The organism is Lewinellaceae bacterium (assembly GCA_020636135.1).
In the GTDB taxonomy this organism is placed as follows: Bacteria; Bacteroidota; Bacteroidia; order Chitinophagales; family Saprospiraceae; genus JAGQXC01.
Window position 1 is genome coordinate 1 of sequence record JACJYK010000003.1, and the last position, 115343, is coordinate 115343.

Below are 115343 nucleotides of genomic sequence, written 5' to 3' on the forward strand. Positions count from 1 at the left end.
TTTATATTCGCTTACACAATCATTCTGATTGTCAACAAGGTTTTTGCCCTTGTTTTCCTTTGATTATCACGGTTTTGTTGCCTATTTGTTGCCCAAACACTATAAACCCTTGACTATCAATTAAAGTTATTTTTTGTATCGGAAAATGAATGAGCCAGCAAATCTCTAATTCGCGTAGTCGTATTCGGAGAAAAGTGGATCTATCCACCCCTGATTTACCTGAAAACTAAGGCATGGAAAGTAAAACTATCTTAATTTTATTTTACTTTTGGACATAAAAGTAAAATATCAGCATTCTTGTTTTACTTATGACACATAAGATAGAGCAGTTTGATGCCGGTCATTGGGAAATGGGATCCGGATACAAGTATTTCGTCCCTACTAGGATCAACGAACAATGGGAGTGGCAAAGCGCTGAATTGAATGTCCTATTGGAAAAAGCGTCCTTCAAACTTGGGGAGTTGAATGCCTATGCACATCGTGTACCCAATATCAGCCTCTTCATTCGACTTCATGTAACCAAGGAGGCTGTTGTATCTAGTCGAATAGAGGGGACAAAAACGGATTTTGACGAGGCTTTACTTCCGGAGGAGGAGATCGACCCAGAGCGCCGGGATGATTGGAAAGAGGTGAATAATTACATTCGAGCCCTTAATTGGGCCATAGAAGAATTGGACCATTTACCCTTATCTACCCGGTTATTAAGGAATACGCACCAAATATTACTGGAAGGTGCCAGAGGTGAGCACAAGTCGCCGGGGGAATTTCGAAGTAGCCAAAATTGGATTGGTGGAAGAAGCCTGGCCGATGCTGTATTTATACCTCCTGCTCATCATCACCTCTCCGCTTTGATGGGAGATCTGGAGAATTTTCTACACAATGAAAACATTCAGGTTCCGGCCTTGATCCGAATTGGTATTGCTCATTATCAATTTGAAACGATTCATCCCTTTCTCGACGGTAATGGACGTATTGGGCGTTTGCTTATTATCCTTTTTCTGGTGAGTCAACAACTATTAGCTGAACCATTACTCTACTTATCCGCATTTTTCGAAGAGGATCGTGACCTTTATTACGATAACCTAATGAAGGTGAGAAAACAAAACGATCTTTTGCAATGGCTCAAATATTTTTTGGTGGGTATTGCCCAAACATCAGATAAGGCTACCACTACTCTTTCCAACCTATTAGATTTGAAAAATGATCTGGAGAAAAGGATAAAAATCAATTGGGGTAGAAGAATTTCATCGGGCCTTCAATTGATCAATCATCTGTTTGAGCACCCCATGATCCGGGTGAAAACGGTAGAAAAAGTATGTAAACTCAGTCCCAAAGCAGCAAATGATCTCATCGCTAGCTTTGTAGATGCCGGTATACTGAAAGAGATCACCGGCCAAAGCCGGAATCGTGTCTTTATTTTTGAGTCTTACATAAAACTATTTGAATAAGCCTCCAGGAGCACTGAGTGCGATTGACTAAGGCGAATTCATCCCGGCTTGAGGTACGAACCTGGGGACCTAAGGCTTCATGAGTACATTAAACCGAAACAGACCAAATGAAACAACCACTCAAGGCATCCTTAGACCACCTGATTTTTGCATCCTATGCGCTGGAGGATGGCGTCAACTTCATAGCAGAAAAACTTGGGGTAAGTCCGCAGAAAGGTGGTCAGCACCTGACCATGGGAACCCATAATGCCGTTTTGAAGCTCGGGGATTTCGCCTACCTGGAAGTGATCGCCATTGACCCTGAACTGCCCGATCCCAAAAGACCCCGGTGGTTCGGTCTGGATAACCTGAAACCAGGCGACCCTCCGGGATTGCTGACCTGGGTTATTCGAACGAACGACATCGGAGAGACCATTAAAAATTCAAATTTGCATCTCGGCAACATACTTGACTTACACCGGGGTAGCTACCGGTGGAGAATTGCTATCCATGAGGATGGCCGGATGCCGCTGCAGGGAATTGCGCCCACCGTTATCCAATGGCAAAACGAAAACCACCCTTCAGCACGATTACCGTTTTCAGGGGTAACCCTGACAAGTTTGTTGGCCATACATCCTGCTGCTAACGGACTGAAAACCACCTTAAAGGCATCCGGCTTTAGAGATGAATCCGGCCGATTTCAAATTGAGAAGGGCGATACCCCAAAATTGAGGGTGACATTAAACGGATTAAAAGGGGATGTCTCATTCGATGCATCCTATTTATACTAAGAGACCGCCCAGCGCCTCAAGCTGGTCAGCGCATTCATAGTTCTTTGCCTGGACTTTAATCACCGGTTGATAAGTCCCACTTCCTGTCAACTTCTTGATCCGTATGGCGTTTATCCATAAATCGCTTTCTTTCCATTACCGAACCAACAAAAGTCCGACCAGCTGATGACTCATTTTACCAGGTACCTTCTCGTCTTTGTATGTGCACTCTTCACCCTCACCGCTGCCATTGGCCAGGACACCGATTCGGGCGCCTGGTACATGTATTTTGGCAACAACAAGATCGGCAAGAACCTCTACTGGCACAATGAGATCCAGTACCGCAATCACAACTGGGGCGGCGATCTGGAGCAGCTTTTACTGAGAACGGGGGTCGGTTTTAATTTGACTGAAAACAACAACAATTTGCTGTTAGGTTACGGTTATATCATCAGCCAGCCTTACCACCAGAATGAAAAATCAGAAATCCTCGAGCACCGCATTTTCCAGCAGTTCATCAATAAGGAAACCATTGGTCGCGTAGCTATCCAAAATCGCTACCGGCTGGAGGAGCGCTTTGTGTCTGAAGATTACAAAATGCGTTTCAGGTACTTTATGGGCTTCAATATCCCCCTTTCCCAATCCAGGATGGCACCCAAAACCTTGTATCTATCCCTTTACAACGAGATCTTCCTGAACCTGAATGCCCCCGTATTTGATCGCAATCGAGTGTATGGGGCCCTGGGTTATACCATCAATAACACCCTGAAAGTAGAAGCCGGGTATATGACCCAGCTTTACGAAAACAACTACCGCGGGCAATTTCAACTGGCCGTATTCAATACGATGCCGTTCTCATCCAGGAAAGAGTGAGGACCCTTCCGGGTAATCGCAACTGCCATGTCGGGTAACATCCACATCAAACGCATTTATGAGCCATGCCAGCCCGATGACGGCTACCGCGTGTTGGTAGACCGCCTCTGGCCCCGGGGTGTTTCCAGGCAAAATGCACAATTGGACGAATGGATGAAAGACATTGCCCCTTCAAACGAATTGCGCCAATGGTTTGGCCACCGCCCCGAACGCTTTACTGAATTCAGCACCCGTTACGAAGCAGAACTGCAATCCTACCAACCGGATTTATTGCGTCTGAAAGCATTGGCTGAACAGGAAGGATTATGCCTGTTGTATAGCGCCCGTAATGAACTTTACAATCAGGCCGTCGTCCTGCAGCGGGTGATCCGGGAACTTTAGAATTGCATGGATTTAACCGATTCCTGGTAGGCAGATGGAGACATCCCGGCATGGGTCTTAAAAAATCTCGAAAAATAAAACGGGTCATTAAATCCCAATTTAAAGGCAATTTCCTTCAACATTAAATTTTCGTATTGAATGATCCGCTTCGCTTCCGAAATGATTAAACCGTATAACACGTTTTGCGCTGTCTTTCCGGTGTGCAATTTGGCCAATTCATTCAGCCGGGCAGTGGTCGTATGAAGCTGCCGGGCAATTTCAGACAATGAATAATTCTGCTCAAAATGATGACGTATAAATTCAAGAAATTTCAGAAATAATGCATCCGGTTTCCATACTTCACCTCCCGCCGCAAGCTTAGCCCGGTTTATCTCCACCAACACCAGTCCGATGCGCGCGTGGACCGAGGTCAGGTATTGAAATGGCTCCGTTTTTATTTCTTCGGAAATTACGGCCAGGTGGTCCTCAATGGGGTGTGCCTCCGGAATTGCGATAACCTCGTTGTAATCAAAATGACAAAATAAACTGTTCTGAAAAATCAACTCGATGTCGCTATCGGATTTACACATAAAATCATAGGTAAATTCCAATACATAACCAGATGCACCGACAACCTCCATAAAGGCATGGTATTGGCCGGAGGTTATGGTTAATACTTCGTTTTTATGAATGGATAGCTCCTTATGATCAACCACCATTTCTATCTTTCCCTTACTGCACCAAATCAACAGGTATTTTTTCACCCGACAAGGGCTAGCGAGTCGCACGTCTCTGATGTCGTATAGGTCAACCAAATGATTTATGATTTATGATTTATGATCTAGATGTATCTATCCAGTGATTTAATCAATAACTCTTTGGCATTGGTTACATTTTGATATTTCCAAAAACCATAAATTTCATCGAAATCCATACCGGCCATTTTATTTTTTATCCGCTGAACTTCGGAAATGGGCAGAGGAATTTTATTCGGGTAACTGTACATCACCGAAAAGTGTTTTAAACTCAGGGACAGATTAAAGGTGTCACCGCAAAGTATAGCTCCTTTTTCGGATAACGAAGGCACATATAAGATGCTGCTGCCCGGAAAATGTCCACCAATTTTGTGTAATTCAATCCCATCCCAAAAATCAACCTTATCGCTATCCCAATATTTTATCCATTTGCCCGGATAAACGACAAAGTTTTTTTCGGATTCGGGCAGATAAACCGGACATGAAAAAGCTTCTGCCCAATCGTGCATATTGCTGTAATAATGCGGATGAGAAATGGCTATCGCCTGGATACCCCCTTTGTTCCGGATAAAATGCCTGGTGGCCTGATCCAGTAGCGGGATGCAATCCCAGAGCACATTGCCTCCGGGTGAACAGACCAATAGCGCCCGTTGACCGATGGCAAAAGTAGGCGCCAGGACGAACTCGTATAAATTGGGTTTGATGGCCCGGATAGCCGTCGTATGCCGCGCCGAAAGTTGTCCTGCTGTGGTCCACTGCTGTCCTTCCAAGGGGACATATTGACGGTCATCGGCACAGATCAGACAGACACTTTCTCCGGATTCTGCCGGATACTGGGTACCACATGTCGCGCATATTTTATTTTCCATCCTCATGACTCAAGCAAAATAACCTCTTCCGGAATAGAAAGCAACAAGACACACCCATCCGCAGAACAGACACCGTGTTTGCCGGTAGGGGGTGTATACAAATGATCACCTGCCTCCAGCCGGGCACCGGCCACTTCGCAACTTCCTTCCAGAACGAAGATCTCCTCTCCGGCGGGATGCACATGGTAAGGATAACGTGCGCCTTCGGAGAACTTTAACAAGATGGTTTTTGACCGGTTGGTTTCCGGATCAAACCGCAGGGATTTAACAAAAAGTCCCGGATAATGAACTCCTTTTTCCACTAATGGATTCCAGGCTGTCTGTTCACTTTTAGTGATGTAATTCTGAATATTCATGTTCGATTAATTTATGGATTAATAATTCTTCTTCAACCCGCTGCCTCTGGAATTTACCGGCCATTTTTTCCAATAAATCGAGGGAAGCCAGATAACTCACCAGATTGCCGTTGGACGAAATAAATTTACCGTCCTGGACGACAGAATACAGGGTATCATCCTGGACCAATACCTTTGGGTAGGCCTTTTGCAGGGACTCACTGCCTCCGCAATAGGTAACCAACCGGCTGCCATCCGCCACCCCGGATTCTCCCAGGAGAAAAGCGCCGGCACAATGGCTGGCCGTATATTCCGTCTGTTCATTTTGTTCCCGGATAAACCGGATCAGTTCCTGGTCTTTAACCTGAGCTTCCAGTTGAACAGAACTGGGTACAATCAAAACATTGGAAATGGAATAATCCGGCAATACCTGATCCCTTCCTCGCTGGAAACCGAGTCGATTTGCTTTGCTATGAGGGATACCTCAAATAATTGACTTCCACTTGAATCTTTTTTGGTGAATACGTCAAATGGAGCAGTCATCTCATTGGCAAGGAATCCATCAAAGATCAGTACGCCAATGTGTCTTAATTTTTTTTCTTTCATGCGTTGATCATTTTTTATTTCAAATTGATTGAATCCGAATAACAAGAGTGGCAGGATAATCCAGTAGGGAGGGATGGTCATTTGTTCGATTATAAAGCAAAGTTATGGCTGATCGATCGGGTGTGAAATGGACGATTTGGGGATTCACATGGAACATTCAGAATCAAGATCGATTATGGATGCTTAACCGTTCCCATTGGATTGGGAGTCCCAAAACATTCTTCAGCCCATCTGTACCGCGCACAGCTCATGCGAAGTAGTAACTATGATTGCCCAGAACGTTGAGAGAATCCCGGGATTGGTAGATTTCATTTTACATCTCCCTTAAACAGGGAACATCTTTGTAGCAAACAGATGATCCAGAATTTTGAAAAAGAACACCACATATTATTGCATCCTGGCGATCCTGGTGACCACCATCAATTACCTGCCGGCCCAGGACCAATCCTGGTCACTGAAACAGTGTATTGATTATGCTACCGAAAATAACCTGAATGTTCAGGCGGCCAAACTGGACAAAAAAACGACCCTGTTGAATTATCAACAATCCAAATTCAACAAGTGGCCGAGTGCTTCGGCAAATGTTTCCAACAATTTTGCCAACGGTTCGAGCATAGACCCCATCACCAGTGACTTCATCAATTCAAGCATCTACTCTAACAGCATCAACATCAATTCATCCGTAACACTTTACAGCGGAAACCGGGCAAACCTGCAAATCGAGAAGTACGAGATCCTGCTCAAACAAAATAATCTGAACATTGAAGAATCCAAAAACAACATTAAACTGAGTATCCTTGAAGCCTACATTCAGGCTCTGTATTACAAGGAGAGTATTGAAATTGCCCAAAACACGCTGGAGTCTTCCCAGAAACAACTGCAACAGGCGCAGACCCAATTCGATAATGGCGCACTTGCCCGCAAAGACCTCGCTGATCTGGAAGCCCAGGAAGCATCCAACAAGCACAATATCGTTATCGCATCCAGTACGTATCAGCAACAATTGCTGAGGCTTAAACAGCTCCTGGAGCTGGATCCGTCCGCCACTTTTGACATAGAGACACCTGCACTGGATGCGCACCTGACTTACCTGATCCCGGATAAATATGCTATTTACACCCAAGCCGTCAATCACCTGCCGGATGTGCGCAAATTTGATATCTATAAAGCCGGTACGGTAAAGGATCTGGAAATAGCCAAGGCGGCTTATTATCCTACGGTATCCCTTTCTTACGGTTTGGGTACGGGTTATACGTCGACACGTGAATACAGCTTCGCAAAACAATTAAACCTGAATTTGAACAGCTTTGTGGGTTTATCCGTCAGTGTTCCCATTTTCAGCAAATTCTCCAATAAGACCAATGAAAGTCTGATCAAAGTGGAACTGGAACAAACCGATCTGGAAAAACAACAGGCCAGTAAAACATTGTACCAATCCATCGAAACCGCGTGGCTGAATGCCGTGACCAATCAGAGCGAACAAAATTCGTCCGAGGCATTGCGGAATGCAGCCAAACTGTCCTATGATCTGGCCACCAAGAAATTTGAATTCGGTGGGTCCACGACGACGGATTTGCTGGTGACGGAAACCAACTACATCAATGCGGAGCAAGAATACCTCCAGGTGAAATACACCGGATTGCTTTATGAACAACTGTTAAACTATTATCAGGGAAAAGAACTCGGATTCGAATAAAAGCCATGAAAAAAATCATCACAACCATCATCATCATTGCGCTCCTGGCCGCGGCGGGATACTGGGGTTACGGTTATTTTACCAGGACTTCTCAATCACAAATCACGATTGAAACCGTTCAGGTGAAGAAAGGAAATATTACCAATGAAGTATCCGCAACGGGCACCATCGAACCGGTAGAGCAGGTAGAAATCGGCACGCAGGTATCCGGTGAAGTAAGCAATATATACGTCGATTTCAATAGTGTGGTCAAAAAAGGCCAATTGATAGCCGAACTGGACAAAACCAATTTACAGGCAGCTCTCACCGATGCAGAAGCCAGTTACAATGCCGCTCTCAATGAGCTGAATTATTATCAGCAAAATTATGAGCGCCAGAAAAAGATGTATGACGCTGAAGTGGTGAGCAAGGCAGATTTTGAACAGGCTGCCTTCCAGTTAAGCAATGCGGAACAGACGGTCACCCAGCGCAAGTCCAACCTGACGAAAGCACAAACCAATTTATCCTATGGGAATATTTATTCTCCCATCGATGGCGTGGTATTGACCAAGGAGGTAGAGGTAGGACAAACTGTAGCAGCAAGTTACAGTACCCCCACCTTGTTCACCATCGCACGGGACTTAACCAAAATGCAGGTGGAAGCTGACGTGGATGAGGCGGACATCGGCGGGGTAAAAGAAGGACAGCGAGTCACCTTTACCGTTGATGCCTACCCCGACGAATCATTCGATGGGGTGGTATCACAGGTAAGACTGGGTGCAACCGTAACATCCAATGTGGTCACCTATACCGTGATCATTGCGGCAAATAATCCGGAATTAAAATTAAAACCCGGGTTGACAGCAACCATCATCATCTACACCAAAGAGCTGACAGACCAAACGGTCATTGAAGCGAAAGCGCTGAATTTTAAGCCGGACGAAGCCTTATTACAGCAATACAACCAGCAAATTGGATTGACCGAACAACCGCCGATGCCACCGCCAACGGATAACCAGTCAAATGCCATGCCGGCCGCAGCCGGTACATCGCCAATAGGAGAGGATAATAAGCGTAAAATGGTCTGGATTAAGGAATCTTCCGGCGCCCTCAGACAAACACCGGTATCCTTAGGTGAAAACGACGGCATCAATTATCAGGTCCTGAGCGGACTTCAACTGGGCGATGAGGTTGTCTACAGCATGAAGGAAGAAAAGGTAGAGTCATTATCTCCCACCACGGAAGGAGATAGCCCGTTTATGCCTAAACCACCGGGGAGAAGATCAAAATGAAAAAGCCAGTAATACATACGGAAGACCTGAAGCGTGAATTCAGGATGGGTGACCAGATCGTCAAAGCCCTGCGCGGCGTGGACATAACCATTAACGAAGGGGAATTTGTGACCATCATGGGATCAAGCGGTTCTGGCAAATCGACCCTCCTGAACATATTGGGATGTCTGGACCGGGCATCCGAGGGGATCTACCAGCTGGATGGAGCTGCGGTAAAAAACCTCTCACGCAATCAGCTGGCAAAAATCCGCAACACAAAAATCGGCTTCATTTTCCAATCCTATAATTTATTACCCAGAACGACGGCATTGGAGAATGCAGAATTACCACTGATGTATAACTCCAAAATATCAACCAAGGAAAGAAAAAAGCGCGCGATAGAAGCGCTTGCCCGGGTAGGGCTTGAAGACCGTCTTGATCACACCCCCAATCAACTTTCCGGAGGACAGCAGCAACGTGTTGCCATAGCCCGGTCACTGGTAAATCATCCGGTGATCTTACTGGCAGACGAAGCCACCGGCAACCTGGACACCCGGACCTCCTATGAGGTCATGCAGTTGTTCCAGGATCTGAATGACAAAGGGATGACCATCGCATTTGTCACCCACGAGCCGGATATTGTCCGCTTCAGTAAGCGAACGATTGTACTGAAAGACGGAAAAGTCATCCGGGATGAGCCTGTAAGCAACCGCTTAAACGCCGCCGAAGAATTAGCTAAACTGCCAAATGCCGACTGATGAACATCCTCAATCTCTTTCGAATCGCATTTAATGCCATCCGGCTCAACCGGATGCGGGCATTTCTCACGATGTTGGGTATCATCATCGGTGTAGCCTCCGTGATCGCTATGCTGGCTATCGGAGAAGGATCGAAAGAAAGTATTAAGAATAACATCTCCAAAATGGGGTCCAACATGCTGACCATCCGTCCTGGAGCAGGCATGATGGGAGGGGTAAGACAGGGCGCTGCCGAAATGCAGTCACTGACCCTGGACGATTATTATGCCATCAAAAACAATGCGAAGCTGGTAAGTTATGTGACCCCAATGGTCAATGGCAACGGGCAATCCATCAATGGTTCCAATAACTGGCCTACCTCCATTTATGGGATAACCCCGGATTATCTCAATATCCGGGTATGGGGTCTCAAAGACGGCAGTATGTTTACCGAAAGGGATGTTAAATCCAATGCCAAAGTGGCGGTACTGGGACAGACTGTGGTCGAAAATTTATTTCCTGATGGAAGTTCACCGATCGGTAAGACCATCCGGTACAACTCCATTCCTTTTAAAGTCATTGGCGTCCTGGAAGAAAAAGGTGAAAGCACATTTGGACAGGATCAGGATGATATCATTATGGCGCCCTACACAGCGGTTCAAAAACGCATCCTCGCCGTCGATTATCTACAATCGATCGTCGCCTCCGCCGTCAGTGAGGAAGAAGCGTCCGCGGCTGTTGATGAAATCACAGAAATATTGCGCAAGAGTCATCATCTGGCAGAAGGTGATGATGACAATTTTAATGTATTCTCCCAGCAGGAAATGCTTACTACCTTTAGCTCTACCAGTGAGATGCTAACCATCCTGCTGGTAGCCATTGCGAGCATCTCTCTCGTAGTCGGTGGTATCGGCATCATGAACATCATGTACGTGTCGGTCAAAGAAAGAACCCGCGAAATAGGGTTAAGGATGGCCGTAGGGGCCAAAGGAAAAGATATCTTGATGCAATTCTTAATTGAAGCAATCCTGATCAGCATCACCGGTGGACTGATCGGTGTATTGCTGGGGTTGGGAGCAACGAACTTTGTAAAACAATTTGCCGGGTGGCCGACCAGCGTGACACTTTATTCCATTATAGTCTCCTTTATCGTATGTACGCTTACCGGTGTATTCTTTGGCTGGTATCCAGCACGAAAAGCCTCTTCTCTGGATCCCATTACCGCATTGCGCTATGAATAACTCCGTCAACAGAAGATATACCATCCTCCTGCATTTGTTAGTCTGGGTCATCCTCCTGGGATTCCCATATGTTTTGTCACGTCAAACCCAGGAGCTGGGCATGTTGATCCAGCACTCCTGGATACCGACTGCCATGTATGCTCTGGTCTTTTATGTGAATTATGCTTATCTGGTACAAAAATTTTTCTTTACCCGTAAGCTGCTCTATTTCATCGTCATCAACCTCGTTCTGGTAGCTGTGCTCGTCACCGTAAAACAGGAATTGATCTTCAATTTATTTGCTGAACAATCGATACCACAAAACGATGCACGACCTAGGCCGCCAAAAGGCTTGTTTGTGTATATCGATATCATTTCCCTCATTGTCCCCATTGCTTTTGCAGTGGCTCTGAGCCTGGCCAATCGATGGAAAAAATCCGAAGCAATCCGCAATCAGGCCGAGACTGAAAAATTACAATCCGAATTAAAACACCTGAAATATCAATTACAGCCGCATTTCTTTTTTAACGCCCTGAATAATATTTATGCAATGGTGGAGGTGTCACCTCAAAATGCTCAAAAAGCCATCCATAATTTAAGCAAATTAATGCGCTATTTCCTGTATGAGACCAATGAAGAAAAGGTACTCCTGTCCAAGGAAATAGATTTTCTCAACAAATTCATCGAATTAATGAAGCTTCGCTTCACCCAAAACATAACCGTACATACTGATTTTCCGGTGGAAATACCACAGGTGATGGTTGCTCCGCTTTTATTTATCGCTATCGTTGAAAACGCTTTTAAGCACGGTGTTTCAGCTACCACCCCCTCCGATATTACATTTAAAATAAATTGCAGTAACAACTGGGTAAATTTTACTTCCATCAACAAGAACTTTCCAAAAAATATTGATGACATCAGCGGGTCCGGCATTGGACTGGAAAATCTGAAAAAAAGACTTGATCTGATATACCCCAATGCCTACCAGCTTGTCACTGAGATCGACGACGAAAATTATTACAAAATAACATTGGCAATAAAATATTAAACATTATGAAGAACACCTTATTTGTCACCATCCTAATGATGGCCTGGTATGGCATTGCAAATGGGCAAAATCAAATCCCGCAACGAGAAAACAGACCGGGTATGTCCACTCCAATGCAAGAATTTGAAAAAATCAAACCCGAATTAAATCTTTCGGCCAAACAGGAAAAAAAGCTTCAAAAGCTTTATACGAACAGGCAAAAGCAATTTGAACAGATGCATCCCATGGCCAACGGAGACCACTCCGGGCAACCAGACATGAATCGGGGAGAAGGAAGAAGACCGCCACAAGGAGAAAATGGTGAACGCCCGTCAGGCCCTCCACCATCCATGAACGGCGGTGATCACCAGGGTCCTCCACCCAACGGACCGGGTAACAACAAGCAAAACCCCAATAGTGCCTACGAACCCGACCAATCAGAGAAGATCCAGGCCCGGGAAGAAAAATTTGAAACCAGGGTCAGAAAAATCCTTAATGAAAAGCAGTTTGAACAATGGCAAAACATTCGGGCTGATCACAAGCCTGGGAACAAATAATGCCCTTCGCCCAAAAACGATTAACACCGTTTTATACGTCCAGCATTGAAATGAAAGAATACCAGATGCTTAAGTTATTTGGTATTCTTTCTTTATATTGTTTATCCCGATATCTTTTCAAATGGATCATGTAATTACATGTCTGGTGGTGGATGATGAACCGATGGCTTTAAACCTGATTGAAAGCTATGTGCTGAAAACCCCGTTTTTATCCTTACTTAAAAAATGCTCCAATGCATTGGAGGTGGTTGATTATTTATCCAATCATACCGTAGATCTGATCTATTTGGATATCCAAATGCCGGATCTGTCCGGATTGCAATTGTCAAAAGTACTGCCTCCTGCAACCAGGGTTATATTCACGACTGCTTTTGATAAATATGCGGTTGAGAGTTACCGGGTGGATGCACTGGACTATTTATTAAAGCCATTCGATTATGAGGAATTCCTTCAGGCATCCGTGAAAGCTCAAAAATGGTTTGCTCTTCGGAAGGATGCAGACGAACGGGCGGTACACCCTCAGAACGATTACTTTTTCATAAAATCCGAGTATAAACAGATAAAAATAAAATTTGAGGATGTCCTTTTTATTGAAGGATTGAAGGAGTATGTGAAAATATGGGTTGTCAACATGAAAAATCCGTATTTAACCCTGATGCCCTTAAAAAAAATTGAAGAAGAATTGCCCAAATCCCAATTTATGCGTGTCCACCGGTCCTACATCATTGCTTTGAATAAAATAGATTCGGTAGAGCGGAACCAGGTCATCATAAACAACCACAGGATTACCATCTCAGAACCCTACCGTGAAGTCTTTCAGGAGTTTCTGAAAAATAAGTCGCTTTGATCTCATGGTCCGATTGATTTGGGTGTTGTAACTTCAACCATTTAGCATTAACCATTAGAAGTCATGAAATACGGGTTGCTTGCCTATTTTTTACTCTGCGGTCTGATTACCCTATCGGCTCAACCCACCATCCGAACCGGGATTACGCTGACCACAGATCATTTTGCACAACCAGGAGTGCCCAGCGGAACACTGAATGGTCCCTTTGAATTTCACAGTAAGATCATCACCGGCACCGTCCGCCAATACTGGATTTATGTTCCGGCACAATACGATGCATCGCATGCAGCAGCCGTACTGGTCTTTCAGGACGGATACCGAACCACGAATCCACGCGGGTCGATCCGTGCCCCACAAGTTCTGGACAACCTCATCGACCAGGGAGCCATGCCGGTCACCATCGGTATTTTCATTTCTCCCGGCAACCGGTCTGAAACCTATCCGGATAACCTGGGTTCCAGCAATCCGGACAACCGGGCCCAGGAGTACGATGCCATGGACGATCGCTATACCCGCTTCATTGTCGAGGAGATGTTACCCCTGGTAGGTCAATCATATAATCTCACCAACGATCCCGAGCAGCGCGTCATAGGAGGGACCAGTAGTGGAGCCATCGCTGCTTTCACCGTAGCCTGGCACCGGCCCGATGTATTCCGTAAAGTGTTCAGCGGCATCGGCAGCTATGTCTCCATCGGATTCCGCCCTGAAGAAAATCCCATCAAGCTGGGAGGGCAGGATTATCCGGCCCTGATCCGGAGAGAGCCCATTCGCCCCATCCGTATCTTTCTACAGGACGGCACACACGATCTGAGCAATGAATGGGGCAACTGGTATCTGGCCAACCAACAAATGGAATCCGCGATGAACTATGCCAACCAAAATGCGGATGCCAAAGGTGTTGCCGGAGCCCGATACCAACTGAAAGTGGTGTGGACCGACGGGGTGCACAGCGATAAAGACCCGGGCGGCCTGCTCCCGGAAGGGCTACGCTGGTTGTGGGAAAGTATTCAATAAGTATTTTGAATTGAATGGCACGCATTTTCATCACCGGGTCCGCGGATGGTTTGGGCCACCTGGCAGCCCAACATCTGGTCCACCAAGGTCATCGTGTCGTATTGCATGCGAGAAATACCCAGCGGGGAAAGGACGCATTACACAAAGTACCAGATGCGGAAACGGTGCTAACGGCAGATTTGTCAAACCTGGAAGAAATCCGGCGACTGGCCAGCGAAGTCAATGATCTGGGCCAATTTGATGCCGTGATCCACAATGCAGGCATTTACCAGGCATCCAGTCATCAGTTATTTACCGTTAATACCCTGGCACCCTACGTGCTGACCTGCCTCATCAACCAGCCCGGGAGGCTGATCTACCTCAGTTCTGGCATGCACCTCCATGGAGATCCGAGCCTGACAAAGATCCAAGCTCAACGAACCAGTTATTCGGATACCAAGTTACACCTGGTAATCCTGGCTAAAGCAGTGGCCCGTCAATGGACCGGGACCTATTCCAATGCTGTGGATCCCGGCTGGGTACCCACCAAGATGGGTGGTCGTGGAGCACCGGACAGCCTGGAACAAGGGTATCTGACCCAAGCCTGGCTGGCAGTGAGCGACGAAAACCAGGCTCACGTGAGTGGCTGTTATTTCTACCACCAAAAACAAGAGCGATACGCCAGGGTAGCCGATGATATCCCTGTACAGGATGGCTTGGTAAACTTTTGTGCCCAAGTCACCGGTGTGTCCTTTCCATCCGGGTAAACGGTGCTTGCTCCATACTGCCTTTTTATTTGAAGGCCACAATTCCTCTCAGCATCTTACCTTTGCATCTTTCCTCGCACTATGAATGAACGTAAGACCACCAAACGCTTTTATCTGATCCTCACGCTGGGATTACTCACCGCCATCGGTCCCTTTTCGATCGATATGTACCTGCCTTCATTCCCCGATATCGCCAAAAGTCTGAATACCTCCATCGCACAGGTGATGTTGTCGCTCTCCAGCTTTTTCATCGGTATCTCGGTGGGCCAGTTGATTTATGGGCCTTTGCTGGAGCGGTATGGCCGGAAACGACCACTGTATGTGGGGCTTTCGATCTATCTGGTAGCGTCGGTTGGCTGTGCATTGGCCGGATCGGTAAACTACCTGATCGTCATGCGGCTGCTGCAAGCGTTAGGCGGATGTGTCGGTATGGTGGCCGCCCGGGCAATGGTCAGAGACCTTTTTGCAGTGGAAGAAAATGCCAAAATATTTTCCAGCCTGATGCTGGTCATCGCCGTGTCACCGATCATAGCTCCTACGCTCGGCGGATACATCACCGCAGCCTGGGGCTGGCGCTGGGTCTTCGGCGCCCTGATCATCATCAATCTGATCATCCTGGCAGCCGTGCATTTTATGCTTCCGGAGAGTAAAGCACCAAATCCACAGTATTCGTTAAAAGCCCGGTCGATTTTTCAAAATTTTGCGGAGATCTTCAAACACTCGCAGTTTTTCACTTATGCCTTCACCGGGGCTATTGCCGCTTCCGGCCTCTATGCCTACATCAGCGGATCGCCAAATGTCTTCATGGAAATATTCCAGGTGAGTGAAAAACAGTATGGCTGGATATTTGCCACCATCGCGGTCGGTATCATCAGTGCGAGCCAGTTTAACAATCTTGCCCTGCGTAAATATTCGAGTGAGCAGATCCTTAAGGTCACCCTTCCCCTGCAGAGCATAATCGGTCTCACCCTGGCCGTTTTGGCTGCCTTGGATATGAATGGATTATTCCTGACCATCTTCCTGATTTTCCTGTTTCTGGCCTGTCAGGGATTTATTTTCCCTAATGCCTCCGCTTTGTCGATGGCTCCTTTTGGCCACAGTGCAGGCAGCGCTTCCGCATTGATGGGCGCCATCCAGATGTTCATCGGATCAGCCGCTTCGGCGCTGGTCAGCGTGCTGCATTTTCAGTCCACCCTGCCCATGGCCGGAGTGATGGCCTTATGTGCAACCCTGGCATTGCTGGTCTTCACCTTCGGAAACCGGAGGATCCTGCGGAAAGCCAACAGGACCATCATCGAGGAAGAAGATGTGGAGATGATCAGCACCTTGTAAAGGGAAGAAGCATTCGGAAAGTAAAGTTCCCTTACAGGATTTGGTAATAATTTCCCGATTGGTGTAAATTCCGATATCGTGTCCGACCAAGAACTAAACGAATTTCTTCATCATCTGAACTCGATTCATCCGCTGTCTTCAGACAGTCGCCGCGCGCTGATGGAGCTGGTGGCTTTTATTCCTGCCGAAAAACAGGAAATCCTCCAACCGATCGGTAAGACCTGCCGGACGATTTATTTTGTTCATCACGGAGCTGCAAGGATCTTCTATTATAAGGAAGAAAAAGATGTCACGGAATATTTTGCATTTGACCGGGACATCATTATCCGGGCTGAGAGCCTCTTTACCGGTAAGCCAAGCAATAAGGGCATACAAGCGATCGAGCCCACCACGTTTGTTGCCCTGGCAGCCGATCCGCTTTTTGGACTTTTTGACCTGCACCGGGATATCGAGCGCCTGTTTTACAAACTGGTTGAGAAATCCTATTGCGACACCCTGCAGCGTTTGGAGCATTTGCAATTCCGTACTGCCGAAGAGCGTTACCGGGTATTGATGAGTCAGGCGCCCAGGATCATCCAAAAAATACCTTTAAAATACATTGCTTCCTACCTGGGCATCACACAGGTCAGTCTGAGCCGGATTCGTGCTCAATTGGGTTAATTTATCCGATTTAGAATTCAGTCCGGGCTTCCGGATTTTATTTATCAAATGTTAAAGGAAAACCTGTAGATCCTTCCGTGCTTTGTCCCGGTATGGCAGTCAAACTTGGTCTTCGGGAAAACTGGAAACAATTCACCATTCTGGTCGTCATCAATGCTTTGGTGGGTGGTATGGTGGGACTGGAGCGGTCTATTCTCCCCGGGATTGCAGAGCAAGACTTTGACCTGACAGCCAAATCCGCTATCCTGTCTTTCATCGTTGTATTTGGTATCAGCAAGGCCATCACCAATTACTATGCGGGCATTCTGGCATCCCGGTTCGGCCGGAAAAAACTGTTGGTTGCCGGATGGATGGCGGGCATTCCTGTCCCATTAATCCTGATGTTCGCCACCGGTTGGAATGGTATCATTGCTGCCAATGTGTTGCTGGGCATTAACCAGGGACTCACCTGGTCCAGTACGGTCGTCATGAAAATCGATCTGGTGGGGCCAAAGGAAAGGGGGCTTGCGATGGGCATCAACGAATCGGCAGGCTATCTGGCGGTGGGAGCAACCGCTTTTTTGACGGGATGGATCGCTTCCGAATACGGGTTGCGTCCCTATCCATTTTACCTGGGATTATTCTTTGTCATTGCCGGCATGCTTGGCAGCTTGCTTCTGGTAAGGGATACCACGCCTCATGTAGAACTGGAAAATGAAAGTACGACCATTCCTGCGCTGAGAAATGTTTTTTTAGACACCAGCTGGCGGCAGCCTACGCTCGGTGCCATTACCCAGGCCGGCCTGGTGAACAATCTGAACGACGGTATGATCTGGGGATTATTGCCTTTACTATTGAAGCACAAGGGGTTCTCGCTGACCCAAATTGGTAGCATTGTGGCAATCTATCCAGTCGTGTGGGGACTATTACAGCTGGGCACCGGAAAGCTGGCAGACGTCTGGAATAAGAAAGATATGCTGATCGGCGGCATGCTCTTACAAGGTATGGCTATAATCTCCATGGTTTGGGCCTTTTCATTCAATGCATTCATTGTCCTGAGCATTTTACTGGGCCTGGGGACTGCATTGGTTTACCCCACTTTTCTGGCTGCCATTACACAGAACACAACTCCGCAGCAGCGGGCCGGCAGCATCGGTGTTTTCCGGTTGTGGAGAGATCTGGGGTATGCCCTGGGTGCATTGCTGACTGGCGCGATAGCAGACCGGTTCGGGATGGTTGAAGCTATTGGATGGACCGGAACAATCACCCTGTTATCAGCTGTCATCATCCTGGTCAGAATGAAATCCTAGTCGGGTATGGGAGGATAGGCTTATCTTAATTGCAAATCGTTCTGCATTAAGATGACAAAGCGTGGGACTTATACTTCAGTAATAGCAAATGTTCCGGTCTGCCTCATTATTTTTCTACTGTTAATCAGCATTCCACTGGCAGCCCAGTTTCCATTGCGCCTGAGTCCCAATCATCGTTACCTGGTCGATTCCGGTCAGCAACCTTTTTTAATCAAGGAATTTTCCGCCTGGGGATTAATACAAGCGCTTTCCGAAGCGGATGAATCTGCCTTTCTGGACAGCATAAAACTGCGTGGTTTTAATACCGTACTGGTTAGTGTGATCAGCAATGCAACCAGTCAAATGGGCGGTAACCCTCCCTACTGGCAGGGTATATCCCCGTTTCAGATTGAATGCGATTTCTCAACACCCAATGAAACTTATTTTCAGCACGTGGATCGCTTTCTGGCCATGACCCGGGAGAAAGGATTTTTAGTGTTGCTCGTGCCCTGTTACCTCGGCTATTTCACCGACGGAAGCCAGGGATGGTGGGATGAGGTTCGCAGCGCCAACAACTCACCGGATAAAATGCGCACCTATGGTGAATTCCTGGGCCGCCGTTACCGGGAGTCATCGAACATCGTCTGGGTAGCCGGCGGGGATAACGATGCAAAAGATCAGGATGAGCCCTATATGCAAGCCCTCATTTCAGGCATCCGGTCTGCAGATGATCAACATCTATGGACCGGTCATTTTGACAATACCTCAGGAACATTCTGGTCTACCGACAACCCCAGATACCGGTCTATTATGGAGCTCGATGGACTCTATGTCTGGAAAGAAATCTCACTGGGAGATCGGGGTCCGCACTACCGGGCTGAACTTGAACAATACGGAAAAGGAAAAATGATCTTTCAGCTGGATATGAGCTATGAGCATGATGTACCTCACTATGCCGATAATGAGGATCCGCGATGGATGCGTCGTAAAATGTACGATGGGTTGCTGAGTGGATGCGCCGGCACATCCTTTTCCTCCGGCACATTAGACAATCAATGCTATTGGTTTAAAAACTGGAAACCGCTGATGAACACCCCCGGCATGGAGTTGGCCAACAATTGTTTTAAACTGTTTGATGCTCTTCCCTGGCAAAATCTTATTCCTGACACCAGCGATCAGGTCCTTCTTAATGGTAGAGGGACATTTGGCCAGCTGGATTTCGCCTGTTCTGCTAAGACCATAGATGGCTCATATTACGTTGTCTACATCCCTTCCGGGCGTACCATGTATTTCAATCTGAGCGCTATATCCGGAAAAACCTTTCGTATGCATTGGTACAATCCCCGTACCGGCGTTTTTATGTTTATCGGTCGTGTGGGGAAGGACCCTCATTTCGGAGTGGTAACACCGGATACGGACGATTGGCTGCTTGTGTTTGATGCAAATCCAGACTGGCAAATACCCGATTAGCCTGGATACCCCCGGAATTACTTATTTTCCGAACCCAATTAAAATCTTGTATACATGATTATACGACCAGCTCAAATGGATGACCTGGACACATTGCTTACTTTCGAACAAGGAGTAATTACCGCCGAAAGGCCTTATGACCCGACGTTGAAGGAGGACCCGATTACCTATTATGACATTCATGATCTGATCCATTCACCATTGGCTGAGATACTGGTGGCTGAAATCGATAACCAATTGGTGGGTTGCGGGTATGCCAAAATCAAGGAAGCAAAACCAAACCGTAAACACCGGCAGTTTGCATACCTCGGGTTTATGTACGTGATACCGCACTACCGGGGAAAGGGTATCAACCAGGCGATCCTCACCGGACTGATCCAATGGACCAGGCTACAAGGCTTGCATGAATTGAGGCTGGAAGTTTATGTCGGAAATGGATCAGCACTGAAAGCTTATACAAAGGCCGGATTTATGCCTTTGGTCCAGGAAATGCGCCTGGATTTATCCACCGTAGATGATTCTATGTGAGACGGCCATCTCCTTTATGTGTATTTTTATTCCTAAATCCGGATCATATATGTGGTTAAAGTTCTCAAGTCTGATCGCCTGTTTGGCCATTTTGTTTGCATGCAATACACCAGAAAAGCAACTACCGGTGAATGCAGTACCCGTCGATTCGTTATATCACGAGCCATATCGCCCACAATTTCACTTTTCACCTCCCCATAACTGGATGAACGACCCCAATGGTCTGGTTTATTTCGACGGTGAATACCACTTGTTTTATCAACACTTTCCGGATAGTAATGTATGGGGTCCCATGCACTGGGGTCATGCGGTGAGCACCGACCTGGTCCACTGGGAGAATCTCCCCATTGCTATTTATCCCGACTCGGCAGGATACATCTTTTCCGGCAGTGCCGTGGTGGATTTAAAAAATACCAGCGGCTTTGGTGAAGGCACGCAACCTCCCATGGTTGCCATGTATACCATTCACGATCCCATGAAGGACCGTGCTGGCCTTAATGATCGTGAATCGCAAGGCATCGCTTACAGTAACGACAAGGGCCGCACCTGGACCAAATATCCCGGAAATCCGGTCATCCCAAACCCTGGCGAGGAGCGCGACTTCCGCGACCCAAAAGTCTTCTGGGATGGAGGTTCGGGTCAATGGATCGTGGTGCTGGCCGTAAAAGATCATGTGGCCTTCTGGGGATCTCCGGACCTGAAGTCCTGGAGGCACCTCAGCGACTGGGGCACTCAATACGGAGGTCACGGCGGCGTATGGGAATGCCCGGACCTATTCCCTCTGACCGACACAGCGACCGGTGAGACCAAATGGATACTGATCGTGAACATCAATCCTGGGGCGCCAAATGGCGGTTCCGGCACCCAATATTTCACTGGTACTTTCAATGGAAAGGAGTTTACAATGGATGATAATCTGAAGGATCAGGTATCTGGCGGTCAGGGCATCTGGCTGGATTATGGCATGGATGACTATGCCGGCGTCACGTGGTCCAATGCGCCGCTGGCCCCAGATCGGCGATTGTGGATCGGATGGATGAGCAACTGGGAATACGCAACGGTCGTACCTACCACCGACTGGCGCAGCGCCTGTACTCTCCCCCGTGAATTGTCTCTGATCCAAACAAGTCATGGATACCGTCTGGCGAGCCATCCGGTTCAGGCTCTGGAACAATTACGTCAGGAGTCAAGGACTATCAGTCCTGCCAGGATCGACAGCACTCTTGATCTGGGGGAGATACCATCTATTTTTGAATTGGAGCTCGACTTTCAGCTTCCGGAGTCCGACGATTTTTCCATAGGTCTTGTGCTGGAAAACGAAGCAAAGGAGTCGTATCGCATCGGTTATGACAGCCGGTCGAATCAATTTTACAGCGACCGGACGGCGGCAGGGGATCACAGCTTCTCGGATCGCTTCGCAGCAGGTAACCACACGGCACCCCGGATAAGTGATAACCGGCATCTGCACCTGCACTTGTATTTTGATGTTGCTTCTGCCGAACTTTTTGTCGATGATGGTTCGACGGTCATGACGGAGATCTATTTCCCCAGCACTCCCTTCAGCCGGTTAAAACTTCAGGCTAGCGGCAATCCAGTTGAAATGACCGGGGCAACCATTTATCCATTGCATTCGATCTGGTAATCCGGACAGGTAATTATTCCATATCCAGGATCTCCGCTGCTTTCAAGGTCACTTTGATACGCACATCCGATGAATTGGATCGCCGGTAGGCGGCTTTGGTTTTATAGGCCAATACCGTCTCGATCGCCGGATAAACAGTGATATTCTGACCCATCGCTCCTTTGGCAGAGTAGGCACCTTCGTAACGGGGATCACTTACTGCCTGCCACAACCACCACATGTAACCATAGCCATAATTTACTCCGCTGTCCCGGAAAACCGGCACATTGCGATTTAACTCGGTATAGGTGGTACGCTCTTTCAGCATTTCATCCACCCAGGCTGCGCTGACCACCTGCTGGTCCTTCCACTTCCCCTTATTCAGCATGAGCAGGCCGAGACGCGCCATATCCCGGGTAGAGAACCACATGGGATAGGCCAGATAGCGGGAGATGGTCGTATCCCCTTCCTTGTGCTGCAGCGCACGATCCCAATCCTGCATTCCCAGTGGATCGGCTAATTTCACCTCCACCTCATCGTATATGTTCTTGCCGGTCTCCTGTTCGAAGATGTAGCCGGCTACATTGAAGTCCCAGTTGCTGTAAAGCCAATAGGATCCCGGCTTGACCGACCCCCGTTCGGGAGCATATTCCTGCATACCACCGGGATAGCCTTCCTTGTGGTAGACACCGGACCGGGCCGAGATGATGTCCCGCACGGTCGCTGTTTTTTCGATGGGAAGGAGTCCTCCCACATCGTCCAGGCCTAAATCAGCAATCGTTTTATCCAACTTTATGGTGCCATTTTCGACGTACTCTCCGTACAGCATGGAGAGTACACTCTTGCGGCAGGATGCGATGTAGCTGACTTCCGAGACATCTCCGAATTCGAAGACGACTTTGCCTTTATGAACGATCATCAACCCGGTTATTTTGGTACTGTCCACCAGATAGCGGTAGAATGCCTGTGTCTTAGCGTTATGCCAGGGTTTTGCCTCCTCATCGGACGCGTCATGCCATACCCGGTCTGGAAAATCCTGGGCCGGAAGAATGGTGGTCCAGAGGAAAGCCAGCAAAAAGAAAAGGTTTTTAGAAGTCCTCATTCAAGTTTGATTTTTAGTAGTTCATCTTACATCCCGGCCTGTGCCAGGGTTATTAACAGCGCCAGCTGTATGGCTTTTGCTCCGTCTTCGTTCAGGTACCACTCATGGAGTGCATGTGCGCCTCCTCCTATTCCACCTCTGCCGATACATACCGAAGGGATTCCAAGCGACACCGGTATATTGATGTTGGTGGACCCCCTTCCCAGGACCGGTACTTCTCCAAAGGAGGCGGTGGCTGCCATGGTACGCTGGATCAGGGGCAATGTAGCTGGTAGCTCTCCGGAAGGCCGGTTCCCGATCGGTTCCAGTTCGTATTCAACTTTGTCTTTGACTCCACTGGCATTGTATTCGTCTATGGCTTGCTGAACAGACGTTTTGAGGATCTGCTCTATTTCTGCCAGGTTTTCAGGGTCTAACGCACGCATATCCACTTCCATCCAGGATTCAAAAGGAATCGAATTCACCGATGTACCTCCTCCGATGCGGCCCACATTAAAACTTGTTTTGGAAATGTCGCCCGATGTGAAAGCCCACGCTGCCGTGGAAAACTGATCGATGACTTTACCCAGGGCGTGGTGCGGGTTGGCCAAGCCAAATGCACCCCAGGAATGCCCCCCAGGTCCACGGATGATCACTTTATAGCGTTTGGATCCCAAGCCGGCATTGCTGATGCGTCCTATTTCACCACCATCAATGGCAATCCAGGCATCAATCTTCAATCCGGACTCGTTAAAAATGTATTTCATTCCACGTAAGTCCCCAAGTCCTTCTTCTCCCACTGAGCCGACAAAAAGCAAATCTTTCTGGGTTCGTATGCCTGTCTCCTGCATGACGTTCAATATCCGGATGACCATCGCCAGCCCACGGGTGTCATCGCCGATACCGGGCGCTTTAAGGGTATCCCCGGAATAGCGAACCTTTACATCCGTACCTTCCGGAAACACCACATCCAGATGGGCATCCAGGCCCACGTACCCCGGCTCGCCGGAGGTACCTCGCCGCAAGCCGAAGACATTGCCTTCCGGGTCGGTCCAGACACTGTCAGCCCCTGCCTGTCGTAGCATTTCTGCAAATGCCCGGCCTTTAGGTCCTTCCCCGAAGGGCGGTGCCAGGATTTCAGTCAGGAGGATCATATCCTTTATGGTTTCGGCATCTTCTTTTTCGATGAACTCAAAGGCCTGCTTTACCTGCCCGTTAGATTTCAACGCACCAATTTCTTGGATGTATTCCGGTACAATGACCGGTTCCTGAGACAAACCTCTGCATGGCAAATAAGCGGAGAGAGACATCAGGATGATGAGCGTTCGCAACATATGCATTTTGCTATTTGATTCAATAATGAACTTAATCGGTGTTAAAAAGCTGGCAAGGTAGGTCTTTACCAGGAACTTACCTTTTCCGGAGTACTAATCCCGGGCGGGTGTCCATATACTGGCCATCATCTACCGCCAGCACTCCATTGATGATCACATAGGAGATACCCTCCGGGTACTGATGAGGCTCCTCAAAGGTGGCTTTATCGATGATGGTTTCAGGATCAAAGATGACAACATCGGCACGCATGCCTTCCCGTAGCCTACCCCGGTCGGCCAACCCGATGGTTTCCGCGGATTGTTGAGTCATTTTATGGATGGCCTGGGTCAGTGTCAGGGTTTTTTCTTCGCGCACATAATGTCCCAGGACCCTCGGAAATGTACCGTACCAGCGCGGATGCGGATGCCCCATGCCAGGCTTGACCAGACGCCCGTCCGAACCGATCATCGTCTGCGGATGCTGCATGATGCGTTTGACATCCTCTTCCACCATGACATGGTAGACGCAGGAAGCGCCTCCGTTGAGCTGAGCCTGGATGACCAGCTCAGCGCCGTTCTCGATAGTCGTATCCATTCCTTTCTGGATACACCAGTATTTGAGTGTTTTGCCTTCCAGGTCGGGCTGCCAGTCCACTTTGGCAAACTGGATCCGGTCCAGGTCTCCACCACCGCGGTCATTCAGGATATTAAAAACGATCTCTTTTTTTATACTATCCCTGGTAACGGGATCCGCTACCCGCTCCTTAAATGCCGATTGACCTCCGGCCATAGCCCAGCTCGGGATCAATACCGAAATGCCGGTATAACTAGCCGTATATGGATATTGGTCCATCTTAATATCAAGTCCCAATGCCCGTGCGGAGTCCACCAGCGCCAGTGTCTCCACACTTTTGCCCCACATAGGCTTGCCGATCACTTTATGGTGGGTCAGGATCACCGGAATATCGGCTTCGGCGGAAATTTGAATGGCTTCCCGCACGGCCGGGAGCAGGCCCAGGCCTTCTTCACGCAAATGGGAGGTATAGATGCCGCCGTATTTCGAAGCAACTTTTGACAACTCAATGACTTCATCCACTTTTGAAAATGTACCGGGTAAATATTTCAGGCCGGTAGAAATGCCATAGGCGCCATCGAGCATACCCTGTTCGATCTCGGCTTTCATAGAATCCAGTTCGGATGCCGTGGGAGCGCGGTTATCCAGTCCCATCACATTCCGGCGCACGGTGTTGTGGCCGATCAGATAGGCTACATTCATGCCCACACCTTTGGATTGCAGGCTGTCCATAAATGCTTTCAGGGGCCAGGGTGAACTGCCATCCGGACCTCCCAGTGCCGTGGTGACACCCTGACGGACCATACTTTCACAGTCATTCAGCTCCATGATGGGTTCCAGGTGGGCATGCATATCAATGAATCCGGGTGTTACGGCCAGACCTTGTGCATCAATGATCCGGTCGGCAGTAGCCTTCTGCAGATCTCCTATAGCTACGATCATGGAGTCCCGGATGCCAATATCCTGCATGACCGGTTCTCCTCCGGATCCATCGTATACCGTGCCATGGAGGATCAGCACATCAAAATGTGCAGGTTTCCCACAAGCCAGTACCCACAAGGCCAATACCCCAAATAATAAGTTGCGTTGATTCATATCGACAATTTGGCTTAAATTACAATTTGCGACCCAATGGATGAAAATAAATGACCCGGGTTATCGTCTATTTCCCGGGATATTTGCTTGAACACTGGTAAATCCAGCCCATCAGAATGTCGCAACACCCCCTTCTCAGAATCCGAAATTAAGTGCAAATTTGAAATATGGAAAAAACAGAATACCGATCCATTGATGAGTATATTGGCACCTTTTCCCCTGCTGTTCAGGAATTGTTACAAGCTATCCGTACGACGATACGAAAGCATGCCCCGGAAGCAAAGGAGACCATCAGCTATGGCATGCCAACCTTTAAGTCTACTGAAAATCTGGTCCATTTTGCAGCTTATGACCATCACATCGGTTTTTATCCGACTGCTTCGGGCATCCAGGCATTTCAGACGGAAATCAGCAAATATAAATGGGCCAAAGGCTCGGTCCAGTTTCCCCTATCCGAACCCATACCTTTCGATCTCATCGAACGCATGGTAGCCTACCGGGTTAAGGATGCCAAGGCAAAGTTTGAGGCGAAAAAGAAAGTTAAAAAATAGTCGTTCACGTTCTGATATATACATAATTTATGGATCGAAATAAAATAATTCCCAGCCTGTGGTTTTGCGTTGAAAATGGTCAGATAAAAAACATCCTGGACTATTATCAGCACATTTTTGGAAGTGATTTTACTTCGGGACCCGTCATCCCGTTGGGCGAGACTCCCAGCGGTTATGCGGAAATGTGCGAGGTGGAGCTATTTGGCGGGAAATACATGCTGATGAGTACTGCCAGCGAGCACCACCCCTTAAATGATGCTATTTCTTTTATGATCAATTGCGTGGATCAGCAAGAAATTGATAAATACTGGAATTATTTCACCGCAGAGGGAAATGAGTCCCAATGCGGATGGTGTAATGACAAGTATGGTTTGCGCTGGCAGGTATTACCGGAAAATTTCGGATTACTGATGCAAAAACCCAATGCCTGGCAAGTGATGATGTCTCAGCGGAAAATTGTCATCGCCGAATATTAAACCCCAAATACCTGCGGTTGGTCATTTTGGGTTAAAACAATAAATTGTTGCCCACAACACTATTTTAAATGAAAGAACACACCACCAATTATTTTGACACCTTAATTGAAATAGCAGAAGACAGTCCAGTCAAGAATGCGGAGATCCCCTCAGTCAAAGGGGATCAAAAGACCATTGCATTCATTCAGTACGAGTTACTGATCGATCATCCCTACCAATACACCTCGGATGACCTGATCTTTAAATGCCATGCCTTAAGCAAAGAAATCGATCCGGTCGAATGGCAAGAAGCCAGGGCCGATTTCTTCTCCAGGGGCCAGGCTTGTATGCGGTCGTCCCCGCTGACCAAGCGCTATGGCTGGGGTGTCCACAGTGATCACCAGGGAAAGATTGCCCTGATCCCCTCAGAATCGGATGAATACCTCAACTTGCAAAAAGACCAGCATGTGCAGAAAGTCAAAGCCATGCGATCGAAGAGATCCCGATGACAAAACGTCCGGGTACTTTACGGATCTGTCCCCGGGGACACCGGTACTACAAAAGCAGTGCTTGTCCGGTCTGCCCTCTCTGTGAAATAGAACATACACCTACCGCAGATTTTTTAATAAAAGTCAGTGCCCCCGCACGCAGGGCTCTGGAACGCGAAAATATCCAGACCCTGGAGCAATTGGCTTCCTGGACGGAACAAGGGTTGCTGAAACTGCACGGCATCGGGCCCCGTACTATCCCGCCACTCAGGGATGCGCTCACTGGTCAGGGTTTGAAGTTTCGGGAGTAGCAATTCTGAATACATTTATTTATGTTCCCAGTAACGTGCACAAAAGTCGAGGAAATAAGGATAATTTGGGGCCGGTGTGTGTCCTTCATTGTGCTGTCGCCAGACCAGATCTCCCTCCAGTAATCCGTGATTAATTTCCGGCATCTCATCGGTGCCCAGGTCTTTTTTACCCAGCAACCGGTAGACCGGTCCGGCAGCTGCCGTAGCCATAAACATGCCCCGCTGGTCAGTCCACTGGTCACCGTCACTACCACAACCTACAAATACCGGCCTGGGAGCACAGAGCGCAATGAGTTCATGGGCATCCACCGGTAAATCATCCCAGTTAAGGGGTCCGCCGTAGCGGATGAAGTTACCCGCCATCCAGTGGTATTCTCCACTTCCGGTGAGGTTTTCGACGATCTCACCGTAGTTGCGGCGGTTCAGCTTTGCGCCCCCCTCTCCGGATGAAGACACATAAGCCACAGAAAACCGTTCATCGGAAGCCATCGTCACCAGAGCCGCCTTGCCATACCTGGAATGGCCGCCGATACTGACCTTAGTTTCGTCGAGATCCTGACGTCCCGTGAAATAGTCAAGCGCACGGCTGGCGCCCCACGCCCAGGCACGCAGCGCACCCCAATCGTCCGGCTTTCGACGCAGGCCTTTATTGACCAAACCAATGATCCCTTGTGTCAGTCCGGCGCCGTTGTCGGCCTGGATACTGGTAGGACGCAACAGGGCATATGCCCAGCCTCTCCGGATACAATCGACCTGCCACGCAGAAGGCTGGGGTACCGACGTGTCTCCGGGGCGACGCCATAGTCCCCAGTAAAACTCGATGACAACCGGCTTCCGGTCAGGGTCATGCGCTGGCAGGACTAGGGTAAGATCCATATCCACGCTGATCTCCGGGTAACCGGTATTGTCTGCATGGCCGGTCAGTTTTTGCATGACCGCCGCCCGGTCACCGATCATGGTGTCCCTCTCCTCCAGTATCCTCCAATCAACCGCTGGTGCCTGGGCGGGCACGCGGCCGTACACCTCCCGATCAAAAAACTCGGCGATCTCCTTTCGACGCACCATCCAGTCCGCTGGTGTAACTACCGGCTTTCCGTTATTAAATACCAACGGATCAGGCAGAACCGGATATGGATTGGCCCTGGCTTCATCGTAGTTTACGGCATTGGGTGCGTTGAGGTCATTGCCGTTTGCTCCCTGCCGCAAAGAGTCAATACCGAGGAGGATCATCATTTGCCGGTGATCCTCGTAAGACAGCCGGTTAAGACTGTCACGTTCACGCTGAGAAGGAAACTGTCCAAATGCGGCGGTGCAGATCAGCCATCCTGAAACAAATACGATCAACCGTTTCATCACGTCATTCTATTCTTTAGATATACAGAAAGATACGGTATTGTGTGGAAAAGTCGGTGATTGAGTGGGCGTCGTGGGGCGCAGGTTTGCGAATAACCATTAACTTTGCGGCTTCGTAATCAAGCAATTAGCATGGCGACACCCCGATCTGTAGCATTTCACACCCTGGGTTGTAAGTTGAATTTTGCAGAAACCTCCTCGATAGCCCGGCTATTTGAGGATGCCGGCTATGCGATCCATACCTGGGAGGAAGCTGCAGATTTTTATGTGATCAACACCTGCTCGGTGACCGATTTTGCCGACCGGAAATGCCGTAAAGCGGTACGTCATGCATTACGCCAGTCGCCTCAGGCCAAGATCATCATGATGGGCTGTTACGCACAACTAAAACCGGAGGAAATTGCTGGCATCCCGGGCGTAGATCTTGTACTGGGCGCCGGGGAAAAATTTAAGATCCTGGAATACATCGATCAATTGCGTGACACCTCCGGTAAGGGTCTGGTTGCCGTGCAGGACATCCAGTCCATAACTCATTTTGATCAGTCATTTTCCTTTGGCGACCGTACCCGTTCCTTTTTAAAAGTACAGGACGGCTGCGACTACAATTGTGCTTTTTGTACCATACCTCAGGCACGGGGTAAAAGCCGCAGCGAATCCATCGATCAGATTGTTGCCAATGCCCGCGCCATCGCCGAAATGGGGGTGAAAGAAATCGTACTGACAGGCGTCAATATCGGGGACTTTGGTAAATACCTGGATTCACAGACCGGGCGGTTCCGGCGACAGACCAAATTTCTGACTCTCCTTCACGCTTTGGATGCTGTCGAAGGCATCGATCGCATCCGCATTTCCAGTATTGAACCTAATTTGTGTGACGATGAGGTAATTGATTTCATCAGCCAATCCAACACCATTGTACCACATCTCCACCTTCCGTTGCAATCGGGAAATGATAAACAACTGGAGCAGATGCAACGCCGCTATCGTCGTGACCTTTATGCCGACCGGGTCAGTGCCATCAAAGAAAAAATGCCCCATGCCAACATCGGGGTGGACGTTATCGTCGGATTCCCCGGAGAAACGGACGAGGACTTTGCGGAGACCTACCGGTTTATTCAGGATCTGGATGTGACGTATCTCCATGTATTTACCTATTCCGAACGTCCCAACACACCTGCCTATGCGATGCCTGGTAAAGTCCCCATGGAGGTGCGGCGGCAGCGCAATAAAATGCTTACCATCCTGTCGGAGAAGAAACGCAGGGCTTTTTACGAAGCATTTTGTGGTAGTACCCGCCCCGTTCTTTTTGAAAAGAGCACCCATCCAGGCCAGATGAGTGGATTTACCGATAACTACCTCAAAGTCGAAATGCCTGAGGATGCCCTGATGCTAAACACCATCAGGCCGGTGCAGTTATCCCAATTGAATGCTGAAGGTCACTTTGAAGGTCTGATCCTGACAGCAGAAGCGATCGGCTGACCGGTCAGTGAGCAGGAATCAGGCGTGACTGTTCAAATGCGTAGCAAAGGTCATCCACTGTCTGAACTTTTTCGATGGCTTCAGCGCTCAATTCCACGCCAAACATATTTTCCAGTTTGAATATTAAGTCGAGACGATCGATGGAATCCAGTTGCAGGTCGTTCTCCAGGGATTCAAAGTAGTTGATCTGCTGGACCGGGCGTCCCAGGATATAGCTCAGATATTGTAAAATGTGCGTTTTCATAAATTTGGATGTTACACGATTCACATTTAATCTAGCTAAAACGATGTTGGGGAGCCACCTGTTTAAAGCTGACTCTGAGTTTAAGAATTCGTTAACATTTTGTTAATCTTTGAGTAGCTTGATAGTTCGGGAACCTTCTTCCGCCACCAATTGCAGGTAATACAATCCAGCTGAAATTCCCTGCAGATCGTTACTCCAATTGGATTGCCGGTCAATTGATGCTGATAACACCAGTCTGCCCAATTGATCATACATCCGGATCTGATGCACATTTATTTTTTGACTCCAGTTCAAATTTATTTTGTCATGAGCCGGATTGGGAACCACCTGAATTGCCCAGTCTGAAACAATAGTACCGCCATTACCTGTGGTAGCCAGGGCTAGCTTGAGCGCTTTGCTCAGGTTGAGAATGCCGTACCCATAGTATGCATTGGGAACGCTCATGCCATCAAATGGGCCACACGCTGTCGGATCATACATCGGATCTGCGCTGGATTCGAGGATGTACTGGATGCGATCAACATCGCCGTCCAGGGCAGGCACTGCCGATAAAAGCAGGGCGACACCGCCCGCGACATGGGGGCCGGACATACTGGTGCCATTCCAGTTCTGATATCCGCCTCCCAGCACAGCGGATCGTACATTAACACCGGGAGCCACCAGATCGGGCTTCAGTCGTCCACTGCCATCCACCAATACCGGTCCGCGCGAAGAAAAGCCGGCCAGGGTGTCATCCTGCCGGATGGCCCCGATGGTAAAACTGGAAGCGTAGATCGCTGCCGGGTCATTGACTGTACTACAATTAGTCCCGTCATTGCCCGCAGATACCACCACAAAAATGCCTGCCTGCCTCAGCTGTGCGACCGCTTCATCCAGTAGTGAAAAATTGGTTGCATTGCATCCCTCTTCTGGCGGACAGCCCCAACTGTTGTTGATGACCGCCGGAGCCAAATCCGGATTTGGGTTCTCTCCGGTCAGGTCGGTGGGCGCCAGTAACCATTCAAAACACTCCAGATAGGTCCAGGGTGATCCCCACCCCCGTTCCATACACCGGCATCCTATCCACTCTGCTTCGGGTGCTATCCCGATCGGCTCATCCGGTGCCAGTCCGGCCATGGTACCCATGGTGTGGGTGCCGTGACTTTGATCATCACAGGGGACCTGACTATCGAGCCCACAGGGATTGCTTTCCGGTGTAGGCATTTCATCCTTGTTAAGTGGATTGATGGTATGGATGGCATCGTGCCAGTTGTAATCATGAACCGGGTCGCCCGTGGTCCGGTATCCGCGGTATTGATTTTTGATGGCCGGATGACTCCAATCGTAACCGGTGTCCTCACCACCGACCGTGACCCCTTTGCCTTTTATACCCAGATCCCACAGGCTGTCCGCTTTGATCCGATGGATGCCCCAGGGAATGGCGGTAGGGCCTCTTACTTCCACCTGGGATACATTCCACTCGGCCGGTGTTGGCTGAAGCCGCCACTGTGGATTGGGCAGTACCTTTTCTACTTCCGGAAATAATATGATCTCATCGATTTCCTGTGCTGTCAAACTGACGTGAATAGCATTGACGATCCAGCGGCTCGACCATGATTTATTATGCTGATTGCACCACCGGATCAATGCCTGCTGGGACTGATCCGCATGCTGACGGAGTTGATGATAGACGGAGCGTGACTTCATTACCTTACCCTGCAGGTTGCGGGTATCCGGACTGATTTGGTGGAGGTAAACAATGCATTCGATAAGGTCATCCGGGCCAGCAGATTTCATTTGGGCTACTATCCGGGAGTCGATGTCCACCTGACCTGAAAGAGATCTGGTCACCAGCAAGGTAAGCAGTAGAGTTCCACCGGTAATGTATCTTTTCATTGCACTCAAGGTAATCCGCTCAACCATTAACATCTGAATCGTGGAAATGATTTAACTCATTGTGTATAAAAATCAGACCATGAAGGTAACAGTTTCCGAATCTGCTATCTTTGCAAGCTATGGTTTCACGACATTTTCTCGGCAGATATCTGGGGCAGGAAAAGGGGCCGCTCATGGTCGCTATCGGGGCGATGCACGGCAACGAACCGGCTGGTGTGAAGGGGATTGAACTAATCCTTAAAATGCTGGAAGTGGAGCCCATCACGCGACCGGAATTTGTCTTCCGGGGGCGATTTATCGGTATCCTAGGCAATCCCGTTGCTTATCAGCGCCGTTTGAGGTTTATTGATATGGATATGAATCGCCACTGGCAAGCTGAACGAATACGGCAGCAAATCCAACAACCCGAGCAACCCAAATCCGTGGAAGAGCGGGCGATACTCAATGTCCTGCGGCTGATCCACGAGGAAATAAAAAATTATCGGCCTACCGAAGTCGTCTTGCTCGATTTGCACACGACTTCTTCGACTGGTGGCATATTCTCCATTGCCGGAGATGACCCGTCCAGTCAGGAACTTGCCGTGGAGCTGCCTGCACCGGTGATCCTCGGTCTGGCCGATGAACTGAAAGGTACTCTCCTGCAATATTTTAAATCCATCAAACTGGATGTTCCGGTGCGAACCATATCCTTTGAAGCCGGACATCATACCGACCCGCTGTCCGTAAACCGATGCATAGCAGCCCTCACCTGCTGTATGCGTGCGATCGGATGTGTCGGTCAAAATGACGTAGAAAGCCAGCACATGCGGGTATTACTGGACCAGGCCGACGGTTTGCCCAAACTCACGCGCCTGGTTTACCGGCATTCCATTCAGCCGGAAGATCATTTTGTCATGCAACCGAATTACAGCAATTTTAAAATAATACGACAAGGGGAGATCATCGCGCACGACAGCAAAGGTGCCGTCCCTTCTCCCTTTGACGGCCGGATCCTGTTGCCTTTGTATCAGAAACAAGGAGATGACGGCTTTTTTATTGTTCAAGATATCCAAGTATGAATACCAATCCTGTCCAATGGGAAACCATTGATGCACTGATCAATGCTACCGCTGAAGATGAAAATTTATCCTTCACCTGGCTTGACGATCTCGCCACCCATCAACTGGAGCTGGTCGCTTATGCCATTTCCGAAGAGATGCAAGCAGTCTATTCGGAACTGGAACGAGTCCAGGTGCTTTATCTCTTATCCGTCATCTGGAAAGCGCTGGAAGGCAAGTTAAAGGCGGAACCCCTGGATCCGGAGACCCTGGAATCCGTGGATGAAGCCAACTGGCTGCGGTACGAAGAGGCGGAAGATGAGGTAAAATTATTGGATGACTGGATCGATGAGAGCGAAGAACCCGAATTACTGGAACTTTTAATCCAGGGAATACTGGAAGAAGAGGAACTGGGCGAGAATTCACCGGAAGCCATCTGGGGATTGTTCATCCAGGCCAAATCCTGTCTCGACGCTTTGCTGACCCTGCGCTTGTAGCAATAACCGGGTTGATACGGCCGGAATCCCGGATGGCATTCTTTTGGGGAATTATGTAACTTCATAACCTGTACCTGTGTTGGTACGTTTAAGTATAAAGTCTTAACGGATGCTGCAACGCCCCCATATACTGCTATTCGTTTTTAGCATGCTTTCCCTGACCAGCATGTGGGGCCAGCGCATTGCCATTTCGGATGAAGTGCAGTTGCGCAATGATATTTCCTACGACATCCTGGGCCGGTACGACGACCGGATTTTGCTATTCCGGGATAAGGCCAATAAACAGGAAATCCAGTTTTTTGACGATCAGATGCGCTTCCGTAATTCGAAAGAACTGGAACTTGAGGACCGCAGGGTGATCATGCTGGGAGTGACAAGGCATCCCGAGTTTTTCTCCCTCATTTATTATTACCGGCGTAAGAACAACCTGTACATCGCAGTTCAACAATTCGATGGCAAAGCACAGCCCATTGATACGGTCCATGTCGTCAAGGTTCAGGAAAATATTTTTCTGATGCCTGACTATAAAATGACCATTTCGGAAGACCGTTCGAAAGTGGCTATCTTTTCTTCCGACCGGGAGCGTGAAATGGACATTTTTGTGGTCGATCTTCTCCACTTTGGCTTGATCGGAGAGCATACGCTGCTTTTTGACGATGTGATTTTGCGTCGGGATTTTCGATCTATTGAGGTCAGCAATCAGGGTTTGGTATCCATCATCCTAGAAAAAGACAACACGGTTTTCAAAGCTTCAGATCACCTCCTAAAACTATTTTTATTGAATCCGATGACCGACCAGATCACCTCATCGGATATTCCGGTTACCGACCGGGTCACCGTGGACCTGCATTTCCAATGGGACAATATCAACCAGTGTGTTGTTGGTGCTGGTCTCTACTCCGAGCGCAGCTTTGATCGCTCACAGGGATTTTTCTCCATGCGCTATTGCCTGTCGGATGACGCGATATACATGCAGTTCCATCCATTTACGGAGGACATATTGGTGGATATTTATGGTAAGACCGTGGAAGAACGACGCGGTGTCGATGAGGTTGAGGTTCAGGATATCCTGCTCCGTGAAGATGGGGGAATGATCCTGATCGGTGAGATCAAAAAAGAATTTGCGCGCCGGTCCTTTTATGGAGACCGGCCCTACGCTTCGGCAGGATACGGATATCTTAGCGACTATCAGTATGAGGATCTGATCCTGTATTCCATTCAGCCCAACGGAGATCAGCAGTGGGCCACCGTCTTACATAAGAAGCAGTATTCTCACGATGACGAGGCCATCTATTCCTCTTATTTTATTTTTAAGAACCCGTCAAAAGTAAGGCTGGTGTTCAATGATGAGATCAGCAAAGAAAATACAGTCAGCGAGTATGTGATCCGTGGCAATGGCGAGATGCTCCGCAACAGTCTTTTTAATACGGAATACCAACACCTCCAGTTGCGTTTTCGGGATGCTGTTCAGATCTCTTCCACTGAATTTGTCGTTCCCAGCCAGCGCCAGTTGCGTCTGAATCTCGTGAAAGTTGATTACAGATAAGGATTCCTGCCCTCAATCACCCCACTCCACTTTCATCTTCCTGATCCGGTCAGTAAGGCTTTCAGTACTGAAACGCTCCCGGATACGCTCGACCATGATCGGGAATGCAAACGGTGTGACCTTGTCCGGATATTCAACCCGGATGTTTTGAGCGGATATACGTTTAAGTGCAGCGCGCAGGCGGGCCTCTTCCAGTTGGTACGTCATCACTTCTTCATACGTTTGCCGGTAGAGGAGGTTATCGGGTTCATAATCCCGGAACACATTAAATAACAGTTGGGCGGAAGCCTGTAAGTGCTTTTCCTTCTTGGGTTTATTGGGAAATCCGGCAAATACCATCCCGGAGATGCGCGCCACTTCGCGAAATTGACGGCGTGCCATCTCCACCGAATTGATACTGGATTGAATATCGGTCTGCAGGTGATCGGTGGAAAACCAGGCCTGAATGCTGACCGGATCAAGGTCGACCGGTTTATCCGAAAGCAGCTCAAATCCGTAATCATTCATAGCTATCGAAAAAGAGATGGGCCGATGTCGAGAGATACGCTTGGCAATCAAAGCGGCCATACCCTCGTGGACAAAACGCCCTTCAAAAGGATACATCAATAGGTGGTACCCTTCTCTGGTCATAAAATATTCAATGAGGAAGAGATCCCTGGTGGGCAAAGAAGACCTTTCCGTCTGCAGATCAAAAAGCGGTTGCAGATAATGTGCTTCCGGAGAGGGTGCCTGCCCTTCAAAGTAAAGATAGAGCTCCTGTCTGAGCATTTCCGCCAGCTGGGAACTAAGCGGGGATTTGCCTCCCTGCCAGGAAGGAATCCGCCCTGATTTTTTGGTGGTCTTACGAACGAGGGCATCCATATCCTTAAGCATGACAAACTCCAGAGCCTGGCCGGCAAACCAGAATACATCACCCGGTTGGAGCTGGGAGATAAACCATTCTTCGATGTTGCCCAGGAATTTACCCCGCAACAGCCGGACTTTGATCATGGTATCACCCACAATGGTACCGATGGACAGCCGGTGCCGCAGCGCCACACGGCGGTCATGGATGATGTACCTGCCGCCTTCGATCACGACCTTTTGAAATTCATCGTATGCTTCAAGACTTTTGCTCCCCCTGGTGATGAAATGCAGCGCCCAGTACCATTCTTCCAGGTCAAGGCTGGAAAAACAATGGGTACCGCGCACTTCCGGCCAGATCTCCTGCGGCACGAATCCGTCACTTACCGCCAGGGTCATCAGGTATTGCACCAATACATCAAAACAACGAATATGCGGCAGGCGGTCTTCCACATATTGTGACGCGATCGCCCTTCTCAGCGACGGCGCCTCCATCAGTTCCAGAGCATGGGTCGGTACAAAGTAAATTTTACTGGAAGCTCCCGGCCGGTGGCCGCTCCGGCCGGCACGCTGGATAAAACGGGCTATGCCTTTGGGACTCCCGATCTGGATGATGGTCTCCACCGGACGAAAATCCACTCCCAGATCCAGACTGGAGGTACATACTACGGCTTTTAACCGACCTTCATACAGGGCATCTTCCACCCAATCCCGCAGTTCTTTGCTGATCGCGCTGTGGTGCATTGCCATCCATCCTGCGAGCTGCGGCTCTGCCTCCAGGAGACGCTGATACCATATTTCACACTGAGACCGCGTATTGACAAAAATCAGGGCACTTTCCGATGCCATAATGACGGGTATGACACGCTCCAGCAATTTAATGCCCAGGTGACCACCCCAGGGTAATTTTTCCACCTCTTCATCCAGGATGGACTCCACCACAATTTCTTTATGGATATCAGCCCGGATCAGGGCGGCTTGCTCAGGTGCATGATCGGCACCGAGCAGGACTTCCAGCGCCTGATCCAGATTGCCAATGGTGGCCGAAATACCCCAGATGCGCAGATCCCCGGCGATGGACTTAAGCCGGGATAACCCCAGCTCAATCAGAATGCCCCGCTTATTGCCCAGCAGCTCGTGCCACTCGTCAACAACCACCGCATGTAATCCGCGGAAAAGCCGGTCGTATCCTTTGGTGGCTAAAAGCAAATGGATGCTTTCCGGCGTCGTGATAAGCAGGGTAGGTGGTTTCTGCTTTTGTCTTTGCCGCTCCTTCTGATCGGTATCACCTGTCCGAACCGCGATCTCCATCTCGATGCCCATACCCTGGGCTGCCCTTGAACACGCATTGTAAATTTCTTTGGTCAGGGCGCGGATCGGCGTGACCCAGATGGCAAATAATCCGGCTGGGCACCCAGCCTCCAGGAATTGCAGAGCTATCGGTATAAACAGGGAATAGGTCTTACCGCTACCGGTGGGTGCATTGATCAGGCCGTGTTTACCATCCCTGAATTCATGCCAGGCCGACTCCTGGAACGGGAACGGTTTCCAGCCCTGCCGGTCAAACCAATCCAGAGCAACTGCCATCCCATCAATGTCCGTGCGCTTAACTACCATAAATCCAATGTAAAGCATTTACCTTTCAGGTAATCCGTCGAATTCAAGAAATTAGGAGCAGAAAATCTGGAATGTATGGTGATCACCGGATTGGATCGAATCGTGGAGGATGTCCAATTACAACAGCAGTTTCCTGGAAAGGTGGCCCTGTTGGGACACAACGCATCCCTGGACCGGCGGGGAAAACATGCTGCATTGCTTTTTCGGCAGATTTTTGGAGACCGGTTGGTCAAGCTGTTTGGCCCTCAGCATGGTTTTGCCACCTCAGACCAGGATAATATGATTGAAACCGATCATTTCATTCATCCTTTCTTCCGGATACCGGTCTATTCCTTGTATTCTGAGACGCGGGTTCCGACAGATGCCATGCTTGAAGGCATTGACCATTTGTTCGTCGATCTACAGGATATCGGCAGCCGGATGTATACCTACCTGTACACCCTCACCTTATTGCTTGAAAAATGTGCCGGCAAAGATCTCGAAGTGATCGTGCTGGACCGCCCTAACCCCATCAATGGGCTCATGGTGGAAGGCCCGGTGCTCGACCTGAAATATGCTTCTTTCATTGGACGCCATCCACTGCCGGTCCGCCACGGATTAACCCTGGGCGAATTGGCTGTCCTGCATCAGAACCATTGGACGCCGGAGCCTGCTCAGATGAGTATCCTGACGATGCAGGGCTGGCACCGGGCTATGAATTTTAGTAATACGGGACTTCCCTGGGCTTTACCATCACCAAATATCGCCCGGCCGGAGACGGCACTGATCTTTCCCGGGACGGTTCATTTTGAGGGCACCCAGTTGAGTGAAGGCCGGGGCACCACCCAACCTTTTGAGGTCTTTGGTCACCCCCGCATAGAGCCTTTTCGTCATGTAAAACACCTTGAGCAGGTTCTGCATGCTTCCGGGCTCGGTGGTGTGACCATGCGACCCATCTCCTTTCTACCTACTTTTCACAAACATGCAAATACCCTCTGCGGCGGATACCAGGTCCATGTGACTGACCGGGCTAACTTCCGCCCCTGGCGTACCGGAATGATCCTGATACGGGAGATGTATCACCTGCTGGAAGGCGATTTCCAGTGGCTGGAACCTCCCTATGAATACGTCCACGACCGCATGCCCATCGACATTCTCAGCGGTACCCACGGGATACGACATTGGGTCGAAAGCCTGGATGGGCTGGATGTCTTGAATGATCTGGAGGATTTGGATGAATTTTTGACTTTGCGTAAGGAGGTTTTATTGTATGCTGAGGATTAAAGCCGGTGTTTATGTCCTGACCGGGACGACATCCTTCACCGGGATGTATTTTTTTTGGGGTAATAAATGATGAACGCATGAGCCGCATCTTCCTCTTTATTATTTCACTGTTCCTGACAGCTACCAGCTTTAGCCAGAAACAACCCATCGAACTGGGTGATGTCACCTGGCTCCGGGATTACGATCAGGCGCTGCAGCAATCGGCTGCTTCAAAAAAACCGGTGTTGATTTTGTTTCAGGAAATTCCGGGCTGCTCGACCTGCCAGCGTTTTGGAAGAGAGGTCATGTCGCAACCCTTGCTGGTGGAGGCAATTGAGCAATTTTTCGTCCCACTGGCCATCTACAACAACCGCCAGGGTAAGGATGCGGAGGTCCTGCGCATGTTTCAGGAGCCAGCCTGGAATAATCCGGTCGTGCGCATCGTGGACATGGAAGGGCGCAACCTGACCGGTAGAGTTTCCGGCAACTATACCCCGGCCGCGGTGGTCAATGCCATGGTCGAAGTTTTGCAGAGAACCAATGTCAATCTTCCCGGCTACCTGCAATTGTTGCAGGAAGAATTGTCGGCTTCAACTCCGGTCACTAAAACCTACCAGATGTATTGCTTCTGGTCGGGTGAAAAACTGTTTGGAGGCACCACCGGGGTCCTCCAGACGCGCGCTGGATTCCAGCAAGGCCATGAGGTGGTCCAGGTGACTTACGATCCCACCCAGTTGTCCGAGAAAGAGCTGGACCGCGTAGCTCAATCGGGTTCCTGTTCAACCGTGACCGGTGGCAGTTTCCGGGATGACCGCGAGCCGAAATATTACCTGACCAACTCGGAGTATCGTTTCATCCCGATGAGCGAACTGCAGGCTTCACGCATCAACAGCATACTGGGCAGCGGGAAGGATCCCCGGGACTGGTTATCACCCCAGCAATTGCAGTGGCTGAAAGACATCCAGGCCCATCCGAAAAACAACCGGAAATCATGGGTTCAGCAAGATCTGCAGGAAGGATGGCAATCCATGCGTAAAGCGGATCTGTAGGATGGTGGTTTCTAAACTCACTTTTGGGTGATGGTTCCTGTTTTATTACCTGCTTATTGATTTTGGTGATCAATCCAGTCGATCACCTGACCGTTTTTAAATTGCCATAATCCATTCTTTCCGCCAAACCAGACCGCGCCTTCTGCATCTCCGACGATGAATACAATCCGGTCAAAGATCCTACCATCATCCCCTTTAAATAACGTGAATTTCTGCCCATCGAATAGACACATCCCCGAAAAACCACCAATCCACAAATTTCCATCCGGGTCCTGATGGATGGCCCTGATATTCTGGGTACAAAGGCCGTCCCCGACAGTATAGGTCTGAAAAGAGGTCCCATCGTACCGGGTCAGACCACTGTTCCGGTTTCCGTTAAATCCAAACCAAACATTTCCTTCTTTATCTACAAAAATAATCCGGACCATATCATCACTGATCCCATCATCAGGCATAATCTGCCGGAAGCTATCCCCATCATACCGGCTCACGCCACCATGAGTCATGGAAGCAAACCACAAGTTGCCGGAATGATCCTCAGTAATGCTCTGAATGATGTTGTGGTAGAGGCTGTCGGGTTGCTTGCGCCCTATGTGGTCCAAAAAATGGGTAAATGTGTTCCCATCGTACCGGTAGGCCCCGGCTCCGTTGGTGCCGAACCAAAAAGATCCTTGCTTATCCTGGTGGATGGATTGGACCTCGTTTGGATTGACAACAGGATACGATTGTTTCAGCCAATCGGTTATGGTGTCATAATGAGGGAGGTCAAGATGGGAGAAGTTTTGCCCGTCAAAAATACAAATACCGCTTGCCGTTCCGAGCCAGATGTTCCCTTGGTTATCCTGGGTTATGCTGGATATTTTATTATCGGAAAGCCCGTCCTGCAGCATATAGTGGACTACCGAATTTCCGTCATACCGGTAAAGGCCTTCGGAAGTAGTACCAAGCCATAGTTGACCTTCCCGGTCCAAATATCCGCAATACACATCACCATGAATGCCTGAAACTTTTGTGCCTACATTTTTGGTTCCATGTGATTCTTCAGCAGAGTCACTGGGCTGGCAGGAAGCGAGTAACACCGAAAAAAAGAAGAAAAATATCTTAATTAATTCCTGAGCCATCATTTAATGGTTAATACATTTCTTTCATGAATATTTTTGATCCTCCACTATTGACCAATCATTTTATAATAATCTTTAACGGCCAGCTGGATACTCAATAAAACGATATCCGGATCATCATTTTGAACATAATGCCCGGCTATCGAGCTGTAAAAAAGCCGGCCATAGGGTGATTTATTGACCACATTCATCCAGTTCTCCACCCAATGCCTGGTCCTCGCCCGGAATAGCGATTCCTGGTCATAGTCTTTTGATCTGTATTCCGGAGGGACAGAAAATCGTCCGCCAACAATAAAGTGAACCGGAATGGCAGGCAGGTCCTTTTCATTTAACGCTCTAAAATCCGTGATCCTCAGATTCCGCAGCAGCTCACTTTCCTGCTGCACCCTGATATTTTTGGAAGAATCGATTACTGCCGGCTGACTAAATTTTGCTTTCATCATCGAATCGATGTAAGCATCGCCAACTCCTATTTCCCGGTAGGGAATCTCAAAATCGGAAAGCTTCTGTGTAAAATCCGCCGGATCAACGAAAATCAACCCTGCCAGATCATCCGGGTATTGGTTAGCAAATCCTCTTATGTAAACACCACCCAGGGAATGTCCCACCAGGAGATAGGGCGGATCAATATGCAATACATTTAATATCTGGTTCAATTTTTTCGAATGACCTTTTATCGTGGGAATTACCTGATCTGGCTCAGACCCTCCGGTACCGGGCCGGTCATACATTAATACCGGACCTAATTGACCCACAGCCTCCGCAATCGTTTCCCAGGAATTGATGGTCTCACCATGACCATTCTCAAATACGATCACCGGTTGCCCTTCCTTGCGGTCTTCAAGTCCTTCAGTATATACCCTGACCGCCGCATGATCAAGTGTAATCAATCGGGACTGAGCGCTGGACCAATAACCCATTGTACTTAAAAAAATAATTATCAAAATTCTCCGTACAACGCCTTCTACCACGGTAATGAATATTTTTATAATTAAAAATTACTCGCAGACTTATTCCATTTACTGCAGCAAGATCTTCCCTGTTCTTTAAATAGGTTCTCTTTACCCGGAAGGCCCTCAAGGTATAAATATTAGCCTGGGTAAACCCGGATAACAATGTCCAAATTCGGGAGATTAATTGCAATATCAAGACACATGGATACCATTATTCGACAGATAATTCTTTCAAACACCAGACCAATACTCGAAAAACAATATTAAAATGTCAATGTACTTATGGATTTGTTTCCTGCCGGAAAACAATGGTCCATGTTACAAGAACCAGGCCTGCTAATTCTGCAATTGTCCGCAATTTGTGAAAGAACCACCACCGGTCCCTCAGGGTAGTCCAGTGATCAGGGAGTGAAGCACCGTCCCATGTGAGCATCTCCTTCTGGATGGGGAGATTGCCAAACCGAGAAATGAAAATACAGGATGCAAAACAGGCTGCAGCAAGCAGTAATACTATAAATACGGTGTTGTTTTGTCTCAACCGGAATGCCAGTGCGATGGTCACAAGCGTCTCCACCACGACCATAGCAACCATCATGGTATTGAGTGAACTGACCAGATTTTGCTGTTGCTCCAGGTAGGTTGCAGGTGAGTATGCACCAGGATCCAATCCCATCCATATTCCAAAACTTGTTCCCGCAAGCAGTGCAGCAACAATGATGGATGTAAATTTTAGAATCTTTACCGTCATGACAGAAATAATTTAGATTTCCACGGTTTCAATAACCTCTAAAATTTTTAATTGAACGCCAAAAATGATGCTTCCCTCTATTTTTGGAAAAATGTTTTCCAGCGCTGCCTTAGTTGCCTGTGCTTGCTCCAGATGTTCAAACTCCAAATCAATAATTACAAAAGCCTCATCACCCACCGGACGATAAATTCGATACTTTTTAACCCCTGATTGTTTTCGGTCTATCGGATCGTTTTCAAACGCTTTTTTCCAACCGGTATAATTAGCGATTTTATGTTCAATTCTTAATACGATCATAGCCTTGCTTTCCTATACCAATTTAGCTAATTTCCTGATGTGCTCCGGCTTTTTCTTTTGTCAGCGTTTCTTACATTATTCGACCATGTCAGAAGGGATTATTCAGAACAACTCCGGGAATCCTGACAAACCCGTTTTAATTTCTGGCCAACAGAATTAAACAGCTATTTCGATCCGGTCTCCTCTCGTTGACGGCCTGGAAATCACTAAAAAGACCAGGTCTTCCGAGTTATCATTGCGGATCTGATGGATGATGTGGGGCGGAATGTAAATTCCACTTCCGGCTTCGACTGTGATGGTCTCATCGGATAGAACAAAGGTGGCTGCGCCGGATAAAATGCGAAAAAACTGTTCTGCGTGTTGATGGTAATGGGTCCGCTCAGCCGTACCGGAAGGCATCCGCTCCTCGATGATGGTCAACTCCGGGGAATTAACCATAAACCATCCGTCACATTGACCACCCCAGATGTAATGTTCACTGTGGTCTCTGTTGCGGATTAATTGATGCGAATTCATTTCTTTTCCGATCGATGGACCAGGATAATGTCTTGGATCAAAGGTCTGACATCTGATTAGTACGCCCTGACTTCTTTCTTCTCCATATAGTTGATGAAGGCCTTGTTCACCACTTTATTTCCTCCCGGTGTCGGGTATCGTCCGGAGAAATACCAGTCGCCTTTGTGATTCGGGCAGGCCACATGCAAACCATCGATGGTCTGGAAGATTACATCAACCGGGATCTCCAGACCTTTGGGTGTGACGATCTCGGCGATCTTTTGGGAGATCTCTTCATCGGTGAAGGTGTTGTAAAGCTCGATGACTTCATTGGTGACCTCTTCTTTTGGCAGGTCTTCCTGTGCTTTACAGCGGTAATAGGTCTCGTCCAGTAAATGGGACTGCCCTTTTTCCTCGAGCAATTTGACCAGGGCCTGGAAGGCGACAAATCCATTCATTTTGGACATATCGATGCCGTAACAATCCGGATAGCGTATTTGCGGAGCCGAGGATACAATGATGATGCGTTTGGGCTTCAGCCGGCTGACGATGTTGATGATACTATCCCGAAGGGTGGTACCACGGACGATGGAGTCGTCGACGAGGACTATGGTATCCACATGGTTCTTGACAATACCATAGGTGACATCGTAGACGTGCGACACCATTCCGCCACGGATGACCTCATCGGCAATGAAGGTGCGCATCTTATCGTCCTTAACGGCTATTTTTTCGGTCCTGGGTAAAACTTTCAGGATTTGATCCAGCGCTTCATCGGTCAGCTCCCCCTGCTCCTGCAGTCGCTTGATGCGTTGTTTCTTGATCTCACACATCCGTTGCTGCAGTCCTTCTACCAATCCATTGAAAGCCACTTCCGCCGTGTTCGGAACGAATGAAAAGATGGTATTCTCCAGGTCGTAGTCGATGGCCTCCAGGATACGGTCGGTGAGGAGTTGTCCCAAACGCTTGCGTTCGAGGTATATATCGCGGTCTGTTCCACGCGAAAAATAGATCCGCTCAAAAGAACAGGGAGTTACCTCACGTTCTTCTGTGAAGGGTTGTTCCATGACTTTGCCATTCTTTTTAATGATCAGTACGTGTCCCGGCTTGACTTCCCGGATAGACTGATAGCTGACATTGGCTACGGTCTGGATGGCTGGCCGCTCGGAAGCCATGATGACGATCTCATCGTCGTGGTAATAAAAAGCAGGACGGATGCCATTGGGATCTCTGATGACAAAGGCATCCCCATAACCGATCATACCGGCCATCACATAACCACCGTCAAATTTCTTACAGGCTCTTCGCATCAGCCGCTGGATATCCAGATTTTCAAAGATCAGCTGATTGATCTCGTCATTGGAATACCCGTCCGGTTTGTACCAGTCGAACAACCGCTGTACTTCATCATCCAGAAAGTGGCCGATCTTCTCCATAACGGTGACGGTGTCGGACTTTTCTTTCGGATACTGTCCCAGCTCAACCAGTTCATCGAAGAGCTCATCGACGTTGGTCATATTAAAGTTACCGGCCAGTACCAGGTTACGGCTTATCCAGTTGTTGAGCCGCAGGAAGGGATGGACGGTCTCGATGGTATTGCTGCCATGGGTGCCGTAGCGAAGGTGGCCCAGGAGTACTTCACCGGTATAGGGCATATTTTCTTTCAACCAGTCGGCATCGTGCAGTTTCTCAGGTGGCAAGTCGTTAAAGTACGTAAAGACCTGGTCAAAAAGATCTTTGAGGTAAGTCGGGCTATTACTGCGTTTACGGCTGATGTAGCGGTGCCCGGGTTCGGGATCCAGTTTGATGGTTGCCAGGCCGGCGCCATCCTGACCGCGGTTACGCATTTTTTGCATCAGCAGATGCAATCGCTGCAGACCGAAAAGGGAAGTGCCGTATTTTTCTTCGTAAAAGGAAAGCGGTTTCAGCAACCGGATGAGTGCAATGCCGCATTCATGCTTAATGACTTCGCTCATAACTGGAATCTAAGCTGCAAAGTTACAGTGAACTACAACGTAAAACAACAAGATTCCGGTTCCGGTTAATTTCATTTGTAATTGAGGGTCAATTTTTAACATAATCAAGATGTATTAAATCATATTAGTCCCGGCTGTTAAATTCCGGTAGGGTTCTTGGCAGAATATCCACCCAATGCTAAAATCTGCTTTTAAATCAAATTGAAACCTGTGTGGTTAAAATATTGTTTAGCGGATATCGGGTTCAGACGTCAATCCGTATCTTTGATAAGCTGGTGACCTGATGGTTAATCATTTCTGTCACGGAGGCCTGGAGTACCAAATCCTAATAAAATGAAATTTTTACACCGCCCTAAGCCGCGCACTTACCGCTACATTCCCCGGTTTTATGATCCGGCTAAAGAAGAGCTGGAACAGCGACTCAGACAGCATGAGACCGGCAAAGGCGACGATGTGGAGGCGGCCAAAGCCCGCATCTCTTCCGGGCTACGCCAGCGCAGTCAGGTCGATACGGAATACCAAAGCCGGCTGATCCGCAAGTCGAATCGGACCCTGTTCTATACCATTGTCCTGTTAATACTTATTACCTTTGTCCTTTTATCTAAAGGTTTACCGACCATCATTCACCTATTGGAATAAATTATGGATATAATCCAGCTTCTACCGGATGCAATAGCAAATCAGATTGCGGCTGGTGAAGTTATACAGCGACCTGCTTCCGTCGTGAAAGAGCTGATGGAAAATGCTGTTGATGCCGGTGCATCCTGGATTCAGGTATTGGTGCGCCAGGCTGGCAAGCAGCTCATCCAGGTGGTGGATAATGGCAGCGGTATGTCGGAAACCGATGCCCGGCTTTGTTTCGAACGCCATGCAACCTCCAAGATCCGGCAGGCTGATGATCTCTTTCACATCCGCACCAAGGGATTTCGCGGAGAAGCCCTGGCATCCATCGCCTCGGTAGCCCAGGTGGAAATGAAGACGCGGGTCACCGGCGAAGACCTGGCTACGCTGATCGCCATCGCGGGCAGTCAGGTAGACAAGCAGGAATACACCCAGGCTCCGGAAGGCACGTCGTTTGCCGTCAAAAATTTATTTTACAATGTCCCCGCCCGTCGCAACTTTCTGAAGTCCGACCCGGTAGAAATGCGGCATATCATCGAAGAATTTCACCGGGTAGCCATAGCCCATCCTCAGATCGGGATGGATCTCTATCACCAGGAAGAAGCCATCTACCGCCTGCCTGCCCAGAACCTGCGTCAGCGTCTGGTTGCTATCTTCGGTAAGGCCATCAATGAAAAACTGGTCCCGGTGGAAGAAGAGACCAACATCGTGCGGATGCATGGTTTCATCGCCAAACCGGACTATGCCAAGAAAAGCAGGGGTGAACAATATTTCTTTGTCAATCAGCGGTACATTAAAAGCCCCTACCTGAATCATGCCGTGAAATCTGCCTACGAGCAACTATTACCGGAAGATCACCATCCCTTTTACGCCTTGTTCCTGGAGATCGACCCGGAGCGCATCGATGTCAACGTCCATCCCACCAAGACGGAAATCAAATTTCAGGAAGAACGCCTGATCTATAATTTATTAAAAGCCAGTGTCAAACATGCGCTGGGCCAATTTCAGATCGTACCCACCCTGGACTTTGAGGCAGAGGGTCTGCAACATCAGCACCAGACTGGGCGTAGTAGCTCATACATGCCTGCCAAAGAAACGGTCGCCACAGATCAGAACTGGCGGAAATTATACGAAGGACTCCAGGATCCATTGCCTAAAAACATGACCGACCCGGTCCCGATCATTCGTCCCTCCCAGGCAAATCATCCGGATCCTTCAGTGGATACCACTCACTGGGGTTGGGAGGCCAAAGAACCGGTTCAGATCCTGCTATCCTACATCCTGGTTCCCATCAAGTCCGGGATGATGCTGATCGACCAGCAAGCAGCCCACGAGCGCATCCTGTACGAACAATACCTCGAACAATTATCAACAGCTGAAGTGCCTTCCCAGCGGGCGTTATTTCCAGCCACGGTGGAACTGAACGGTGGCGACGCCCTTCTGCTCAGGGAATACCTGGCCAAGATCAACCAGCTGGGATTTGAAGTGGAGGAGTTTGGTGGCAACACCTTCATCATCCATGGCTTGCCGGCACAACTGCATTTCGGCGATGAACCCTCCCACCTCGTCGAACAGTTATTGGAAGAGTTGAAACAAAACCGTGATCTTAAGGTCGATGTGAATGAAAAGGTAGCCCGGTCACTGGCCGTGAGTGCCGCATGTAAACGCGGAACCCGGCTCAGCGCAGTGGAAATGCAGGAGATCATCGATCAATTGTTTGCCTGCGAACTTCCATTCAAGAGTCCTGCTGGTCGAAATTGCTTCATAACCCTGGAGAAAAATAAACTGGAGCGACTCTTTTTAAGTTGAACATTGCACAGAATCAGAAATTATGCTCAGACTGACCGACGTCGTTAAACACCTGCTGATCATCAACGTCCTGGTGTTTTTCGCCATGCAAATTTTTCCGGTACTCTACGATTATCTGCCCATGGCCAGTCCCTGGAGTGATTCGTTTATGCCCATGCAGATCGTGACGCACATGTTTGCACATGCCAACTTTACACATATCTTTTTAAATATGTTCGGTCTGTACATGTTTGGTCCCATACTCGAAAGCAGAATGGGCCCCAAACGATTTCTTGCATACTACCTGATCACCGGATTGGGAGCTGGCGTCATTTATATCCTGAGCTTTATGGTCCAGTTTTATCTTCGATTTGGGGATCAGTGGACCATGGCCTTGCCGCACATTCCAACCGTATTGGGTGCATCCGGAGCCATCTTTGGATTGCTGGTCGCCTTCGGGATGCTCTTCCCCAATATGCGGGTGATGCTGCTTTTCCCTCCGATACCGATGAAGGCGAAATACATGGTGATCTTGTTTGCGGTGATCGAAATCGTCAGTGGCGTGGGTAATCTGCAACCGGGAGTGGCCAACTTTGCACACCTGGGCGGAGCCATAACGGGAGCGATCCTGATCCTGTTTTGGAGAAAGCGGTTATGAAGCAAAATCCATGGAATCATCCTAATTATTCCTCTATTTTTGCGTTTATTGTAATAAATCCTGTTTACCTAATATGTTTCAATCGATCTGGCAAGACATCCGGGCAATTTTCCAGCATGGACACATGCTCAACCGGATCATCGTTGTCAATCTGGCCGTATGGGTAGTTGTCCTGCTGGGACAAGTCTTTCTGAAAGGTGCAGGATGGTATGTCCCATTTATCCAGCATCTGGAGCTTTCATCGGATTGGCGTGAGATCCTCTTCCGTCCATGGACGCTGGTCACCCACATGTTTCTGCATGAAGGGCTGTTTCATATCTTATTCAACCTGCTGGTGTTGTATTGGTTCGGGCGGATCGTAGGGGATTTCATTGGAGACCACCGTGTATTGCCGCTGTATCTGCTGGGTGGTTTGGCCGGCGCCGTATTTTTCTTTTTCAGCGCCAATATTCAGCATCCGGACATCACGCATTACGCCCTGGGGGCATCAGCAGCAGTAACCTGCTTTATACTGACCAGTGCGTGGTTGTCCCCTAATTACGAGATGCACCTTCTGCTGATCGGTCCGGTCAAAATCAAATACATCGCTTTCTTCGTCATGTTGCTGGACCTGGTGGGCGTCGCCAACAATGCCAATTCCGGTGGGCATTTCGCACACCTGGGTGGTGCCGTGATGGGCATCGTTTATGTAGAAATGCTGCGACGGGGTGATGATCTGGCCTATCCTTTCATCCGCTTTTTCAATTGGCTTGGCCATCTGGGACAAGCGCCGGTAAAAAATCCACCTCCCCGTACCGCCGTGCTGGTAAAGCATCCCGCCATGCGGTCTCGGCAAAAAATAAATGACTACCAGGGTATGAACCACCAGGAAAAACTGGATGCCATCCTGGACAAGATCAAAGCCAAAGGTTATGAAAAACTATCCGATGAAGAGAAAGCCTTTTTAACGGAAGCAAGTAAAAAAGACTGATTTTGAAAAGACTGGCCAAGATCATGCTGGGACTCAACATCGGATTGGTCATTCTGACCCTATTGTCCTACCTGTCCCCCCTGATCAACCCCATCACCTTCTGGCCTACTTCCCTGCTGGGTATTTTTTACCCGATTCTCTTCGTATTGAACCTTCTTTTTATCGTCCTATGGCTGGTGAGCAAACCGGCTTATGCACTCATATCTTTTTTAACCCTGGCTCTCGGCTGGCGTCAGGTCCAAAACATTTATGCCTTGCCCTTAACCGAGCATGAAATACCTGCCGATGCCAGTACCCTCCATGTCATGAGCTACAATGTGGCTTATCTTAACCGGGTCATGAGCAACGCACGCCATAGCAGGGAAGATGAATTCAGCGCTTACATCAAAGAGAAAAATCCCGATATCGTCTGCCTGCAGGAAGTCAATGAAAAAACCGTTGACTTTTTTGCCAGCCTGCTGGATTCCAGCTTTACCTCCGAAATTCGAAAACCGGCCGGTATACTGTCCCGGTATCCCATCAGGCAAACCGGCTATCTTTTTGACTATGCACAAAAGGTGTATGCCCTGTGGGCTGATATCGAGTACGACGAATCATTGATCCGTGTTTACTGCCTATACCTGCAATCCAATCAAATCACCCGGGATGCGGATAATCTGGTACGCGAGGGAGACCTCCAGGAGGAAAAAACCTGGTCTACCGTTGCAACGATCCTAACCAAATATCGTTCAGCCGCACAAAAGCGGGCTGAGATCCTTCCGGTCCTTGAGCAACATCTTAAGGAGTGTCCATATCCATATATCCTGGCCGGGGATTTCAACGATGTGCCGCATTCTTATCTCTATCATCAGCTCAGTGAAGGTCTGAGTGATTCCTTTCATTTTTCCAAAGGAGTCAAGTTTACCTACGGTGGTGTTATACCTTTTTTACGCATTGATTACATCCTGGCTACCCCGCATTGGAACATTTATACCTTCGACCGCGACCAGGTTAATTATTCGGATCATTTCCCCATATTCAGTACCTTAGCGCTCGCAAAAAAATCATGATGAACACCAAGTTAGTGGTCTACAACAGCTGGTCTGGGGAGAAGGAAGTATTTACCCCAATTCATGAAGGCCGGGTTGGAATGTATGTTTGCGGACCGACCGTTTACAGTGATGTCCATCTCGGAAACTGCCGCACTTTTGTCAGCTTTGATATCATCTTTCGCTATCTGAAATACCTCGGTTACCAGGTCCGGTATGTTCGCAATATTACTGATGTCGGGCACCTGGAAGGCGATGCAGACACCGATGCCGAAGATAAAATTTCTAAAAAAGCTCGCCTCGAACATGTTGAGCCGATGGAAGTGGTCCAGCGCTACTCCAATGGCTTTCATGAGATGATGCACATCTTCAATACCCTGCCACCAAGCATCGAGCCCAGAGCCACCGGCCACATCATCGAGCAGATCGAAATGGTTCAGGCCATACTGGACAATGGCTATGGCTACATCAAGAATGGATCGGTGTACTTTGACGTACAGAAATTCATCAATGAAAAAGACCTGTACGGCAAACTCTCCGGCCGGGTCGTCGAAGATCTCTTGTCACTGACCCGTGATAATCTGAAAAACCAGGACGAAAAAGAACATCCCTCGGATTTCGCCATCTGGATCAAAGCAGATCCACGCCACCTGATGCGCTGGAATTCTCCCTGGTCGGTCGGTTTCCCCGGCTGGCATCTGGAATGTTCTGCGATGAGCACCAAATACCTGGGCAAACAGTTTGATATCCACGGTGGTGGTACCGACCTGAAATTTCCCCATCACGAAAATGAAATAGCACAGAATGTAGGCGCTTGTGGCACTCCACCGGCAAAATACTGGCTTCATAGTAATATGCTCCTCATGAATGGACGGAAGATGTCCAAGAGCGAGGGTAATACCATCACGCCCTTCCAATTGTTTACCGGCGACAGTCCGCTGATTTCCAAAGGATACAGCCCGATGGTGGTGCGCTTCTTTATGCTGCAATCCCATTACCGCAGCACCCTGGATCTGACGGACGGCGCCCTGCAGGCAGCCGAGAAAGGTTTCCTCCGTCTTATGGAAGCGACTCATACCGTGAAAGAAATTGCAGGAGCGGTCGGTAAAAGTGAAAGCACCCTGGATCAGGAGCTGAACGCCCTGATGGACGGGATCTTCGAAGACATGAATGACGATTTCAACACACCCAAAGCTATGGCACGGGTATTTGATCTGGTCACCCGTATCAATGGTTTGAAAGCGGGTCATTTAGCCATCGCGGAGGTAACCCCGGAAACCCTTGACCGATTGCAAAAAATCCTTCCGGACGTCGTCTTTGAAATATTTGGATTAAAAGAAGAAACCGGATCGGATGACAGCGCCCTGGATGGGGTGATGCAACTGGTCATTGACATACGCCGGCAGGCACGAACAAAAAAAGACTGGGCGACCGCCGATCAAATACGGGATCAGCTCAATGATTTGCACATTCAACTCAAAGATGGTCCGGAAGGCACCACCTGGTCCAAATCTTAATCTTTATGCATTTCTACAAGCATTCGTTATCGCTGACCCCATTCTGGGTCGTTACATTATTTGTCTTTATTGCAAGTATCAGCTGCAGACAAGAACCAAAAACAGCGGTTTCTTCTGCGACTGAAACGCCTGCTTTGCAGCCTCCGTCTTTTCAGATGGACAGTGCTTTCGCCTTTGTCGAAAAGCAGGTCTCATTTGGACCCCGTGTTCCGGGAAGTCCTGCCCACGAAGCCTGCCTGGAATGGATCGCCAACAAACTATCTGGTTTTGGACTGCAGGTCGAAAAACAGATGTTTTCAGCAACCATTTATACCGGCCAGACAGTTACCGGTACGAATATCATCACCCGGATCAACCCGGATCAGAACAAGCGTATTTTATTAGGCGCCCACTGGGATAGCCGGTTTATCGCCGAACAGGATGCGGATGTGACCACCCAGAAAGAGCCCATCCTGGGCGCTGACGATGGTGGTAGCGGCGTTGGCGTATTGATAGAAGTTGCCCGCCAGCTTGCTCAGTCATCCATTCCATTAGGCGTTGATATTATCTTTTTTGATGTAGAAGACCAGGGTGAGCGGGCCGGAGCCAATGACTCCTGGTGCCTCGGTGCCCAGTACTGGAGCCGTGAACCGCATGTAGCCGGATATCAGGCAAAATACGGTATCCTGCTGGATATGGTAGGTGCTCATGATGCCCAGTTCCCGGTAGAAGACCTGACCAATATCCCGGGCTATACCAACCAGGTTGCCAGCCGGGTTTCCGCCACCTATCTGAAAGTCTGGCGGCTGGCCCAGCAGATGGGAAAAGGGAACCTATTTGTCAACCGCTCGGTCGGTGGTGGCATTGATGATCATTATTTTGTATCCACGATCCGTGGTCTGCCGATGATCGACATCATCAATAAACCGATGAACAGCCCGACTTCGTTTGGTACACACTGGCACACCCATCAGGACAACATGGAAGTGATTGACCGGCGTACCCTGCGCTCGGTAGGTCAGGTGCTCCTGGCAGTCTTGTTCCGGGAGGCTTCAGGCAATTTCTGATTACTACGATATCCGGTTTACCGGAAGTTTCGAGACACCGGCCGTTATCATCCTCATCAGGTCAGACCATATGTTGGCTTCCATATCCCGGTTATTGGGAAATGGCACCTCCGGATTATCCACCAGACGCTTTTCATCGCTGGTCAATGCGCGAATGTCACCCTGATAGCGTGCAAACTGGTTGTTGAATTGCTGGTATAAATCGACGGGATGACTCCATACGATGGCACCGTTCGATTCATCCCTTAATTCAAGGCTTCCATGCAAGACGGCTTCCCGGGACTTGATCACTTCCACAATTCTGGCACTGGCGGTGATCCAAACCGGATCTTTTATTGCGTGTCCAAGGCTGTCGAATACTGCATTTCCTGCCGTATCTCTGCGTACCCGGTATCCGTCAATGACCCGTTGCTGAGCATGGTGTTTTTGTTCTGAGATACGTTCCGGACTTATGGACCAACGGTCCACATCCAGGTACAATACAAAATCATAGGGTATGGGATCATCCTGAAAGTGCAGGTTTGTCCAGTTATTGATCAACTGGGCTGGTACATCACTCCGCCATGCGACAGGCAAATCAGCCCAGGCTGGGGTGCGTTGATCCGCCACGATAAACAAAATATGATTGGTTCCCAGCTCCCGGCTTTCTTCTATAGCATCGGTGAGATCTGACCGGTCCGGCTCTAGCTGATACCACTTATGGTAAAGCTCATAGACTTCTCTGGCCGCATATTTATCGCCATCCCGGGCCTGAACCATCAGGGCATCCGTTTCAACCTTATAGGCATCCGTAAGCCGGTCCAGGATCCGGTCTTTCCAGTTCAGCAACGTGTCGATTGACAGCGTTGAGATTGAGAATCCGGAACCTTCAATGCGGTACCTGATCTGCTCTATTTGCTGCTGCTGCCGGATAACCAGGTTAACTTCGGATAAGGTCTCCTCCAGCTGGCTGCTGCGGCCAGGACTGGACAGAAATGGGGTGATACGCCGGATGAAGACGGGCTCATGACGATTGTAGGCTTCCTGTAACCAGGCTACTTTTTCTGCAGTTATTTTACCACGGTCCAGGCGCCGGATCAAACCATCCAGGGCTTCCTCATAGCGTCCTTGCTGAATTAATTTTTCTGGCCCGGCGCACGACATGATTGCGATCATGAAGATCAGGGCAGGATAAATCAGGCGGTGTAAATTGTATTTCATGGCTTTCCGGTTTATCTGATAATACTGTAGGACCGGAATGAACCACACAAAAAGTTTTAACGCGGCGTTAAACCCGCTGCAGAAAGCTCTGAATTTGTTGTGAATGCGCAGATCAGAACATATCAACTTCCCGGTACGCCCTGATAACCGCTAATTCTCCTTCCTTGCCATTCAGTGAATTACCATGTTCCATGCCCAGGATCCCCTGCCAGTCACGGCTATGGATGTATTTAAAGACATTGCGGTAGTTGATCTCCCCGGTTGTCGGTTCCTTGCGGCCGGGATTGTCACCAATCTGGAAATAGGCAATTTCGTCCCAGGCAGCTTCAATATTCGGAATGAGGTTACCTTCCGTGATTTGCTGGTGGTAGATATCAAACAGGATCTTACAGCTGGGGCTGTCTACGGCTTTACAAATCTCATAAGCCTGAGCTGCTTTTTTCAGGAATTGTCCGGGGTGATCCCGGAAATTAAGAGATTCCAGCACCATCACCAGACCGTGAGGTTCCAGAATGGCTGATGCCTGCTTGAGGGATTCGATGACATGTGCAGTCTGGTATCCCATCTCCATCCGGAGTTCTACATGACCTGGTACGACCGTCATCCAGGTAGCATTAACCCGTTTGGCTACTTCCACACTTTCGCGGATACCCTGCAGGAATTCGGCTCTTTTGTCCGCATCCCCATTGGTCAGGTTGGGCTCGTCCCAGTAGATCTTGTGCGCAACAAATACACCCATCTGCAGATTTCTTTTGGCCATGGTGGATGCCATTTGTTGCTGGACGGAAATATCCCGGTCTTTCATCCCGTTGTCTTCAAAGGCCGTAAATCCCTGATCCGCCATAAATTCCAACTGGGCAATTGGGTCTTCGCCGGCGGTAAGCCTGAACATCCCCAGATGGGGTGCATACTTGAGCTGGAAAGCGGCGCCAGCGGGCGGATTTGATCCGGATAAAGCAGTCATTCCAGCTCCACCAATAACCGATGCTGCGGTTGTAACTGCTCCTTGTTTGATAAATTTGCGACGGTTCATGACCTTTGTTTTAATCGATTTATGATGTCTTCAAAAGTAATCATTTTCGCGGCAGTCCTGACATGGGTTACAGTGCATTCATCACCACCGGCCTGGATCCGGCTGGAGGCCGATCAACCCAAACTGGGAACCCTGGTCCGTATCGTGCTTTATACGACCGATTCGCTGGCGGGAATGACAGCCCTGGAGGAAGCTTTCCGGGAACTGGACCGGATCAATGCCCTGATCAGTGATTACGATCCTGACAGTGAGCTATCCCGGATCAACCGGCTGCAATCGAAAGATACCATTGCCATTTCTCCCGAGCTTACGGAAATACTGTCCACTTCCCGGTCCGTTAACATTCAGTCCCGGGGTGCCTTTGACCCGACGGTCAAACCCTGCGTTGATTACTGGCGTGAAATCCGTGTAAGTGGTAAGCCGTTACGGATGAATAAGATCCGGCGGCTCAAACGATCGATTGGATTTGACTTAATGTATCTGGACACGACCGGCCACCGGATGGCGAAGGGAACCCCAAATATGGCATTGGATCTGGGTGGTATCGGCAAAGGGTATCTGGGCGATCGCATCATTGCCTTTCTGTCTGGGAGGGGATTTCCCCGGGCTATGATCGATCTGGGTGGTGACCTGGTAGCCGGCGAACCACCTCCCGGACAATTGGGATGGCCTATAGCATTCCCGGAGGAAGACGATTGCCACTTTCTGCTTAACCATCAGGCGCTGGCCGGTTCCGGGGGTACCTATCAATACATCGAACGTCGTGGCAAGCGCTACAGCCACATCATTGACCCAAGAAACGGTCTGGGTATTGAGGCATCCCGTTCAGCCTATGTCCTGGCGTCAAAAGGCTCCGACGCCGACGCCTGGGCATCAGCGTTAAGCGTGCTGGGAGCAGAAGCAGCCAGCCTGGCTTTACCGGTGATCTGGCAAGTTACGGATGATCAACTAAGCTTGGCATCTCCGGATTTTAATGAGTATCTTCACTGTAAAAATGAACGATAAAATGCGAACCTTCCTAATCACGCTGACAAGCTTGATCGTGGTCACCGTGAGCGCACACGGACAAATGGCCTCCTGGTCCCTGGATACCGCACAGGTACACGTGGATGGCACCTCTACCCTGCATGACTGGACAGTACAGGTTCCGGATGTAAAAGGTACTCTGGTGCTGGATGGCACCAATCTCAAAGAGGTGGAATTGTCCTTTGGTGTGGCTACCATGGCCGGCGGCCGCGGGGTCACCATGGATGATAAAATCAAAAAGGCCCTGAATAACGATACCCATCCCCGCGTCCTCTTCAAAAGCACTCAGATCAAGGCGATGGGCAATCAGATCATCGCTTCCGGCAACCTGGATGTGGGGGGTGTGAGCCGTACGGTCGAAGTGACCTGCCAGTCCGATCGTCAGGGACATTATACGGCGACCATACCCTTGTCCTTCTCACAATTTGAAATAGAACCGCCCTCAGCATTGTTTGGTTCGATCGTTTGTGGGGACGATTTGTCCATCCATGTTAACCTGGAATTTAAAAGCAACTAGACGACTCAATTAAAATTATCAACCATGATTAAGTTTATTTTGCTCCCAATGGTATTCATCGGAGCTGCGGTACTGGATGCTCCGGTGCCGGCAGATGCCTATAAGGAGACACTGGCTGGTACCGATGTATCGTTTACCATGGTTCCTATCCCTGCAGGAAGCTTTTTGCTGGGCGCTTCTCATAAAGACAAAGCCCATGAGGCTGACGAGTTACCCAATAAGACCATTACAATCGATGGCTTCTGGATGAGCTCAACGGAGGTTAGTCACAACCTTTATGATGTCTACCGCAATAAAGAAAAGGATCTGGATGCGAACGGGACTCCGAGGACGGAAGGTATTGTTCGCCCCAGCCCACCTTACGAAGATCCCAGCCACGGCATGGGCGGATCCAGTTATCCGGCCAGTGGGATGACACAGTTTGCTGCATTACAGTTCTGCAAATGGCTGTCCGAGCGTACCGGTAAATTTTACCGCTTACCCACGGAAGCAGAGTGGGAATATGCCTGCCGGGCTGGCAGCAATACACCTTATTTCTTTGGTAAGAAGGCTAAAATGCTAGCCGATTATGCCTGGTATGCAGATAACAGCGGACAAAAGCTGCATCCGGTAGCTACCCGGCAACCCAATCCCTGGGGACTGTACGACATGTATGGAAATGTGGCAGAATGGACCCTGGATCAGTACCAGGCCGATGCTTACACCACTTTTGCCGATAAATCAAGCGACCCCTGGTACAAGCCGAAAGCGCTGCATCCCAGATCGGTGCGGGGCGGTTCCTATCAGGATGACGCCGCCGCCATGCGCAGCAGCAACCGAATTGAATCGGATCTCCAGTGGAAAAAACGGGACCCACAAATTCCCAAAAGTTTCTGGTGGAATACCGATTCACCTTTCGTGGGTTTTCGCATCATCCGCCCCATGAACGAACCCAGCCAGGCTGAACAAAAAGCGTTCTGGGAAATGGTATTAGGCGGATAATGATCCTGCCTTTATCGGATTGATTTGTATCTTAGGGAGTGGACGAAAATATGCCATATTCTTCTGTCCATTGTCCTTTAACTTGAAAAAACATTAAACATCATGTCAGGAAAAATAAACCGTCGTTCATTCGTAGAACGCACCGCACTTGCCGGAACCGGAGTGGTCATCAGTCCTTTTATCTCGAGCGCAGCCGGATTTTTTAACAGCGTGGATGACACCATCAAAATCGCATTGGTTGGCTGTGGTGGCCGGGGAACCGGCGCGGCTAGTCAGGCCCTGAGCACCAAGCAAAACGTCAAGCTGGTCGCAATGGCTGATGCTTTCAAAGATAATCTTGAAGCCAGCCTTACCAACATCATCAATGAAGTCGGCAAGGATAAGGTGGATGTACCCAAAGACCGCCAGTATGTTGGCTTTGATGGTTACCTGCATGCCATACAGCATGCCGACGTCGTTATCCTGGCAACACCTCCCGGATTCCGGCCCATCCATTTTGCTGAAGCCATCGCTCAGAATAAACATGTATTTATGGAGAAACCGGTAGCTACCGATGCTCCGGGGGTTCGTAAAGTACTGGAGACTGCAGCAATTGCCAAGCAGAAAAAACTGAATGTCGTCGTCGGATTACAACGCCACTACCAGGCCAAATACAATAAGATCATGGACCTGGTCCACGATGGAAAGATCGGCGACATCACCTCAGCCCAGGCTTATTGGAACAGCGCCGGGGTGTGGGTGCGTCCGCGCGTTGCCGGCCAAACGGAGATGGAATACCAGATGCGCAACTGGTACTATTTCAACTGGCTCTGCGGTGACCACATCAACGAGCAGCACATCCATAACATTGACGTGATCAACTGGGCTAAACAAGCCACCCCGGTATCTGCACAGGGTATGGGTGGTCGCCAGGTACGCACCGGCAAGGAATATGGGGAGATCTACGATCACCACTACGTCGAGTTTACGTATGCCGACGGATCCATCATGAACAGTCAGTGCCGACATATCAAGAATTGCTGGGATGAAGTGAATGAAAAACTGACCGGCACCAAGGGAACCGTTGATTTTGGGGAAGGCAGTGTGATGGGCTACAATGGCAAATCCATCCTGAAATACGACGATAAGAACGACCCGAACCCCTATCAGGTGGAACACGATATGCTGTTTGACGCCATTGCCAAAGGAGAATACAAGTTTGATAATGCGGAGTACGGCGCCACCAGTACGATGACCGCCATTCTGGGTCGCATGGCCACCTACTCCGGGAAAATGATCAAGTGGGATGAGGCCCTGAATTCCAAGATCAGCATCATGCCGAAGGAATATGCCTGGGATGCCAATCCTCCGGTTCTGCCAAATAATGAGGGATTCTATCCGATCCCGATGCCTGGCAGCACCGAGGTGATCTGATCGTTTAAAAAGCTAAATATCGGGCCAGAGCAATCTGGCCCTTTTCATTTTAATACCTCACGCCCGCAGCACATAGGTATCCGACCGGAACCGTTTTCTGAAATACCAGCCAAACAGCAGTCCAAATGAAAACCCTCCGATGTGAGCCCACCAGGCTACGCCGGTTTCTTCCGCTGCTACGCCCATGGAATAATACCCGCTGACCAGCTGCTGAACGATCCAGAAGCCCAGAAATACCAGTGCCGGCACATAAATTGACCTGAAAAATATCAGGATTAACACTTTTATCCGGCTCACGGGAAACATGACCAGATAAGCGCCCATGACTGCCGATATGGCCCCGGAAGCGCCAATGGAAGGGACGGTACTGCCCGGGTTTAAGAATACATGTACTCCGGAGGCGACTACACCACCGGCAAGGTAAAACAACAGAAACAAGCCGGAACCGACCACCGCCTCTATGTTGTCGGCAAAAATCCATAAGAATAGCATATTGCCCAGGAGGTGCATCCAGCCGCCATGCAGAAACATGCTGGTGAACAACGTCAGATAGTCTTGTCCCTGTAAGATGTGGTATGGTGTGGTGCCATAATCAAATACCAATTGCTGCAGTTGATCCGGCGACAGTGAAACCTGAAAGAAGAAGACCAGAAAATTGATCAGGATCAATGCATACGATACTATCGGGCGGGCCCCGCCACGCACCTGATCATCACCAATCGGAAATATCATAACCAGCCAGTTTAATTATAAAATGCCTTCCTGCAGTATGTCGTGAAGATGGATGATCCCGACATAATCCTCATCCTCCATTACAATCAGTTGGGTGATGCTGTTTGTGCGCATGAGCGCCAGGGCATCTACCGCCAAAGCGCCTGCAGCAATGGTCCTGGGCGCCCGGGTCATTATCGTTCCGGCATCCCATCCGGAGAGGTCCCGGGATTTGCTGAGCATACGCCTTAAATCACCATCCGTAATGATCCCCTTCAATTTCCCATTTGTATCCGTCACCGCTGTCGCTCCTACACGCTTGGAAGTCATCTCCACGATTACCTCCTGCAAGGTGGCGTCAGGCCTGACCGCCGGTTTTTCATGCCGGATCATCAGATCCCTCACCCGCAGATACAACTGTTTACCCAGTGTCCCTCCGGGATGAAAACGGGCGAAATGTTCAGGGGTAAAGTTTCGCATAGCCAGAAGACAGGTAGCGATGGCGTCACCGATGACCAGCTGGGCAGTCGTGCTGGCAGTAGGCGCCAGGTTATTTGGTTCGGCTTCACGATCTACCGGCGTGTGAATCACGTACTTAGCCTGGCGGGCTAAAAAACAATCTGCCTGCGCGACCACCGCGATGAGCACATTGCCAAAATCCCTGATGAGCGGGATCAATACCCGCAGTTCCGGGGTCTCACCGCTTTTGGACAAAACAATCAGCGTATCTTCCGGCTGGATCATCCCCAGGTCACCGTGAATGGCATCTGCACCATGCATAAAGAGGGCGGGAGAGCCGGTCGAGTTGAGGGTGGCTACCCATTTTTGCCCGATGATGGCACTCTTCCCGATGCCGGTGACCACGATACGTCCGGGGCTATGGAGCAAATGTTCAACCGCTAAGACAAAATCCTGATTCAGAGTGGATTGCAGCGAATGAATAACTTCTGCTTCGATTCCAATGGTACGGGATGCAACCTCTAAAATTCTGTTTGATTTATTCACGATATGTTGGTATCTTCGTAGCCTTTTTAAAAGGACCTCCCTCTCCAAGAGAACTCAATCAAGACCTAAAATGCTGCAAAATAAATGAAAACATTTCAAGCGCAGCCGCTTTTTTTACGTACCTTATGTAGGTAATACACTAGCTGAGAAATAGGAAATTCGAGAATGTATTTGGTTCAAAAAACAATATAAGACGCAATGCAAGTGTCCGAAATCTCTTTACACGAGTCACTGCAAACCCACTTTGGTTTTGATCAATTTAAAGGAAATCAGGAATCCATCATCCGAAGTGTACTCTCCGGTAACGATACCTTTGTTTTGATGCCTACTGGAGGCGGTAAGTCCCTGTGTTATCAATTACCTGCACTCATCATGCCCGGCACGGCTATCATCATTTCACCGCTCATCGCACTGATGAAGAATCAGGTGGATGCGCTGCGGGGATATAGTGAAAGCGATCATGTAGCGCACTTCCTCAATTCGTCGTTGACCAAAAAACAGATCAACGAGGTGAAAGAAGACATCATCAAAGGCAAGACCAAATTATTGTATGTCGCTCCTGAGACCCTGACCAAAGACGAGAACATTCAATTCTTTCAGAACGTACCGATCAGCCTGATCGCCGTAGACGAAGCCCACTGCATCTCAGAATGGGGCCACGATTTTCGCCCGGAATACCGCCGGATCAGGGAAATGATTGATGCCATCGGTGACAATACCCCAGTCATCGCCCTGACAGCCACGGCTACACCGAAAGTACGGAGCGATATCATCAAGAACCTCGATATGCAGGAAGTGAAGACGTTCGTCTCATCCTTCAACCGGGAGAACCTTTATTACGAACTGCGGCCCAAACTGAATAAAGCCCAGACCATCAAACAAATCGTGCAGTTCATCAGTGAGCATAAAAATGAATCCGGCATCATCTATGCCCAGGCTCGGAAAACCACGGAAGAACTGGCTGAAGCGCTCTCAGTGAACGGGATAAAAGCAGCGCCTTATCACGCCGGTCTGGAAGCTAAAGTGCGGGCTAATGTCCAGGATGCATTCCTGATGGAAGACATCGATGTCATCTGCGCCACCATAGCCTTCGGGATGGGGATCGACAAGCCTGATGTGCGTTTCGTGATCCACTTTGATATACCCAAGAGCATCGAAAACTATTACCAGGAAACCGGCCGTGCAGGACGTGATGGTATGGAAGGCCATTGCCTGGCATTCTACTCCTATAAAGACATCATGATCCTGGAAAAATTTCTCCGGGATAAAACAGCTGCTGAGCGGGAAATGGGTTCCCAGCTGCTGAATGAAGTCATCGCCTATGCCGAAACGGCCACCTGCCGGCGCAAATTCCTGCTGCATTACTTTGGCGAGCATTTTGCCGAACAGGACTGTGATGCCATGTGTGATAATTGCCGTCACCCCAAAGAAAAAATAGAGGTTAAAAACGACATGGTCAAAGGTTTGCAGGCCATCCTTGAACTGAATGAGAATTATGGCGTGAAACTCCTTGTGGATTTTATGACCGGCAAAGAAACCCAGGAAATCAAGAACTTTCGCTTCGACGAAAAACAATATTTCGGATCCGGAAAGGCAAATGACGAAGCTTACTGGCACTCCATATTCCGCCATGGGCTATTGCAGGATCTGCTGCTTAAGGATATCGAGAACTATGGCCTCCTTAAGCTTACGGATGCGGGAAGATCGTTTATCAAACATCCGGTATCGCTCAAGATCCCTATCAATCACGTCTACAGTGAAACGGACCACCATGACCACGAAAGCAGCCCTCGTTCCGCTGCACTCGACATCGCATTGGTGCAAATGCTGAAAGACCTGCGCAAGTCCTTTGCGAAAACGAAAAATGTTCCTCCTTACGTGATCTTCCAGGATCCGTCCCTTGAAGATATGGCTACTCAGTATCCCATTTCCATGGATGACATGAGCAAAATTCAGGGTGTAAGCCTCGGTAAAGCACAACGCTATGGGAAGCCCTTTATCGATCTGATCCATCGCTATGTGGATGAAAACGACATTGAAAGACCTACTGACTTTGTCGTCAAACAGGTAGCCAATAAATCCAAGAGCAAAGTGGCAATCATCCAGGGTATCGACCGGAAATTACCGCTCGAAGACATCGCCTCAAGCAATCAGCTTTCGATCGAAGAATTGTACCGTGAACTCGATGCCATCGTATCGTCCGGCACCAAACTGGACCTGGACTATTATCTGGAAGAGAACCTCGATGAATACAATATCGAAACGATCTACGACTATTTCATGGAGTCCGTGAATGACTCCATAGACGAGGCGTATACCGAACTGCAGGATGATGACATCACCCTGGAAGAGATCCAGTTGGTGCGGTTGAAATTTCTTTCGGAAATGGCCAATTAACGTTTCGACTTCATCTGGCTGGAAGACAGTAATTCAATTCTGACCACGTATTGTCCATAACATACGCGTATCTTGCATGGTCCTTTAGGTTGGACCTTGCAAAACAGAATGCTTCACGGGTATGAATATTTTAATTCTTAATGGACCAAATCTAAATTTACTGGGTAAACGAGAGCCGCATATTTACGGCACAAAGACCTTTGAAGATTATTTTCATGAATTGCAGGCACGATTTCCGCAAGTCGAGCTGGTTTATTATCAGTCCAATCACGAAGGCGATCTGCTGGATGAATTACACCGGGTAGGTTTTTCCTGGCCAGGCATTGTTTTTAATGCCGGCGCCTACACGCATACCTCCATCGCCCTGGCAGATGCGATAGCAGCGATTACTTCACCGGTCGTCGAGGTTCATATCTCGGATATTCACCAGCGGGAAAAATTCCGGCATCATTCCTACATGCAGCCTTATTGCATCGCCCAGATCAGTGGTAAAGGACTGGAAGGCTATGCCCAGGCTATTCAAATGCTAATAGATCGACACGTCGAGAACCCGTAAATGACATCTTTTGCCCATCTTATAAACCGGTTTGCCCAACAGCTGATCGATGCCCAGACCTAACAGAAGATTACCCGCACCATAAATGTAGGGCTGGGGATAATCCTTGATCGGAGGAATGATATTGGATCTGGCCAGGAACAAGGAACTGATCGCTATATTGGCACCTCCAGCCATCAGGGTTTTTCCCACTATCCGCCAAATTTTGCCCTTGGAGCCAAGTTTGATCTCCGTTATTTCCTGTACATCGAGATGCATGGGGACGCCTGAACTAACGTCCTCGATCAGGATGGTACCCCGGTCAGCATTGACATCAAGGATGGTGCGTGTAATCCAGGTATCGGTGCCCAGACGGAATACCAGATCATCACCCGGGTAAAACTTGATGGTGCGGGGTGAGCCGTATTTTTCAATTTGCATAAACTTCTGACTGTACGCAGCCAGGTTCAGCATCAGTGCTGTCAAAATCAACCATGATCTCATGTTGATTATACGTCTGAGGGAGAAGCTTTGCGAACTGATTTCTTTAAAAGTTTTGTTAAAAAACGAATACCCCGGTCAATGGCATCATAGGTAAGGGCCTCTTTACCCACATAAATGTACATAAGCAAAATGGTCTTTCCTGGGATAGTGGGGATCTGATGTTGTTGCAGGCGAAAAGCTTCGCGGGTTTGACGCTTGAGCCGATTGCGGTCTACGGCTTTAGGAAATGGTTTCTTGGGGATGGATACTGAAAATAAAAAAGGGCTCCCGGTAACATCATCTACCGGAAGCCATAAAAGTTTAAATGGATAGTTGAATAATGATTGACCTTCCTTAAATAAACGGGTGATTAGCTTTCGATGCTTTAATCGCCGTTCCGATCCCAAGAACAGGTCAGGCATTTATCCATTCGTGCCGGATCATTTCAGTCTGCGCTCGTCGCTGACGGAAAGCTTATGTCTGCCTTTAGCCCGGCGGCGAGCCAACACCTTACGACCATTTTTTGAACTCATGCGGGTCATGAACCCATGTTTGTTTGATCGTTTGCGTCTGGATGGTTGAAATGTACGCTTCATGACTTCTATCGATTTATCAGCAAGCTGCTTAAAAAAAGGACCACAAAGGTAGCCTTTTTACGCTTATTACCTACGGATTTTTGAAAAAATTAGCTTCAGTTTTGAATCTTATCCATTCATGGATGCCAGGAATTCATCATTATTCGTGGTTCCCCGCATGTATTTTAACAAGAACTCCATGGCTTCGTCGGGTTTCATATCGGCAAGGTGGTTGCGCATAATGAACATCCTCTGCAAGACGTCTTTTTCCAGAAGCAATTCTTCGCGGCGGGTGCTGGACTTGGTCAGGTCGATGGCCGGGTACAACCGTTTGTTGGCCAGGCTGCGATCGAGTTGCAACTCCATGTTACCTGTGCCCTTGAATTCTTCAAAGATGACACCGTCCATTTTGGAACCGGTGTCGATCAGTGCGGTTGCCAGGATCGTCAGGGAGCCGCCATTTTCGATCTTACGGGCTGCACCGAAAAACTTCTTGGGTTTCTGGAGTGCGTTTGCTTCCACACCTCCGGACAATACTTTTCCGCTTGATGGTGCTACCGTGTTATAGGCACGTGCCAGGCGGGTAATGGAGTCCAGCAGGATCACAACGTCGTGGCCGCATTCTACCAATCGCTTGGCTTTTTCCAGAACGATACCGGCAACACGCACATGGTTATCAGCCGGTTCGTCAAAAGTAGAAGCGATCACTTCAGCATTGACACTCCGGCGCATGTCGGTGACCTCTTCCGGACGTTCGTCGATCAGCAGGACGATCATGTAACAGTCGGGGTGATTGGTGGCAATGGCGTTGGCAACATCCTTCAATAAATAGGTCTTACCCGTCTTAGGCTGTGCCACGATCAAACCCCGCTGGCCTTTTCCGATCGGTGTAAACAGATCTATCATACGGTTACCGTAATCTCGACCGAGTGGATTGGTGGTTAAATTAAATTTCTCCCGTGGAAAAAGCGGCGTCAGGTAATCAAAGGGGACCCGGTCACGGATTCTGGCCGGCTCCAGAGCATTGATCCGGGAGACCCGCAGCAATGCAAAATATTTTTCTCCTTCCTTCGGAGGGCGAATAGCACCGGTCACAGAATCGCCGGTCTTTAATCCGAACAATTTAATTTGAGAAGGCGATACGTAGATATCATCAGGTGAAGACAGGTAGTTGTAGTCAGAAGAACGCAGGAATCCATACCCATCAGGCATCATTTCCAGTACGCCTTCTCCCTCAACAATTCCATCCAGATCAATGTTGAACCGCTCAACCGGTTCTCTTTGCTCACGTTGGTCCCTGGGATCCCGTTGTTCACGTTGATCGCGCTGTTCGCGTTGTTCACGTTGATCGCGCTGTTCGCGTTGATCGCGCTGGTCGCGAGGCTCTCTCTGATCCCGCGGTTCTCGTTGTTCCCTTGGTTCACGATATTCCCGTTGTTCACGCTGTTCTCTTGGCTCCCTTTGTTCTCTTTCTGCCGGCTCGGGGGCAGGATTCCGCCTGGGCTGTTCTTTCGTCTCATTTTGATGCTGCTGAGGCGGGCGAGACGGTTCTTCCTGACGCGCCGGTTTGGCTTGTGGCACCTCTTTGCGATTGGCTGGACGCTCCTCACTAGCTGGTGCTTTCACTTGTTCTGCAGGCTGGGGAGCAGGTTTGGGATCGGCTGGCGGTTCTTTTATGTTGCTGGCACTGGGTGTCCGGCGCCGGCGCCTGCTACCGGAGTTACCGTCATTGGCTTCAACTGCCGGTGGGGATGACGGTTCATCCTGCTTTTTTGTTTCTTTTTGCACAGGTTTGGTATTTTTTTCTTCTTTATTTGCTGCAGCTGTGCGGGGAGCCGGCTTTTCAGCGCTTCCATTTTCTTTGGGTGCAGCTACCTTGCTGGTGGGAGCAGGTTTGGCATTCTCGGGGTTTGTCAATGCTTGCTGATCCAGTATTTTGTAAATCAGCTCCTGGCGAGTTAATCGCTTGTAACCTTTTAGACCGATTTTTTCTGCGATGTCCCTCAACTCAGGAACCAGCATATCGTTCAACTGCAGAATGTCGTACATATCTTGTCCTTGATAAATTAGATGTAAATCACGTTTAGTAGTAGGTGAGATGTTTGCTTTCTCAAATCAGCTATAAATCAAATTCCCCTTAACAAAATTGATGATCTCAAAATATCGTGATGGGAGTTTCCTGCTTAAACTTCTAGTTGAAGCTGGAAGTTGATGTGCTTTAAACGCGGTAAAGTTAAATCATTTTTTAATACCAACGAATAAGGGTCACATTTTTAAACATTTTTTTTGCCAAAATCATTCCAATACTGATTCCTTCAGAATTATTGCCATCCAACTAACAATCAGGCAGCCGCACGTTGACTCAAAATTGTATTAATTTTGCCCCGAAAATTTAACGATATCTGTCATGCTAGAAATTTCCCGCATACGTAGTGACTATAATGCCGTGGTAACCGGATTGCGCAAACGAAATCTGTCTCCGGAAACCATGCAATTGGTGGATGAAGTGTTGCAGCAGGATGACCAGCGCAAAATGATACAATCTGAACTGGATCAGCTGCTGGCTCAACGGAATCAGCTATCCAAGGAGATCGGCTCGCTGATGCAACAAGACAAACGCGAGGAGGCTGAAACCATGAAACAATCGGTGGCCGACATCAAGATCACCGCCGAATCCCTGCAGGAAAAACTCAACAGTGCCAAGGACCGTATCGAGGCCATTCTGTTGCAGCTACCCAATGTCCCGCAGGCCATCGTACCGGAAGGCCGATCTGCCGATGACAATGAAATGTACCGGGAATGGAAAGGACCATTACCTGCTCCGGGGGAAAAGCCCGAACCTCACTGGGAGCTGGGTAAAAAATACCGGTTGTTTGATTTTGAACTGGGTGTGAAAATCACTGGCTCCGGCTTTCCCTTGTACCGCGGTAAAGGAGCCAAACTGCAGCGTGCACTCATCCGTTTGTTTCTCGACAAAGCCATTGATGCAGGATACGAAGAGATCATTCCTCCTCTTCTGGTCAATGAAGATTCCGCCCGGGCAACCGGCCAGCTTCCGGATAAGGAAGGGCAGATGTACCATTGCACCGTCGATAACCTGTATCTGATCCCGACAGCAGAGGTTCCAGTAACCAACATCTACCGGGACGTGATCGTGCAGGAATCCGACTTTCCCATCAAGCTCACCGGTTATACGCCCTGCTTCCGCCGCGAAGCCGGATCTTATGGCTCCGATGTGAAAGGCTTAAACCGGGTACATCAGTTTGACAAAGTAGAAATCGTCCAGTTTCAACATCCGGACCAATCGGACAAGGCGTTGCTTGAAATGGTCGAACATGTGGCCGGTATCCTGGATGAATTGGGTTTGCCCTACCGCATCGTACGCTTATGCGGAGGGGACCTGGGCCATACTTCATCCATAACCTATGACTTTGAGGTATTCTCTGCCGCACAGCAGAAATGGCTGGAAGTCAGCTCGGTCTCCAACTTTGAGACCTTTCAAACCAACCGGATGCGGTTGCGTTTCCGTAACGCAGAAGGCCAAAACCAACTGGCCCATTCACTTAACGGCAGTGCCCTGGCGCTGGCCCGTGTTGTAGCTGCATTGCTCGAATATTATCAAACATCTGACGGTATAGAAATGCCTTTCGTCTTAATACCTTACACCGGATTCGAACGAATTGACTAAGTCAGATGTTAATATCTCACAAACCTTAACAAAAGTCGGACTATGTATCTAATCATCATTGTCATTTTCGGTATTCTCTCGCTGGTCGTCAGCTCGCGTCTGAAGAATAAATTCAAAGAATATAGCCATATGCCTCTTTCCACCGGTATGTCCGGTGCGGAAGTAGCTCAAAAGATGCTGCGTGATTATGGCATTCACAACGTACGGGTTGCCGAAGGTCAGGGAACGCTGACGGACCACTACAATCCAAAAGAAAAAGTGGTCCTGCTAAGTCCGGATGTTTACCATGGACGGAGTGTGGCGTCCGCTGCGGTGGCAGCTCACGAGTGCGGACATGCGGTACAGGATGACACACAGTATGCCTGGCTCAAGTTTCGTTCGGGCATGGTGCCGATCGTTCAGTTTGCTTCCATGGCCCAACAATGGTTGTTCATGGGCTTGTTATTTGGATTCGGTGCAACCCACAACAGTTCATTCCTGCTGATTCTGGTAGTTGCTATGGCCATCACAACCGCATTTTCACTGATAACCTTACCCGTGGAATTTGATGCCAGCAACCGGGCACTGGTCTGGCTGGATAAAGAAAATGTAACGCACTCGGACACCGAGTATTATGGCGCCAAGGATGCCTTGAAATGGGCTGCGCTGACCTACGTCGTAGGAGCTTTGAGCGCCCTTGCTACCTTGCTGTATTTCGTACTGCGATTTATGGGCAGCAGGGATTAAAGGATAACAATCTGAGGTCAAAAAGATGATCAGGGAACCATTCCGGGTCATCTTTTTGTATTTTTGGCAAACCGGATGGGGGTGGAATCGTTATCCGGTTATTGATGATTTAAAAATTTGATCGGAAATGTACGAGAATATTAATTCGGTAATCAAAGAAGCGACTGAGCATTTTGACCGCAGTCTGGAACACCTCCAACGTGAATTGACCAAGATACGTACCGGGAAGGCAAACACCGCTATGCTCGAAGGTGTCCTGGTTGAATATTACGGGAGCCCGGTGCCGATCAACCAGGTAGCAAACATCACGGCCAGTGATTCGAAGACCATTACCATCCAGCCATGGGAGCGCAAAATCATAGCCGACATCGAGCGGTCCATTTTCGAAGCTAATCTGGGTGTCACGCCGCAGAACGATGGAGAGGTCATCCGTCTGACCATTCCTCCGCTTACCGAAGACCGTCGTAAAGACCTGGTCAAACAAGCCAAAGCCCTGGCTGAGGATACCCGGGTCGGAATCCGCACCGAGCGCCATAAAATATTGGACTTCGTGAAAAAAGAAGTAAAAAACGGCTATGCTGAAGACGCCGGGAAGCGCATGGAAGGCAAGGTGCAGGATCTGGTTAACGAATACAATGAGAAGGTCCAGCACATGGTTGATGTCAAAGAAAAGGATATCATGACCATCTGATGCGATCAGGAATTTTCCGGATAAACCGTTCGCCTGTCCATCTCAAAAAACTCCAGTCGCAATTCTTTCCCATCGAAGACACCGTATGAATTGTGGTGCAGCCAGTCACCAAGATTGATGTATCGGGCCTGCCCACCCGGAATAACTGTGTCTATAGGTAGATGGCGGTGACCAAAAACATAATAATCAACCGGATCAAGCTTTTGATATCCACAAGCATACTCGAAAAGCCATTCCCGCTCCAATCCATTGAATGCTTCCATTTGAACATTGGCTTTTCTGCTTTTTCCTGACCAGAACTGTGCCATCCGGATCCCTAAATTGGGGTGAATACGGGCAAAGCTCCATTGGGCTACCGGATTGGTAAATACCTTCTTGAGAAACTTGTAGCCCCGATCATGGGGACCGAGACCATCACCGTGGCCGATAAGGAATGTTTTACCCTGGTGTATGGCCCGGATAGGCTGGTTCCGGTGAACGGCAACCCCAATCTCTTCTTCCAGGTAACCGAACATCCAGAGATCGTGATTTCCGGTAAACACCGAGACCGGCATTCCACCATCCACCAATTCCGCCAGAGTCCCCAGTAACCGGGTATTTCCTTTGGGGATCACCTGATTGTACTCAAACCAAAAGTCAAAAAGGTCACCCACGAGGTAGAGGTGGGCGCAATCGGGTGCGATGGAATGCAGCCATCGTACGATCTGTTTTTCCCGCTCCCGGGAAGTCAACCGGGCATCAATACCCAGGTGAAAATCGGATGCAAAATAGATTTGACTCGCCGGCATGCATTTACTAACTTCCCTGCAAAAGTAGATAATCTGCTATTTATCACCATATGGAGAAGCTATCGCACCAGTCGGAACTTCCACTGACCGGCAAGAATGCACTGGTCGGAGGAAGCAGTAAAGGTATTGGCAGAGCTTGCGCCCATGAGCTTGCCAGGCTTGGCGCCCGGGTTATTCTCGTATCCCGCAGTTCGGATTTGCTGCAGAATGTTTTGAATACGCTGGATCGACCGGTTAATCAGGAACACCAGTATCTGGTTGCCAATTATGATAATCCGCAGGGATTGGTCACCAAAGTCCAGGATATCCTTCAGCTCATGGCTATTCACATCCTGATCAATAACACCGGCGGGCCGGCTTCCGGCAAGATCGTCGAGGCTAAAGCTGACGCCTTTCGCAATGCTTTTGATCGGCACCTCATTTGCAATCACCTGTTAACACAGGCAGTGCTTCCGGGCATGCAGCAGGCAGGTTATGGCCGCATCATCAACATCATTTCCACGTCCGTCAAACAACCGCTGGAAAATCTCGGTGTATCCAATACCATCCGTGGGGCCGTGGCTAACTGGGCCAAAACATTAGCCAGCGAGGTCGCTGCCGCGGGGATTACGGTTAACAATGTATTACCAGGCATGACTTATACCTCCCGGCTCGAAGAGCTCATCAACATCCTGGCCAGCCAGCGGGGAATAACTGCGGAGGAAGTGGAGCAAACCATGATACGCGAGATACCAACCGGGCGATTTGGAGAACCAAGGGAGATTGCCGCAGTCGTCGGATTTTTGGCGTCTCCGGCGGCATCCTATGTCAACGGCATTAATTTGCCAGTCGACGGTGGTCGCACCAAATCATTGTGATGAATGAATTTGAGAACTTATCCGATCTCCACCGGGAGTATACCTACCGGCTGCAGAACACCCTGGAGTCCATCCCATCGGAACTGATCGTGATAACCCCGGAATCAGGATGGTCCTTTTATCAGATCTTTGATCATATCGTACAGGTGGAGTCCAGGATATTCGGTTTCATCACTTCCGGCAAAAAGCAGGAGCCAAAACTGAACTGGGAGACCAGACGCCTGCACAAGGCCATGACAAACCGTTCGTATAAAGTCAGCTCACCCGAACCATTCCTGCCAAAATCGCGCGAAAGCTGGTCCGAATTGTATGAAAAATGGCAATCGATGCGCAGCCAGCTTGAACATCGGATATCCGTGGGTTCCATATACTTTGACGATGAGGAAATGCTTCATCCGATATTGGGGAGCCTGACCCGAATGGACTGGTTCTATGTGTTTTATTTCCATGGTGAAAGGCACCGTCTGCAGATGGAAGAATTAATGGAGCGTCTTGCCAGTGCCTAGAATTTCAGATGCCGGACCGTTTGGGCATTGTTGATCAGCTGATGCAGTGAATCAATCCCGATATTCAGATGGCGTTCTGCAAAATTGGCGGTGACCCGCTGATCACTAATATCGGTCTTCACACCATCCGGCGTCATGGGCAGGTCGGAAATGAGCAGCAGGGCACCGGTCGGTATCTTATTGTAAAATCCAACCGAGAAGATGGTGGCCGTCTCCATATCGATCGCCAGACAGCGCATCCTGCGCAGATAATCTTTGAACTCCTGAATGTGCTCCCACACCCTGCGGTTCGTGGTGTAAACTGTTCCGGTCCAATAGTCCTGAGCGTAGTCCCGGATCGTGGTGCTGATCGCTTTTTGCAGGGCGAATGCAGGTAACGCCGGGACTTCTGCCGGAAAATAGTCATTGGAAGTACCTTCCCCGCGGATGGCTGCAATGGGCAGGATCAAGTCGCCAACCGCATTTTTGTCGGTACGCAATCCTCCGCATTTCCCTAAAAAAAGACAGGCTTTGGGTGATATCGCCGCCAGCAGATCCATTATCGTCGCCGCATTGGGGCTTCCCATACCAAAGTTGATGATCGTGATGCCGCCATGGGTTGCATTGGGCATCGGTTTATCCGCTCCAATGACCGGCACATCAAACTGATGGGCAAAGAGCTCCACGTAAGATTGAAAATTGACGAGCAAAATATACTTTCCAAATGCTTCCAGGGTCAAGCCGGTGTAACGTGGCAGCCAATTGTTAATGATCTCTTCTTTTGTTTTCATGGCCCATTTTAAAGCACGAAATTAGCTAAAAAACATCCCTTATGTTAACATTAGATCACGTGGGGATTGCCGTGGAAGACTTGGAAACAGCAATTTCAATGTATGAGGACCTGCTTGGCCAGCCACCGGTACACCGCGAAATAGTAGAGTCACAAATGGTGGAGGTAGCTTTCTTTCAGACCGGTGCAACACAGATCGAACTGATCGCGAGCAGAGACCCAAGCAGCGCCATCGCCCGTTTTCTGGACCGCAAGGGACCCGGCATCCACCACATGGCTTACAAAGTCGCCAGAATCCAAATTGCCATGCGTTACATGGTGGAAAAGGGATACGAGCTCATCGACCAGACGCCCCGCCTGGGTGCGCAAAACAAACTGATTTGTTTCCTCCATCCCCGGTCAACCCAGGGCGTGCTTATCGAACTTTGCCAGCATCAAAAGGCCTGATGGAATATTTTATCCTGCTTTTTCAATAGCAATTATCAACTTTGAGGATGCAAATGGATTGGCTGCAAATCACCATCGCAATCATTGGCGGTTTATTTGCCGGAATCATCAATACCCTGGCCGGCAATGGATCAGCCATCACGCTGACTATTCTGACAGAAGTACTGGGTCTTCCGGGTAATGTGGCCAATGGAACCAACCGCATCGGTATTCTGGCGCAGGGAATGGCCAGTGTTCGATTTTTCTGGAAGCACAACCAACATGCCATCCATCGCGCGCGCTGGTGGATCCTGATCATCTTTATCGGGGCTATGGTGGGCGTTTGGGTTGCCACTGCCGTCAGCAACGCCGTTTTCAAACAAATTTTCTCCTATCTGATGATCGGTATGCTGGTGGTTACTCTCATCAATCCCAAGCGGTGGTTGCGCACTTCCGATCTGGAATGGAAAATGCCCTGGGTCCTTTCCATACCCATCTTTTTTATCCTGGGATTCTACGGAGGCTTTATCCAAATGGGCATGGGTGTGTTTTTTCTGGCCGTCATGGTCCTGGTAGCCCGTTACGATCTCATTGATTCCAATGCCATCAAAAATGTAGTCGTGGTCCTGTACACTGCCGTGGTCCTGGTCATTTTTCACCTGAAAGGACTGGTTGACTGGCCGGTGGGACTGGTCATTGCCATCGGGCAGGCAAGTGGTGGATGGCTGGCAGCGCGTTTTGCCACGCGGATCCCTGCTGCTAACCGCTGGGCCTACTGGCTACTCATCGCCGTCGTCGTACTTTCCATTTTCAAGCTCTTCGGTTGGTGGCCATTTTAATCCGGAGCCTGATCGGATTGCACATCGTTTAAATCGGAAAAAGATACCTGAAATGATGAAAATTGATTGACCATGTTTAAGACCTTCGAACCAGGCCCCACACCTCAGCGTGATTTTTACCAATACCTGATCGGTTGTGTCGGTCCCCGTCCTATCGCGTTTGTGAGCACCATCAACCAGGAAGGAGTGCCGAATCTGGCGCCCTACAGCTTTTTTAATGCCTTCAGCAGCAATCCACCCATGGTGGTATTTTCTTCCGGACTGCGCGGTAAGGACAGTTCAGCGAAGGATACGCTGAACAATGTTCACCTGAATGGGGAAGTGGTCATCAATATGGTCAATTACGCCATTGTGCAGCAGATGGCCATAGCCAGTGTGGAATTTCCACCTGAAGTGGATGAATTTGTAAAATCCGGCCTGACGCCTCTGGAGAGTACTTGGGTCAAACCATACCGGGTTGCTGAATCACCTGCTTCCCTGGAATGCCGCGTGCAGGAAATCATACCACTGGGAAATGCCGGTGGGGCCGGACATTTGGTTATTTGCCTGGTTCTGGGGATCCATATCCGCGAAGATGTCATTGACGAAAATCACCGTATCGATCCGCATAAAATGGATTTGATGGGCCGTCTGGGTCGCAGCTACTATGTTCGTGCCAGCGGTCAGGCTGTGCATACGATCGTCCAGCCTATCCTTGAGCAGGTCGTCGGTTTTGATGCCATACCGGCAGAATACCGCAACAGCTCTGTTCTCACAGGAAGCGACCTGGCACATTTTGCAGGCCTTTCATACCTTCCGGCATCGAAGGATATCGGGGAACATGTTCACGGGGACATGACCTGGCAGCAACTGCGGCAAGAGGCTGAACGGAGTGAAGAGCTCCACCGTTACCTGCAGCATCTGGTCCATACCGGCCGGACAGACCATGCCTGGCATCTGATGTTTGGGTAGGCTGATGCTTTATTGTTCCTGATGCTGTTCGAGTTTTTCGATCCTCCTTCGATTGATCACTTTACGGATCCAGTTCGGAATAATGATCACGCCTGCCAGCAGGTAAGAATAATAAGCCATAGCCCGCCAGATCAATGCAACAATCAGGGAGATGCCTCTTGGTACATAATCGCTGAGAAAGCCACCAAATACAAATTCGGCAAATCCCGCGCCTCCCGGAGTGGGGCTGAATGCCATAATGACAAACATCGCTTCCAAGCGGGCGTATAAGGCGAATTGAGCCATAAAATGCATGTCGGTAGTGGGTACAATAGCAATGATCAACGCATTCAATAAAAGAAATCGCATGGACCAGGCGATCGCTGTACTGGCAAATGCCGTGAAGTGAAAATACAACCCGCGGTTTTTCAGTTCCCTGGAAGAAACGACAAAATCACGGCCCAGTTCTGCTGCCCGCTTTCTAAACCGGCGCAGCCAACGGAAGCGTGTCACCCAGCGCAGCAGTACGGCGGTTTTGTCCGGCCGGATGAACAAACCGTAAAAAAAGAAAAAGCCGTAAGTGGCCATGAACAGGTAAGAGGCCAAAAAGGTAAAGAACCAGCCATCCAGGTCGCTCCATCCATGGAGATTGGGCCGGATCATATTGGAACCAAAGAGCAGGTAAAGAAAGATCAGGGTAAAAATAAAGAATGCGGTATCCAGGACGATGGTGTACAGGACGATGGCGGTCACCTTGGCGGTTTTAAGTTTTTCCTGGGCCAGCACAAATAAGGCTACTGCAGAGCCTCCGATGCTGGTTGGGGAGACTGCACTGGAAAATTCCCAGATAAATATCAGCTCAATGGATTTCATCCAGCTAAAAGCCCCTCCGGCCAGCGTATGCAGTCGCCAGGCGTAGGCTAAATGCCTGATAACCAAAATGATGGCGGCTATGCTGATCCAAAAAAGCGTGTGCTGATTCCAGTCGATCTTCTTAAAATCCTCCGGATTAAATTTTTGCCAGAAGAGGTATCCAACGACCAGCAGCCCCAGCAGGATGGGTAAAATGATCCGCGAAGAACGGATGGAGCGCAACACCTCATGTTCTTCTTCGGGTTTAATATCTTGGTAGTGGTCTTCCAAAAAGGTAAATTATAGCACAAAGTTGAAGAAAAATAGGAAGTTCGATTCTGGTAACTTACGGATTTAAAACAAGTTAATCTTTGTCTATGAATTTGCTGTATACCTTAATTGTTGGAGCAATTGCCGGCTGGTTGGCTGGTTATTTGATCAAGGGCCGTGGTTTTGGTTTGGTGGGAAACATCATCGTGGGCATCATCGGCGGACTGATCGGCGGGTTTATCTTTAGCATCGTGCCTATTCTTGGCCGGGGCTATGGTTTTTTGGGTTCGCTGATCACTTCCATGATGGGTGCCGTCATCCTGATCTATGCGGTCGGATGGTGGAAAAACCGGAAATAAAATCCCCATTCCATCCACCTTTGACTGGTCAGTATTTCCGGTTGAGTACCCGTAGCAGATACTCTCCATATCCGCTCTTCAGGTATCGCTCACCGAGGATCTGCATCTGTTGGGCATCAATGAAGCCGCGGTGGTAGGCTATTTCTTCAATGCATCCGATTTTTAATCCCTGCCTTTCTTCAATGACCTGGATGAATTGTCCAGCCTGCATCAATGAATGGTGTGTACCCGTATCCAGCCAGGCAAAACCACGGCCCATGACAGCCACTTTCAATTTTCCCTGTGCCAGATAAGCCCGGTTCACATCGGTAATTTCATACTCACCCCGGGGGCTGGGCTTAAGATTTCGGGCTATTTCAATGACGGAGTTGTCGTAAAAATAAAGGCCCGGAACAGCAAAATTGGATTTCGGTTCTGTGGGTTTTTCTTCAATGGAAAGGGCATTGAACTGGGCATCGAATTCGACCACCCCATATCGCTCCGGGTCTGCAACCTGATAGGCGAAAACGACCCCGCCAACTGGATCCTGGCAACTAAGGAGCAATTTGTCCATGCCATTCCCGTAGAAAATGTTGTCGCCCAGGATGAGGGCTACTTTATCATCGCCGATGAAATCTGCACCCAAAACAAAAGCCTGAGCCAGTCCATTGGGTACCTTTTGTTCCTTATAGGCGATAGTGCAGCCTATGTCCGAACCATCTTTCAGCAGTCGTTGAAAATTAGGGAGGTCTTCGGGTGTGGAAATGATCAGGATCTCACGGATACCCGCCATCATCAGGATCGAGAGCGGATAATAGATCATCGGTTTGTCGTAAACCGGCAACAATTGCTTGCTCGTCACCAATGTCAGGGGGTACAAACGCGTGCCCAGTCCTCCTGCTAAAATGATCCCTTTCATTCCTGGTGTTTATAGGGTAAAAATAGAAACTCCGCCTGATTAGGCCCGATGTAAAATATGCAGATATGGTTTTCAGGGTCTTTATAAACCTGGATAAAAGCATCGACTTTTTCCATTTGGATCACCTGCTTGGTCACCAGCTCCTCCAGGGTGCTGACGTGAATATTTAATGGTCCCCCAGATTCTTCCCGGTCGATGAGGGGTATGCCCAGGTCCACGGGCGATATCGACACGATCATGATGGGATATTTGGAGATCTCCTGTTCCAGCACGGCATTAACAGCCCGGTCCATGATGGAATGATACGGGAATAACTCCTCCCGGATCTGTTTATATTTTTTAGTTTCTTTCATGCTTTTAATGTCAACAAGGTAATATTTTCAATGTGGTGGGTATGGGGAAACATGTCCATAGGCTGATGGGATATATCCTGGTACACTTCGCGCATTTTACCCAGATCCCGTGCCTGCGTAGCTGGATTACAACTGACATAGATGACTTTCGGCGCTTTGATGGCATTGAGAAACTGGATCACCTGATCGTGTAACCCGGCTCTTGGCGGGTCGACAATGATCAAATCCGGCCTTCCGTATTTTTCGGCAAATGCATCGGTCAGTACATCCTTAACATCCCCGGCGAAAAAATCCGCACTTGCTATCTGATTGATCTCTTGATTCATCCTGGCCTCATCGATCGCTTCAGGTATTACTTCAATGCCGACCACATGGCGGCATTGATCTGCCAGGTAGAGGCCGATACTGCCGGTGCCGCAATAGAGATCATAGACGTTTTCCGTACCGTTGAGATCGGCGAGTGATGCAATGGTCTCGAACATCCGCAGCGCCTGGTAGGAATTGGTCTGGAAAAAAGATTTCGGCCCTATCCGGTAGGTCCGGGAGCCCAGGCGTTCATGGAGAAAAGGAAGTCCGGCATAGGTGATGAACTCAAGATCATGCAGGGCATCGTTGCGCTTGGTATTGACTGCATACTGACAAGATGTGATTTCCGGAAAATGCGATATCAGGTATTCCATGACCGTCGCAATCGCATCCTGATCGTCGTAGCCAACGATTACGGCAACCATGAGATCGGGAGTAAATGCTGCTTTACGGACCAGAATCCCCCGTAAAAAACCTTGCTGGGCAATGAAATCATAAAATGTGAAATCGTGCTGCCGGGCGAGATCCCGCAAACCATTGCGGATGGCATTGGTAGGCTCATCCTGCAAGTGACACCAATGGATGTCCACGACCTTATCGTAAAATCCGGGCGGATGAAATCCTACCGCTCCGGTGGACTCGAGCTTCTCACCGGACCGGATCTCTTCCGGTGTCTTCCACCGATGCCGGGCAAATGAATATTCCAGTTTGTTGCGAAAGTGCCTGGTGTGTTCAGAGCCCATGATGGGCCGGACTTGTGCATTTTCGATTTTTGCGATGCGACGCAATGATTCCCTGACAGATTTTTCTTTGAATTCAAGCTGGTGCTTATAATCCAGGTGCTGCCATTTACAGCCTCCACAATTCCCAAAGTGTTCACAGAAGGGCCTCACCTCCCACGGAGACGGGCTGACCTGCCGGATCACCCGTGCCATCGACATTCCCTTGCGTTTCCGTAAGATCTGAACATCAACCACTGCTCCCGGCAAAGCACCTTCCACCAACAGAATCTCACCTTCGGGTGTCTTACCAATGGTCCGTCCTTCATCCGCTATGTCAACAATAATTACCTGCTGACGAGTTTTTACCGGTCTGCCCATACGACTATTTCAGAACAATAAATTCAGTGCGGCGGTTTTGCTGTCTTCCCTCAGCCGTATCGTTGGAAGCAATGGGCTTATCAGCTCCGAATCCTCGATAGGCTAAACGGGATGACAAAATACCTTCATTGATGAGGTAATTATATACCGCTTCTGCCCGGAGGTTGGACAACTCCTGATTAAACGCTTCAGAGCCGGTGTTGTCCGTATGTCCCCGGATTTCGATGCGAATATCGGGGTTTGTTTCCAGAAATGTCTTTAACCGGGATAGTTCCTGGGTGGAACCGTCCAGCAACTCCGCTGAACCGGTAGCAAAAAACACATTATGCAGAATGACCGGCACCTCAAGGGTATCTATTGCACCCGAAGATCTCACCGGCTGCAGGTAAACGGAATAGTGTACCGGCTCGTAATAATTTTGTTGCGGAGTAAGATCCACATGGCCGCTGAAAGGCAACCAATTGGGCACATTGACATATACTCCATACGTCGAGTGGGCCGGTAGACAGGCGAACCAGGCATGGGTTGAGTCAATGGCTTCGATGGTTGGCGCCTTTTCACCATTCGGGCGGTAAACTTCCACGGATCCATACACCGGAGTACTGTCAATAGCCGAGAACAATTCGACATAGAGGAAAGTCATGGGTTGGGGTGCCCAGGAAGCATCCGGATGAAAGCGGTAAATGTCCAGCTGGCCCTGGTTGTTTTGGTAATTGGAAAACCGGTCCGTGGCCAGATAGGCCCATTGTCCATCCAGCTGAATGGACAAGCCACTGTCATCTCCTTTGGTATTGACCGGGTATCCCAGGTTCTGGGGTTCGGTCCAGTGTCCGGTACTGTCTTTGCGGCTGACAAAAATGTCTTTAGCCCCCAATCCAAAGAGGCCATCTGAAGCAAAATACAAGGTTTGGTCATCGGCATGGATAAATGGTGTCACTTCATTGCCGGATGTATTCACCGGGGCTCCCAGATTAACCGGGGCGCTCCAGAAGGAATCCTGCCAGAATGTCATCCATATATCACTACCCCCTAATCCACCAGGACGGTTCGAACTGAAATAGATGGTCCGACCATCTGCTGAAATGGATGGCTGGGACTCCCAAAACTCGGTATTGACCGGTGCCATGAGCAGATGTGGGGTATCCCATCCAGAAGCAGTCTTATCCAATAGAAAAAGATCACAACTACGGTGCATGGATGGATCAAAGCATACGGTTACGACCATGCGGTTACCACCGGGCGTGATGCTGTAGCCACCCAGATCATAGCGCGTGTTCCAGGAAAAAACAGATTGTGGGTTTGACCACCCGGTATCCTGATACTGGCTCTGGAGTAATAATTCCCGCGCTCCTACTCTCCTGGTGAAAATTAACCGCTCAAATGCGGTGATGGCTGGCAGGTACTCCAGATACGGGGTATTGATGTTGCCGGGAAGCGGCTCCATCTCAGAAATAGTATGTTGTTCGCCGTCCAGGATCAGGACAAGGCGATCGAGTTCTTCCCGGGCTGTCTTGATTTGCTGCGGTTGGCCTTCACCACTGTCCAGAAAGGCCTGTATCGATTGTCTGGCCTTATCAAATTCTTTCTCGTGATAATAGAGGTCCCCCAGTGCAAGTAAATATTGCGGTTGAGGGTCGTATTGAAGTTCCATTCCTTTCCGGATGGATCCGATGGCTTCGGGATATTTGCCCAGTTGCTGATAAATCCCTCCCAGGTCCAGCCACGCCTGACCGTTAAGGGTATCTTCCTGAATGATCTTCTGATAGATGGTTTCAGCCTGTTCGAACTGCCTGGCTTTGATCAGCTCTCTGCCGCGCTCCATCCATTTATTGATTTTTGAACTATTCTGAGTGTATGCCGGTAGGACGACACCCATACAAATACACAGGATCAGCAACCGTGGCGCAGTCATTAAGGGGGATAAAGGGAATATCCTGCGATATGAAAATAGGCCTGCAGTCAAGGTCAGTAAACTACTTTAAGAACAAGAACGTGTTTTGCTATTATTTTAATGTGCTTAACAACGCATTGGCCTGTTTCGATCCGGCAGTAGCTGCTTTTTCAAAATCAGATGCATATCCGGCGACGCCCTGTGCCTTTTTGATTTCTCCGGATAACAGATACCATTCAGCGTCGTCTACAGGATGTTGTGATTGTTTTAGTTTTTCACCCTTTTCAATCACTTTGAGTGCCTCGGCATTCTTGTTTTGTTCATGCAGAAGTTTGGCGTAATGGTAACACGCGTATTTCAGCCATTTGTAATTGGGGTGGTCCGGGGGAAAATCCCGGTTTACAAATAACTTGTAATCAAAGAGGGCTTTATCGATCATGTTGCTGAGTGCATAACACTGGGCGCGCATGCGGGTGGCGGTCCAGTAGATAGGCTGCAATGCAATGGAGGTGGTGGTAGCCATCCGTAAGTCAGCGATCGCCTCTTTGTATTGTTTCTTTTGCATGTAAAGATGAGCTCTTCCGATGTAAGCATAGGAATTGCCTTCATCCAGTCGCAGACTTTTGGAAAAATCATAGTGTGCATCTTCCCAATTGCCCAGCCGCATATTGACATAGCCCCTGCGCTCGTAAGCCTGGGCATGTTTATCAAATTTCTCAATGGCTTCCGTCAATGCCTGGATAGCTTCTTTTTCCGAGCCTTCTTCATCGCTGAGTGCCCGTCCGCGCAAAAAGGCCTGCACCGCAATCTTGTCCCCTACCGGTTCAATCATAGCTGCTTCGAGGATAGACCCTTCATCAACCATCCAGGCACCGATACTCCCGGAAATAGCAAACTCCGCCAGGTATTCGAAGATCCCGACGGTGTTACGCCAGGCTTTTTTAGTTACCTGGACGACCGTACGGGGCACGATATAACTCAATTTCTCTTCGTCAAAATGGGCGGATTCTTTCAGAGCCAGTTCATTTTTGTAGAAGTTCTCGACACGATAGTTATACATATCCAGCATCTTCTGGTAACTCTTGGCATTCCTGAACTGGAGATACCCCTGGAAGATGGATTTGTAAAACAAGTCTTGCATGCAATTGATGTTTCAGGAAAATTTCTCGTTCAATTCATTCCCCAACCGGCTTGAATTGAGCATACCGCAGGGGTCTAAAGATACAAATATCCCTGCATCCCTCTCCCTGCAATGGTGGTATGCGGAGCCTTTATACGCAGGTATCAGACACTCAAATACAATCCTATGTTGCTCGCATCCTGTGACTTAGGTTGTTATAAATAGTATCGATATATATACAAGGAAAATAAATGTTTAGAAAATTAAATTAACCAGGGTGCAACCTCAAGAAAATCATCATCTCTTACGCTTCACCGGGCTGTTAGCCAATCAATGGCCGGGTAAACCAACATAATAATTTAATTTTGCGCCTGGAATCATCGAAGCTATGGGGTGGTTAACAAAGTGGTTTAAACCGAAAGAAGAGACAGACCGTACCATGAAGTATTTGATCGTAGGATTAGGTAACATCGGCAGTGAATACCGCCATACCCGGCATAATGCTGGTTTTCTGATCGTGGAGGCATTGGCTGATCATTTAGGCGCCACCTTTCAGGAAGGACGGTACGGGGCGATGGCTCAGGCCAGTTTCAAAGGACGGAAATTGTGGTTGCTCAAACCAAACACCTACATGAATCGCAGCGGTCAGGCGATCCGGTATTGGTTGGACAAGGAAAAAGTCCCGCTGGAGAACCTGCTGGTGGTGGTCGATGAGCTTCAGCTTCCATTCGGACAATTGCGCCTGCGGAAGAAAGGCAGCGACGGAGGACACAATGGCTTGAAAAGCATTCAGGAGCAATTGCAGTCTACAGAATACAACAGGTTACGGATCGGTATCGGCAATGACTTTAACCGGGGCCAGCAAATCGATTATGTTCTTGGGGAGTGGTCGATGGAAGAAAAAGATGGCCTGCCTGATATCCGCAATGCGGGGATTGAGATCATCAAGTCCTTCATTGCCATCGGCGCCGACCGCACCATGAGCCAATACAACGGGTAATGCTGCATGTGCCAGGATTATATATCCAGGATATCCCTCATAAAGGGCGCGGTGTATTCTGTGGGCATGATCTGCAGGAAGGAGACACCATTGAGCTCTGTCCTGTCATTATCATCCCACCCTCGGAGGTTCCTTCAATCCATGGAACCCACCTGCATGATTATTATTTTTTGTGGCCTGCATCTCCGGGAGCGGCTTGTATTGCATTGGGCTATGGATCGCTATACAATCACCACCGAGATCCGAATGCTGAAGTGATCATGGACCTCGATGCAGCAATGATTGAGATCCGGTGTTCAAAACCAATACCCGCGGGTACGGAAATACTGATCGACTATACAGATGGAGGTTCGGCAGAAGCGCCATTATGGTTTCAGGAGGAATAGGGATCGTCCTTAAAATCCCATTCCAACGGAGGTTGACGATAGTGCAATTTGGTTTGAGCCCGGGCCACCTGACGGTAAAATATCATTCGTGCCAGCAGGATATTGACCGGATCTTCCTGAGGAAAATTGAGTACCTGCGCTACTTCCTGTTCATCAATATCCATACGGTAAAAATAACTGAACAAAAGGTCCGGCTTGTGTTCCAGAAAATAGGCAACCTGGTCCGCCAGTTTCTCAATGATTTGCCCCAGGTCCGGATCGCTGGCAAAGTCAAGTTGAAATTCCTGCCGTAGCAGATTCAGAGCCTCTTGTTCTTCAGGTTTCATGAATTAATGTATTCCAGGATGGCATCAACGTAACGGCGATCGTTGGCCAGGCGGGGGACTTTGTTTTGACCACCCATTTTACCCCGTTGCTGCATCCAGCGCAGGAAAGTACCATGGGGTACCGATTTAATCTTCAGGGGATTGAGGGCCAGATTTGCATGCCGCTTAGCCTTATAATCGGAGTTGACCGACTGCAGATGGATATCGAGGCGGCTGGCAAACCGATTAAGGTCCATCGGGGCTTTCTCAAACTCGATGATCCATTGATGTGCGCCCTGGTTGCTGCGGGTAAGGTAGATCGGCGCAACGGTGTACTCGGTTACAACAGCGTTAAGCTCCTCGCAGGTCCTTGCCACTGCCAGATCGGTGTTATGGATCATCACCTCCTCACCGAAAGCATTGATGTACTGACTGGTCCTTCCGGCAATTTTAATACGAAGCGGCTGTACACTGGTAATCTGGACCAGATCACCAACCACATATCGCCAGAGACCGCTGTTTGTGGATACCAGCATCACGTATGTTCTTTCCAATTCCACCTCATCAACCCGCAGGGCAGGTGGTGCCGGCTGACCCCAGGCCTCCCGGGGGATGAACTCGAAGAACATGCCATTGTCCAACAGAAGCAGCAGGTCCTCCCGGGAATAATCATCCTGAACGGCAAAATAACCTTCCGATGCATTGTATACTTCCTGGTAGATGAAGTCCTTGCTGGGTAAATATTGCTGAAACTGCGGTCGATACGGTTCAAACCCCACGCCGCCATGCATGTACACTTCCAGTTTCGGAAAAAGTTCGAGCATGTGAGCAGCACCGGTGTGTTCAAGCAATTTCCGGATCAGCACAATATTCCAGGTAGGCACACCACCGATCATTGTGAGGCGGCGGTCCCTCAGCAGGACCTCTACCGTACGGCTGATCTTCTCTTCCCAATCGGGATAAAGTGCCGTGGCAAAATCCGGGGTGAAGAAGGGCCGGCCTATCCAGGGCATGTGGTCCAGCATGATGGCGCTGACATCCCCAACTTTCGTTGCCGGATAAGGCTCATAAGCCGTCAGGCTGCCACCAAGGATAAGTGATTTATCGGCAAACAGGCGTGCGGCGGGATGGTTGTGGTAAAGGATGCTGGTGGAATCCCAGGCACCCTTGATGTGGCATCGCTTGAGATTTTCTTTGGAAACAGGGATGTATTTACTCTGATCCTGGGTGGTGCCGGAGGACTTTGCAAACCAGGACACGACACCAGGCCAGAGCACATCCGGCTGACCCTCCATCATTCGCTGAATGTAGGGCTTGATGGTGTCGTATTCAAACACCGGAACCTGCTTCTGCCAGGTGCTGTAATTTTTAATGCGGCGGAAACCGTATTCCTTGCCAAATGCTGTTGTGCGACCCCGCTCCAGCAGGTACTTGAACCAGGACTGCTGCACTGAACCCGGGCTTTGGCGGATGTGGTCCAAACGCTCATAGTGCCGCCGCAAATAACGACGAACCATTGTATTTGTAAGCGTTCTCCAGCTCATACCACCATTTGCTTAGGTAAAAGATACGCTAATTTATTTGAATTCTTCGGGAGCATCCAAATGCGGCTGCAGGAAGCCGTGCTTAGTTTGTTTTTTTTAATTAATATTGCACTCCAAATTTCTATAATATCATGAAAAAGATCTCAACGCTTACTTTACTCGCAATGATACTGGGATTAGCCACTTCCTGCGTTTCCAAAAAGAAATTTGATGCTTTGACACAGGATAAGATGAACCTGGAACAGAGCCTGGAAGCCAGTAAAATGCAAGTTTCCAAATTGGAAGACGAGAAGACCAGCCTCACCACTGAAAAGAATGAACTTTCAACACAAGTCAGTACGCTGAAACAAGACTTGTCCAAGACTCAGCAAGAGGTTGCTCAGGTAAAAACGGAGGTTCAGCAACAAGCAACCAAACTGGATAAACTGGAGTCAACCATCAACAGTGCGTTCGCTCCGATTGAAAAAACCGGATGGTCGGTTCATCAGGAAAACGACATGCTGTATATCTCGGTTGAAAATCCTGTTTTATTCCGCAGTGGGTCTGCTTCCGTCAGCCGGGATGCCAAAGACATTATCAATGGCATTGCTGAAGTTCTCAAGAACAATCCCGACGTGAAGATGATTGTAGAAGGACACGCGGACAATAAGACCATCAGCACCGATCGTTATCCCAGCAACTGGGAATTGAGTGCCGCCCGTTCTGCCAGTGTCGTAAAAGCATTGGTAAAAGCTGGTGTTGATGCAGCCCGCCTTACTGTAGCCGGACGCGGTGATACCATGCCAGCCAGTGCGGAAGGCAATACGACGGCTGATGCCCGTAAAATGAATCGTCGTACCGAATTTATTTTAGTACCAGGCATCTCGAAGCTTTACGAGCTGGACAAAATGTAATCCTTACTTATCCGATTATAACTGAAGGCCGGACGATATATTTCGCCGGCCTTTTTATTTTTGATTCCAAATCGGAAGCTCATGAGTTTGATGACTATCGGCACAGTCGCCTTTGATGATATTGAAACGCCTTTCGGCCGGGCTGAAAAGGTGGTTGGTGGTGCCTGTACTTACATCAGCTGGGCAGCATCGTATTTTATCCACGACATCAAACTCGTTTCCATTGTTGGCGACGATTTCCCATCATCTGAACTCCAGTTGATGCAACAGCGGGGAGTGGACCTTGCCGGTCTGGAGATTGTGCCCGGCAAGAAGACCTTCTTTTGGGCCGGACGCTACCATGAAAATATGAATCAGCGGGATACCCTGGTGACCGACTTAAATGTGCTGGCTGATTTTGATCCCGTATTACCTGCTTCTTACCGTGATTGTGATTACGTCATGCTGGGTAACCTGACCCCGGAGATCCAGCTGAAGGTGATCCGGCAGCTGGACCGGCGACCTAAGATCATCGCGCTGGATACCATGAATTTCTGGATGGATGTAGCCATGGATGGGCTGCTGGAAGTATTGCAGGAGGTGGACCTTTTGACCATCAATGATGAGGAGGCCAGGCAGCTCAGCGGAGAATATTCATTGATTTCTGCTGCCCGTAAGATCTTCACCATGGGCCCTCGTTTTTTAGTGGTGAAAAAGGGAGAACACGGAGCGCTTCTTTTTGCCCCGGACCGGGTATTTTATGCTCCGGCGTTGCCGCTGACCCAGGTAAAAGATCCTACCGGTGCAGGGGATACCTTTGCCGGAGGATTTATGGGTTACCTGGCTAAAACAGATGATATCTCATTCGATAACCTGAAGAAAGCCATCATTTACGGATCGGCGATGGCCTCATTTTGTGTTGAAGAATTCAGCCTTGACCGGCTTAAGGTACTGGATGAAGATGCCATTCAACACCGGGTCAGGCAGTTTGCCGACCTTGTCCACTTTGAATTATAACCGCATTACCAGTCACCGGGATACGGTTTAAATGTGAAACCGGCATTTTGTATCTTGCCATGGATAAAATACATGTCTATATGCGCTTTACCTTCACACTATCATTTTGTTTTGCCCTTACTCTGGCCTGGTCACAAACCAAAGACTGGCAGGATGATGTCCTGAAAAAGCTGGACATGCAGCAGGATCACTATGCTGCCACTGCCCTGCAGATCTGGAACTATGCGGAGGTTGGTTATCAGGAAACCAAAAGTTCTGCAGCCCTGCAGACGTTGTTGCGGGATGCCGGATTCCAGGTTACCACCGGCGTTGCCGAGATTCCTACTGCTTTTGTAGCCTCCTATGGTCAGGGTAAGCCCGTCATCGGGATCCTTGCTGAATTTGATGCATTGCCCGGTGTCTCACAAACAGCGGAACCTTACCGGGAAGAACGGGAAGACAACACCGCTGGCCATGCCTGCGGACATCACTTATTTGGCACTGCCTCCGTGGCTGCCGGCATTGCCATCAAACAATACATGCAGGAACACGGTTTAACCGGAACCCTTCGTGTTTACGGGACACCTGCTGAAGAAGGTGGTGGCGGTAAGGTCTACATGGTCCGGGCTGGTCTGTTTGATGACGTAGATGCTGTACTGCACTGGCATCCCGGCAATCAGAACAGCGCATCCGCATCCTCCTCACTGAGTAATAAATCCGCAAAATTCCGGTTCTATGGTAAGCCGTCACATGCGGCAGTATCCCCTGAGCGTGGCCGCTCTGCCCTGGATGCCGTCGAAGCGATGGATTATATGGTCAATATGATGCGTGAACACATCTCCTCAGAATCCCGGATCCACTACGTCATCACGCGCGGTGGGGAAGCACCTAATGTCGTCCCCGAGTTTGCCGAAGTCTTCTATTATTGCCGGCATCCGGATATGGCTATCGTAAAGCAAAATTTCGACTGGATCGTAGAAGCAGCCGAAGGCGCCGCCAAAGGAACCCAGACTCGGATGGAATATGAAGTGATTCACGGCCTGTACAATCTGCAACCTAATGAGACCCTGGCGCGGGTTATGTACCATAACCTTGAAAAAGTCGGAGGGGTCACCTATGATGCCGAAGAACTGGCTTTCGCGAACAAACTCCAGGAATCTTTCAGCCCCAAGCCTCCGGATCCTGCCCAGGCTGCTGACATTGAACCTTTCGAAGTCAATGAAAGAGGAAGCGGAGGTTCAACCGACGTCGGTGACATCAGCTGGGTGGTGCCCACGGCCGGCATGAGTGCGGCAACCTGGGTACCCGGCACCTCTGCACACAGCTGGCAAGCCGTAGCATGCGGTGGAACTTCGATCGGAATAAAAGGTATGATGGTCGCCGCGAAAACCATCGCCCTTACCGGTATTGAACTCATCCAGGATAAAAAAACCCTTGATGAAGCTAAAACTGAACTCCAGAAAAGGACCGGGTCGGATTTCAAATACGAACCTTTGATTGGCGATCGTAAACCTCCACTGGATTATCGCAACAACAAATAATAATCCATGACCGGACCCATCCTTTCTGAATTAAGGCAAGCCAAAGCACAAAACCAGAAGAAATTCGCGGTCCTCATCGATCCTGATAAATTGCGTCTGAACCATATGGAGCAGGTTCTGACCCTTGCTTCCAATGCCAAAGTGGATTATTTTTTTGTGGGCGGCAGTTTGATCGTGAATGATATGCTCGATCAATGTCTGACCCAGATCAAAGCACTCTGCGATATTCCATTGATCCTCTTTCCCGGAAATTCATTTCAGCTCAGTTACCGGGCCGATGCCATCTTATTTTTATCACTGATTTCTGGGAGAAATCCGGACCTGCTGATTGGAAAACACGTCATCACGGCACCATTTCTGAAAGTGAGTCCACTGGAGATCATAGCGACCGGTTACATGCTGATCGACGGTGGTGTTCCGACCACCGTAACGTACATGAGTAATACCGTACCCATACCACGCAACAAGTCGGACATTGCCCTGTGTACCGCTATGGCCGGAGAGATGCTGGGTTTGAAGACCATCTATCTGGACGCCGGAAGCGGAGCAGCAAATCCGGTGGCAACCACCATGATTGAAGACGTTGCCGGTGCCATCGAAATACCACTGATTGTCGGAGGCGGAATCCGTACACCCGAAAAAGCTTATGCCAATGCCAAAGCCGGGGCCGACCTGATGGTGGTTGGCAATGCCATCGAAGAAGACCCAGGTCTGATCCTTGAACTATCGGCAGCCATCCACGAGGCCAATACAACTATCACTAAAATAACGCCGTGAAGACGTCTGAAAAATCAAAGTGGACTTTTGAGGAATCGACGTACGGAGAAGACCTCAGGATGTTTAAAGTGCGAAGGGATTCATTTCGTCAGGGAGATCTGCACTTCGTAGCTTCGGTATTGGAGGCACATGATTCTGCCAATGTAGTAGCCCTAACCGATAACCTTGAGGTTGTTATGGTGGACATCTTCCGCTTCGGTTCCCGTGACCGTTCTCTGGAAATACCTGGCGGCATGGTGGACGCAGGAGAAGAACCCTTACATGCAGCACAGCGTGAATTACTTGAAGAGACCGGATATGTAGCTTCAGAATGGTCCTACCTTGGTTACTGTTATTCCAATCCGGTGTTTATGGATAGCAAAGTCCACCATTTTGTGGCATTCCAGGCCAGGCCGGCAGCCAGTGCCACGCCGGAAATGGCTGAGGATATCCAAATCCAGCTTGTACCGGTGAACCAGTTGGCATCCACTGCCTATCAGTCCATCCATCATCCACATACCATTTCGGCCTTAGGCCGTGCCATCGTATTAAAACCGCTTCTGCAGATATGACCGAATTAGGCACTGTCATTAAGTCAACCGGAAGTTGGTACAGTGTACGTGTTGCTTCCGGGGAAATCCTGGACGCCCGGATACAAGGAAAATTTCGACTGCACGACCTGGACCTGACAAATCCGGTAGCCGTCGGCGATCTGGTGGATATTGAACGCGAGGAAGAAGAGCCGGTGGCAACCATCCGCCACATCCATCCCCGTACCAATTATGTCGTGCGCCAATCGCCCCATAATAAACACCAGTTGCATCTCCTGGCTGCCAATATTGACCAGGCCTGCCTCATCGTGACCATTCGCCACCCCAAGCTCAAACCCGGATTCATTGACCGGTTTTTGATGATGACCGAACCTTACGACATTCCGGTGATCTTAATTTTCAATAAAATAGACCTCTGCAAGAATGCCGATCTGCAGGTCTTATCCTACCTGGAAGAGGTTTATCAACGCATTGATTATCAGGTTATAAGAACTTCTGCTATCAATAAATCAGGTATCAAGGAACTCAAAAGCTTGTTGCACGGCAAAACTACCCTGATTGCCGGCCAGTCCGGTGTAGGAAAGACCAGTGTTTTGAATGCTTTGCTACCGGATCTTGATTTAAAAACGCAGACGCTTTCAGATTTTTCGGGAAAAGGCCAGCACACGACAACCTTTGCCGAAATGTTCTCCATGGATGAACAGAGCTTCATCATTGATACCCCCGGCATCAAAACCCTGGCTTTCAACCACCTTGAGCTCCTGGATGTAGCACATAATTTCCGGGAGATATTTGAAGTATCCAAAGATTGTAAATTCAGCAATTGCCTGCACCGGGGCGAGCCCAAATGCGCGGTAGGGGCTGCCGTGGAAGCCGGGTTAATCAGTGAAATCCGTTATGGTAATTACCTTGATCTGCTTTCCGAAGTGGAAGAACAAAATTATTGGGAACGTAAAAAGGATGTTTAACCGGGCCTAACCGGCCGGCGTTGTGTTTGCTACTTTTCTTTTGCAAAAACTTTAAACAGCAACGAAGTATCGAGCCCGTTGCGCTTGCCCATTATCATACCGTCTCGCACCGTCAGGTTGGCGTCATTGGATGCTCCCAGCCGGAATTGAAAGAAAGCAACCGCGGCATAGGAATCGGGATGTTGTTCCCAACCCAGCACCTGTTCTGCCAGCGCAAGGCCATCGGTAAAAATAGTCTTATCGGTTTCAAAATCCTGATAGGTCAGGAGCAGGTCCACCGCTTCGCGCAGCACCTCCCGTTTTTGGGAGACAACAGTCGCCGAGTCATAGCGTACTTTTAATTCAGGTATTTCATTCCGGACCAATGTCTGCAGCGTTTTCAAGTCTCCTGTTTCCTGTGCATAGCCTATTTTACTGTCACGGATCATCTGGTGGATCTCCTGTTGTGACTTTTCAAAAGCTTGGGACCATTGCTGCAGTTGATCCCAGGTTGTGACGGCCAGGGTACTGTCTTTTTTTGCAGCGGCTTGATGCACACGTTCAAGCAAGTCATCACGCACATCACCGTACCAGGTTCTTCCGGCAAAACTGAATTTTTCGGGTGAACTCATTTTTCCGAGGTAACCCAGCTCCTGTTCCCAGGATTCCCCGGTTCCGGGTTTTTGCCACAGTGACCGGGAAGCAAAGATGGCCAGGTCCGGATGTTGTACCGTATCCAGAAACGGTGCTACCTCCTTCCACACATTGGTATCCCGCAAATTCAACTCCTCCCGCTGAAGGATGTAACTGCTCAATAATTCCGGATCACGGTTTCCGAGTGCATATTTTTGATAGGCAACCGCGAAGGTGGGATTCTTTTGGACCGTAGCCATAAAGACCTGCTTTTCTTTCTCCTGCTGCAACAGCATACGCTGATAGGACAGGTCTTCCTTGTATTTCTGGGCTATCTCCGGGACATGCTGGGGATCAGCGACACTCATCGCTTCATCCAGGAATGGTTCTGAAGGCCGGTATCCGGTCATCTTGTGAACCAGCTGACCATTGTAATCCACAAAGATCATGGTGGGATAGGCGCCGATCTGATACTGATTGGACAGGCCTATCCCCTCTCCCCGTTCGGCATCGACCTGATAATTGATGAAATGCTGATTAAAAAATACGCCGACCTGAGGATCCGTAAAGACGTTCTGGCTCATTCTTTTGCAGGGTCCGCACCAAGTGGTGTAGACATCCATAAAGATCAGTTTATTTTCTTCCAGGGCTTTTGACCGTACTTCATCCCAGGTCCCTTCTGTAAACTGAATGCCGGACTGCGCGGTGATGGTGGCGATTATTCCGAACAAAAATCCCGGTAACAAAAATCGGCGAAGAGCTAATTGCATCTTTATTGATATTTTGTGGTTGCAAAGGTATATGTTTTTGACATTCCAGTTTTGGAAGCATTTCCGGAAGCGTATCTTTAGTTTGCAAACCGTGAAACGATGGAATTTTACACCATACTCAGACACTTGCACTCAGGTTGGCGCTGGGTGGTTCTTATTTTGGTAATTGTAGCAATCATTCAGGCAGGAGTTCAAATCCGCCGTAAGGCCAACTATGTCCTGACCAGACACCGGAAATTCCCGCTCTGGACCATGATTGCTGCTCACATCCAATTATTGGTGGGCCTGATCCTGTATTTTGTGAGCTCCAAGGTTCATTTTGGGACAGATACCATGTCGAATCCGCTGGCACGGTTTTTTACGGTTGAACATGCTATCTCTATGGTGCTGGCAATAATTCTGATATCCGTAGGTTTTTCCAGAGCCAAAAAACAACTGGATACCCCCGGAGGCTGGAACCGCATCTTCTGGTATTATTTACTGGCCATCCTCCTGATCCTGCTGCAGACACCTTATCCCTTCCAGGAATACGGTGCACATTGGTTCTAGTGGTTTCGGATCCAGAAATTGCCTGAGTACTTTATCCCAATTGGTGGCATCTTACAGGTGCAATAATCTAATTTGGCTACGACAGTAAACTGAATCTGGATACCTGAATCCATCTTTGGATCATTTTGCGTATTTACCATCGTTTGCTCAGGGCACGATACGTAAGGATCACACTGCGGCCTTTATCGTCCGTTTCCGGAATTTCTTTCTTACTCTCCTGGTAAAATCCCGATGCGCCGCTCCATACGGTTTGCATCATTCCCAGGTATTTTCCTGCCATTGGTTCCGGGCTTGAAGCACGAAACAGCCGGGTCATCTCAACCTCGGTCTCCGCTACCTCGGGCTCCCGCCACGGACAGGTAATTACCTGGAATCCTTTGCTGGCAAAATAAGCCGCGGTCGGTATTGCCTGCTCGTAGTGCCAATCGCAAATAACCACATCCCTGGGGATCATATCGATGGCCCGGGCGGTATTATTCAAGGATGCTTCCCACATGCCAATGCCGGTCAGTTTGCCATCGATCAGGCGGTCTCCCCAGATCCACAATTCTTTATTGGTTTGTGCCAGATGGTCGTGGATCTTCCGTACTTCACCTGCAAACAATTCTGCCGGGTCCATGCCATTACAACGAGGACATTGTTCCTCAGCCAGATAGAAAACCTCATCCAGGCCGGCATGGAATGCATCCGTCTCAAAAACCTGGACCAGCTCATCCACCAGATCAAAAACGATGTCGTGGACTTCGGGATGTAATGGGCAATAACTCTTGCAATACAGCCCATCCTCATTGGGCCAGACATAATGATCCGGAAATGCGACGTCAGGGGTTTCATCAAACTCGGGATATACTTCTAATAGTCTACCGGGAGTGCTGTGCCATGATTGATGTCCGAGCAGGTTTATCTGTGGAATGATCCGGATTCCTTCTTCCCGGCATGCCGAAACCAGGGATTTGACCTGAGCATAACTCAGTGTTGATTCATTACGTAATTCTGGGTGGGAGGTAAAAGCGTAGTTGTAATCGACACGAAGCACTAGGGTATTAACCCTTCCGGGAGCCAGTACCTCATGGATCATCTGGATGAATTCAGGAACCTGTTCACTGGAGGGAGCTCCAATGCAAAATCCCCGGACCGGAAAATCTGCCGATTCCTGTGACCAGGCTGCAGAGGTGAGCGTCACCCATAAGATCCATTGAATGAAAATAAATCTGTGCATATCCCTTTGTTTTAGCTGATCTTGAAAATGCCAACTTACTTATTCAAGACAACAATTCAAATGATTTCAGGCATAACCCCAATCCAGATTTTCAAATGCCTCCCGGCCCTGTCCCGTTAAGTACGGATAGATCAGTTCCATCAGTATCCGGTGATGCTGTTGTATAAACCCTGCCTGCTGATCCACCTCCATGGCGACTGCTGAGGAGATCCAGAAATCACCGAGGATCTGCATCCGGCGATAGAGATGCTGGTATTCCTGTGGAAGCTGGGCCTCCCGCATCCAGCCGGCTGATTGCATCTGGTCAAATAAGGCCAGAAACTGCATTTCCCGATGTTCTTGCAGACGATTGTAATGTTTTTGAATGTCCGGATAATTACGCATGATATGGACCAGGTCAATAAGGAAAAAGCGGTATTCGTAGAACATCTGCATCGACCGCAGAGCTCCCTGGTGAATTTGGACAAACGCTGATTTCTCACGGATAAGATCCGCCATAACTCCATCCATCTTCGTCACCAGATCCTGGTAGATGGCCATGACCAGATCTTCGCGTTTCTGAAAATGGTAGGTCAGATTGCCCAGGCTGATTGCCAGGGCTTGCGCTATATGGCGCATGGTAATGGAGGTGAGTCCCTGCTCGTTAAACAACCTCCTGGCCTGATCGATTATTTTTTCCCGGGTATTCATTTAGTACACTTGACCTAAATACAAATCTTTAGTACATTTGACCTAAATTTACGAAACATGCACGTAATTATCGTTGGCGGTGGCTTAACCGGGTTGACTACGGCACTGGCACTGGAGAAATTGGGGATCTCCTACCACGTCTATGAAAGGTTTCCTTATCTGGCAGAAGTTGGTGCCGGGATCTGGTTAGCTCCCAATGCCCAGCGGGTACTGGACTGGATCGGCATCGGGGATGAAGTCCGTAGCGCTGGCAAGATGATTGCTGAAGTAAGCATAGCCAACCGGCTTATGCAGTCGCTGCGTCACTCGATCGATGACACTTTCCGGACTGAGAACAGCCAGCTGGTTGCCATACACCGCGCCAGACTGCAACAAATATTGTACAACCACATTCCAGACTCCCGGAAGTCCCTGGGCCAGGCATTTCAACACTATAAAGAAGATAACGGATCTATTGTGGTCACGTTTGCCGGTCAGCAGGTGGAAGGTACTCACCTTGCCGGCGCCGACGGCCTCCAGTCCATGGTACGTCAACAACTATTTCCGGATAGCCCTTTAAGATATTCGGGGCAAACCTGCTGGAGAGGGGTCTCGCAAATGTCACTTCCCCGGCCTTGGACCGAAGCAGCCATGGAAGCGTGGGGACCCCGAAAGCGATTTGGCTTCACCCCTATTTCCCCAAACGAGGTTTACTGGTTTGGCGTACAGGATGCTCCAGCTGGTGAGATGGACCCCTCCGGCGACAAAGTCGCATTCCTCTCCCAAAAATTTGTTGGCTTTGGTGAGCCGGTGCACCAACTATTGCAAAATACACCTGGTGAAAAAATATTTCGCAGCGACCTGTATGACCTGAAAAGGCTGGCCACCTGGCACCGTGGAAGGGTCTGCCTGCTGGGAGATGCCGGACATGCCACCACACCGAATATGGGTCAGGGAGCGGCTCAGGGCATGGTAGATGCCTATCATTTCAGCAAATCACTGAGTCAGGACCCGAACCCGGAAAATGCCTATGCCCATTTTGAAAAGTCACGGCGGGCAAAAGTGGATTACATCGTGGATAACTCCTGGCGTATGGGAAAACTTGCACATCATCCGCTTGGTCAACCATTACTCAAAACCATCCTCCGGATAACGCCGGCGTCGGTCTTGAGTAAACAAATGCAGAATGTTTATTCCATTGACAACTGATCCTTAGTGGTTTTGGCCCGGTAACAGAAATCATTACCTTAGTCCATTCACAAAAAGACAATCAGCATGTGGAAAGCTTGGCTTCTTGGTATTGGAATGGCGTTTAGCTGGACGGGAACCACCCCGGTTAATCCTGAAATCATCCGGGATATGATCCAGGATGATCTTCCCTATTTGTCCGAATTCTACAAGGACCTCCACTTGCATCCCGAGATATCCCTGCAGGAAGAAAAGACGTCCCATAAACTCGCTGAAACCATGCGGGGCCTGGGCTTTGAAGTCACGGAGAACGTAGGAGGGTATGGCATAGTTGCCCTGCTTCGCAATGGCGATGGACCGCAGATCCTTTACCGGACCGATATGGATGCATTGCCCATGTATGAGAAAACCGAATTGCCCTATGCCAGTTCCGTAGAGATCGTCAAGGATGGAACAACCGTGGGTACCATGCATTCCTGCGGGCACGATATGCATATGACCACGTGGCTGGGCGTGGCCCGAACGATGATCAAACTTAAGAATCAGTGGCGGGGAACCCTGATGATGATCGGAGAGCCGGCAGAAGAAATTGGCCAGGGCTCCAAGCTGATGCTTGACGCTGGTTTGTACGACCGGTTTGGCGTCCCTGATTATGGTATTGGTATACATTGTAATCCTACACTTCCGGCAGGTCAAATGGGCTATGGCAAAGGCTACACCATGGCCAATACCGAGTCCATCGACATCCATATCTCTGGTGTGGGTGCCCATGGTGCTTCTCCGCACATGTCCATCGACCCGGTCGTCATCGCCGCAGAAATGGTGATGGAACTCCAAACCATCGTGAGCCGGTCCGTGCCGCCTACAGAATCTGCCGTCGTCACGGTTGGAGCCATCAAGGGAGGTACCGTTCACAATATTATCCCTGACGAGGTTACTTTACTGCTCACTGTCCGCACATTTAAAGAAGAGGTGCGTCAACTGGTCCACCGGCGTATAAAGGAAATAGCCCGTGGGGTGGCAATTTCAGCCGGTCTCCCGGAGGATAAAATGCCGGTAGTGACCATCCCGGATGTATTCACTCCAGCTAACTTCAACAATCCGGACCTGGTCGATAAACTGCGGATATCGGCGGTCAAAACCATCGGCAGTGACCTGGTTGCAGAAACGGAACCATTGACGATTGGTGAAGATTTTTCGCGCTATGGCCAAACGGCGGATCAGGTGCCCACGGTGCTGTGCTGGTTGGGCACTGTGCCGGATGAACGCCTGGACCAGTCGGATCTTCCCGGGCTCCACTCACCTTATTATTACCCTGCCATTGAGAAAAGCCTGATCACCGGTATTGGAGTGACTGTACAGTCCTTATTGGACTTAATGCCCGCTCATTAAATCAAGCTGGTATACGGGACTGCTTTTTGTGAGGCGTGCCATCGCTACCGTTTTTGTTCCCCGGTCCTTCGTAATCTTCAGAACATTGATCTGGGTGGGAAATAATTCCATAAGAAAATCACCCCGGATGGATAATGTAGCTGTGTTCAGTGGTGGTGAAATCGAAAACCTAAGCCAGGTTGCATCTCCTTCCGTTTGATAACCTTCCCAGGTCAAAGGGCCTTCCAGCGATCCATTTCCACATTTAAAGTGCGTGTCAAAATAGGAAGTGAGCTGTACTTTCACGGATTCGAGGTCCTTTCCGGCAAGGGGGATCCGCTGGTGAAACGCATTGTTCAGGGCATCTTCCAGATCATTGGTAAATACTTTTATCTCGACTTGATATCCGGATTTGCCAAGCTCCACCTCTATCACACCCAGATAAAGGGCATGGTCCGGCAAAAGCCAGAATAAGCTCAGGAGAACTGTGAAAATCATCCCATTCATCGCTTAAAATTAAGCTTTGTGACCGGGCTTAAAAAATTGGTCTATCCAAGGTCACGCTTGTTCATCGTCCAAATTTTATTTTACACCAGGTATCATTCATTGCTGAAAATGATCCTCCAAAAATATTTTTATTCATTCATTGCAGCCTAATTGTGGAAAACTACTTGCTTAATTGTGGGAATGTTTAACTTTCAATCATGGTATGGTTATTCGTAATTGGATATGTCTTTATCGCACTGGAACATGTGATCAAGATTGATAAGTCGGCTTCGGCTGTGCTTACGGCGGTTGTATTGTGGACGTGGCTCATCCTGTTTGGATCGCCCCTGGTTCCTGATATGGATCAATTAGGAATCGAGCACGCCCTGCTTGAACATCTGGGAGATATTGGCAGCATATTGTTTTTTCTGCTTGCTGCCATGACCATCGTAGAGCTCATTGACGTGCATGATGGTTTCCGGATCATCACTAAACAAATCAATACGTTAAACAAGGTCAAGTTACTGTGGATCATTTCGCTCGTGACCTTCTTTCTTTCCGCCTTGCTGGATAACCTGACCACCACCATTGTGATGGCCACCTTGATCCGGAAACTGATCCATGAAAAGCAGGACTTGTGGGTCATGGGTGGATTTGTCATTATCGCGGCGAATGCCGGTGGTGCCTGGTCACCCATTGGTGATGTGACGACCATCATGCTGTGGATCGGTGGACAAATCAGTGCCTTACACGTCATTCAGGCCCTCATTATACCAAGTTTGGTCTGTATTTCTGTCCCTTTACTTATCATGTCATTTACTTTCCGGGGCAACATCAGCCCGGTCAAATCCAAGGTTTCTTCCGAAGCATCCGGAGAAACAAAGAGCAAAAAGACCTCGGATCTTATCTCCAACTGGGAGACCCAGCTGGTTTTCTGGTGCGGAATCGGTGCCTTGCTATTTGTGCCTGTCTTTAAAAACCTGACCCACCTGCCACCGTTTATGGGCATGCTCCTCAGTCTGGGCTTCATGTGGATCCTCACGGACATGTTGCACATGGGTAAAAAGGTGGAACGCGGCCATTTATCGGTGAGCTCCGTTATTCGCAGGGTTGACACCCCCAGCATACTCTTCTTCCTGGGTATTTTATTAGCCGTGGCTGCTTTGGAAACCGGAGAATTCCTCCAGCATGTGGCGGTTTTCCTGGAAGAAACTCTGAAGAATATTTATCTGATCAACATGATCATCGGTTTGTTATCGGCGATTGTTGACAACGTTCCGCTGGTAGCTGGTGCGATGGGAATGTATTCCATGACCGAGTTTCCGGCAGATCATATTTTCTGGAGTTTGCTGGCCTACTGCGCAGGAACGGGTGGTAGCGTACTCATCATCGGATCCGCAGCCGGGGTCGCCATGATGGGAATACTGAAAATTGATTTCATCTGGTATTTAAAGCGCATATCGCTCCTGGCTCTGATCGGATATTTAGCCGGTATGGGAGCTTACATGATCCAGCACATCTGGACCTGATCCCTGATTTATGAAGCAGGTCCTGAACGCATTGCACGAATTGGTGGAAGCTGGTATCATCGACCTGTCGACAGCAGACCGTATCCGTCATTATTACGAGGAACATTCATCCACCCGTCCGATCCCTCTGTTGGTCATTTTCGGTGTTATCGGAGCTTTGCTGACGGGATTGGGTATTATTCTGATCGTTGCTTATAACTGGGAATGGTTAAGCCCCGGGTGGCAAACCAGCTTCGCATTAATTCCCATATTGCTGGCGCAGGGTTTGGTTATCCACGGGGTGCTGCGGCATGGGGTTGGAAGTACCTGGAGAGAAAGCAGCAGTGCCTTTTTGGTCTTCGCCCTAGGTGCCGGTCTGGCGATGATCAGTCAGATTTTCCAGCTTCCCGGTGAATTACCGGAATTTTTACTGGTCTGGATCCTGCTCGGGTTGCCGCTGATTTATCTGGTACCTTCATTGGCGGTATTTTACCTTGGCTTGCTGGGGATCACCTGGTATGGCATCCTGACCGGCTACCAAGGTCCCGTTTTTTCCCACTATTGGTGGTTACTGGTCCTTTGGCTTCCCGCTTATTATTGGGGTATTAGGCGTTTGCAGTCATTAGCCTGGTTTCAATGGGCACATGTTATATTACCACTCTCCGTCACCATAATGCTGGGTAATCTGACCTACCCCTTCACCGCCGGCACCTGGCTTATTTACCTTTTCTGGACCGGCATACTGTTGCATATGGCAGCATTCGGGTCCTGGAGCACCCAACCCTGGTTTCATAAAGCCTACCAATGGATCGGAAGCGGTGCTTTATGGATCCTGCTTATTATATTCAGCTTTAAACCTTTTTGGGATCAGTGGCCCAAATGGTTTGGTCAATATTTACCTCCTGTATCCAGTGCCTCATTCTGGATCCTGGTAGCATTTGGGGTCTTATACCTGGCTCTGTTTTTCAGACGTAACCATTCTGCCCGTTCAGTAACGCAAGTGGTCTGGAAATGGATTCCTGCTTTTGTTAGTTTATTACTGATGTTTCAGACACCTGCCGTTTGGGGCACAGTCGTAATGAATCTGCTGATCCTGGGGCTCGGCGTACTGGGCATCGTGCAGGGGTGGCTTAGAAATAATCTTGCAGGGGTTAATCAGGGTCTGTTCATTATCCTGCTACTGATCTGTTGTCGTTTTTTTGATACGAACTGGAGTTTTATCGTCCGTGGATTGCTGTTTACCATCATGGGTATCCTCTTCTTTGTAGCCAATTATTGGATCATCAAACGGAAAAAAGATGGCGTTTAAGTGGCCCAAATGGACATTTCCCGTTTTAATCGTTGCATTGGGTATCCAGCTGGTTATACCCCTCACTACGATCTGGAACAGCTGGAAAGTATTCAGCCGGGGTGAACAACATTTCCTGGCCTGTGCTCCGGTTGATCCGACCGATCCTTTCCGTGGTAAATACCTTACGCTTCATTTTGCAATTGAGGATTCTTCCTATGCGGCATTACCCGACTGGAAAATCGGCGATGAAGTTTATGCCCGGCTGGAAAAACAGGCTGACGGATCTTCAATCATTGCTGAAGTTTCCACGACCATCCCTAAAGATCCCTATTGCAAAGTGATCATTTCGAACCTATTCCAGGGTACCGGCGGTTTCCGCGCCAAGATCGGGCTTCCGGTATCACGGTGGTATGTGGAAGAGTCCAAAGCGCAGGAATTGGAAGTGCGGTACCGCGAACATTTGCGCAACCACCGACCACTCCAGGCGGAGATACGACTGTTAAAGGGCCGGATGGTCCTCGCGGGATTACACTTTTTATAGCATGATTGTTTACTCTGCTACCGAAGGGCAGATGTAATCCGGTATGATACCGGTGGATTCGATGAGGTTGATCGCATTTTCCTTCCGGGTATTGCCGCTCAAAACTAAAATGGTGTCCAGTCCAAAGCGATTTCCACCCAGGATATCGGTGTGCAATGTATCTCCGACCATCAGGATATCCTCTTTAGCTATCGTCACCGAGCGATTGAGCTGATCGAAGGCATAAATGAACATCTGACTATCCGGTTTGCCAAAGTGGATGAATTTCTTGTTCAGCATATTTTCCACCAATTCGGCAATCCCACCGGTTGCGATGGATACATCATTCCTTGACACCGGATAAACCCGGTCCGAATTGGCTACTATCACCGGCATCACTTTTCGCCGCAGGATATTGACGGTCTTGCTGATGTCGATATTCCAGTCGAATCCCTCATCATCCAGAAATACGAACGCGGAAATGGCTTCCAGGTCTTCCAGATCAATATCCCGCACGGCGATGTGCTCCAGCCCCGATTGCAGGATGTATTGCGCCGAATTCTCCGTGCCCAGATATGCGATCTTACCTTCCCGGATCTTCTGTTCCAGAAAATGCTTGGCCATCATCCCGGAAGTAATTATCTCCTCCGGATCAATACCGGATAACCCCAACCGGGTAAAACTGTCTGCTTGCTGTTCCTGACTGCGTGACGCATCATTGGTAAGTACACGAATGGCGATTCCCTTATCCCTTAACTGATCCAAAGTCGCCTGGGCTCCTTCGATGAGGCCTTTGTAATTCTTCAGCACCCCATAGGAATCAAAAAAGACCGCTTTATAACGCTGAGCAATGTTTATGAATGTGGTCTCTTCCATCGTACAAATTTACAATTGGAGTGCCTTTAATAAAACATCCGGATTAAAGCGCGCTTCGATGGATGGCAGATAAATGTCATAGGCTTCCTTCTGAAGCTTGGTCGCGAAGAGTTCATGAAAAAAGAAACGGCCATCCTTGATGACATAATTAAGGATAAAAAACCGGTATATCTCTTTCAGAAAACGCACTTCTTTCTCGGTTAGCGGAAATATTGCATGATAGGCTTTGAGAAAGACCAGAAAGCGCTCCTCCATCAGCGGGTCGATGTAATAGCTGAAGACAGTTCGGTCCCCGATGGAGGAACAAACCCGGGCCAGAAAATAAAAATCAAGCATTCTCGACCCCATGCGAAACCAATCGTAATCCCAGCGTGAAAACAGTTTGAAAGAAGATGAGACGGAAAAATTACCAATATTCCAGTCTACAAAAACAGGAATGGATTCAAGTTCATCCGCTTTCAGCTCAGCACAATGCTTAAAGAACAAGTCGCATTGTCTGCGGATGGTATCGTGCTGCATACGATGCTCATAACCACCCATTTCGGTATTCAGCGTGTTGAGCAAATGGTTGATGTCCCATGCCAGCGTTTTGGAGGATCTGGGCAAGGTGTGCCTGATCTGATGGCACGCTTTGTGGAATAAAGCCATTTGCTCTCCCAGTGCTTCTATTTGCCCGGTGTTCAGGCGCCGGGGCAATCGTTTTTTAATTTTGATCGGCCGGTAAAATACGACCCAAACATCCAGGAATGCATCTTCATGCCGGTAGACAAACAGTTGATTCCCTTTCATCAACGACCGGGCGAGAAGGTTTTCAAATGGCGCCGGCAGGTTATTGGAAAGAGCATTGATAATGGTATGATCTTCCACAAAATGCTCATACTTGCCGAAATAAGAAAGTTTGGCAATGATGATGCTGTGGTCGGAAAATTGAATGCGATAAACGTGGTTGGTCGATACTTTGGCACTGATGTCGGTAATCCTTACGATTTGCCGGGAGTTATCATAAGCCAACCAGGCCTCACGCACTATTTCGGTGAAATCAATAAATGCAGACATATCCGGAAATATCGGGACTTAAGATAACATTTCCGGAATTCTCCTCAGTTTGGCGACACTAAATTCTGATCCTGCTCATTCATGAATTCTAGCTCAACAGCTTTCCCAGCCCAAAAAATATCGCCAGCCACACCAGGCCTTTGATGAGAAAAAATAAAAACCCGGCCACACCAAAACGCTTCAACCAGGTTTTATAATTGTGCTTTCCGGTCATACGGTAAGTACTTGATACGTCTGGAAAGAGCTTTTCATGGGAGGTTCTTTGCCGGCTGCTCTGGCTTCATCCAAATCCTTAAAACCCCGTTGATGCCCTTCCCTGAATTCTGCCGAGCCTGTCCAGTCTTTGAAGGACTCTTCACTCTCCCAATGGCTAACAATCAGGTAATCGGCAGTTTGGTCCACGGGTTTAAGCACCTGCATGTTTAAAAATCCCGGCATCCGGTCAATCGCATGTGCCCTGGTCAAAAAAAGCGATTCAAATCTGGGTTTGTATTCTTCCTGACAAGTGATGTAATTGATGGCAACAAACATAATACTTAGGTTTTTCACTAAGTCAAAAATAGTTAATTAGATTTAATCTAAATATAAATAAGAGTTAAAATTATCAACTTATCCTAGCCACGATAGCTGATCCACTTCCACAACTCTTTAAAATTGGCCTTTTTCCCATACATCAGGATACCTACCCGGTAGATACGTGCTGCTACCCAGATACTGGCCAGTACACCCAAAAACAACAGGATCAGGGAAAGTCCAATCTGCCAGACCGGAGGATTGAATGCCAGCCTGGCGGGCATGACGATCGGCGAAAAGAAAGGAATCAGGGAGGTCCAGAAAGCCAGGCTGCTATCCGGAGAACGCAGGATACTCATAGCGATGTAAAAAGATAAGATCACCGGCAGCATGACCGGAAGGGTCAGTGACTGGCCTTCATTCATGTCATCGCCGAGTGCCGAGCCAATGGCAGCGAAAAGGGAAGCATACAACAGATAGCCGCCGATAAAATAAAGGATCAGCGTGGGCAGGATCAGCAGCCAGTTTTGGTTTGAGATTTCATTGATGACCATTCCAAAGTCGAATTCAGAGATCTGGTTCATCATTTCCGGATTCATCTGTGGGGGATTCTGCACCGCTCCGGGCACCAGAAGTTGTCCGATCATGACCACGATCGGCATCAATATAGCCCAGATACCAAATTGGGTAAGCCCGACACCACCGATTCCGATGATCTTGCCAAGCATCAGTTCCATTGGTTTGACCGAAGAAATAATCAACTCATTGATCCGGTTGACCTTTTCTTCAAAAACACCGCGCATCACAAATGACCCGTAAACTATGGTGATCATAAACATCAGGATGGTCATGATATAACCCAACGCTGCTCCGATAATATTGCTGTAGGCACTGGTGTTTTCTCCGTTATCGGTGATCGACTGAGGTTTAATCTGGATTCTGGTATCCAGCCGGTCCATCTCTTCGGCGGTAATACCCATTGCTTTGAGTTTGAAGTCCCTGACCTTACCCTTCACGATGTCTTTCACAGTCTCATCCAGGGTCAATGGCAAACGTTTATCGGAAAAATATTGCGGCACATATTCCTTATTCGATACCTGGATGGGTGGCAATACCAATACTCCATCGTATTTACCATCCTGCACTTCCGCCTTAAGCTGATCAAGGGATTCATCCGGAAATTTGAAATAGATATTTTTAGCGTCCGGAATGGCTTTGTTCAGCAATTCCGACTCGTCGACCACAGCGATTATTTTCTGCTCGTCACCTTCATAAGCAAAGATGAGTGAAGCCACCACGATGAAAAGCAGGAATAACACGGGGGTCAGCAAGGTCATTAAAATAAAGGATTTCTTCATAACCCGTGTGACATACTCCCGGCGTATGATGAGCCCGATCTTTTGAAAATTCATGGATCAAAAATTTATTGTACCGATTGCCGATTGGCCTCGCCTACCTGTTCGATAAAAATTTCATTTAGTGTGGGAAGAACTTCCTGGAATAGCCGGATCTGGCATCCTGCCTGCATGAATTGGGACAATAGGGCATTGGAATCCTGCTCCGGTTGTAATTTTACTTTGATCCAGTCCCGCTGTTCGTCAAGGATCTCGTATTTAGCCGGAACGACACCAGGCATCGTGCCGTCAAAAACCACTTTGTATATGTTTTTCTTGAACTGGTCCTTTAAGTCCTTCATGGAGCCGGTCAGGATCAACCTTCCCTTGTTCACCAGGGTGATTTGCTCACAGATCTCTTCGACCTGCTCCATCCGGTGGGTTGAAAAGATGACCGACGTCCCGGCCGCATTCATCCGGTGAATTTCATCCTTGATCAGGTTGGTGTTAATGGGGTCCAGCCCTGAAAAGGGCTCATCAAGGATCAGCAATTTGGGATCGTGCAATACCGTAGCAATGAACTGCACTTTTTGCTGCATTCCTTTCGATAACTCCTCAATCTTCTTATCCCACCAGTCTGAGATCTGAAAGCGTTCCATCCAGCTTTTGATGCGGTCTTTGGCTTCTTTCCGGGACATCCCTTTCAGCCTGGCGAGGTAAATAAGCTGGTCCCCGACCTTCATTTTTTTATACAGGCCGCGTTCTTCCGGCATATAGCCTATGTCCCGGATGTGATCTTCGTGAATGGGGTTCCCGTCAATCAGGATGCGGCCTTCATCCGGGCCGGTAATCCCGGTTATCATACGGATCATGGTCGTTTTACCAGCCCCGTTTGGGCCAAGCAAGCCGAAAATTATTCCTTTAGGAATCTGCAAGTCAACTTTATTGACTGCGCGAAAGTCTCCAAATGATTTGCTTACTCCCTGTAACTCAAGGATATTCATGCCTGTCGAATTTGTGAACAAGCTGAAAATACAAGGTAACCGTTTGCGATTTGCACATTTTCTATGACTTGTCCGGATTTATCGACCAAGGTCAGGATTGGAAATTCAAGATGTGACCGGGATTGATTAACTTACTTGGGGACGTGACGAAATTTACGGTTCGCCGTCCAAAAATCAAGAACTTTTACAAAGCTGAACGCATTAATTACTTTGAATAAACGAATCTCCAGATGAAAACTAAAATGATCTTCTCGCTGATACTGCTCGCAGGAACCTTTATCCTTCGTGGTCAGGATGTCATGTCCACCGATAAAGTAATGAGCAAAGGGGTACAGGTCGCTGCATCCATTGACATTTACGATGTTGATGAAAAACAGGTGGAACAATGGTGGCGCAATTTTATGAAGCAATACACCAAATCCATCAAGAAAGACCGCAAATCGAAAGAATGGATGGCGGATAATGCCAATATCTCTGCAATTAGCCCTTCTACGCCCATAGACCTGTATACCACGATTGAATCTACGGGCAAGTACGTAACGGTCTCTACCTGGGTGGATGGAGGTACCGGATTCATCAATCCATCTTCCAATCCGGAATCTTTTCAGGCGCTTGAAGGACTGATGTCTTCTTTCGCGCACGAAGCTGAAGTCGAAAAGATCAACACCGAACTGGGTAATGAAGAGGATTCCTTGTCCAAGCTGGAAAAAGACCTGAAACAACTGCAGTCACGCAATGAAGGTTACTACAAGGATATCGAAGCTGCGAAAGCAAAAATTGCCAAGGCAGAAGAGGATATCCGTCAAAACGTGAAGGAGCAGGAGGCAAAACAGGCTGAAATCGAATCACAGCGTCAAAAAATCGAGTCCGTCAAGCGTAAGCTCGATGATACTAAAAAAGGTAATTAAGATCTGAAAGCCTGAAAACTATTCGATCAGCAGAGCACTTCCCGGCTGAACCTGATCAAAGGATGTCAAATGATTGATTTCCATCAATTTGGCAAGTGAAAGCTGTGGGAAACGCTGGATGATCTGCAGTAGGGATTCCCCTTTTTGAACCACATATTTCGTGCGGAATACGTCTTTGGAGACTGCAGGTATTACGACGGCAGTCTGTGATTGATTGATGGCGTGAACCAGGTTATTTGTCAGCGATGCATTAACACTGAGATCCCGTGTCGGAATGACACTCATAACTGCTATTGTCCGGTTGATGCGGTAAGGTAACCTCACCTCCTGTTCCGGATGTTGCAGAATGTATATGATCAGTGTCTGGTCTTTTTCAATGGTGTTGGTAGGTAGCTCGTTCCAGTAGCGGATGTTGTAATCATTGATCTCAAAGTGAGAAGCAATATCGGTGAGGTCATCACCCTTTAAGGCCTGAAACTCTACTTCCTTGTAATTGCTTTCTTTGTAAAAGCTGCTTTCTTCGGACTTCTCCGCCTTGTCGGTACCACCTAACTTGTCATCAACCAGGGGAATGACCCGTTTAGGCAAAATAATCTGATACCCATCGTAATTGGCGGGAATCAGGTCTTTACGAAAACCCGGATTCAATGTGCGGATGACGTTGATGTCCAGATTGGTCCAGTCTTTCAGCTGACTAAAAGTCAGTTGATCATGGACATTGACTGTTCCGGTAATCTGTAAATCGAGATCCGGAAACTGAGGCATCAGTTCGTGCAGTGAATAGAATTTAAACAGATACGTAGCGGCCAGAAACTTGGGAACATAGTCCTGGGTCTCTTGAGGCAAATAGGGACGGATATCCCAGTAATTGACGCTGTTAGCGCGCTTGATCGCTTTGTTTACGTTTCCGGGACCACAATTATAGGCCGCCAGAACCAATTGCCAGTCCTGATAATAGTCGAACAGGTGTTTGATTTGTTTTGCTGCAGCTTCCGTAGAGCGGATCGGATCTTTGCGTTCATCAACCAGCTGGTTGATCTTTAACCCGTTGAGTTTTGCGGTGCCGGGCATGAATTGCCACAGCCCGATCGCGCCTGCCCGTGAACGGGCATCCGGTCGCAGCGAAGACTCAATGATGGTCATGTATTTGAGGTCCAGAGGGAGGTCATTTGCAGCCAGTTCTTTCTCAAAAATGGGAAAATACAGCACCCGCCGTCCGATCAACATTTGTGTATAAGCAGGGTATTTAAGCAGGTATTGCTGGAGAAAGGGCAGGATCATATCAGCTTTATCGGCATCGACCAGGGTTTGGATCGATTCCAGTCGGGTCTGGATCAGTTCGCGATCCAGTTCCGCTTCATTATTGTATGGGATAGCCGCCATCAGGTCCGTCAATCCCAGGATAAAGACAAAGATTAGGGATATCAAGTATTTTGAAAATACTTTCATATTCATAGGATTCAAAAACAAAATAAACCGATTCATCCTGTTTAATGCTACAATTTAAGCGCATTAACAATCAGAATCTTCATATTACACAAAAGTGTAATATTATTTGAAACGAACAGCAAAGGTACGCCTGCCATTCCATTAATTCAAATAAATATCACATTTAACGTTTTGCCTTCAAAACAATTGTGTAATCTTCAGTCCAGTTTTAAACAGCATATCATCTGCAAATCTTGGACCAATTATCTGAATCGCCCGGGGAAAGGCTCCCGCTGAACCTTGTAAAGCAAGGCTTATTCCGGGCTGCCCGGTAAGGTTCGCCAGTACTGTGAAAATATCTGCGTAGTACACCGCCACCGGGTCATCCAGCTTGGCGCCCACACGCCAGGGCAATACCGGAGAGACCGGAAGAATCAGAGCTTCAGATTCCTTAAATAAGGACTCCATCTCCCGGATGATCATCCCTCTCACCTTCTGTGCTTTGCGGTAGTAAGCTTCGTAGTAGCCGGAGCTTAACACATAGGTACCCATCATCAGCCTGCGCTTGACTTCTTTGCCAAAACCCCGGGTCCGGGTATTGGAAAGGATCGCTTCTACATCATTTCCCGGAGCGCTCATACCATAACGTATGCCATCATACCGGCTCAGATTCGAGGAAGCTTCGGCTGTCGTAAGAATATAGTAGGTAGGGACGAGAAAGGACTCCAGGGACAAAGACCAGCTTTGCAGATCCATACCCGACTCTTTCATGGAGTCAATAAGCTGGTTGTAAGCAAGCTCCACTTCCGGGTCCATCATTCCCGGAGGCACTTCCAGGTAGGCTATCTTTTTTGCCGCACCTCCACTGTCCGGGTCCCAATGAAAAGGCACATCCACTGAGGTGGCGTCATGATCATCCTTCCCGGCACTGATCTCAAAAAGCAGAGGCAAATCAGCCACGTGCCGGACCAGGTATCCGACCTGATCGAATGAAGAGGCATAGGCAATCAATCCAAAACGGGAATGTCTGCCATAGGTAGGCTTAAATCCATGCACTCCGCAAAATGCTGCCGGCTGCCTTACAGAACCACCTGTATCTGATCCGATCGAGAAATGACACGTCTGCAAAGCCACTGCACTGGCAGATGCTCCGGAGGACCCTCCTGGTACGTAGTCAGAATCGATGGGATTTAACGCCGGACCATAACACGAATTTTCGTTGCTGCTGCCCATGGCAAATTCATCACAATGTACCCGCCCGATCAGAATCGCATCCTCATCCAGCAGTCGCTGCACCACGGTAGCAGTATAAGGTGCCTTGAATCCCTGCAGGATCTTTGACGATGCCGTGGTGGCATGGCCTTGCCAGCACAGGACATCCTTAATACTGAAGACAACGCCAGCCAACCGTCCACATGACTGCCCGTTCCGGCGTCTCTCATCCAGCTCCGCCGCCCGCTTCAGAGCCGCATCGGATGCAATTTCAATGTACAGATTATATTGACTCGTAGCCTCGATCCTTTGCAGACAGGATTGAACCTGATCGGTACATCTGATGGTTCCATTTTGGAAAGCTTTCTGTGTATCCTGAATGGATAAAAGCTCCATGCGCTATTGAATTTTATTAACCACATCACCGATGGAGATACGGTTCTGATCACCGGTAATCATATTCTTAAGCATCACTTCCCGGGCCTGAAGCTCTTCCGGCCCAATGATGGCTACCCAATGAACACCGAGCGCATCGGCATATTTCATCTGCTTTTTAAACTTGTCTGGTTGTGGATAAAGGTCAGCCCGCAGCTGGGCAGACCGCAGATCGCTCACCAACTTAAATGCTGCCTGGTGACAGGCCTCATCCATAGCTAAAACCAATATATCCAGCTGCCGGTCCAGGTCTTTCGGCCACAATTGAAGTTCGTCCAAGACATCATAGATACGTTCTGCGCCAAAACTGATGCCCACACCTGGCATATTATCCAATCCAAAGACGCCGGTAAGCTCGGCATAGCGGCCACCGCCGCCTAAACTTCCCATCTGGACCTGATCGGTATCCAGGGCAATCTCAAAAATGCACCCCGTGTAATAGTTCAGGCCCCGGGCAAGCCGGAAATCTTTTGTCAGTCGGTTATGCAGAGCAATTCCATCCAGATAACTCCACACTTCTGCCAGTTCCGCTACTCCTTTGACCCCCGAAACGGTACCTTTCAACACGTCTGCCAGATCATTCCATTCCAGTTGGATGGTGTTCAATATCTGTAAAGCATTACCCTCCGGGATACCTTTGCGTACCATTTCTTCCAGGACTCCATTGGCTCCGATCTTGTCTAATTTATCGATGGCGACGGTCATCTCAGTGAGCTTATCCGGTACTCCGGCAGCTTCTGCGATCCCAGCCAGGATCTTACGGTTGTTCACCCGGATCTCCACCGGGATCCCCAAATTGTGAAATACGGTATCATATATCTGGATCAACTCGGCTTCATACATCAGGGATTCTGAACCAACCACGTCGACATCACACTGATAAAATTCCTGATAGCGGCCTCGCTGAGGGCGATCGGCACGCCATACCGGCTGGATCTGGTACCGCTTGAACGGAAAATACAATTCGTGCTGATGCATGACCACAAAACGGGCAAAGGGCACCGTCAGATCATAGCGCAAACCCCGCTTGGCAATATCGGGTAATAACCGCCCGGAGTCCCGCCCGGATAAGGCCTTCTCATCGGCCTTAGCGAGGAAATCTCCGTTGTTCAAAACCTTAAACAACAGATTGTCACCCTCCTCACCGTACTTGCCCATCAGGGTGGATAAGTTTTCCAGTACCGGTGTCTCGATGGGCACATATCCAAAGCACTGGAAGACCTGTTCAATCTGGGAAAATAGATATTTCCTTTTCCGGGCCTGAGCCGGAAGGAAATCGCGGGTGCCTTTCGGCAAACTGACCTTCATAATTAGAATGCTGAACCAAAATGCGCCAGGAAGCGCATGTCATTTTCAAAATATTGGCGGATATCATTGATCCGGTACTTCTGCATGCCCTGTCTTTCGATACCCATACCGAATGCAAAGCCCGAATAAACATTGGGATCGATACCACAATTTTCCAGCACGGCCGGGTCCACCATACCACAACCCAATATCTCCAGCCACCCGGTACCTTTGGTGATGCGGTAATCGGTCTCATCTTTTAAGCCCCAATAGACATCCATTTCTGCGCTGGGCTCGGTAAAAGGGAAGTAAGAAGGCCTCAGACGGATTCGCGTTTCCGGACCATAGAGCTCCCGGGCAAAATAGTATAATGTCTGTTTCATGTCCCGGAATGAAACACCTTTATCAACGTAAAGCCCTTCAACCTGGTGAAACTGGCAATGAGACCGGGCAGAGATGGTTTCATTGCGATATACCCGTCCCGGGGCTATAATCCGGATCGGAGGTTTGCGCTGTGTCATAACCCTGGCCTGAACGGACGATGTGTGCGTACGTAAAAGATAGGTGCTGCTGTCTTTAAGGTAAAAGGTATCCTGCATATCCCGCGCCGGATGATCGTCGGGCGTGTTCATGGCTGTGAAATTATGCCAGTCGTCCTCGATCTCACGGTCCTCCACCACGATAAACCCGATCCTGGCAAAGATGTCTACAATGCGGTTCAGGATCAATGAGATCGGGTGACGCGCACCTGCAGCCATCGGTGTCGCCGGCGCAGTAAGGTCAAGCTGATGCTGGACACGCGTAGCCTGCCGTATCAGTGTTTGTACTTCGGAATACCGGGATTCGGCCTGATTTTTTACTTCGTTCAATAATTGACCGAATGCTTTACGGCTTTCCGGTTCCACATCTTTCATCTTGGCGAAGTAGCCCTTAAGGATGTTTTTAGTCCCAAGAAAACGCTTACGGTATTCTTCCAGTGCTTCCGCATCCATGATTTCGGCTTCACCAGCTTCCTGAATCAATGCGTTTACTTCATCGATCAAATTCATAAATCATACAGGATATTAGCTCACAAAAGTAAACATTTGTTTGATTAAAGGCCATCTCAACTCCCGGTAGAGCACACAATCAGCAAGGTAAATCCCGTTGTTTAGGTTATGCAATGCGTAACACCGGAGAAGACATATTAAAGATGAATTGTTTATCTCCTCAAGTAATTGATAATTTTGCACGGAAGTGATATCTATGAAATTTTCATACAGCCTTCTTTTAACAGGCTTTTTTTTGACCTCCTTTCTGACTGCCCAAACCCCGTACACGCCGGAATGGTCATCCCTGGATCAACGACCCGTACCATCCTGGTTTGAGGATGCCAAACTGGGCATTTTCATCCATTGGGGAACTTATTCCGTACCCGCCTGGGCGCCTAAGGGCGTGTATGCCGAATGGTATCAATACTGGCTGGAGACCAAAACCCTTTATGGTAATGGCCAGTACCAGGGAGATGAGATCTATAAATACCACCGGCAGAAATACGGAAACAAAACGTATTATGACCTGGCAGCCCAGTTCAAAGCAGAGAATTACAATCCCGAAGACTGGGTCAAACTCTTTGAAAAAGCCGGTGCCCGGTATCTGGTGGTAACATCGAAACATCATGACGGATACACCCTGTGGCCAAGTGACCAGGCCGATGACCGGGGATTTCCCTGGAACAGCCAGGAAGTAGGTGCCCAACGGGACCTGCTGGGAGCTTTAAGGGATGCCACCCGCAAAAGTGATCTGAAGTTCGGCATCTATTATTCATTGTATGAATGGTTTCACCCCTGGTATAAAGCCGGAAATTTGTCCAAATACGTTGATGAACACATGATGCCCCAGATCAAGGATCTGGTCACCCGCTATGAACCGGATATCCTGTGGGGTGATGGGGACTGGGAACAGAGTGCCGAAACCTGGAAAACTCCTGACATGCTGGCCTGGTTGTACAACGAATCACCGGTGAAGGACCGGGTTGTTGTCAACGACCGCTGGGGGAAAGGGACCCGGCAGCATCATGGAGGTTATTATACCTCCGAATACGAATCCGGCATGCATTCCGACCATCCCTGGGAAGAATGCCGCGGTATCGGGATTTCATTCGGTTACAACAGCAATGAAGATCTCGAAGATTATGCCACCACGCAAAATTTGATCTTGCTATTAGCCGACATCGTATCCAAAGGCGGCAATCTGTTATTGGACATTGGTCCGCGTGCTGATGGAAAAATTCCGGTAATCATGCAGGACCGTCTCAGTGGCCTGGGTTCCTGGCTCAACCTGAACGGTGAATCCATTTACGGGACGCGTCCCTGGCGCAGGACAGCACAATGGACACCAGGCTCGCCAGCTCCCCAATCCGATCAACGCTATCTGAGCAGTGACTACATTTTAAAAGAGTGCTTTCCGGAAAATGACCGCTTTCGCAGGAAAGCTTTCTTCTTTACGACCAAAGGGAATACGCTTTACGCCATTACACCTGAATGGCCGAAAAATTATTGGGACCTGAACCAGGTCGTGCCAACCGATTCCACCCGGGTTACCTTACTGGAAACCGGGCAGGAATTGTCTTTTTCACAAAGAGACTCCGTATTCCTGGTCAACGTTCCGATCATTCAGCCCCAGGTTCTCAATAAGGAAGGCATTTATGTACTTAAGATTGAGAACGTTCAGGGCTACCTCCCCAAACCAACCATCCAGGTCACCCGTGACCGTGATAACGGACCTTCACGGGTTACGCTTACCTGCGCCGATGAGCGCGGACAGCTTTTTTATACCCTTGATGGTACTGAACCTACAACCCAGTCGAAACCATACAAGAGACCATTCATCGTCCGGGATGGCGGTAAGCTGGCGGTAAAAGCTTTCGCTCCCGGAATATGGCCCAGTGAAACAGCAACATTTAATATCCGGGAAGATCAGTTTTTCTCTCAGGTCCAATGGGACAGCCCTCCTGACCGGGTAGCCCAGGGCGATGGCCTGGCGCTGATTACCGATGGAATCACCGCCTCGGGAGATACTGAAGATGATCCCCAATGGGTCGGGTTTAAAACCAAGGATGCCGAACT

114 protein-coding genes and 1 pseudogene (1 of these 115 running past the window's edge) are annotated in these 115343 nt (G+C 48.9%); 67 read left to right on the forward strand and 48 right to left on the reverse strand.

The features are described from left to right. Window positions 1-308 precede the first annotated feature (308 nt). From H6570_19180 to H6570_19195, 4 genes are all read left to right on the forward strand, one after another. Window positions 309-1448 (forward strand): Fic family protein, encoded by a 1140-nt coding sequence (locus H6570_19180; GenBank protein ID MCB9321411.1) that lies wholly within the window; start codon window positions 309-311, stop codon window positions 1446-1448. 107 nt (window positions 1449-1555) lie between these two features. Beyond that, the gene (locus H6570_19185) at window positions 1556-2218 is read left to right on the forward strand and encodes a VOC family protein (protein MCB9321412.1); all 663 of its coding nucleotides are present in this window, start codon (window positions 1556-1558) and stop codon (window positions 2216-2218) included. Between the two features lie 165 nt (window positions 2219-2383). Continuing rightward, a complete protein-coding gene (locus H6570_19190) occupies window positions 2384-3070 on the forward strand; it encodes a DUF2490 domain-containing protein (protein ID MCB9321413.1) in 687 nt (228 codons plus the stop codon). Between the two features lie 27 nt (window positions 3071-3097). Next, on the forward strand, window positions 3098-3451 hold the full coding sequence (locus H6570_19195) for a DUF488 domain-containing protein (GenBank protein ID MCB9321414.1): 354 nt from the start codon (window positions 3098-3100) through the stop codon (window positions 3449-3451). On the opposite strand, the gene H6570_19200 is transcribed toward H6570_19195, so the two are convergent. From H6570_19200 to H6570_19215, 4 genes and pseudogenes are all read right to left on the reverse strand, one after another. Next, window positions 3448-4149, reverse strand: coding sequence for a helix-turn-helix transcriptional regulator (locus H6570_19200; GenBank protein ID MCB9321415.1), 702 nt, complete (start codon window positions 4147-4149; stop codon window positions 3448-3450). The genes H6570_19195 and H6570_19200 overlap by 4 nt on opposite strands. A gap of 122 nt (window positions 4150-4271) precedes the next feature. Further along, window positions 4272-5054: an MBL fold metallo-hydrolase gene (locus H6570_19205; protein ID MCB9321416.1), complete on the reverse strand. Its 783-nt coding sequence runs from the start codon at window positions 5052-5054 to the stop codon at window positions 4272-4274. A gap of 2 nt (window positions 5055-5056) precedes the next feature. Next, a complete protein-coding gene (locus H6570_19210) occupies window positions 5057-5410 on the reverse strand; it encodes a cupin domain-containing protein (GenBank protein ID MCB9321417.1) in 354 nt (117 codons plus the stop codon). Further along, a pseudogene (locus tag H6570_19215) lies at window positions 5385-6076 on the reverse strand (DJ-1/PfpI family protein). The gene H6570_19210 and the pseudogene H6570_19215 overlap by 26 nt, the downstream one beginning before the upstream one ends. A gap of 286 nt (window positions 6077-6362) precedes the next feature. Here H6570_19215 and H6570_19220 point away from each other — a divergent pair. The 15 genes from H6570_19220 to H6570_19290 all read left to right on the forward strand — a co-directional run bounded on the left by H6570_19220 (window position 6363) and on the right by H6570_19290 (window position 21989). Further along, window positions 6363-7691, forward strand: coding sequence for a TolC family protein (locus H6570_19220; GenBank protein ID MCB9321418.1), 1329 nt, complete (start codon window positions 6363-6365; stop codon window positions 7689-7691). A 5-nt stretch (window positions 7692-7696) separates the two neighbouring features. Continuing rightward, the gene (locus H6570_19225; protein MCB9321419.1) at window positions 7697-8962 is read left to right on the forward strand and encodes an efflux RND transporter periplasmic adaptor subunit; all 1266 of its coding nucleotides are present in this window, start codon (window positions 7697-7699) and stop codon (window positions 8960-8962) included. Then, on the forward strand, window positions 8959-9699 hold the full coding sequence (locus H6570_19230; GenBank protein ID MCB9321420.1) for an ABC transporter ATP-binding protein: 741 nt from the start codon (window positions 8959-8961) through the stop codon (window positions 9697-9699). Before H6570_19225 ends, H6570_19230 begins: the two co-directional genes overlap by 4 nt. Beyond that, window positions 9699-10919, forward strand: a complete 1221-nt coding sequence (locus tag H6570_19235) for an ABC transporter permease (protein MCB9321421.1) — start codon at window positions 9699-9701, stop codon at window positions 10917-10919. Before H6570_19230 ends, H6570_19235 begins: the two co-directional genes overlap by 1 nt. Beyond that, window positions 10912-11946 (forward strand): histidine kinase, encoded by a 1035-nt coding sequence (locus H6570_19240; protein ID MCB9321422.1) that lies wholly within the window; start codon window positions 10912-10914, stop codon window positions 11944-11946. The genes H6570_19235 and H6570_19240 overlap by 8 nt, the downstream gene beginning before the upstream one ends. 5 nt (window positions 11947-11951) lie before the next feature. Further along, complete coding sequence (locus H6570_19245; GenBank protein MCB9321423.1) at window positions 11952-12482, forward strand: hypothetical protein; 531 nt, start codon at window positions 11952-11954, stop codon at window positions 12480-12482. A 121-nt stretch (window positions 12483-12603) separates the two neighbouring features. Continuing rightward, window positions 12604-13329 (forward strand): response regulator transcription factor, encoded by a 726-nt coding sequence (locus tag H6570_19250; protein ID MCB9321424.1) that lies wholly within the window; start codon window positions 12604-12606, stop codon window positions 13327-13329. 63 nt (window positions 13330-13392) lie between these two features. Then, window positions 13393-14343, forward strand: coding sequence for an esterase family protein (locus H6570_19255; GenBank protein MCB9321425.1), 951 nt, complete (start codon window positions 13393-13395; stop codon window positions 14341-14343). Window positions 14344-14357: 14 nt separating this feature from the next. After that, entirely contained in the window at window positions 14358-15089 is a 732-nt protein-coding gene (locus H6570_19260; protein ID MCB9321426.1) for an SDR family NAD(P)-dependent oxidoreductase, read from the forward strand. Between the two features lie 81 nt (window positions 15090-15170). Beyond that, a complete protein-coding gene (locus H6570_19265) occupies window positions 15171-16421 on the forward strand; it encodes a multidrug effflux MFS transporter (GenBank protein MCB9321427.1) in 1251 nt (416 codons plus the stop codon). Window positions 16422-16499: 78 nt separating this feature from the next. Beyond that, window positions 16500-17081 (forward strand): Crp/Fnr family transcriptional regulator, encoded by a 582-nt coding sequence (locus tag H6570_19270; protein MCB9321428.1) that lies wholly within the window; start codon window positions 16500-16502, stop codon window positions 17079-17081. A gap of 92 nt (window positions 17082-17173) precedes the next feature. Next, complete coding sequence (locus tag H6570_19275; protein ID MCB9321429.1) at window positions 17174-18370, forward strand: MFS transporter; 1197 nt, start codon at window positions 17174-17176, stop codon at window positions 18368-18370. Window positions 18371-18421: 51 nt separating this feature from the next. Continuing rightward, on the forward strand, window positions 18422-19819 hold the full coding sequence (locus H6570_19280; protein MCB9321430.1) for a DUF4038 domain-containing protein: 1398 nt from the start codon (window positions 18422-18424) through the stop codon (window positions 19817-19819). A gap of 54 nt (window positions 19820-19873) precedes the next feature. Beyond that, the gene (locus tag H6570_19285) at window positions 19874-20347 is read left to right on the forward strand and encodes a GNAT family N-acetyltransferase (GenBank protein ID MCB9321431.1); all 474 of its coding nucleotides are present in this window, start codon (window positions 19874-19876) and stop codon (window positions 20345-20347) included. 49 nt (window positions 20348-20396) lie between these two features. Further along, the gene (locus tag H6570_19290) at window positions 20397-21989 is read left to right on the forward strand and encodes a glycoside hydrolase family 32 protein (protein MCB9321432.1); all 1593 of its coding nucleotides are present in this window, start codon (window positions 20397-20399) and stop codon (window positions 21987-21989) included. A 13-nt stretch (window positions 21990-22002) separates the two neighbouring features. Here H6570_19290 and H6570_19295 read toward each other — a convergent pair whose 3' ends face one another. The 3 genes from H6570_19295 to H6570_19305 form a co-directional block, all read right to left on the reverse strand. Then, entirely contained in the window at window positions 22003-23070 is a 1068-nt protein-coding gene (locus H6570_19295) for a serine hydrolase (GenBank protein ID MCB9321433.1), read from the reverse strand. A 26-nt stretch (window positions 23071-23096) separates the two neighbouring features. Further along, window positions 23097-24359, reverse strand: a complete 1263-nt coding sequence (locus tag H6570_19300) for a M20/M25/M40 family metallo-hydrolase (protein MCB9321434.1) — start codon at window positions 24357-24359, stop codon at window positions 23097-23099. Window positions 24360-24459: 100 nt separating this feature from the next. Beyond that, window positions 24460-26031, reverse strand: a complete 1572-nt coding sequence (locus H6570_19305) for a D-aminoacylase (protein ID MCB9321435.1) — start codon at window positions 26029-26031, stop codon at window positions 24460-24462. A 167-nt stretch (window positions 26032-26198) separates the two neighbouring features. Here H6570_19305 and H6570_19310 point away from each other — a divergent pair, with 167 nt between their 5' ends. The 4 genes from H6570_19310 to H6570_19325 all read left to right on the forward strand — a co-directional run bounded on the left by H6570_19310 (window position 26199) and on the right by H6570_19325 (window position 27836). Continuing rightward, window positions 26199-26582, forward strand: coding sequence for a DUF1801 domain-containing protein (locus H6570_19310; GenBank protein MCB9321436.1), 384 nt, complete (start codon window positions 26199-26201; stop codon window positions 26580-26582). 29 nt (window positions 26583-26611) lie between these two features. Continuing rightward, entirely contained in the window at window positions 26612-27058 is a 447-nt protein-coding gene (locus H6570_19315; protein ID MCB9321437.1) for a VOC family protein, read from the forward strand. Between the two features lie 68 nt (window positions 27059-27126). Continuing rightward, window positions 27127-27546, forward strand: a complete 420-nt coding sequence (locus tag H6570_19320; GenBank protein MCB9321438.1) for a hypothetical protein — start codon at window positions 27127-27129, stop codon at window positions 27544-27546. Continuing rightward, window positions 27543-27836 (forward strand): hypothetical protein, encoded by a 294-nt coding sequence (locus H6570_19325; protein MCB9321439.1) that lies wholly within the window; start codon window positions 27543-27545, stop codon window positions 27834-27836. The genes H6570_19320 and H6570_19325 overlap by 4 nt, the downstream gene beginning before the upstream one ends. A gap of 15 nt (window positions 27837-27851) precedes the next feature. On the opposite strand, the gene H6570_19330 is transcribed toward H6570_19325, so the two are convergent. Further along, window positions 27852-29189: an acetylxylan esterase gene (locus H6570_19330; protein ID MCB9321440.1), complete on the reverse strand. Its 1338-nt coding sequence runs from the start codon at window positions 29187-29189 to the stop codon at window positions 27852-27854. A gap of 132 nt (window positions 29190-29321) precedes the next feature. Between H6570_19330 and mtaB the strand changes: the two genes are divergently transcribed. Then, the gene (gene mtaB, locus H6570_19335; protein ID MCB9321441.1) at window positions 29322-30668 is read left to right on the forward strand and encodes a tRNA (N(6)-L-threonylcarbamoyladenosine(37)-C(2))-methylthiotransferase MtaB; all 1347 of its coding nucleotides are present in this window, start codon (window positions 29322-29324) and stop codon (window positions 30666-30668) included. 4 nt (window positions 30669-30672) lie between these two features. Here mtaB and H6570_19340 read toward each other — a convergent pair whose 3' ends face one another. Together H6570_19340 and H6570_19345 are read right to left on the reverse strand one after the other, a co-directional pair. Continuing rightward, window positions 30673-30912 carry an acyl carrier protein gene (locus H6570_19340; GenBank protein MCB9321442.1) on the reverse strand — a complete coding sequence of 80 codons (240 nt, stop codon included), beginning with the start codon at window positions 30910-30912 and terminating at the stop codon, window positions 30673-30675. 102 nt (window positions 30913-31014) lie between these two features. Next, entirely contained in the window at window positions 31015-32787 is a 1773-nt protein-coding gene (locus H6570_19345; protein MCB9321443.1) for a S8 family serine peptidase, read from the reverse strand. Between the two features lie 119 nt (window positions 32788-32906). Here H6570_19345 and H6570_19350 point away from each other — a divergent pair, with 119 nt between their 5' ends. From H6570_19350 to H6570_19360, 3 genes are all read left to right on the forward strand, one after another. Then, the gene (locus H6570_19350) at window positions 32907-33845 is read left to right on the forward strand and encodes a succinylglutamate desuccinylase/aspartoacylase family protein (GenBank protein ID MCB9321444.1); all 939 of its coding nucleotides are present in this window, start codon (window positions 32907-32909) and stop codon (window positions 33843-33845) included. Next, window positions 33842-34321, forward strand: coding sequence for a hypothetical protein (locus H6570_19355; GenBank protein MCB9321445.1), 480 nt, complete (start codon window positions 33842-33844; stop codon window positions 34319-34321). Before H6570_19350 ends, H6570_19355 begins: the two co-directional genes overlap by 4 nt. Window positions 34322-34430: 109 nt before the next feature. Next, the gene (locus H6570_19360) at window positions 34431-35867 is read left to right on the forward strand and encodes a hypothetical protein (protein ID MCB9321446.1); all 1437 of its coding nucleotides are present in this window, start codon (window positions 34431-34433) and stop codon (window positions 35865-35867) included. A gap of 12 nt (window positions 35868-35879) precedes the next feature. Here the strand turns inward: H6570_19360 and H6570_19365 are convergent, their stop codons facing one another. Then, window positions 35880-38327 (reverse strand): ligase-associated DNA damage response DEXH box helicase, encoded by a 2448-nt coding sequence (locus H6570_19365; GenBank protein MCB9321447.1) that lies wholly within the window; start codon window positions 38325-38327, stop codon window positions 35880-35882. A 75-nt stretch (window positions 38328-38402) separates the two neighbouring features. On the opposite strand from H6570_19365, the gene H6570_19370 reads away from it, so the two are divergent. Together H6570_19370 and H6570_19375 are read left to right on the forward strand one after the other, a co-directional pair. Further along, window positions 38403-39590 (forward strand): DUF1343 domain-containing protein, encoded by a 1188-nt coding sequence (locus tag H6570_19370; protein ID MCB9321448.1) that lies wholly within the window; start codon window positions 38403-38405, stop codon window positions 39588-39590. 77 nt (window positions 39591-39667) lie between these two features. Then, window positions 39668-40618, forward strand: coding sequence for a thioredoxin family protein (locus H6570_19375; protein MCB9321449.1), 951 nt, complete (start codon window positions 39668-39670; stop codon window positions 40616-40618). A 53-nt stretch (window positions 40619-40671) separates the two neighbouring features. Here H6570_19375 and H6570_19380 read toward each other — a convergent pair whose 3' ends face one another. The 6 genes from H6570_19380 to H6570_19405 form a co-directional block, all read right to left on the reverse strand. Next, window positions 40672-41739, reverse strand: coding sequence for a hypothetical protein (locus tag H6570_19380; GenBank protein MCB9321450.1), 1068 nt, complete (start codon window positions 41737-41739; stop codon window positions 40672-40674). A 47-nt stretch (window positions 41740-41786) separates the two neighbouring features. Then, on the reverse strand, window positions 41787-42659 hold the full coding sequence (locus H6570_19385) for an alpha/beta hydrolase (protein ID MCB9321451.1): 873 nt from the start codon (window positions 42657-42659) through the stop codon (window positions 41787-41789). A 313-nt stretch (window positions 42660-42972) separates the two neighbouring features. Beyond that, window positions 42973-43440, reverse strand: coding sequence for a DUF1772 domain-containing protein (locus H6570_19390; protein MCB9321452.1), 468 nt, complete (start codon window positions 43438-43440; stop codon window positions 42973-42975). 12 nt (window positions 43441-43452) lie between these two features. Further along, window positions 43453-43737, reverse strand: coding sequence for a hypothetical protein (locus tag H6570_19395; GenBank protein ID MCB9321453.1), 285 nt, complete (start codon window positions 43735-43737; stop codon window positions 43453-43455). 156 nt (window positions 43738-43893) lie between these two features. Further along, complete coding sequence (locus H6570_19400) at window positions 43894-44253, reverse strand: cupin domain-containing protein (GenBank protein ID MCB9321454.1); 360 nt, start codon at window positions 44251-44253, stop codon at window positions 43894-43896. Window positions 44254-44309: 56 nt separating this feature from the next. After that, the gene (locus tag H6570_19405; GenBank protein ID MCB9321455.1) at window positions 44310-46208 is read right to left on the reverse strand and encodes an amidophosphoribosyltransferase; all 1899 of its coding nucleotides are present in this window, start codon (window positions 46206-46208) and stop codon (window positions 44310-44312) included. A 333-nt stretch (window positions 46209-46541) separates the two neighbouring features. On the opposite strand from H6570_19405, the gene H6570_19410 reads away from it, so the two are divergent. The 7 genes from H6570_19410 (at window position 46542) to H6570_19440 (ending at window position 53836) form a co-directional block, all read left to right on the forward strand. Then, window positions 46542-46847 (forward strand): hypothetical protein, encoded by a 306-nt coding sequence (locus H6570_19410; protein ID MCB9321456.1) that lies wholly within the window; start codon window positions 46542-46544, stop codon window positions 46845-46847. Beyond that, window positions 46848-48638, forward strand: coding sequence for a DNA mismatch repair endonuclease MutL (gene mutL, locus H6570_19415; protein ID MCB9321457.1), 1791 nt, complete (start codon window positions 46848-46850; stop codon window positions 48636-48638). It abuts the gene before it with no gap. A gap of 22 nt (window positions 48639-48660) precedes the next feature. After that, window positions 48661-49275, forward strand: a complete 615-nt coding sequence (locus H6570_19420; GenBank protein ID MCB9321458.1) for a rhomboid family intramembrane serine protease — start codon at window positions 48661-48663, stop codon at window positions 49273-49275. Window positions 49276-49348: 73 nt separating this feature from the next. Continuing rightward, window positions 49349-50245, forward strand: a complete 897-nt coding sequence (locus H6570_19425) for a rhomboid family intramembrane serine protease (protein MCB9321459.1) — start codon at window positions 49349-49351, stop codon at window positions 50243-50245. A 2-nt stretch (window positions 50246-50247) separates the two neighbouring features. Further along, window positions 50248-51294 (forward strand): endonuclease/exonuclease/phosphatase family protein, encoded by a 1047-nt coding sequence (locus H6570_19430; protein MCB9321460.1) that lies wholly within the window; start codon window positions 50248-50250, stop codon window positions 51292-51294. Further along, window positions 51294-52790, forward strand: a complete 1497-nt coding sequence (locus H6570_19435) for a cysteine--tRNA ligase (protein MCB9321461.1) — start codon at window positions 51294-51296, stop codon at window positions 52788-52790. The genes H6570_19430 and H6570_19435 overlap by 1 nt, the downstream gene beginning before the upstream one ends. Window positions 52791-52795: 5 nt before the next feature. Beyond that, a complete protein-coding gene (locus H6570_19440) occupies window positions 52796-53836 on the forward strand; it encodes a M28 family peptidase (GenBank protein MCB9321462.1) in 1041 nt (346 codons plus the stop codon). A gap of 3 nt (window positions 53837-53839) precedes the next feature. Here the strand turns inward: H6570_19440 and H6570_19445 are convergent, their stop codons facing one another. Then, window positions 53840-55036 carry a hypothetical protein gene (locus tag H6570_19445; GenBank protein ID MCB9321463.1) on the reverse strand — a complete coding sequence of 399 codons (1197 nt, stop codon included), beginning with the start codon at window positions 55034-55036 and terminating at the stop codon, window positions 53840-53842. Between the two features lie 112 nt (window positions 55037-55148). Then, window positions 55149-56069, reverse strand: a complete 921-nt coding sequence (locus H6570_19450; protein MCB9321464.1) for a TIM barrel protein — start codon at window positions 56067-56069, stop codon at window positions 55149-55151. Between the two features lie 24 nt (window positions 56070-56093). On the opposite strand from H6570_19450, the gene H6570_19455 reads away from it, so the two are divergent. The 4 genes from H6570_19455 (at window position 56094) to H6570_19470 (ending at window position 60006) form a co-directional block, all read left to right on the forward strand. Further along, on the forward strand, window positions 56094-57074 hold the full coding sequence (locus H6570_19455; protein MCB9321465.1) for an FAD:protein FMN transferase: 981 nt from the start codon (window positions 56094-56096) through the stop codon (window positions 57072-57074). Between the two features lies 1 nt (window position 57075). Next, on the forward strand, window positions 57076-57612 hold the full coding sequence (locus H6570_19460) for a YceI family protein (protein ID MCB9321466.1): 537 nt from the start codon (window positions 57076-57078) through the stop codon (window positions 57610-57612). A 27-nt stretch (window positions 57613-57639) separates the two neighbouring features. Then, window positions 57640-58593, forward strand: a complete 954-nt coding sequence (locus H6570_19465) for an SUMF1/EgtB/PvdO family nonheme iron enzyme (protein ID MCB9321467.1) — start codon at window positions 57640-57642, stop codon at window positions 58591-58593. Between the two features lie 102 nt (window positions 58594-58695). Further along, entirely contained in the window at window positions 58696-60006 is a 1311-nt protein-coding gene (locus tag H6570_19470; GenBank protein MCB9321468.1) for a Gfo/Idh/MocA family oxidoreductase, read from the forward strand. A gap of 57 nt (window positions 60007-60063) precedes the next feature. Here the strand turns inward: H6570_19470 and H6570_19475 are convergent, their stop codons facing one another. Further along, a complete protein-coding gene (locus H6570_19475; protein MCB9321469.1) occupies window positions 60064-60738 on the reverse strand; it encodes a rhomboid family intramembrane serine protease in 675 nt (224 codons plus the stop codon). Between the two features lie 15 nt (window positions 60739-60753). After that, window positions 60754-61722 carry a KpsF/GutQ family sugar-phosphate isomerase gene (locus H6570_19480; GenBank protein MCB9321470.1) on the reverse strand — a complete coding sequence of 323 codons (969 nt, stop codon included), beginning with the start codon at window positions 61720-61722 and terminating at the stop codon, window positions 60754-60756. A 198-nt stretch (window positions 61723-61920) separates the two neighbouring features. On the opposite strand from H6570_19480, the gene recQ reads away from it, so the two are divergent. Both recQ and H6570_19490 read left to right on the forward strand, forming a co-directional pair. Beyond that, window positions 61921-64119 (forward strand): DNA helicase RecQ, encoded by a 2199-nt coding sequence (recQ, locus tag H6570_19485; GenBank protein MCB9321471.1) that lies wholly within the window; start codon window positions 61921-61923, stop codon window positions 64117-64119. A 121-nt stretch (window positions 64120-64240) separates the two neighbouring features. After that, window positions 64241-64675 carry a 3-dehydroquinate dehydratase gene (locus tag H6570_19490; GenBank protein ID MCB9321472.1) on the forward strand — a complete coding sequence of 145 codons (435 nt, stop codon included), beginning with the start codon at window positions 64241-64243 and terminating at the stop codon, window positions 64673-64675. Here the strand turns inward: H6570_19490 and H6570_19495 are convergent. From H6570_19495 to rho, 4 genes are all read right to left on the reverse strand, one after another. After that, complete coding sequence (locus H6570_19495; protein ID MCB9321473.1) at window positions 64646-65158, reverse strand: hypothetical protein; 513 nt, start codon at window positions 65156-65158, stop codon at window positions 64646-64648. The two genes, H6570_19490 and H6570_19495, sit on opposite strands and share 30 nt — an antisense overlap. Before the next feature lie 5 nt (window positions 65159-65163). Further along, entirely contained in the window at window positions 65164-65559 is a 396-nt protein-coding gene (gene rnpA, locus H6570_19500) for a ribonuclease P protein component (GenBank protein MCB9321474.1), read from the reverse strand. 18 nt (window positions 65560-65577) lie between these two features. Beyond that, window positions 65578-65733: a 50S ribosomal protein L34 gene (gene rpmH, locus H6570_19505; protein MCB9321475.1), complete on the reverse strand. Its 156-nt coding sequence runs from the start codon at window positions 65731-65733 to the stop codon at window positions 65578-65580. 108 nt (window positions 65734-65841) lie between these two features. Then, the gene (gene rho / locus H6570_19510; protein ID MCB9321476.1) at window positions 65842-67761 is read right to left on the reverse strand and encodes a transcription termination factor Rho; all 1920 of its coding nucleotides are present in this window, start codon (window positions 67759-67761) and stop codon (window positions 65842-65844) included. A gap of 358 nt (window positions 67762-68119) precedes the next feature. On the opposite strand from rho, the gene serS reads away from it, so the two are divergent. The 3 genes from serS (at window position 68120) to frr (ending at window position 70817) form a co-directional block, all read left to right on the forward strand. Then, complete coding sequence (gene serS / locus H6570_19515; GenBank protein MCB9321477.1) at window positions 68120-69400, forward strand: serine--tRNA ligase; 1281 nt, start codon at window positions 68120-68122, stop codon at window positions 69398-69400. A 42-nt stretch (window positions 69401-69442) separates the two neighbouring features. Further along, window positions 69443-70126: a zinc metallopeptidase gene (locus H6570_19520; protein ID MCB9321478.1), complete on the forward strand. Its 684-nt coding sequence runs from the start codon at window positions 69443-69445 to the stop codon at window positions 70124-70126. 127 nt (window positions 70127-70253) lie between these two features. Next, window positions 70254-70817: a ribosome recycling factor gene (gene frr / locus H6570_19525; GenBank protein ID MCB9321479.1), complete on the forward strand. Its 564-nt coding sequence runs from the start codon at window positions 70254-70256 to the stop codon at window positions 70815-70817. Window positions 70818-70822: 5 nt separating this feature from the next. Here the strand turns inward: frr and H6570_19530 are convergent, their stop codons facing one another. Then, window positions 70823-71605: a UDP-2,3-diacylglucosamine diphosphatase gene (locus tag H6570_19530; protein MCB9321480.1), complete on the reverse strand. Its 783-nt coding sequence runs from the start codon at window positions 71603-71605 to the stop codon at window positions 70823-70825. A 50-nt stretch (window positions 71606-71655) separates the two neighbouring features. On the opposite strand from H6570_19530, the gene H6570_19535 reads away from it, so the two are divergent. Further along, a complete protein-coding gene (locus H6570_19535; protein ID MCB9321481.1) occupies window positions 71656-72462 on the forward strand; it encodes an SDR family oxidoreductase in 807 nt (268 codons plus the stop codon). Then, complete coding sequence (locus H6570_19540) at window positions 72462-72968, forward strand: DinB family protein (protein ID MCB9321482.1); 507 nt, start codon at window positions 72462-72464, stop codon at window positions 72966-72968. Before H6570_19535 ends, H6570_19540 begins: the two co-directional genes overlap by 1 nt. Here H6570_19540 and H6570_19545 read toward each other — a convergent pair. Then, the gene (locus H6570_19545; GenBank protein MCB9321483.1) at window positions 72965-73738 is read right to left on the reverse strand and encodes an AMP nucleosidase; all 774 of its coding nucleotides are present in this window, start codon (window positions 73736-73738) and stop codon (window positions 72965-72967) included. The genes H6570_19540 and H6570_19545 overlap by 4 nt on opposite strands. 41 nt (window positions 73739-73779) lie before the next feature. On the opposite strand from H6570_19545, the gene mce reads away from it, so the two are divergent. The 3 genes from mce to H6570_19560 all read left to right on the forward strand — a co-directional run bounded on the left by mce (window position 73780) and on the right by H6570_19560 (window position 75953). Then, window positions 73780-74184: a methylmalonyl-CoA epimerase gene (mce, locus tag H6570_19550; protein ID MCB9321484.1), complete on the forward strand. Its 405-nt coding sequence runs from the start codon at window positions 73780-73782 to the stop codon at window positions 74182-74184. Window positions 74185-74237: 53 nt separating this feature from the next. Next, complete coding sequence (locus H6570_19555) at window positions 74238-75002, forward strand: sulfite exporter TauE/SafE family protein (protein ID MCB9321485.1); 765 nt, start codon at window positions 74238-74240, stop codon at window positions 75000-75002. A gap of 72 nt (window positions 75003-75074) precedes the next feature. After that, a complete protein-coding gene (locus H6570_19560; GenBank protein ID MCB9321486.1) occupies window positions 75075-75953 on the forward strand; it encodes a flavin reductase family protein in 879 nt (292 codons plus the stop codon). A gap of 9 nt (window positions 75954-75962) precedes the next feature. Here H6570_19560 and H6570_19565 read toward each other — a convergent pair whose 3' ends face one another. Further along, window positions 75963-77075: a flippase-like domain-containing protein gene (locus H6570_19565; protein MCB9321487.1), complete on the reverse strand. Its 1113-nt coding sequence runs from the start codon at window positions 77073-77075 to the stop codon at window positions 75963-75965. An 86-nt stretch (window positions 77076-77161) separates the two neighbouring features. Here H6570_19565 and H6570_19570 point away from each other — a divergent pair, with 86 nt between their 5' ends. After that, the gene (locus tag H6570_19570; GenBank protein ID MCB9321488.1) at window positions 77162-77413 is read left to right on the forward strand and encodes a GlsB/YeaQ/YmgE family stress response membrane protein; all 252 of its coding nucleotides are present in this window, start codon (window positions 77162-77164) and stop codon (window positions 77411-77413) included. A 28-nt stretch (window positions 77414-77441) separates the two neighbouring features. Here H6570_19570 and rfbA read toward each other — a convergent pair whose 3' ends face one another. The 5 genes from rfbA to H6570_19595 form a co-directional block, all read right to left on the reverse strand. Then, a complete protein-coding gene (gene rfbA / locus H6570_19575) occupies window positions 77442-78311 on the reverse strand; it encodes a glucose-1-phosphate thymidylyltransferase RfbA (GenBank protein MCB9321489.1) in 870 nt (289 codons plus the stop codon). After that, complete coding sequence (locus H6570_19580; protein MCB9321490.1) at window positions 78308-78664, reverse strand: hypothetical protein; 357 nt, start codon at window positions 78662-78664, stop codon at window positions 78308-78310. Before H6570_19580 ends, rfbA begins: the two co-directional genes overlap by 4 nt. Then, window positions 78661-80070, reverse strand: a complete 1410-nt coding sequence (rlmD, locus tag H6570_19585; GenBank protein MCB9321491.1) for a 23S rRNA (uracil(1939)-C(5))-methyltransferase RlmD — start codon at window positions 80068-80070, stop codon at window positions 78661-78663. Before rlmD ends, H6570_19580 begins: the two co-directional genes overlap by 4 nt. Window positions 80071-80074: 4 nt before the next feature. Next, window positions 80075-81892 (reverse strand): OmpA family protein, encoded by a 1818-nt coding sequence (locus H6570_19590; protein ID MCB9321492.1) that lies wholly within the window; start codon window positions 81890-81892, stop codon window positions 80075-80077. Between the two features lie 181 nt (window positions 81893-82073). Then, a complete protein-coding gene (locus H6570_19595; GenBank protein MCB9321493.1) occupies window positions 82074-83102 on the reverse strand; it encodes a tetratricopeptide repeat protein in 1029 nt (342 codons plus the stop codon). A gap of 418 nt (window positions 83103-83520) precedes the next feature. Here H6570_19595 and H6570_19600 point away from each other — a divergent pair, with 418 nt between their 5' ends. Together H6570_19600 and H6570_19605 are read left to right on the forward strand one after the other, a co-directional pair. Beyond that, on the forward strand, window positions 83521-84081 hold the full coding sequence (locus H6570_19600; protein MCB9321494.1) for an aminoacyl-tRNA hydrolase: 561 nt from the start codon (window positions 83521-83523) through the stop codon (window positions 84079-84081). Window positions 84082-84089: 8 nt separating this feature from the next. Next, on the forward strand, window positions 84090-84467 hold the full coding sequence (locus tag H6570_19605) for an SET domain-containing protein-lysine N-methyltransferase (GenBank protein ID MCB9321495.1): 378 nt from the start codon (window positions 84090-84092) through the stop codon (window positions 84465-84467). Here H6570_19605 and H6570_19610 read toward each other — a convergent pair. Continuing rightward, window positions 84455-84793 (reverse strand): hypothetical protein, encoded by a 339-nt coding sequence (locus H6570_19610; protein MCB9321496.1) that lies wholly within the window; start codon window positions 84791-84793, stop codon window positions 84455-84457. The genes H6570_19605 and H6570_19610 overlap by 13 nt on opposite strands. After that, window positions 84790-86289, reverse strand: coding sequence for a GH3 auxin-responsive promoter family protein (locus H6570_19615; protein MCB9321497.1), 1500 nt, complete (start codon window positions 86287-86289; stop codon window positions 84790-84792). The genes H6570_19610 and H6570_19615 overlap by 4 nt, the downstream gene beginning before the upstream one ends. Before the next feature lie 158 nt (window positions 86290-86447). On the opposite strand from H6570_19615, the gene H6570_19620 reads away from it, so the two are divergent. The 6 genes from H6570_19620 (at window position 86448) to rsgA (ending at window position 92000) form a co-directional block, all read left to right on the forward strand. Further along, a complete protein-coding gene (locus H6570_19620) occupies window positions 86448-87209 on the forward strand; it encodes an OmpA family protein (GenBank protein MCB9321498.1) in 762 nt (253 codons plus the stop codon). A gap of 81 nt (window positions 87210-87290) precedes the next feature. Beyond that, complete coding sequence (locus H6570_19625; protein MCB9321499.1) at window positions 87291-88205, forward strand: bifunctional hydroxymethylpyrimidine kinase/phosphomethylpyrimidine kinase; 915 nt, start codon at window positions 87291-87293, stop codon at window positions 88203-88205. Between the two features lie 80 nt (window positions 88206-88285). Then, window positions 88286-89725 carry an amidohydrolase gene (locus H6570_19630; protein MCB9321500.1) on the forward strand — a complete coding sequence of 480 codons (1440 nt, stop codon included), beginning with the start codon at window positions 88286-88288 and terminating at the stop codon, window positions 89723-89725. Window positions 89726-89731: 6 nt separating this feature from the next. Beyond that, entirely contained in the window at window positions 89732-90502 is a 771-nt protein-coding gene (locus H6570_19635) for a geranylgeranylglyceryl/heptaprenylglyceryl phosphate synthase (protein MCB9321501.1), read from the forward strand. Continuing rightward, window positions 90499-91053, forward strand: a complete 555-nt coding sequence (locus H6570_19640) for an NUDIX hydrolase (GenBank protein ID MCB9321502.1) — start codon at window positions 90499-90501, stop codon at window positions 91051-91053. Before H6570_19635 ends, H6570_19640 begins: the two co-directional genes overlap by 4 nt. Further along, on the forward strand, window positions 91050-92000 hold the full coding sequence (rsgA, locus tag H6570_19645; protein ID MCB9321503.1) for a ribosome small subunit-dependent GTPase A: 951 nt from the start codon (window positions 91050-91052) through the stop codon (window positions 91998-92000). The genes H6570_19640 and rsgA overlap by 4 nt, the downstream gene beginning before the upstream one ends. Window positions 92001-92029: 29 nt before the next feature. On the opposite strand, the gene H6570_19650 is transcribed toward rsgA, so the two are convergent. After that, window positions 92030-93382 (reverse strand): thioredoxin family protein, encoded by a 1353-nt coding sequence (locus H6570_19650; GenBank protein ID MCB9321504.1) that lies wholly within the window; start codon window positions 93380-93382, stop codon window positions 92030-92032. Between the two features lie 99 nt (window positions 93383-93481). Here H6570_19650 and H6570_19655 point away from each other — a divergent pair, with 99 nt between their 5' ends. Beyond that, complete coding sequence (locus H6570_19655) at window positions 93482-93931, forward strand: cytochrome B (protein MCB9321505.1); 450 nt, start codon at window positions 93482-93484, stop codon at window positions 93929-93931. Window positions 93932-94064: 133 nt separating this feature from the next. On the opposite strand, the gene H6570_19660 is transcribed toward H6570_19655, so the two are convergent. Together H6570_19660 and H6570_19665 are read right to left on the reverse strand one after the other, a co-directional pair. Then, window positions 94065-95150, reverse strand: a complete 1086-nt coding sequence (locus H6570_19660; protein ID MCB9321506.1) for a family 20 glycosylhydrolase — start codon at window positions 95148-95150, stop codon at window positions 94065-94067. A 66-nt stretch (window positions 95151-95216) separates the two neighbouring features. Next, window positions 95217-95840: a TetR/AcrR family transcriptional regulator gene (locus H6570_19665; GenBank protein MCB9321507.1), complete on the reverse strand. Its 624-nt coding sequence runs from the start codon at window positions 95838-95840 to the stop codon at window positions 95217-95219. Between the two features lie 57 nt (window positions 95841-95897). Here H6570_19665 and H6570_19670 point away from each other — a divergent pair, with 57 nt between their 5' ends. Continuing rightward, complete coding sequence (locus tag H6570_19670) at window positions 95898-97028, forward strand: FAD-dependent monooxygenase (GenBank protein MCB9321508.1); 1131 nt, start codon at window positions 95898-95900, stop codon at window positions 97026-97028. A gap of 66 nt (window positions 97029-97094) precedes the next feature. After that, on the forward strand, window positions 97095-98399 hold the full coding sequence (locus H6570_19675) for an amidohydrolase (GenBank protein ID MCB9321509.1): 1305 nt from the start codon (window positions 97095-97097) through the stop codon (window positions 98397-98399). Here H6570_19675 and H6570_19680 read toward each other — a convergent pair. Beyond that, window positions 98382-98885 carry a hypothetical protein gene (locus H6570_19680; GenBank protein MCB9321510.1) on the reverse strand — a complete coding sequence of 168 codons (504 nt, stop codon included), beginning with the start codon at window positions 98883-98885 and terminating at the stop codon, window positions 98382-98384. The genes H6570_19675 and H6570_19680 overlap by 18 nt on opposite strands. Window positions 98886-99082: 197 nt before the next feature. Here H6570_19680 and nhaD point away from each other — a divergent pair, with 197 nt between their 5' ends. The 3 genes from nhaD to H6570_19695 are packed head-to-tail and all read left to right on the forward strand — an operon-like array spanning window position 99083 to window position 102204. Continuing rightward, complete coding sequence (gene nhaD, locus H6570_19685; GenBank protein MCB9321511.1) at window positions 99083-100393, forward strand: sodium:proton antiporter NhaD; 1311 nt, start codon at window positions 99083-99085, stop codon at window positions 100391-100393. A gap of 10 nt (window positions 100394-100403) precedes the next feature. Then, complete coding sequence (locus H6570_19690) at window positions 100404-101681, forward strand: DUF2157 domain-containing protein (GenBank protein MCB9321512.1); 1278 nt, start codon at window positions 100404-100406, stop codon at window positions 101679-101681. After that, window positions 101671-102204, forward strand: coding sequence for a GDYXXLXY domain-containing protein (locus H6570_19695; protein ID MCB9321513.1), 534 nt, complete (start codon window positions 101671-101673; stop codon window positions 102202-102204). The genes H6570_19690 and H6570_19695 overlap by 11 nt, the downstream gene beginning before the upstream one ends. Before the next feature lie 9 nt (window positions 102205-102213). Here the strand turns inward: H6570_19695 and H6570_19700 are convergent, their stop codons facing one another. From H6570_19700 to H6570_19720, 5 genes are all read right to left on the reverse strand, one after another. Beyond that, window positions 102214-103059, reverse strand: coding sequence for an HAD-IIA family hydrolase (locus tag H6570_19700; protein ID MCB9321514.1), 846 nt, complete (start codon window positions 103057-103059; stop codon window positions 102214-102216). A 9-nt stretch (window positions 103060-103068) separates the two neighbouring features. Beyond that, a complete protein-coding gene (locus tag H6570_19705) occupies window positions 103069-104115 on the reverse strand; it encodes a hypothetical protein (protein ID MCB9321515.1) in 1047 nt (348 codons plus the stop codon). Window positions 104116-104325: 210 nt separating this feature from the next. Beyond that, window positions 104326-104646, reverse strand: coding sequence for an antibiotic biosynthesis monooxygenase (locus tag H6570_19710; GenBank protein ID MCB9321516.1), 321 nt, complete (start codon window positions 104644-104646; stop codon window positions 104326-104328). 83 nt (window positions 104647-104729) lie between these two features. Then, on the reverse strand, window positions 104730-106040 hold the full coding sequence (locus H6570_19715; GenBank protein MCB9321517.1) for an ABC transporter permease: 1311 nt from the start codon (window positions 106038-106040) through the stop codon (window positions 104730-104732). A gap of 11 nt (window positions 106041-106051) precedes the next feature. Next, complete coding sequence (locus H6570_19720; GenBank protein MCB9321518.1) at window positions 106052-106966, reverse strand: ATP-binding cassette domain-containing protein; 915 nt, start codon at window positions 106964-106966, stop codon at window positions 106052-106054. Window positions 106967-107196: 230 nt separating this feature from the next. Between H6570_19720 and H6570_19725 the strand changes: the two genes are divergently transcribed. Further along, window positions 107197-107874 (forward strand): hypothetical protein, encoded by a 678-nt coding sequence (locus tag H6570_19725; GenBank protein ID MCB9321519.1) that lies wholly within the window; start codon window positions 107197-107199, stop codon window positions 107872-107874. Window positions 107875-107892: 18 nt separating this feature from the next. Here H6570_19725 and H6570_19730 read toward each other — a convergent pair whose 3' ends face one another. From H6570_19730 to pheS, 4 genes are all read right to left on the reverse strand, one after another. Beyond that, window positions 107893-109323, reverse strand: coding sequence for a transglycosylase SLT domain-containing protein (locus H6570_19730; protein MCB9321520.1), 1431 nt, complete (start codon window positions 109321-109323; stop codon window positions 107893-107895). Between the two features lie 177 nt (window positions 109324-109500). Then, window positions 109501-110910: an Asp-tRNA(Asn)/Glu-tRNA(Gln) amidotransferase subunit GatA gene (gene gatA / locus H6570_19735; GenBank protein MCB9321521.1), complete on the reverse strand. Its 1410-nt coding sequence runs from the start codon at window positions 110908-110910 to the stop codon at window positions 109501-109503. Window positions 110911-110913: 3 nt separating this feature from the next. Beyond that, window positions 110914-112257, reverse strand: coding sequence for a histidine--tRNA ligase (locus H6570_19740; protein ID MCB9321522.1), 1344 nt, complete (start codon window positions 112255-112257; stop codon window positions 110914-110916). 2 nt (window positions 112258-112259) lie between these two features. Beyond that, window positions 112260-113285: a phenylalanine--tRNA ligase subunit alpha gene (gene pheS / locus H6570_19745; protein ID MCB9321523.1), complete on the reverse strand. Its 1026-nt coding sequence runs from the start codon at window positions 113283-113285 to the stop codon at window positions 112260-112262. Window positions 113286-113481: 196 nt separating this feature from the next. On the opposite strand from pheS, the gene H6570_19750 reads away from it, so the two are divergent. Continuing rightward, window positions 113482-115343, forward strand: partial view of an alpha-L-fucosidase gene (locus tag H6570_19750; GenBank protein MCB9321524.1) — the 5' portion only. 304 nt of this gene lie beyond the right edge of the window; only the first 1862 of its 2166 coding nucleotides appear in the window; it begins with the start codon at window positions 113482-113484; the stop codon falls past the right edge of the window.

Bases quoted from the DNA above. Each gene is read 5' to 3' on its own strand.
- rsgA (MCB9321503.1), top strand. From the start codon at position 91,050: ATGACCGAATTAGGCACTGTCATTAAGTCAACCGGAAGTTGGTACAGT.
- H6570_19285 (MCB9321431.1), top strand. From the start codon at position 19,874: ATGATTATACGACCAGCTCAAATGGATGACCTGGACACATTGCTTACT.
- H6570_19595 (MCB9321493.1), bottom strand. From the start codon at position 83,102: ATGCAAGACTTGTTTTACAAATCCATCTTCCAGGGGTATCTCCAGTTC.
- H6570_19320 (MCB9321438.1), top strand. From the start codon at position 27,127: ATGAAAGAACACACCACCAATTATTTTGACACCTTAATTGAAATAGCA.
- H6570_19300 (MCB9321434.1), bottom strand. From the start codon at position 24,359: ATGTCTCTCTCCGCTTATTTGCCATGCAGAGGTTTGTCTCAGGAACCG.
- H6570_19345 (MCB9321443.1), bottom strand. From the start codon at position 32,787: ATGAAAAGATACATTACCGGTGGAACTCTACTGCTTACCTTGCTGGTG.
- H6570_19245 (MCB9321423.1), top strand. From the start codon at position 11,952: ATGAAGAACACCTTATTTGTCACCATCCTAATGATGGCCTGGTATGGC.
- H6570_19470 (MCB9321468.1), top strand. From the start codon at position 58,696: ATGTCAGGAAAAATAAACCGTCGTTCATTCGTAGAACGCACCGCACTT.
- H6570_19435 (MCB9321461.1), top strand. From the start codon at position 51,294: ATGAACACCAAGTTAGTGGTCTACAACAGCTGGTCTGGGGAGAAGGAA.
- H6570_19315 (MCB9321437.1), top strand. From the start codon at position 26,612: ATGGATCGAAATAAAATAATTCCCAGCCTGTGGTTTTGCGTTGAAAAT.
- gatA (MCB9321521.1), bottom strand. From the start codon at position 110,910: ATGGAGCTTTTATCCATTCAGGATACACAGAAAGCTTTCCAAAATGGA.
- mtaB (MCB9321441.1), top strand. From the start codon at position 29,322: ATGGCGACACCCCGATCTGTAGCATTTCACACCCTGGGTTGTAAGTTG.
- H6570_19720 (MCB9321518.1), bottom strand. From the start codon at position 106,966: ATGAATATCCTTGAGTTACAGGGAGTAAGCAAATCATTTGGAGACTTT.
- rho (MCB9321476.1), bottom strand. From the start codon at position 67,761: ATGTACGACATTCTGCAGTTGAACGATATGCTGGTTCCTGAGTTGAGG.
- H6570_19235 (MCB9321421.1), top strand. From the start codon at position 9,699: ATGAACATCCTCAATCTCTTTCGAATCGCATTTAATGCCATCCGGCTC.
- H6570_19670 (MCB9321508.1), top strand. From the start codon at position 95,898: ATGCACGTAATTATCGTTGGCGGTGGCTTAACCGGGTTGACTACGGCA.
- H6570_19560 (MCB9321486.1), top strand. From the start codon at position 75,075: ATGTTTAAGACCTTCGAACCAGGCCCCACACCTCAGCGTGATTTTTAC.
- H6570_19385 (MCB9321451.1), bottom strand. From the start codon at position 42,659: ATGGGTTATTGGTCCAGCGCTCAGTCCCGATTGATTACACTTGATCAT.
- H6570_19350 (MCB9321444.1), top strand. From the start codon at position 32,907: ATGGTTTCACGACATTTTCTCGGCAGATATCTGGGGCAGGAAAAGGGG.
- H6570_19445 (MCB9321463.1), bottom strand. From the start codon at position 55,036: ATGAAATACAATTTACACCGCCTGATTTATCCTGCCCTGATCTTCATG.
- H6570_19275 (MCB9321429.1), top strand. From the start codon at position 17,174: ATGGCAGTCAAACTTGGTCTTCGGGAAAACTGGAAACAATTCACCATT.
- H6570_19520 (MCB9321478.1), top strand. From the start codon at position 69,443: ATGTATCTAATCATCATTGTCATTTTCGGTATTCTCTCGCTGGTCGTC.
- H6570_19400 (MCB9321454.1), bottom strand. From the start codon at position 44,253: ATGAATTCGCATCAATTAATCCGCAACAGAGACCACAGTGAACATTAC.
- H6570_19340 (MCB9321442.1), bottom strand. From the start codon at position 30,912: ATGAAAACGCACATTTTACAATATCTGAGCTATATCCTGGGACGCCCG.
- H6570_19610 (MCB9321496.1), bottom strand. From the start codon at position 84,793: ATGAAACCTGAAGAACAAGAGGCTCTGAATCTGCTACGGCAGGAATTT.
- mce (MCB9321484.1), top strand. From the start codon at position 73,780: ATGTTAACATTAGATCACGTGGGGATTGCCGTGGAAGACTTGGAAACA.
- H6570_19280 (MCB9321430.1), top strand. From the start codon at position 18,422: ATGACAAAGCGTGGGACTTATACTTCAGTAATAGCAAATGTTCCGGTC.
- rpmH (MCB9321475.1), bottom strand. From the start codon at position 65,733: ATGAAGCGTACATTTCAACCATCCAGACGCAAACGATCAAACAAACAT.
- serS (MCB9321477.1), top strand. From the start codon at position 68,120: ATGCTAGAAATTTCCCGCATACGTAGTGACTATAATGCCGTGGTAACC.
- H6570_19310 (MCB9321436.1), top strand. From the start codon at position 26,199: ATGGAAAAAACAGAATACCGATCCATTGATGAGTATATTGGCACCTTT.
- H6570_19710 (MCB9321516.1), bottom strand. From the start codon at position 104,646: ATGTTTGTTGCCATCAATTACATCACTTGTCAGGAAGAATACAAACCC.
- H6570_19405 (MCB9321455.1), bottom strand. From the start codon at position 46,208: ATGAGCGAAGTCATTAAGCATGAATGCGGCATTGCACTCATCCGGTTG.
- H6570_19225 (MCB9321419.1), top strand. From the start codon at position 7,697: ATGAAAAAAATCATCACAACCATCATCATCATTGCGCTCCTGGCCGCG.
- H6570_19375 (MCB9321449.1), top strand. From the start codon at position 39,668: ATGAGCCGCATCTTCCTCTTTATTATTTCACTGTTCCTGACAGCTACC.
- H6570_19665 (MCB9321507.1), bottom strand. From the start codon at position 95,840: ATGAATACCCGGGAAAAAATAATCGATCAGGCCAGGAGGTTGTTTAAC.
- H6570_19680 (MCB9321510.1), bottom strand. From the start codon at position 98,885: ATGAATGGGATGATTTTCACAGTTCTCCTGAGCTTATTCTGGCTTTTG.
- H6570_19370 (MCB9321448.1), top strand. From the start codon at position 38,403: ATGGTGATCACCGGATTGGATCGAATCGTGGAGGATGTCCAATTACAA.
- H6570_19475 (MCB9321469.1), bottom strand. From the start codon at position 60,738: ATGATATTTCCGATTGGTGATGATCAGGTGCGTGGCGGGGCCCGCCCG.
- H6570_19425 (MCB9321459.1), top strand. From the start codon at position 49,349: ATGTTTCAATCGATCTGGCAAGACATCCGGGCAATTTTCCAGCATGGA.
- H6570_19265 (MCB9321427.1), top strand. From the start codon at position 15,171: ATGAATGAACGTAAGACCACCAAACGCTTTTATCTGATCCTCACGCTG.
- recQ (MCB9321471.1), top strand. From the start codon at position 61,921: ATGCAAGTGTCCGAAATCTCTTTACACGAGTCACTGCAAACCCACTTT.
- H6570_19555 (MCB9321485.1), top strand. From the start codon at position 74,238: ATGGATTGGCTGCAAATCACCATCGCAATCATTGGCGGTTTATTTGCC.
- rnpA (MCB9321474.1), bottom strand. From the start codon at position 65,559: ATGCCTGACCTGTTCTTGGGATCGGAACGGCGATTAAAGCATCGAAAG.
- H6570_19570 (MCB9321488.1), top strand. From the start codon at position 77,162: ATGAATTTGCTGTATACCTTAATTGTTGGAGCAATTGCCGGCTGGTTG.
- H6570_19700 (MCB9321514.1), bottom strand. From the start codon at position 103,059: ATGGAAGAGACCACATTCATAAACATTGCTCAGCGTTATAAAGCGGTC.
- H6570_19655 (MCB9321505.1), top strand. From the start codon at position 93,482: ATGGAATTTTACACCATACTCAGACACTTGCACTCAGGTTGGCGCTGG.
- H6570_19205 (MCB9321416.1), bottom strand. From the start codon at position 5,054: ATGGAAAATAAAATATGCGCGACATGTGGTACCCAGTATCCGGCAGAA.
- H6570_19365 (MCB9321447.1), bottom strand. From the start codon at position 38,327: ATGGTAGTTAAGCGCACGGACATTGATGGGATGGCAGTTGCTCTGGAT.
- H6570_19530 (MCB9321480.1), bottom strand. From the start codon at position 71,605: ATGCCGGCGAGTCAAATCTATTTTGCATCCGATTTTCACCTGGGTATT.
- H6570_19580 (MCB9321490.1), bottom strand. From the start codon at position 78,664: ATGAAAGAAACTAAAAAATATAAACAGATCCGGGAGGAGTTATTCCCG.
- H6570_19650 (MCB9321504.1), bottom strand. From the start codon at position 93,382: ATGCAATTAGCTCTTCGCCGATTTTTGTTACCGGGATTTTTGTTCGGA.
- H6570_19615 (MCB9321497.1), bottom strand. From the start codon at position 86,289: ATGGTTCGTCGTTATTTGCGGCGGCACTATGAGCGTTTGGACCACATC.
- H6570_19390 (MCB9321452.1), bottom strand. From the start codon at position 43,440: ATGACGGTAAAGATTCTAAAATTTACATCCATCATTGTTGCTGCACTG.
- H6570_19545 (MCB9321483.1), bottom strand. From the start codon at position 73,738: ATGAAAACAAAAGAAGAGATCATTAACAATTGGCTGCCACGTTACACC.
- H6570_19395 (MCB9321453.1), bottom strand. From the start codon at position 43,737: ATGATCGTATTAAGAATTGAACATAAAATCGCTAATTATACCGGTTGG.
- rlmD (MCB9321491.1), bottom strand. From the start codon at position 80,070: ATGGGCAGACCGGTAAAAACTCGTCAGCAGGTAATTATTGTTGACATA.
- H6570_19715 (MCB9321517.1), bottom strand. From the start codon at position 106,040: ATGAATTTTCAAAAGATCGGGCTCATCATACGCCGGGAGTATGTCACA.
- pheS (MCB9321523.1), bottom strand. From the start codon at position 113,285: ATGAATTTGATCGATGAAGTAAACGCATTGATTCAGGAAGCTGGTGAA.
- H6570_19635 (MCB9321501.1), top strand. From the start codon at position 89,732: ATGACCGGACCCATCCTTTCTGAATTAAGGCAAGCCAAAGCACAAAAC.
- H6570_19440 (MCB9321462.1), top strand. From the start codon at position 52,796: ATGCATTTCTACAAGCATTCGTTATCGCTGACCCCATTCTGGGTCGTT.
- frr (MCB9321479.1), top strand. From the start codon at position 70,254: ATGTACGAGAATATTAATTCGGTAATCAAAGAAGCGACTGAGCATTTT.
- H6570_19450 (MCB9321464.1), bottom strand. From the start codon at position 56,069: ATGAACCGTCGCAAATTTATCAAACAAGGAGCAGTTACAACCGCAGCA.
- H6570_19620 (MCB9321498.1), top strand. From the start codon at position 86,448: ATGAAAAAGATCTCAACGCTTACTTTACTCGCAATGATACTGGGATTA.
- H6570_19495 (MCB9321473.1), bottom strand. From the start codon at position 65,158: ATGAGATCATGGTTGATTTTGACAGCACTGATGCTGAACCTGGCTGCG.
- H6570_19240 (MCB9321422.1), top strand. From the start codon at position 10,912: ATGAATAACTCCGTCAACAGAAGATATACCATCCTCCTGCATTTGTTA.
- H6570_19675 (MCB9321509.1), top strand. From the start codon at position 97,095: ATGTGGAAAGCTTGGCTTCTTGGTATTGGAATGGCGTTTAGCTGGACG.
- H6570_19185 (MCB9321412.1), top strand. From the start codon at position 1,556: ATGAAACAACCACTCAAGGCATCCTTAGACCACCTGATTTTTGCATCC.
- H6570_19260 (MCB9321426.1), top strand. From the start codon at position 14,358: ATGGCACGCATTTTCATCACCGGGTCCGCGGATGGTTTGGGCCACCTG.
- H6570_19535 (MCB9321481.1), top strand. From the start codon at position 71,656: ATGGAGAAGCTATCGCACCAGTCGGAACTTCCACTGACCGGCAAGAAT.
- H6570_19360 (MCB9321446.1), top strand. From the start codon at position 34,431: ATGCTGCAACGCCCCCATATACTGCTATTCGTTTTTAGCATGCTTTCC.
- H6570_19255 (MCB9321425.1), top strand. From the start codon at position 13,393: ATGAAATACGGGTTGCTTGCCTATTTTTTACTCTGCGGTCTGATTACC.
- H6570_19420 (MCB9321458.1), top strand. From the start codon at position 48,661: ATGCTCAGACTGACCGACGTCGTTAAACACCTGCTGATCATCAACGTC.
- H6570_19705 (MCB9321515.1), bottom strand. From the start codon at position 104,115: ATGTCTGCATTTATTGATTTCACCGAAATAGTGCGTGAGGCCTGGTTG.
- H6570_19455 (MCB9321465.1), top strand. From the start codon at position 56,094: ATGTCTTCAAAAGTAATCATTTTCGCGGCAGTCCTGACATGGGTTACA.
- H6570_19210 (MCB9321417.1), bottom strand. From the start codon at position 5,410: ATGAATATTCAGAATTACATCACTAAAAGTGAACAGACAGCCTGGAAT.
- H6570_19295 (MCB9321433.1), bottom strand. From the start codon at position 23,070: ATGAGGACTTCTAAAAACCTTTTCTTTTTGCTGGCTTTCCTCTGGACC.
- H6570_19200 (MCB9321415.1), bottom strand. From the start codon at position 4,149: ATGGTGGTTGATCATAAGGAGCTATCCATTCATAAAAACGAAGTATTA.
- H6570_19625 (MCB9321499.1), top strand. From the start codon at position 87,291: ATGAGTTTGATGACTATCGGCACAGTCGCCTTTGATGATATTGAAACG.
- H6570_19590 (MCB9321492.1), bottom strand. From the start codon at position 81,892: ATGGAGCGCGGCAGAGAGCTGATCAAAGCCAGGCAGTTCGAACAGGCT.
- H6570_19460 (MCB9321466.1), top strand. From the start codon at position 57,076: ATGCGAACCTTCCTAATCACGCTGACAAGCTTGATCGTGGTCACCGTG.
- H6570_19540 (MCB9321482.1), top strand. From the start codon at position 72,462: ATGAATGAATTTGAGAACTTATCCGATCTCCACCGGGAGTATACCTAC.
- H6570_19740 (MCB9321522.1), bottom strand. From the start codon at position 112,257: ATGAAGGTCAGTTTGCCGAAAGGCACCCGCGATTTCCTTCCGGCTCAG.
- H6570_19490 (MCB9321472.1), top strand. From the start codon at position 64,241: ATGAATATTTTAATTCTTAATGGACCAAATCTAAATTTACTGGGTAAA.
- H6570_19305 (MCB9321435.1), bottom strand. From the start codon at position 26,031: ATGAATCAACGCAACTTATTATTTGGGGTATTGGCCTTGTGGGTACTG.
- H6570_19690 (MCB9321512.1), top strand. From the start codon at position 100,404: ATGAAGCAGGTCCTGAACGCATTGCACGAATTGGTGGAAGCTGGTATC.
- nhaD (MCB9321511.1), top strand. From the start codon at position 99,083: ATGGTATGGTTATTCGTAATTGGATATGTCTTTATCGCACTGGAACAT.
- H6570_19660 (MCB9321506.1), bottom strand. From the start codon at position 95,150: ATGCACAGATTTATTTTCATTCAATGGATCTTATGGGTGACGCTCACC.
- H6570_19600 (MCB9321494.1), top strand. From the start codon at position 83,521: ATGAAGTATTTGATCGTAGGATTAGGTAACATCGGCAGTGAATACCGC.
- H6570_19695 (MCB9321513.1), top strand. From the start codon at position 101,671: ATGGCGTTTAAGTGGCCCAAATGGACATTTCCCGTTTTAATCGTTGCA.
- H6570_19195 (MCB9321414.1), top strand. From the start codon at position 3,098: ATGTCGGGTAACATCCACATCAAACGCATTTATGAGCCATGCCAGCCC.
- H6570_19190 (MCB9321413.1), top strand. From the start codon at position 2,384: ATGACTCATTTTACCAGGTACCTTCTCGTCTTTGTATGTGCACTCTTC.
- H6570_19380 (MCB9321450.1), bottom strand. From the start codon at position 41,739: ATGGCTCAGGAATTAATTAAGATATTTTTCTTCTTTTTTTCGGTGTTA.
- H6570_19325 (MCB9321439.1), top strand. From the start codon at position 27,543: ATGACAAAACGTCCGGGTACTTTACGGATCTGTCCCCGGGGACACCGG.
- H6570_19730 (MCB9321520.1), bottom strand. From the start codon at position 109,323: ATGAAAGTATTTTCAAAATACTTGATATCCCTAATCTTTGTCTTTATC.
- H6570_19630 (MCB9321500.1), top strand. From the start codon at position 88,286: ATGCGCTTTACCTTCACACTATCATTTTGTTTTGCCCTTACTCTGGCC.
- H6570_19410 (MCB9321456.1), top strand. From the start codon at position 46,542: ATGAAATTTTTACACCGCCCTAAGCCGCGCACTTACCGCTACATTCCC.
- H6570_19355 (MCB9321445.1), top strand. From the start codon at position 33,842: ATGAATACCAATCCTGTCCAATGGGAAACCATTGATGCACTGATCAAT.
- H6570_19330 (MCB9321440.1), bottom strand. From the start codon at position 29,189: ATGAAACGGTTGATCGTATTTGTTTCAGGATGGCTGATCTGCACCGCC.
- H6570_19230 (MCB9321420.1), top strand. From the start codon at position 8,959: ATGAAAAAGCCAGTAATACATACGGAAGACCTGAAGCGTGAATTCAGG.
- H6570_19725 (MCB9321519.1), top strand. From the start codon at position 107,197: ATGAAAACTAAAATGATCTTCTCGCTGATACTGCTCGCAGGAACCTTT.
- H6570_19290 (MCB9321432.1), top strand. From the start codon at position 20,397: ATGTGGTTAAAGTTCTCAAGTCTGATCGCCTGTTTGGCCATTTTGTTT.
- rfbA (MCB9321489.1), bottom strand. From the start codon at position 78,311: ATGAAAGGGATCATTTTAGCAGGAGGACTGGGCACGCGTTTGTACCCC.
- H6570_19180 (MCB9321411.1), top strand. From the start codon at position 309: ATGACACATAAGATAGAGCAGTTTGATGCCGGTCATTGGGAAATGGGA.
- H6570_19250 (MCB9321424.1), top strand. From the start codon at position 12,604: ATGGATCATGTAATTACATGTCTGGTGGTGGATGATGAACCGATGGCT.